This is a genomic window from Sphingomonas sp. S1-29 (assembly GCF_026167545.1).
Lineage (GTDB): Bacteria > Pseudomonadota > Alphaproteobacteria > Sphingomonadales > Sphingomonadaceae > Sphingomonas.
In genome coordinates this window covers 2,717,501-2,832,843 of record NZ_CP110678.1, presented here as the reverse complement: position 1 = coordinate 2,832,843, position 115,343 = coordinate 2,717,501, and the positions used below count along the sequence as shown (strand labels likewise).

The 115,343-nt window shown below is 67.0% G+C and carries 99 protein-coding genes, 3 tRNA genes, 2 rRNA genes and 1 pseudogene (1 of these 105 cut by a window edge); 43 read left to right on the top strand and 62 right to left on the bottom strand.

The window, feature by feature from the left end:
• Positions 1-1,020 carry the 3' portion of an alpha-amylase family glycosyl hydrolase gene (locus OKW76_RS13520; protein ID WP_265549380.1) on the top strand. It extends 828 nt beyond the left edge of the window, so only the last 1,020 of its 1,848 coding nucleotides appear in the window; its start codon lies off the left edge, out of view; it ends in the stop codon at positions 1,018-1,020.
• On the top strand, positions 1,017-2,630 hold the full coding sequence (locus OKW76_RS13515; RefSeq protein ID WP_265549379.1) for an alpha-amylase family glycosyl hydrolase: 1,614 nt from the start codon (positions 1,017-1,019) through the stop codon (positions 2,628-2,630). Before OKW76_RS13520 ends, OKW76_RS13515 begins: the two co-directional genes overlap by 4 nt.
• 43 nt (positions 2,631-2,673) lie before the next feature.
• Here OKW76_RS13515 and OKW76_RS13510 read toward each other — a convergent pair whose 3' ends face one another.
• Both OKW76_RS13510 and OKW76_RS13505 read right to left on the bottom strand, forming a co-directional pair.
• Positions 2,674-3,660 carry a glycoside hydrolase family 5 protein gene (locus OKW76_RS13510; protein ID WP_265549378.1) on the bottom strand — a complete coding sequence of 329 codons (987 nt, stop codon included), beginning with the start codon at positions 3,658-3,660 and terminating at the stop codon, positions 2,674-2,676.
• On the bottom strand, positions 3,657-4,370 hold the full coding sequence (locus tag OKW76_RS13505) for a GDSL-type esterase/lipase family protein (RefSeq protein WP_265549377.1): 714 nt from the start codon (positions 4,368-4,370) through the stop codon (positions 3,657-3,659). Before OKW76_RS13505 ends, OKW76_RS13510 begins: the two co-directional genes overlap by 4 nt.
• A 244-nt stretch (positions 4,371-4,614) precedes the next feature.
• On the opposite strand from OKW76_RS13505, the gene OKW76_RS13500 reads away from it, so the two are divergent.
• Complete coding sequence (locus OKW76_RS13500) at positions 4,615-5,295, top strand: glycoside hydrolase family 11 protein (protein ID WP_265549376.1); 681 nt, start codon at positions 4,615-4,617, stop codon at positions 5,293-5,295.
• A gap of 77 nt (positions 5,296-5,372) precedes the next feature.
• Here OKW76_RS13500 and OKW76_RS13495 read toward each other — a convergent pair whose 3' ends face one another.
• From OKW76_RS13495 to OKW76_RS13480, 4 genes are all read right to left on the bottom strand, one after another.
• On the bottom strand, positions 5,373-6,410 hold the full coding sequence (locus OKW76_RS13495; protein ID WP_265549375.1) for a cupin-like domain-containing protein: 1,038 nt from the start codon (positions 6,408-6,410) through the stop codon (positions 5,373-5,375).
• A gap of 80 nt (positions 6,411-6,490) precedes the next feature.
• The gene (locus OKW76_RS13490; RefSeq protein WP_265549374.1) at positions 6,491-8,011 is read right to left on the bottom strand and encodes a tryptophan halogenase family protein; all 1,521 of its coding nucleotides are present in this window, start codon (positions 8,009-8,011) and stop codon (positions 6,491-6,493) included.
• The gene (locus OKW76_RS13485; RefSeq protein ID WP_265549373.1) at positions 8,008-9,525 is read right to left on the bottom strand and encodes a tryptophan halogenase family protein; all 1,518 of its coding nucleotides are present in this window, start codon (positions 9,523-9,525) and stop codon (positions 8,008-8,010) included. The genes OKW76_RS13490 and OKW76_RS13485 overlap by 4 nt, the downstream gene beginning before the upstream one ends.
• Positions 9,522-9,644 (bottom strand): hypothetical protein, encoded by a 123-nt coding sequence (locus OKW76_RS13480; RefSeq protein ID WP_265549372.1) that lies wholly within the window; start codon positions 9,642-9,644, stop codon positions 9,522-9,524. Before OKW76_RS13480 ends, OKW76_RS13485 begins: the two co-directional genes overlap by 4 nt.
• 156 nt (positions 9,645-9,800) lie before the next feature.
• Between OKW76_RS13480 and OKW76_RS13475 the strand changes: the two genes are divergently transcribed.
• The 8 genes from OKW76_RS13475 to OKW76_RS13440 all read left to right on the top strand — a co-directional run bounded on the left by OKW76_RS13475 (position 9,801) and on the right by OKW76_RS13440 (position 23,430).
• The gene (locus OKW76_RS13475; RefSeq protein WP_265549371.1) at positions 9,801-13,076 is read left to right on the top strand and encodes a TonB-dependent receptor; all 3,276 of its coding nucleotides are present in this window, start codon (positions 9,801-9,803) and stop codon (positions 13,074-13,076) included.
• 403 nt (positions 13,077-13,479) lie between these two features.
• Positions 13,480-14,190, top strand: coding sequence for a polysaccharide biosynthesis/export family protein (locus tag OKW76_RS13470; protein WP_265549370.1), 711 nt, complete (start codon positions 13,480-13,482; stop codon positions 14,188-14,190).
• Positions 14,191-14,333: 143 nt separating this feature from the next.
• Positions 14,334-14,681 carry a hypothetical protein gene (locus tag OKW76_RS13465; protein WP_265549369.1) on the top strand — a complete coding sequence of 116 codons (348 nt, stop codon included), beginning with the start codon at positions 14,334-14,336 and terminating at the stop codon, positions 14,679-14,681.
• Between the two features lie 21 nt (positions 14,682-14,702).
• Positions 14,703-16,106, top strand: a complete 1,404-nt coding sequence (locus tag OKW76_RS13460) for an O-antigen ligase family protein (RefSeq protein WP_265549368.1) — start codon at positions 14,703-14,705, stop codon at positions 16,104-16,106.
• A gap of 133 nt (positions 16,107-16,239) precedes the next feature.
• The gene (locus OKW76_RS13455; protein WP_265549367.1) at positions 16,240-18,486 is read left to right on the top strand and encodes a GumC family protein; all 2,247 of its coding nucleotides are present in this window, start codon (positions 16,240-16,242) and stop codon (positions 18,484-18,486) included.
• The gene (locus tag OKW76_RS13450) at positions 18,483-19,727 is read left to right on the top strand and encodes a hypothetical protein (protein WP_265549366.1); all 1,245 of its coding nucleotides are present in this window, start codon (positions 18,483-18,485) and stop codon (positions 19,725-19,727) included. The genes OKW76_RS13455 and OKW76_RS13450 overlap by 4 nt, the downstream gene beginning before the upstream one ends.
• Positions 19,724-21,517: an ABC transporter ATP-binding protein gene (locus OKW76_RS13445; protein WP_265549365.1), complete on the top strand. Its 1,794-nt coding sequence runs from the start codon at positions 19,724-19,726 to the stop codon at positions 21,515-21,517. Before OKW76_RS13450 ends, OKW76_RS13445 begins: the two co-directional genes overlap by 4 nt.
• Before the next feature lie 2 nt (positions 21,518-21,519).
• The gene (locus OKW76_RS13440) at positions 21,520-23,430 is read left to right on the top strand and encodes an acyltransferase family protein (RefSeq protein WP_265549364.1); all 1,911 of its coding nucleotides are present in this window, start codon (positions 21,520-21,522) and stop codon (positions 23,428-23,430) included.
• Here OKW76_RS13440 and OKW76_RS13435 read toward each other — a convergent pair.
• A complete protein-coding gene (locus OKW76_RS13435) occupies positions 23,427-24,386 on the bottom strand; it encodes a glycosyltransferase family 2 protein (protein ID WP_265549363.1) in 960 nt (319 codons plus the stop codon). The genes OKW76_RS13440 and OKW76_RS13435 overlap by 4 nt on opposite strands.
• A 90-nt stretch (positions 24,387-24,476) precedes the next feature.
• On the opposite strand from OKW76_RS13435, the gene OKW76_RS13430 reads away from it, so the two are divergent.
• The gene (locus tag OKW76_RS13430) at positions 24,477-25,544 is read left to right on the top strand and encodes a glycosyltransferase (protein ID WP_265549362.1); all 1,068 of its coding nucleotides are present in this window, start codon (positions 24,477-24,479) and stop codon (positions 25,542-25,544) included.
• On the opposite strand, the gene OKW76_RS13425 is transcribed toward OKW76_RS13430, so the two are convergent.
• From OKW76_RS13425 to OKW76_RS13415, 3 genes are read right to left on the bottom strand one after another with little or no spacing between them, the layout of a single operon-like run.
• Positions 25,481-26,611 (bottom strand): glycosyltransferase family 4 protein, encoded by a 1,131-nt coding sequence (locus tag OKW76_RS13425; RefSeq protein WP_265549361.1) that lies wholly within the window; start codon positions 26,609-26,611, stop codon positions 25,481-25,483. The genes OKW76_RS13430 and OKW76_RS13425 overlap by 64 nt on opposite strands.
• 4 nt (positions 26,612-26,615) lie before the next feature.
• Entirely contained in the window at positions 26,616-27,722 is a 1,107-nt protein-coding gene (locus OKW76_RS13420; RefSeq protein ID WP_265549360.1) for a glycosyltransferase, read from the bottom strand.
• A complete protein-coding gene (locus OKW76_RS13415) occupies positions 27,719-28,534 on the bottom strand; it encodes an FkbM family methyltransferase (protein WP_265549359.1) in 816 nt (271 codons plus the stop codon). Before OKW76_RS13415 ends, OKW76_RS13420 begins: the two co-directional genes overlap by 4 nt.
• Before the next feature lie 58 nt (positions 28,535-28,592).
• Here OKW76_RS13415 and asnB point away from each other — a divergent pair, with 58 nt between their 5' ends.
• From asnB to OKW76_RS13390, 5 genes are all read left to right on the top strand, one after another.
• Complete coding sequence (gene asnB, locus OKW76_RS13410; protein WP_265549358.1) at positions 28,593-30,557, top strand: asparagine synthase (glutamine-hydrolyzing); 1,965 nt, start codon at positions 28,593-28,595, stop codon at positions 30,555-30,557.
• Complete coding sequence (locus tag OKW76_RS13405) at positions 30,551-31,624, top strand: EpsG family protein (RefSeq protein WP_265549357.1); 1,074 nt, start codon at positions 30,551-30,553, stop codon at positions 31,622-31,624. Before asnB ends, OKW76_RS13405 begins: the two co-directional genes overlap by 7 nt.
• A gap of 13 nt (positions 31,625-31,637) precedes the next feature.
• Positions 31,638-32,756, top strand: a complete 1,119-nt coding sequence (locus OKW76_RS13400) for a glycosyltransferase family 4 protein (RefSeq protein ID WP_265549356.1) — start codon at positions 31,638-31,640, stop codon at positions 32,754-32,756.
• Positions 32,757-32,977: 221 nt separating this feature from the next.
• Entirely contained in the window at positions 32,978-34,258 is a 1,281-nt protein-coding gene (locus OKW76_RS13395) for a nucleotide sugar dehydrogenase (RefSeq protein ID WP_265549355.1), read from the top strand.
• Positions 34,236-35,528, top strand: coding sequence for a sugar transferase (locus tag OKW76_RS13390; RefSeq protein WP_265549354.1), 1,293 nt, complete (start codon positions 34,236-34,238; stop codon positions 35,526-35,528). Before OKW76_RS13395 ends, OKW76_RS13390 begins: the two co-directional genes overlap by 23 nt.
• On the opposite strand, the gene OKW76_RS13385 is transcribed toward OKW76_RS13390, so the two are convergent.
• Positions 35,494-36,747, bottom strand: coding sequence for a nucleotidyltransferase family protein (locus OKW76_RS13385; protein ID WP_265549353.1), 1,254 nt, complete (start codon positions 36,745-36,747; stop codon positions 35,494-35,496). The two genes, OKW76_RS13390 and OKW76_RS13385, sit on opposite strands and share 35 nt — an antisense overlap.
• 41 nt (positions 36,748-36,788) lie before the next feature.
• Between OKW76_RS13385 and OKW76_RS13380 the strand changes: the two genes are divergently transcribed.
• On the top strand, positions 36,789-37,082 hold the full coding sequence (locus OKW76_RS13380; protein ID WP_265549352.1) for a DUF6916 family protein: 294 nt from the start codon (positions 36,789-36,791) through the stop codon (positions 37,080-37,082).
• Here OKW76_RS13380 and OKW76_RS13375 read toward each other — a convergent pair.
• The 4 genes from OKW76_RS13375 to OKW76_RS13360 are packed head-to-tail and all read right to left on the bottom strand — an operon-like array spanning position 37,075 to position 39,276.
• Entirely contained in the window at positions 37,075-37,611 is a 537-nt protein-coding gene (locus OKW76_RS13375; RefSeq protein ID WP_265549351.1) for a GNAT family N-acetyltransferase, read from the bottom strand. The two genes, OKW76_RS13380 and OKW76_RS13375, sit on opposite strands and share 8 nt — an antisense overlap.
• Before the next feature lie 8 nt (positions 37,612-37,619).
• A complete protein-coding gene (locus tag OKW76_RS13370) occupies positions 37,620-38,159 on the bottom strand; it encodes a phage tail protein (protein WP_265549350.1) in 540 nt (179 codons plus the stop codon).
• Between the two features lie 27 nt (positions 38,160-38,186).
• Entirely contained in the window at positions 38,187-38,732 is a 546-nt protein-coding gene (locus tag OKW76_RS13365; RefSeq protein WP_265549349.1) for a phage tail protein, read from the bottom strand.
• Positions 38,733-38,766: 34 nt separating this feature from the next.
• Entirely contained in the window at positions 38,767-39,276 is a 510-nt protein-coding gene (locus tag OKW76_RS13360) for a phage tail protein (RefSeq protein WP_265549348.1), read from the bottom strand.
• Positions 39,277-39,524: 248 nt separating this feature from the next.
• Between OKW76_RS13360 and OKW76_RS13355 the strand changes: the two genes are divergently transcribed.
• Positions 39,525-39,710 carry a hypothetical protein gene (locus tag OKW76_RS13355; RefSeq protein WP_265549347.1) on the top strand — a complete coding sequence of 62 codons (186 nt, stop codon included), beginning with the start codon at positions 39,525-39,527 and terminating at the stop codon, positions 39,708-39,710.
• Between the two features lie 18 nt (positions 39,711-39,728).
• Here the strand turns inward: OKW76_RS13355 and OKW76_RS13350 are convergent, their stop codons facing one another.
• The 3 genes from OKW76_RS13350 to OKW76_RS13340 are packed head-to-tail and all read right to left on the bottom strand — an operon-like array spanning position 39,729 to position 43,151.
• Positions 39,729-41,633, bottom strand: a complete 1,905-nt coding sequence (locus OKW76_RS13350; RefSeq protein ID WP_265549346.1) for an asparagine synthase-related protein — start codon at positions 41,631-41,633, stop codon at positions 39,729-39,731.
• A 15-nt stretch (positions 41,634-41,648) separates the two neighbouring features.
• Entirely contained in the window at positions 41,649-41,918 is a 270-nt protein-coding gene (locus OKW76_RS13345) for a PqqD family protein (protein ID WP_265549345.1), read from the bottom strand.
• 36 nt (positions 41,919-41,954) lie between these two features.
• Entirely contained in the window at positions 41,955-43,151 is a 1,197-nt protein-coding gene (locus OKW76_RS13340) for a sulfotransferase (RefSeq protein WP_265549344.1), read from the bottom strand.
• 47 nt (positions 43,152-43,198) lie between these two features.
• Here OKW76_RS13340 and OKW76_RS13335 point away from each other — a divergent pair, with 47 nt between their 5' ends.
• Positions 43,199-43,765: an aspartyl/asparaginyl beta-hydroxylase domain-containing protein gene (locus OKW76_RS13335; protein ID WP_265549343.1), complete on the top strand. Its 567-nt coding sequence runs from the start codon at positions 43,199-43,201 to the stop codon at positions 43,763-43,765.
• Here the strand turns inward: OKW76_RS13335 and OKW76_RS13330 are convergent.
• The 3 genes from OKW76_RS13330 to OKW76_RS13320 are packed head-to-tail and all read right to left on the bottom strand — an operon-like array spanning position 43,744 to position 46,045.
• Positions 43,744-44,226: a lasso peptide biosynthesis B2 protein gene (locus tag OKW76_RS13330; protein WP_265549342.1), complete on the bottom strand. Its 483-nt coding sequence runs from the start codon at positions 44,224-44,226 to the stop codon at positions 43,744-43,746. The two genes, OKW76_RS13335 and OKW76_RS13330, sit on opposite strands and share 22 nt — an antisense overlap.
• Positions 44,223-45,155: a sulfotransferase domain-containing protein gene (locus tag OKW76_RS13325; RefSeq protein ID WP_265549341.1), complete on the bottom strand. Its 933-nt coding sequence runs from the start codon at positions 45,153-45,155 to the stop codon at positions 44,223-44,225. Before OKW76_RS13325 ends, OKW76_RS13330 begins: the two co-directional genes overlap by 4 nt.
• Entirely contained in the window at positions 45,119-46,045 is a 927-nt protein-coding gene (locus tag OKW76_RS13320) for a hypothetical protein (RefSeq protein ID WP_265549340.1), read from the bottom strand. The genes OKW76_RS13325 and OKW76_RS13320 overlap by 37 nt, the downstream gene beginning before the upstream one ends.
• Before the next feature lie 119 nt (positions 46,046-46,164).
• On the opposite strand from OKW76_RS13320, the gene OKW76_RS13315 reads away from it, so the two are divergent.
• Together OKW76_RS13315 and OKW76_RS13310 are read left to right on the top strand one after the other, a co-directional pair.
• On the top strand, positions 46,165-46,647 hold the full coding sequence (locus tag OKW76_RS13315) for a hypothetical protein (RefSeq protein ID WP_265549339.1): 483 nt from the start codon (positions 46,165-46,167) through the stop codon (positions 46,645-46,647).
• Positions 46,648-46,707: 60 nt separating this feature from the next.
• Positions 46,708-46,783 (top strand) — tRNA-Val (locus OKW76_RS13310).
• A gap of 42 nt (positions 46,784-46,825) precedes the next feature.
• On the opposite strand, the gene OKW76_RS13305 is transcribed toward OKW76_RS13310, so the two are convergent.
• The 8 genes from OKW76_RS13305 to OKW76_RS13270 all read right to left on the bottom strand — a co-directional run bounded on the left by OKW76_RS13305 (position 46,826) and on the right by OKW76_RS13270 (position 51,855).
• Entirely contained in the window at positions 46,826-47,779 is a 954-nt protein-coding gene (locus OKW76_RS13305; protein WP_265549338.1) for a winged helix DNA-binding protein, read from the bottom strand.
• 129 nt (positions 47,780-47,908) lie between these two features.
• Positions 47,909-49,345: an NAD(P)(+) transhydrogenase (Re/Si-specific) subunit beta gene (locus OKW76_RS13300; protein WP_265549337.1), complete on the bottom strand. Its 1,437-nt coding sequence runs from the start codon at positions 49,343-49,345 to the stop codon at positions 47,909-47,911.
• Positions 49,346-49,441: 96 nt separating this feature from the next.
• The gene (locus OKW76_RS13295) at positions 49,442-49,741 is read right to left on the bottom strand and encodes an NAD(P) transhydrogenase subunit alpha (RefSeq protein ID WP_265549336.1); all 300 of its coding nucleotides are present in this window, start codon (positions 49,739-49,741) and stop codon (positions 49,442-49,444) included.
• A gap of 18 nt (positions 49,742-49,759) precedes the next feature.
• Complete coding sequence (locus OKW76_RS13290; RefSeq protein WP_265549335.1) at positions 49,760-49,978, bottom strand: type II toxin-antitoxin system HicB family antitoxin; 219 nt, start codon at positions 49,976-49,978, stop codon at positions 49,760-49,762.
• Between the two features lie 2 nt (positions 49,979-49,980).
• The gene (locus OKW76_RS13285; protein WP_265549334.1) at positions 49,981-50,193 is read right to left on the bottom strand and encodes a type II toxin-antitoxin system HicA family toxin; all 213 of its coding nucleotides are present in this window, start codon (positions 50,191-50,193) and stop codon (positions 49,981-49,983) included.
• Positions 50,194-50,216: 23 nt separating this feature from the next.
• Positions 50,217-50,588 carry a PH domain-containing protein gene (locus OKW76_RS13280; RefSeq protein WP_265549333.1) on the bottom strand — a complete coding sequence of 124 codons (372 nt, stop codon included), beginning with the start codon at positions 50,586-50,588 and terminating at the stop codon, positions 50,217-50,219.
• Positions 50,588-51,727, bottom strand: coding sequence for an NAD(P) transhydrogenase subunit alpha (locus OKW76_RS13275; protein ID WP_265549332.1), 1,140 nt, complete (start codon positions 51,725-51,727; stop codon positions 50,588-50,590). Before OKW76_RS13275 ends, OKW76_RS13280 begins: the two co-directional genes overlap by 1 nt.
• A 2-nt stretch (positions 51,728-51,729) precedes the next feature.
• On the bottom strand, positions 51,730-51,855 hold the full coding sequence (locus tag OKW76_RS13270; RefSeq protein WP_265549331.1) for an aa3-type cytochrome c oxidase subunit IV: 126 nt from the start codon (positions 51,853-51,855) through the stop codon (positions 51,730-51,732).
• A gap of 166 nt (positions 51,856-52,021) precedes the next feature.
• Between OKW76_RS13270 and OKW76_RS13265 the strand changes: the two genes are divergently transcribed.
• Positions 52,022-53,449, top strand: coding sequence for a sigma-54-dependent transcriptional regulator (locus OKW76_RS13265; protein ID WP_265549330.1), 1,428 nt, complete (start codon positions 52,022-52,024; stop codon positions 53,447-53,449).
• Positions 53,450-53,489: 40 nt separating this feature from the next.
• On the opposite strand, the gene folP is transcribed toward OKW76_RS13265, so the two are convergent.
• From folP to OKW76_RS13240, 5 genes are all read right to left on the bottom strand, one after another.
• Positions 53,490-54,605 (bottom strand): dihydropteroate synthase, encoded by a 1,116-nt coding sequence (gene folP, locus OKW76_RS13260; RefSeq protein ID WP_265549329.1) that lies wholly within the window; start codon positions 54,603-54,605, stop codon positions 53,490-53,492.
• A gap of 121 nt (positions 54,606-54,726) precedes the next feature.
• Positions 54,727-55,863 (bottom strand): DNA methyltransferase, encoded by a 1,137-nt coding sequence (locus OKW76_RS13255; RefSeq protein ID WP_322740128.1) that lies wholly within the window; start codon positions 55,861-55,863, stop codon positions 54,727-54,729.
• A gap of 230 nt (positions 55,864-56,093) precedes the next feature.
• Entirely contained in the window at positions 56,094-56,705 is a 612-nt protein-coding gene (locus tag OKW76_RS13250) for a ribonuclease HII (RefSeq protein WP_265549328.1), read from the bottom strand.
• Positions 56,698-57,891 (bottom strand): bifunctional hydroxymethylpyrimidine kinase/phosphomethylpyrimidine kinase, encoded by a 1,194-nt coding sequence (thiD, locus tag OKW76_RS13245; protein WP_265549327.1) that lies wholly within the window; start codon positions 57,889-57,891, stop codon positions 56,698-56,700. Before thiD ends, OKW76_RS13250 begins: the two co-directional genes overlap by 8 nt.
• Positions 57,888-58,088: a DUF1272 domain-containing protein gene (locus OKW76_RS13240; RefSeq protein ID WP_265549326.1), complete on the bottom strand. Its 201-nt coding sequence runs from the start codon at positions 58,086-58,088 to the stop codon at positions 57,888-57,890. Before OKW76_RS13240 ends, thiD begins: the two co-directional genes overlap by 4 nt.
• A 282-nt stretch (positions 58,089-58,370) precedes the next feature.
• Between OKW76_RS13240 and OKW76_RS13235 the strand changes: the two genes are divergently transcribed.
• Entirely contained in the window at positions 58,371-58,796 is a 426-nt protein-coding gene (locus tag OKW76_RS13235; protein ID WP_265549325.1) for a fasciclin domain-containing protein, read from the top strand.
• Between the two features lie 57 nt (positions 58,797-58,853).
• On the opposite strand, the gene glmM is transcribed toward OKW76_RS13235, so the two are convergent.
• Entirely contained in the window at positions 58,854-60,191 is a 1,338-nt protein-coding gene (glmM, locus tag OKW76_RS13230; protein WP_265549324.1) for a phosphoglucosamine mutase, read from the bottom strand.
• A gap of 71 nt (positions 60,192-60,262) precedes the next feature.
• Here glmM and OKW76_RS13225 point away from each other — a divergent pair, with 71 nt between their 5' ends.
• Both OKW76_RS13225 and OKW76_RS13220 read left to right on the top strand, forming a co-directional pair.
• Positions 60,263-61,525, top strand: coding sequence for a dicarboxylate/amino acid:cation symporter (locus OKW76_RS13225; protein WP_265549323.1), 1,263 nt, complete (start codon positions 60,263-60,265; stop codon positions 61,523-61,525).
• A gap of 83 nt (positions 61,526-61,608) precedes the next feature.
• The gene (locus OKW76_RS13220; protein WP_322740094.1) at positions 61,609-61,995 is read left to right on the top strand and encodes an endonuclease domain-containing protein; all 387 of its coding nucleotides are present in this window, start codon (positions 61,609-61,611) and stop codon (positions 61,993-61,995) included.
• Positions 61,996-62,079: 84 nt separating this feature from the next.
• Here the strand turns inward: OKW76_RS13220 and gorA are convergent, their stop codons facing one another.
• The gene (gorA, locus tag OKW76_RS13215; protein WP_265549322.1) at positions 62,080-63,426 is read right to left on the bottom strand and encodes a glutathione-disulfide reductase; all 1,347 of its coding nucleotides are present in this window, start codon (positions 63,424-63,426) and stop codon (positions 62,080-62,082) included.
• A 118-nt stretch (positions 63,427-63,544) separates the two neighbouring features.
• A complete protein-coding gene (gene pgi, locus OKW76_RS13210; protein WP_265549321.1) occupies positions 63,545-65,038 on the bottom strand; it encodes a glucose-6-phosphate isomerase in 1,494 nt (497 codons plus the stop codon).
• A gap of 226 nt (positions 65,039-65,264) precedes the next feature.
• Between pgi and lepB the strand changes: the two genes are divergently transcribed.
• The 4 genes from lepB (at position 65,265) to era (ending at position 68,213) form a co-directional block, all read left to right on the top strand.
• A complete protein-coding gene (gene lepB / locus OKW76_RS13205; protein WP_265549320.1) occupies positions 65,265-66,065 on the top strand; it encodes a signal peptidase I in 801 nt (266 codons plus the stop codon).
• Entirely contained in the window at positions 66,062-66,733 is a 672-nt protein-coding gene (gene rnc / locus OKW76_RS13200; RefSeq protein ID WP_265549319.1) for a ribonuclease III, read from the top strand. The genes lepB and rnc overlap by 4 nt, the downstream gene beginning before the upstream one ends.
• 134 nt (positions 66,734-66,867) lie before the next feature.
• Complete coding sequence (locus OKW76_RS13195) at positions 66,868-67,311, top strand: GIY-YIG nuclease family protein (RefSeq protein ID WP_265549318.1); 444 nt, start codon at positions 66,868-66,870, stop codon at positions 67,309-67,311.
• Positions 67,308-68,213 carry a GTPase Era gene (gene era, locus OKW76_RS13190; RefSeq protein WP_265549317.1) on the top strand — a complete coding sequence of 302 codons (906 nt, stop codon included), beginning with the start codon at positions 67,308-67,310 and terminating at the stop codon, positions 68,211-68,213. Before OKW76_RS13195 ends, era begins: the two co-directional genes overlap by 4 nt.
• Here the strand turns inward: era and OKW76_RS13185 are convergent.
• Positions 68,210-68,914 carry an NAD-dependent deacylase gene (locus OKW76_RS13185; RefSeq protein WP_265549316.1) on the bottom strand — a complete coding sequence of 235 codons (705 nt, stop codon included), beginning with the start codon at positions 68,912-68,914 and terminating at the stop codon, positions 68,210-68,212. The genes era and OKW76_RS13185 overlap by 4 nt on opposite strands.
• A 131-nt stretch (positions 68,915-69,045) precedes the next feature.
• On the opposite strand from OKW76_RS13185, the gene dapB reads away from it, so the two are divergent.
• The 5 genes from dapB (at position 69,046) to OKW76_RS13160 (ending at position 73,955) form a co-directional block, all read left to right on the top strand.
• On the top strand, positions 69,046-69,774 hold the full coding sequence (gene dapB, locus OKW76_RS13180) for a 4-hydroxy-tetrahydrodipicolinate reductase (protein ID WP_265549315.1): 729 nt from the start codon (positions 69,046-69,048) through the stop codon (positions 69,772-69,774).
• 22 nt (positions 69,775-69,796) lie between these two features.
• The gene (gene nth / locus OKW76_RS13175; protein WP_265549314.1) at positions 69,797-70,465 is read left to right on the top strand and encodes an endonuclease III; all 669 of its coding nucleotides are present in this window, start codon (positions 69,797-69,799) and stop codon (positions 70,463-70,465) included.
• Between the two features lie 45 nt (positions 70,466-70,510).
• A tRNA-Arg gene (locus tag OKW76_RS13170) sits at positions 70,511-70,587 on the top strand.
• Between the two features lie 260 nt (positions 70,588-70,847).
• Entirely contained in the window at positions 70,848-71,084 is a 237-nt protein-coding gene (locus OKW76_RS13165) for a hypothetical protein (RefSeq protein WP_265549313.1), read from the top strand.
• 534 nt (positions 71,085-71,618) lie between these two features.
• Positions 71,619-73,955, top strand: coding sequence for a glycoside hydrolase family 127 protein (locus tag OKW76_RS13160; protein WP_265549312.1), 2,337 nt, complete (start codon positions 71,619-71,621; stop codon positions 73,953-73,955).
• Positions 73,956-73,975: 20 nt separating this feature from the next.
• Here OKW76_RS13160 and OKW76_RS13155 read toward each other — a convergent pair whose 3' ends face one another.
• Positions 73,976-75,064: an alpha/beta hydrolase family esterase gene (locus OKW76_RS13155; RefSeq protein WP_265549311.1), complete on the bottom strand. Its 1,089-nt coding sequence runs from the start codon at positions 75,062-75,064 to the stop codon at positions 73,976-73,978.
• Positions 75,065-75,181: 117 nt separating this feature from the next.
• Positions 75,182-75,964: a sulfotransferase gene (locus tag OKW76_RS13150; RefSeq protein WP_265549310.1), complete on the bottom strand. Its 783-nt coding sequence runs from the start codon at positions 75,962-75,964 to the stop codon at positions 75,182-75,184.
• 135 nt (positions 75,965-76,099) lie between these two features.
• Between OKW76_RS13150 and OKW76_RS13145 the strand changes: the two genes are divergently transcribed.
• From OKW76_RS13145 to OKW76_RS13135, 3 genes are read left to right on the top strand one after another with little or no spacing between them, the layout of a single operon-like run.
• A complete protein-coding gene (locus OKW76_RS13145) occupies positions 76,100-78,151 on the top strand; it encodes an HAD-IIB family hydrolase (protein ID WP_265549309.1) in 2,052 nt (683 codons plus the stop codon).
• A complete protein-coding gene (locus tag OKW76_RS13140) occupies positions 78,148-79,287 on the top strand; it encodes a glycosyltransferase (RefSeq protein WP_265549308.1) in 1,140 nt (379 codons plus the stop codon). Before OKW76_RS13145 ends, OKW76_RS13140 begins: the two co-directional genes overlap by 4 nt.
• On the top strand, positions 79,287-80,195 hold the full coding sequence (locus OKW76_RS13135) for a galactosyltransferase-related protein (RefSeq protein ID WP_265549307.1): 909 nt from the start codon (positions 79,287-79,289) through the stop codon (positions 80,193-80,195). Before OKW76_RS13140 ends, OKW76_RS13135 begins: the two co-directional genes overlap by 1 nt.
• Here OKW76_RS13135 and OKW76_RS13130 read toward each other — a convergent pair.
• A complete protein-coding gene (locus OKW76_RS13130) occupies positions 80,129-81,250 on the bottom strand; it encodes a glycosyltransferase (protein ID WP_265549306.1) in 1,122 nt (373 codons plus the stop codon). The two genes, OKW76_RS13135 and OKW76_RS13130, sit on opposite strands and share 67 nt — an antisense overlap.
• A 152-nt stretch (positions 81,251-81,402) precedes the next feature.
• On the opposite strand from OKW76_RS13130, the gene OKW76_RS13125 reads away from it, so the two are divergent.
• Complete coding sequence (locus OKW76_RS13125) at positions 81,403-83,541, top strand: AsmA family protein (protein WP_265549305.1); 2,139 nt, start codon at positions 81,403-81,405, stop codon at positions 83,539-83,541.
• Positions 83,542-83,580: 39 nt separating this feature from the next.
• On the opposite strand, the gene OKW76_RS13120 is transcribed toward OKW76_RS13125, so the two are convergent.
• Together OKW76_RS13120 and OKW76_RS13115 are read right to left on the bottom strand one after the other, a co-directional pair.
• Positions 83,581-83,889 carry a hypothetical protein gene (locus OKW76_RS13120; RefSeq protein WP_265549304.1) on the bottom strand — a complete coding sequence of 103 codons (309 nt, stop codon included), beginning with the start codon at positions 83,887-83,889 and terminating at the stop codon, positions 83,581-83,583.
• A gap of 255 nt (positions 83,890-84,144) precedes the next feature.
• Positions 84,145-86,688: a glycoside hydrolase family 9 protein gene (locus OKW76_RS13115; RefSeq protein ID WP_265549303.1), complete on the bottom strand. Its 2,544-nt coding sequence runs from the start codon at positions 86,686-86,688 to the stop codon at positions 84,145-84,147.
• 206 nt (positions 86,689-86,894) lie between these two features.
• Between OKW76_RS13115 and mgrA the strand changes: the two genes are divergently transcribed.
• Complete coding sequence (gene mgrA / locus OKW76_RS13110; protein WP_265549302.1) at positions 86,895-87,971, top strand: L-glyceraldehyde 3-phosphate reductase; 1,077 nt, start codon at positions 86,895-86,897, stop codon at positions 87,969-87,971.
• A gap of 48 nt (positions 87,972-88,019) precedes the next feature.
• Here the strand turns inward: mgrA and OKW76_RS13105 are convergent, their stop codons facing one another.
• The 5 genes from OKW76_RS13105 to OKW76_RS13085 form a co-directional block, all read right to left on the bottom strand.
• Complete coding sequence (locus OKW76_RS13105) at positions 88,020-88,763, bottom strand: glutaredoxin (RefSeq protein WP_265549301.1); 744 nt, start codon at positions 88,761-88,763, stop codon at positions 88,020-88,022.
• The gene (locus OKW76_RS13100) at positions 88,760-89,032 is read right to left on the bottom strand and encodes a metal-sensitive transcriptional regulator (protein WP_265549300.1); all 273 of its coding nucleotides are present in this window, start codon (positions 89,030-89,032) and stop codon (positions 88,760-88,762) included. Before OKW76_RS13100 ends, OKW76_RS13105 begins: the two co-directional genes overlap by 4 nt.
• Before the next feature lie 169 nt (positions 89,033-89,201).
• Positions 89,202-90,731, bottom strand: coding sequence for a DHA2 family efflux MFS transporter permease subunit (locus OKW76_RS13095; RefSeq protein WP_265549299.1), 1,530 nt, complete (start codon positions 90,729-90,731; stop codon positions 89,202-89,204).
• A 10-nt stretch (positions 90,732-90,741) separates the two neighbouring features.
• On the bottom strand, positions 90,742-91,902 hold the full coding sequence (locus OKW76_RS13090; protein ID WP_416221819.1) for an HlyD family efflux transporter periplasmic adaptor subunit: 1,161 nt from the start codon (positions 91,900-91,902) through the stop codon (positions 90,742-90,744).
• Positions 91,899-93,329 (bottom strand): efflux transporter outer membrane subunit, encoded by a 1,431-nt coding sequence (locus OKW76_RS13085; protein ID WP_265549298.1) that lies wholly within the window; start codon positions 93,327-93,329, stop codon positions 91,899-91,901. Before OKW76_RS13085 ends, OKW76_RS13090 begins: the two co-directional genes overlap by 4 nt.
• 91 nt (positions 93,330-93,420) lie before the next feature.
• Between OKW76_RS13085 and OKW76_RS13080 the strand changes: the two genes are divergently transcribed.
• Positions 93,421-94,041 carry a TetR/AcrR family transcriptional regulator gene (locus OKW76_RS13080; RefSeq protein ID WP_265549297.1) on the top strand — a complete coding sequence of 207 codons (621 nt, stop codon included), beginning with the start codon at positions 93,421-93,423 and terminating at the stop codon, positions 94,039-94,041.
• Between the two features lie 34 nt (positions 94,042-94,075).
• On the opposite strand, the gene OKW76_RS13075 is transcribed toward OKW76_RS13080, so the two are convergent.
• Both OKW76_RS13075 and OKW76_RS13070 read right to left on the bottom strand, forming a co-directional pair.
• Entirely contained in the window at positions 94,076-95,203 is a 1,128-nt protein-coding gene (locus OKW76_RS13075) for an aldose epimerase family protein (protein ID WP_265549296.1), read from the bottom strand.
• Positions 95,203-97,797, bottom strand: coding sequence for a cellulase N-terminal Ig-like domain-containing protein (locus tag OKW76_RS13070; RefSeq protein WP_265549295.1), 2,595 nt, complete (start codon positions 97,795-97,797; stop codon positions 95,203-95,205). Before OKW76_RS13070 ends, OKW76_RS13075 begins: the two co-directional genes overlap by 1 nt.
• A gap of 208 nt (positions 97,798-98,005) precedes the next feature.
• Between OKW76_RS13070 and asd the strand changes: the two genes are divergently transcribed.
• Positions 98,006-98,857 (top strand): archaetidylserine decarboxylase, encoded by an 852-nt coding sequence (gene asd / locus OKW76_RS13065; RefSeq protein WP_265549294.1) that lies wholly within the window; start codon positions 98,006-98,008, stop codon positions 98,855-98,857.
• A 175-nt stretch (positions 98,858-99,032) separates the two neighbouring features.
• Here the strand turns inward: asd and OKW76_RS13060 are convergent, their stop codons facing one another.
• The 9 genes from OKW76_RS13060 to OKW76_RS13020 form a co-directional block, all read right to left on the bottom strand.
• Complete coding sequence (locus OKW76_RS13060) at positions 99,033-99,290, bottom strand: hypothetical protein (RefSeq protein WP_265549293.1); 258 nt, start codon at positions 99,288-99,290, stop codon at positions 99,033-99,035.
• Positions 99,291-99,299: 9 nt separating this feature from the next.
• Entirely contained in the window at positions 99,300-100,379 is a 1,080-nt protein-coding gene (locus OKW76_RS13055) for a metallophosphoesterase (RefSeq protein ID WP_265549292.1), read from the bottom strand.
• A 137-nt stretch (positions 100,380-100,516) separates the two neighbouring features.
• On the bottom strand, positions 100,517-101,344 hold the full coding sequence (locus OKW76_RS13050) for an exonuclease domain-containing protein (RefSeq protein WP_265549291.1): 828 nt from the start codon (positions 101,342-101,344) through the stop codon (positions 100,517-100,519).
• Positions 101,341-101,925, bottom strand: a complete 585-nt coding sequence (locus tag OKW76_RS13045) for an alpha-ketoglutarate-dependent dioxygenase AlkB (RefSeq protein ID WP_265549290.1) — start codon at positions 101,923-101,925, stop codon at positions 101,341-101,343. Before OKW76_RS13045 ends, OKW76_RS13050 begins: the two co-directional genes overlap by 4 nt.
• 69 nt (positions 101,926-101,994) lie before the next feature.
• Positions 101,995-107,922 carry a DUF3320 domain-containing protein gene (locus OKW76_RS13040; protein ID WP_265549289.1) on the bottom strand — a complete coding sequence of 1,976 codons (5,928 nt, stop codon included), beginning with the start codon at positions 107,920-107,922 and terminating at the stop codon, positions 101,995-101,997.
• 122 nt (positions 107,923-108,044) lie between these two features.
• Positions 108,045-108,545, bottom strand: coding sequence for a MarR family transcriptional regulator (locus tag OKW76_RS13035; RefSeq protein ID WP_265549288.1), 501 nt, complete (start codon positions 108,543-108,545; stop codon positions 108,045-108,047).
• A gap of 115 nt (positions 108,546-108,660) precedes the next feature.
• Positions 108,661-109,107 carry a hypothetical protein gene (locus tag OKW76_RS13030; protein ID WP_265549287.1) on the bottom strand — a complete coding sequence of 149 codons (447 nt, stop codon included), beginning with the start codon at positions 109,105-109,107 and terminating at the stop codon, positions 108,661-108,663.
• A gap of 43 nt (positions 109,108-109,150) precedes the next feature.
• On the bottom strand, positions 109,151-109,504 hold the full coding sequence (locus OKW76_RS13025) for a hypothetical protein (protein ID WP_265549286.1): 354 nt from the start codon (positions 109,502-109,504) through the stop codon (positions 109,151-109,153).
• 60 nt (positions 109,505-109,564) lie between these two features.
• The gene (locus OKW76_RS13020) at positions 109,565-110,167 is read right to left on the bottom strand and encodes a helix-turn-helix domain-containing protein (protein WP_265549285.1); all 603 of its coding nucleotides are present in this window, start codon (positions 110,165-110,167) and stop codon (positions 109,565-109,567) included.
• A 542-nt stretch (positions 110,168-110,709) separates the two neighbouring features.
• On the opposite strand from OKW76_RS13020, the pseudogene OKW76_RS13015 reads away from it, so the two are divergent.
• Positions 110,710-111,832: pseudogene (locus OKW76_RS13015) on the top strand (IS3 family transposase).
• Between the two features lie 180 nt (positions 111,833-112,012).
• On the opposite strand, the gene OKW76_RS13010 reads toward OKW76_RS13015, so the two are convergent.
• The 3 genes from OKW76_RS13010 to OKW76_RS13000 all read right to left on the bottom strand — a co-directional run bounded on the left by OKW76_RS13010 (position 112,013) and on the right by OKW76_RS13000 (position 115,198).
• Positions 112,013-112,089: transfer RNA gene (locus tag OKW76_RS13010), tRNA-Met, on the bottom strand.
• Between the two features lie 95 nt (positions 112,090-112,184).
• Positions 112,185-112,299, bottom strand: a 5S ribosomal RNA gene (gene rrf / locus OKW76_RS13005).
• A gap of 104 nt (positions 112,300-112,403) precedes the next feature.
• Positions 112,404-115,198 (bottom strand): 23S ribosomal RNA (locus tag OKW76_RS13000).
• Positions 115,199-115,343 lie beyond the last annotated feature (145 nt).

Genomic DNA, 115,343 nt, shown 5'->3' with positions numbered 1-115,343 from the left:
GAGAGCCCGCGCGTGGCGCAGGGCATGATCAACATTTATGGCGACTGGATCGACCGGTTCGGCGTCGATGGCTTTCGCATCGATACCGCGCGGCATGTGAACCCCGAATTCTGGACCAAGTTCACCCCGGCGATGCTCGACCGCGCGAAGGCGAAGGGCATTCCCAATTTCCATATCTTCGGCGAAGCGGCGTGGAGCGAGCTGGAAATCGGCTTGTTGCAGCGTCACACCGTCGTCGACAAATTGCCGAGTGTGCTGGATTTCGCGTTTGCGACAGCGGTTCAGCAGACCGTGGCGGAGGGCAAGCCGACCGCCGCGCTCGCCAAATTATTCTGGGGCGATGCGATGTATGCCGGGGGCGAGCCCGCCGCGCTGCAATTGCCGACCTTCATCGGCAACCACGATCAGGGGCGCTTCGCGATGTTCGTGACCAGAGCCAATCCGCAAGCCGACGACGCCGAGTTGCTCGCGCGGACTCGGCTGGGGCACGAGATGCTGCTGACGCTGCGCGGCGTCCCCACGATCTATTACGGCGACGAACAGGGTTTTGCGGGCAAGGGCAATGATCAGGATTCGCGCCAGACGATGTTCGCATCAAGCGCCGCGACCTATCTGGAAGAAAAGCTGGTCGGCACCGCGCGGACGCATCGCGAGGATCATTTCCGCACCGATCATCCGCTGTTCCAGACCATCGCCACCTTGTCGAAGCTGCGCGTCGCGACCCCGGCGCTGACGCGCGGGCGGCAGGTGACGCGTGCGTATCACGATGCTTCGGGCGAAGGTGTACCGGGGCTGTTCGCCGTCAGCCGCTTCGACCCGGCAAGCGATGCCGAGGTGGTGATCGCGTTCAACACCTCCGCCGCGCCAATTGCCGCCAATATCGAGGTCGAGACGCGCTCGACCGATTTTACTGCGCTGTACGGCACCGGCTGTCCGACGACGGCTACGGCACCCGGATCGGTCGCAGTGACGATCGCGCCATTCTCGACGATTGTCTGCGCGGCAAAGGAGTCGCGGTGAGCACTGCGCCAAGATCGCTGCTCGCCAACGCCGAGCCTTGGTGGAAGGGGGCGGTGATCTATCAGATTTATCCCCGCAGCTTTGCCGATGCCAATGGCGACGGCGTCGGCGACCTGCCCGGCATCACCCAGCGGCTCGACCATGTGGCCAGCCTGGGTGTCGATGCGATCTGGCTGTCGCCCTTCTTCACTTCGCCGATGCGCGATTCGGGCTATGACGTCGCCGATTTCTGCGGGGTCGACCCGGTATTCGGGACGATTGCCGATTTCGACGCCCTGGTGGCCAAGGCGCATCGGCTCGGGCTGAAAGTGCTGATCGATCAGGTCTATTCGCATTCGTCGGACCGACATCCCTGGTTCGTCGAAAGCCGCTCCAGCCGCGACAACGCAAAGGCCGACTGGTATGTCTGGGCCGATCCCAAGCCCGATGGATCGCCGCCATCGAACTGGCAATCGGTATTCGGTGGCCCGGCATGGCAGTGGGATGCGCGGCGCACGCAATATTATCTGCACAATTTCCTGGTCGAACAGCCCGATCTGAACCTCCATCATCCGCAGGTGCAGGAAGCGATGCTGGGCGCGGCGCGGTTCTGGCTCGAGCGCGGCGTCGATGGCTTTCGCTTCGATGCGCTCAATTTCGCGATGCACGATCCTTTGCTGAGGGATAATCCGCCGCTACCGCCGACCAACCGCGCGCGCCGGCGTTCGTTCGATTTCCAGGACAAGATCCACAACCAGTCGCATCCCGATATTCCCGTCTTCATCGAACGGCTGGCGGCCGAGATGCGATCCTATGGCGCCACATTCTCGATGGCCGAAGTCGGCGGCGATCACTGGGCGCAGGAAATGGCGTTGTATACGCAAGGCGCGGCGCGGCTCGACAGCGCCTATGGCTTCAACTTCCTCTATGCCGAAGCGCTGACGCCCGCGCTGGTGGTGGATGCGCTTTCGGTTTGGCCCGATGCGCCCGATCATGGTTGGCCGAGCTGGGCGTTCGAGAATCACGATGCGCCGCGCGCGGTCTCGCGGTGGACGGCCCCCGCGCATGCGCGAGCGTTCGCGCGGATGAAGATGCTGCTGCTGCTGAGCCTGCGCGGCAATGCGATCCTGTACCAGGGCGAAGAATTGGGGCTGGGACAAGTGGAGATACCCTTCGACCGGCTGGTCGATCCCGAAGCGATCGCCAACTGGCCGATAACGCTGTCGCGCGACGGCGTGCGTACGCCGATGCCCTGGCAAGGCGATGCCAAGGATCGCGGCTTCGGTTCGATCGATCCCTGGCTGCCCCATGGGGCCGATCATGGCGCGTTGGCGGTGGACCAGCAGGAGGCCGATGGCGATTCGCTGCTGCACTGGACCAGGCGGCTCATCGCACTGCGCCGCGCGGAACCCGCGCTGCGATCAGGTTCCTCGCGCGTCGTCTCGGCGGACAAGGCGGTGCTGGTGCTGGAGCGCGCGCATCCGGGCGGCGCAACCTTGCGCTGTGCGTTCAACCTGTCCGACCGCGCGGTGGCATTTGCCGTGGATGGCGCGGTGCTGGTGGCAACAGGGGATTATAGCGGCGGCATATTGGGAGGGTATTCGGCCGTGGTGATGCGGGGCCGAGCGTAACCAGTTGCGGTAATCCCCCCCGGTCCCCCATCGTCCCGCGCGTTCACGCCATCGTGCGCAGGCGCTTGCGGACCAGCTTACCCGACGATGTCAGCATCGCCTCCCCCCATTTGCCGCGGGGATCGGCACCCGGTTTCAATGCCGCCGACAGCTCGGCTTTGTCCGCCACCGACCAGTTGACGTAGCCGATATGGTGCTGCTCCAAAAAGTCCCACCAGATGCCGGTTTGGGTCGCGTCGATCACGCCATCGCCGTCGGCGCGGGTCGTGCCATATTCGGTGACGAACAGCGCCGCCCCCTTTGCCATCGCCGCGGCGGCCTTGTCCTGCAGCGCCTGCTTATGCGTGGCGGCATAGAAATGGAGTGTATAGGCAAGGTTGGGATCGGCCAGCGGATCGGCCGCCGCCTCGTCGACATCCTGCGACCAGCTGCGCGTGCCGGCGACCACCAGATTGCGCCGATCGACGCGCCGGATCGCGGTCAGCACGGCAGCGTGATACGGTTTGAGCACGTCGGCCCAGCCATGTTCGACCAACGGCTCGTTATACGGCTCGTATATCAGGTTCGGCAGCGCGCCGTACTTGCCCGCGATCCGCGCGAAGAATGCTGCGGCCTGCTCGGGATAGGGCTGGTGCGCGTGCCAGTCGACGATGACGTAGATATCGTTGGCGACGGCGGCGTCGATTACCGCTTCGACCTTGGCCAGCTCGGCCGCGGGATTGGCCAGATACCCGCCCGAGTCGACCCCCATCGCCGCGCGGACAACGTCGATCTTCCAATCGCTGCACAACCAGCGGACGGCGTCGGCGTTGTAATATTGGCCCTGCCACTGACTCCAGAACAGCGACATGCCGCGCAGCGTGACCGGGCGGCCATGATCGCCGACAATATGGTTGCCGCGCACCTGCAGCCGGCCGTGGCGAGCCACCACGCCGCGCGATACCGGCGTGGCTTGACCGATTCGTGGGAAGGCGAGCGATCCGGCCAGCCCCGCCATGCCCGCCACCACCATGCGCCGGTCGAAGGTCACAGCTTCATCCCCAGCAGGATAGGCTCGATCACCTTCTCCATCGCGGCATACCCCGCTGCTTCGGGGTGAACACCGTCGAGCGCCAGCCCCTTGCGCATGCCACCCCGCCCGTCGCCGAGCGCCGAGGTATAATCGACATGGGTCGCGCCGATGCGCGCGGCATAGGCGCGTATCCAGGCGTTGATCTCGGCGATCGGCTCGATCGTTGGAAGGCCCGGCCGCCAGGGGAAGCCAGCGGCGGGGGGAACCGACGCCAGCAGCACCGCGATCCCGTTCGCTTTCGCCAGCTGCGCCATCGCCATCAGATTATCGTACGTCTGCGCGCGCGTCATTGGCCCGGTATTGCCGGCGACATCGTTGGTCCCCGCCATGATGTGCACCGCGCGCGGACGCAGCGCGATCACGTCGGGCATCATGCGAAGCACCATCTGCGAGGTCGTCTGGCCACTAATGCCACGCCCCACCCGCCCCTCGCGGAAAAATTCGGGACGCTTGTCGCGCCAGCCTTCGGTGATCGAATCGCCCATGAAGACCACCCCGACGGGTTCCCCGGCGGATCGCAGCCTTGCATTGTCGTCGGCATAGCGCGCCCACCATGCCCAATCTTCGCGCAGCCGCTTCTCTCGGGCGGCATCCTGGCCGGTGGCAAGGCCGGGCAGCAGCGAGAATCCGGCGGTGGCAGCGAAAAAGGTGCGGCGGTCGAGGCTCATAGATGCTCCGTCAGCAAACAGGGTTCGGCGCGCGATCGGCACCCGGCGTCACGTCGCGATGCTCGAAGGCCGGTCGGCGTCGCCCGACCGCATCGTAGCGCGGTCGATGCCGAAGGCCAGCCGCATCGGAATTGCCGCGGCGCGCCAATTCGGCAACTTTCAGCCGAGCGAGCGTTCGACGACCCAGTCGCGCCTCCGACAATTTCAGTGGAAGTTGGGATCGTCGGTCGGCATACCCTCGGTCATGAAATATTTCGAACCAATCGCGCTTGCGCTCGTCGCGCTCCTTCTTCCGGCCGCGCATCAGCCCGATCCGGCGACCCGCCAGCTTTGCTCCAACCAGACCGGCATGCACGACGGCTATTTCTTCACCTTCTGGAAAAGCAGCGGTGATGCCTGCATGACGCTGGGGCAGCGCGGCGGCTACACGACCGACTATCGCCTGGGTACCAGGGAAAATCTGGTTGCCGGCAAAGGCTGGCGGGTGGGATCGCAGACGCGGACGATCGGGTACAAGGTCAACCAGTTCGAAGCGGGCACCAACAGCTATCAGACGCTTTACGGGTGGTCGACCGATCCGCTGATCGAATATTATATCGTCGAGGATTGGGGTTCGAATTTCACCCCGCCCGGCGACGATGCGAAACCGCTGGGCACCGTGCGCAGCGATGGCGGCACCTACACCATTTACCGCACCCAGCGCGTCGAGCAGCCATCGATCCGCGGCACCCAGACCTTCTACCAATATTGGAGCGTACGGACCCAGCGCCAGACGTTCGGCGAAGATCGGAAAATCACCTTCGCCAACCATGTCGCGGCGTGGCGCAAGGCGGGGATGCAGCTCGGCACGATGCACTATCAGGTGCTGGCGACCGAAGGTTTCGGCAGTACGGGCAATTCGGCGGTTACGCTTTGGCAGGAATGATGCGGCGGGTCGGGTAAGGCCGGTTGCCAAGCCGTCCGCGATCGGGCTCCTGCCCGGCCTAGGCACCCAACCGCCGCTTATTTGCCACCGAGCACGCGCAACAGATATTGGCGCATGCGTTCGGTACGCTGGGCGGACGCCGGTGCAAGCACCCCGCGTGCGCTTGCGGGCAGATGATCGCCCGCGGTGCCGGCCGAGGGGCTGAAGACATAGTGATCGAACCAGGCGCGCCAGCCTTCCTTTTCGAACTGCGGCCGATCGCGCACCGCCATCATCGCATGGACCAACGCGTGGAATGCCGAGTTGGCGGGGTCAAAATCCCACCAATAATTGCACAGGACGTTGAGCGTATCGAACGCCTGCACATGGTGCCACCAGGTCGCGGGGACGAATATCGCATCGCCCGGCCCAAGGTCAGCGACGACCGCGTGGGCGAGCGCTTCGGCGAAGCGCGGGTAGCGGTCGAAATCGGGCTGGGTAGGATCGACCATCGACGAAGGCGGACCCGCCAGCGTCCGGTCGAGCGGTCCCAGATACAGATTGCCCACCTGCTCGGGCGGAAAGAGGATGAACCGCCGCCGCCCCGCCACGACGCACGCAAGGTTGGTCGAGCCGTCATAATGGGTCGCGGTGCGGCTGGCATTGCCGATCCACAGCCGCGGCACCGCGCCGCCAAGGTCGAGATCGATCGGATTGCCCGCCGACCATCCGGGCAGATGCTCGGGCGCTGTCGCGGCGTTGGCATAGAGCGAGTGCGCCTCGCCTGCGGGCAACGCCGCCAGCCGCAGCAGCTCGCTGAGCAACAGCTTGAGCGGCGCGCGCTCGCGGTTGAAGTTGAAGCCTTCTAGATTGTCGCCGCGATAGAAAAACCGCCCGCCAAATTCGGGCGGCGACACCAGCACCTCGAGCGGATGCGCGGCACCGGCCTCAAGCCCCCCCAGATAGTCGGCTATCGCGTTGTCGCCTGCCTTGGCCGCCGCGACGGCGGGCCATGCGGCGACCTGACCGCGCAGCACCAGCGGTTGCGCGAGCGGTGCGACGTCGGCGGCGAAGGTTGCGGCATCGACAGCGGCGCGTTCGTCGGCGGGCCGAAGCGGTGACAAAGAGGAGATCATGGCTTCCTAGGTAACAGCACGATGGGGCCGGACAACCCCGGCCGACGCACCGGATTGGCACGCGCGCATCGCTCGCCCGCTCAGCATGCTGCGAGCGCGGCGTCGGTCGGCAGCGATTCAAGCCGCGCCAATGCCTCGGCATGGGGGGGCATATGATCGAGCGACGCGGTCACCACCGCCTCGATCCGTGCGAGCCGATCGGCAACGCGCGCCAGCGGCCAGGCGTCGCATACCGGATCATGCCCAAGCGCGGGGGCGCCTTGCCCAGTCAGCAAGGCGAGCCAACTCCAGGCGTTGAACAGCTCGTCATCCTCGCGGAACAGCCGCCCGCCGCCTGCGAACAGCGCAAGCTTTTCGGCGAGCCCGGGCGGCGGGGTTTGCGCGCGGCGATCCTGCCAGAAGCGCTCGGGCCGTTGGTTGAGGTAATAATGCGCGACCAGGAAGTCGCGGATCCGTTCGAATTCGGTGGTCATCACCCGGTTGTAGCGCGCGCGCGCCGCGGCCACCGCGTCCGGCCCCGCCGCTGCCCCAGGCAGATGTTGCAGCAGATGTTGCAGCCCCGCCTGCACCAGATGGATGCTCGTCGATTCGAGCGGCTCCATGAACCCCGACGCAAGCCCGAGGGCGACGCAATTCTGCGCCCAGAACGCCTGCCGATGCCCGGTCGAGAAGCGCAGCACCCGCGGCTCGGCGATCGGCGGCGTCTCGAGCGACGCCAGCAACTCGGCGGTCGCCTGATCCTCGCTGAGATACGCCGAGCAAAAGACCCGCCCGTTTCCCGTGCGGTGCCGCAGCGGGATCCGCCACTGCCAGCCCGCCGCGTGCGCGATCGATCGAGTCAGCGGCAGCGGCGCTGCATCGGCTGACGACGCCACCGCGACCGCGCGATCGCACGGCAACCAGTGCGACCAATCGACCCAGCCGACCCCGAGCGCCTCGCCCAGCAGCAACGACGCGAAGCCCGAGCAATCGAGGAACAGATCGCCCTCGATCCGCCGGCCATCGGCCAGCACCAGCGCCGCGATCCCGGCAGCGCCGCGCTCGACGCCCTCGACGGTGCCTTCGACGCGCGACGCGCCCATCGCTTCGGCATGCCGGCGCAGAAACGTCGCATAGCGCCCGGCGTCGAAATGATAGGCGTAGGTAATGCGCGACAGCGGCGAATCGCCATTGTCGAGCGGGTGCGCGAACCGCCCTTCCTCGGCCGCACGCGCCTCGAGCCAGTAACGCTCGAGCGCTTCGGCCTGGCCCGCGGCGCGCGCGCGGAGCCATTGCGCGTGGAAGGGCAGCCCGCCGACATCGGTGCCAGGACGTCCGAAGGCGTGGAGGTACGAACTGCCCTGCCCCGACCAGCCTTCGAACCGGATCCCGAGCTTCCAGCTGCCCCCCGTCGCACGCAGGAAATCGGCCTCGTCGACCCCCAGCATCGCGTGGAAGGTGCGGATCGGCGGGATCGTCGCTTCGCCGACGCCGACGGTGGGTATCGCGTCCGATTCGACCAGGGTCACCGTCCAGCCCGCGGGCCCCAGCAGCCGCGCCGCGGTGGCCGCGGCCATCCAGCCGGCGGTGCCGCCGCCCAACACCACGATGCGCTGCGTCACGCTGCGTGCCGCCGGCCAGGCGCTACCCGCGCGATATAGTCGGCATGGCGCGGCATGCGGCTTGCCGCGTCGGCGAACAGCGAGCGCAGCCGAGCGAAACGCTGCTCGACCATCGCGGGATCGGCAAGATCGGCCATCCGATCCCATCCACCGGGCACCAGCCCCTGTCCGAGCAGCACCGCAACCCAGCTATCCTCGGCGAACAGATCGTCGTCGCGGCGAAACACGCGACCGGCGCGCTTCCACAAGGCGATCTTCTCCGCCAGCGTATCGGGGATCGCGCGCGCCGCGGCATCGCGCCAGAAGGGCGAATCGTCGCGGCGGGTGAGGTGATAGTGCAGCGCCAGAAAGTCGCGGACCTGATCATATTGAACATCGGCCTGGCGATTGAAGGTCGCCGCCTCGACTCCCGAAAATTCGCGATCGGGGAATAGCGCGAGCAATCGCGAGATGCCGCTCTGGACCATGTGGATCGACGTCGATTCGAGCGGTTCGGCAAAGCCCCCGGCGAGCCCCAGCGCGACGACATTCCCGATCCACTGCCGCCGCCGCCGCCCCGCGGTGAAGCGCAGCAGCCGCGGATCGGCCAGCGCGGGGCCGTCGAGATGGGCGAGCAAGGTTGCGGTCGCCTCGTCATCCGACAGATAGGCGCTCGAATAGACATAGCCGTTGCCGGTGCGGTGCTGGAGCGGGATCCGCCACTGCCAGCCCGCCGGTCGCGCGGTCGATCGCGTAAAGGGCGTCAGGCCGTCGCCGCCGGTGGCGCAGGGAACCGCAACCGCGCGGTCGCACGCCAGCCAGCGGGTCCAGTCTTCATAGCCCGCCTGCATCGCGCCTTCGATCAGCAGGCCACGAAAGCCCGAGCAATCGACGAACAAATCGGCAGCCAATGCACTGCCGTCAGCCAGTCGCACCGCGCTGACGTTCCCGCGCTCGCCTTCCTTGATGGCTTCGACCACTTCGCCTTCGACCCGAACGACCCCGGCGCGTTCGGCGCGGGTGCGCAGGAACGCGGCGTACAGCCCGGCGTCGAAGTGATAGGCGTGGTTCATCTGCGACAACACCGACGCCGGATCGGTCGCGGGGGGCATGAACCGGCCTTCGCGCGCGGCGACCGCGCACAACGCATAATCGGCAATGTCTTCGCGGACTCCCGCGGCGCGGCGCCGAAGCCAGTGCTGGTGGAAGCGAACCCCCTCCTGATCGAAACCGAAGACGCCGAAGGGGTGCAGGTAGCGCTCGCCCGCCGCACCCCAGCCGACGAATTCGATCCCCAGTTTGAAGCTGCCCGCCGTCGCCGCAATGAACTCGGCTTCGTCGATACCAAGCGCGGCATTGAACGCGCGGATCGGCGGGATCGTCGCCTCGCCCACGCCGATCGTTCCGATCGCGTCGGATTCGACCAGCGTCACCGAAAGCCCGGTGGGGATCATGCGCGACAACGCTGCCGCGGCCATCCAGCCGGCGGTCCCGCCGCCAACGATAAGCACCGATCGGACCGGCCCGGTGGTCATGCCGCGACCCACAGCAGCGGCCTCGTCGCCGCCTCGATCATCCCGCCAGCGGTGCCGCCGCCGTTGATCGCCATCCGGGGACCGAGCCTCTCACCAGCCCTCTGTCCGCTGTCGTACACATCGCTCTCCACAGCCTGTTGCAAGGTTACAACACCATGACAGCCAACTGAATCTAGACTTTTTCCGCTATTGGCAAACCTTAAAATCCGTGGGTATTCGGTCGCTCGGCGCACCGATGCATCGGCATTTGATAGCGCTAACACGGGGGAGGTTTCATGAAGGGTAAGACTTTGGCTACTGCGCGCGCGGGTGCACTGACGGGTGCTTCGGTTATGGCGATGGTGCTCACCATGCCGGCAGCTGCTGCATCGGCGACCGATGGCTTGCCCCTGGTGGCGCCGATGGTTGCAATCGAACCGACGAAGCCGGCAACCGCGCAGACGTCGACCGGATCGACCGCGACGGCGCAGGACGAGGCCGCCACCGGGGAAATCGTCGTAACCGGCATCCGCCAGAGCCTTCAGAGCGCGCAGGCGATCAAGCGCAACTCCGACGTCGTCGTCGATTCGATCTCGAGCGAAGACATCGGCGCCCTGCCCGACCGTTCGGTCACCGAAGCCCTTCAGCGCGTTCCCGGCGTGTCGATCAGCCGGTTCCAGGCGGGTGCCGATCCCGATCACTTCGCCGCCGAAGGTTCGGGCGTCGTCGTGCGCGGCCTCACCTATACGCGGTCGGAGTTGAACGGGCGCGACACCTTCAGCGCAGGCAACGGCCGCGGCCTGTCCTTCGCCGACGTTCCTGCCGAATTGTTGTTCGGGGTCGACGTGTTCAAAAGCCCTTCGGCCGACATGATCGAGGGCGGCATCGCCGGCACGGTCAACCTGCGCACGCGCCTGCCCTTCGATTCGAGCGGCTTGCTGCTCGGCGGCACGCTCGAGAACAACTATGGCGACTTCGTCAAGAAGTCGGCGCCGACGGTATCGGTGCTGCTCAGCAACCGTTGGAAGACGGGCATCGGCGATTTCGGCCTGCTCGGCAGCTTCGTGCGGTCGCAAATCCGCAACCGCGCCGACAGCATCCAGATTTCGAACTGGGGCACGCGCGTGCTGACCGACGACGGGCGATTGCTCCAGCCGCTCGCCGCCGATGGCACATCCAATGTCGGTACGACGGTATATGTGCCGCGCGGTGCCGCGGTGCGCAGCCAGGAATATGATCGCGTTCGTTATGGTTATTCGGCGGCAGCACAATGGCGCAGCCTCGACGGCCGCACCGACGCGACGCTGCAGTTCCTGCGCTCGGACTCGCGCGAGGCCTGGACCGAGAATGCGATCGAAGTCGCGACCGACAACGTGCTCGCCGCGGGCGACAGCCAGCCTTTCCCCGGCACGACCTTCGATTTCGACGACGACAATGCCTTTACCGGCGGTCTGATCACTGGCCCCAACGGCTATCGCGCCGATTCGCAGGCGGGCGCAGATGGCCGCACGCCGACCAACGGCCTGCAATCGAACAACATCGCGCGCGGCAATACGGCGCGCTTCCAGACCAACGACATCAGCTTTGGGCTGAAATCGCGGCTGACTGACCGGCTTTCGGTCAAGGTCGATTACCAGCATGTCTGGTCGAAGGTTAACGTCACCGACCTGACGGTCTGGGGTACGACGTATCAAAATGCCGACATCCGAATGAATGGCAAGGATCCGGCGCAAGTGACGCTGATCCCGGTGACCAACGGCCCGAACAATTACCAGAACGCCGCCAACCCATCTTACCTCAATGCCTATAACAACTTCTATCGCTCGGCGATGGATCACCTCGAGGATAGCGAGGGCGATTCGGACGCGGCGCGGATCGATTTCGACTATAGCTTCCCCGAGGAAGGCTGGCTGAAGTCGGTGAAAGCCGGCTATCGCTTCGCCGATCGCCAGAACGAGGCGCGTTCGTCGGCCTATAACTGGGGCGTGTTGAGCGAGATCTGGGGCGGCGGCACGCTGGCCGACAATACGTCGGTCGGGCCGGGCGGCCCGGTCTGGTTCGACCGTCCGATCGACGGCAATCCAGCCACGCGTACCACCGGTGCGCTAGCGCCGCAGGAAGCGTTCCTGTATTCGAACTTCTTCCGCGGCCAGGAAGCCAATCCGTCGGCGCCGGGCGGTCCGGGCCGGCTGTTCTATCCCGGCGCTGCGCTGCAGGATTACGGCACCGCGATCCAGTCGATCAGCCAGATCGCGCAGGAATGGCGCAACTTCACCAGCAACCTGTCGGGCGCCAATGGCTGGGTCCCGCTAGAAAATCGCGCTGGCGTGATCGAGGGGACGCCGTATCTGCCGGGCGAGGTCAATCCGGTATCCGAGCGCAACAACGCCGCCTATTTCGTTGCCCGCTTCGGCAATGAATTCGACAATGGCTGGAACCTCACGGGCAATGTCGGCGTGCGCTACACGCATACCAGCCGCGTTTCGTCGGGCTTCTTCGCGTTCCCGCAACAATCGTTCAACTGCGTCCCACCCGCCGACGGTCAGGTACAGTCGCGGTTCTGCGCGTTGCCGCAAGCTACTCGCGATCAAGCGGCAGCGTTCCAGAACGGCGCGCTGATCCCGAACGACGCCAAGCTGAATTATGATTACTTCCTGCCGTCGGCCAATTTCCGGCTGGCGATGGGCGGTGGGCTGCAATTCCGCGTCGCGGTGAACAAGACGGTTGCGCCGCCCGACTTCCTGCTGACCCGGTCGTTCTACAACGTCAATCTTGGCACCGGCGATCAGACGATCCTGTTCAACGGCGGCCCGGTCGCGATCTTCCAGGTCGGTAATCCGTTCCTCGAACCGGTGCGATCGGACAATTTCGATCTGACCGCCGAATGGTATTTCTCGAATGTCGGCCAGCTCACGCTGTCGGCGTTTGCGAAGAACTTGCGCGGCGTCCAAGTGACCAGCACCGAGCGGCAAACCTTCACCAACAATGGCGCGACCTTCGACGCCATCGTCACGACGCCGCTCAATTCGGACGAAATCGGCAGGATCCGCGGCCTCGAGCTCGGCTATCAGCAGACCTATGATTTCCTGCCAGGGATGCTCTCAGGCCTCGGCCTGTCGGGCAACTTCACCTATGTCCATTCATCGGGCGTCTCCCAGTCGAACCTCGATCGGAACGATCCAAACGTGGCTGCGGGCGTTATCACTTCGATCGACGTTGGTGGCCTGCCACTGCAGGGATTGAGCAAATATCAGTTCAACCTTGCGCCCTTCTACCAGAAGGACGGGTTGGAAATCCGGGCGGCCTATAACTGGCGCTCGAAATATCTGCTCACGATCCGCGACGTGATCGTACCGAACGCGCCGGTGATCCAGGAGGCCTATGGCCAGCTCGACGCGTCGATCTTCTACGCTGTTACGCCATCAATCCGCATGGGATTCCAGGCGGTGAACCTGACCAGTGCGATCACGCGAACCAATTACGTCATCAACAACGATCTGCTCGAACGGCCCCGCAACTGGTTCGTTGGCGACAGCCGTTATACTTTCTCGATCCGGGCGAATTTCCGCTAACGCCACTATCGCGATCGTATCTGCGTACCTCGTTTTCCAATTCGTTAGGAAACGAACACCCCGATAAGCCTGACGGGCTTCGCCTTTGCTTCCTCTTCTGTGAGGAATGCTCAAGCGAAGCCCGTTGGCACATTCGGCGTCCACTAAGTCGATTTTGCATGAAGATGGCCGTGATCTGCACACGACGCGTGCCCTCGCTTCGAGCTTGCCCTTCCAGTGTTGCGCTCCAGGGCGAAAGCGACACACTGTCCCTTACGCGCAAAACAGGGTAAATTCCGACGCAGCGCGACTTACCCCGGCCTATCGGCGGGGCCTCATGACTTTCTTCGATGCAGAGCGTAAATAGATTGTGCCAATCGGCTCGCTATTGCAGGGGCGCCGCGCGCGCGATAGCATTCGCGACATGGCGACGCGCATCGTTGTTCTTGGCCAATATTGTCGCGTCGCGGCGTGTGCCGCGGCGTTGCTGATGGCGCCCGGCTGCGGCGGTCGCGGCGGCGACATCGCCTATGATCCGGCAAGCTTCGTCGCCCCCGATGCGCCGCCCCTTCCCGCGACGACCACCGACTATCGGCTAGGCGCGGGCGATGTCGTGTCGATCCAGGTGTTCAAGGTCGACAGCCTGTCGGGCGACCAGACGATCGATTCGGCGGGGCGCGTCAATCTGGCGCTGCTCGGCCCGGTCGCCGCCGCCGGGCGCACGACCGCCGAGTTCGAGGACGAGCTCGAACGCCTGCTGGGCGCCAAATATCTCACCGCGCCGAGCATCGCGGTGACGCTGAAGAGCGCGGTGCAGCGGACGATCACGGTCGACGGATCGGTGCAACAGCCCGGCCTCTACCCCGTCTCGGCACCGACCACGCTGATCAAGACGATCGCGATGGCGCGCGGGATCGCCGAAGAGGCCAATCCGAGCCGCGTCATCGTCTTCCGCCAGATCGACGGCCAGCGCATGGCGGCGGCGTTCGACTTGAAAAGCATCCGCCGCGGCGAATCACCCGATCCCGCCATCTACGCCGACGACATCGTCGTCGTCGACGGATCGGCCACGAGCAAGGCGATGAAGACCGTCATCCAGTCGCTACCCTTCGTGACGCTGTTCAGGCCTTTCTAAGTCTTGGCCGATCGGGCCACAGAGCACTGACACGCCCTCTATCGACTTTGGCGATACATCGGCTTATGTTTGCACGCGTCGCCTGAGCACAGCGGCGACATCAGATTACTTCAGCTTGCGCTGCGGCGTCAGGGGAGATCGGCATGGGCGTTCGAAGCACAGCATGGGTCGCGGCATTGGCGCTCGTCGCGCAGGCGACCGTCGCCTCGGCGCAAACCGTCGAACCGCGCCTCGCCAGCAACCGAACCGCGCTGGGGATCACCGCACAACAACCGACCCGGGCATCGACCGCGACGGCGCAGCCATGCGTCGCGGGTAGCGCGCTGACCGACTGCGTAACGGTGGCTGGCAGCAGCCGAGCCGTCGGCCGGACCGGGGGGAGCATCATCGTCCTGCTCGGCGCGATCGCAGCGGTGGGGCTTGGCATCGCCGCGGCAGCCAGCGGCGATGATGACGATACCACGGGCGGTCCGCTTCCGATCAGCCCGTAACGCGTCCTCGGGCGCGTAAGCGTGACGGCGCCATTGCGACCTTTCGACGAAAGCCTGCCCTCCGAATCGGCGCCGATCGCGCCACACCCTTCCGCCCGGATTCCCACGGCTGATGACCGGCAAGGTTTAGGCGCGGCGTTCCTTTGCGGTGCCGTCCTCCTTGGCGGTGCCAGCGCGGCGGGCTTCGTCGCCAACGCCATCGTCCAGCTTGCCGCGGTCATGCTGGTGTTGGCTAGCCTATGGGGCCGCAATGCCCGGTCGCGGCAGGCGATCGGCGACCATCGCTGGCCCATGATCCTGTTCGCGCTGACCGCGGGCATGATCGCGCTGCAGGTCGTCGCGCTTCCCGCGTCGATCTGGCAATCGCTGCCGCAGCGATCGGCGATCGTACAGGGCTTCGCCTTGGCGCAGGTCGATCCCGGCTGGCTTCCCCTGTCGCTCACCCCCGACGCGACCTTGGCCGCACTGGTCGCGCTGGCGCCGCCGCTGGCGATCTATGCGGCAGCGATCGGCGCCACCCCCGCCGACCGGACGCTGTTGCTCCGTTGCCTCGTCGCGGTGGCGGTGCTGTCGGCCCTGCTCGGCGTGGCCCAGCGGCTGCACGGGCCCGATTCGCCGCTCTATCTCTATGCGATCACCAATCGCGGCAGCGCGGTGGGGTTCTTCGCCAATCGCAACCATCTTGGCACCTTGTTGCTGTGCGCGGTGCCGTTCTGCGCGGTGCTTGGCGCAAGCGCCTGGGCCGACCGCGCGACGTCGCGGAAGGGCACGCTCCAGGTCGCAGCCCTCACCGCCGCGATGCTCGTCCTGCTCGCTGGGCTGGCGATCACCGGCTCGGTCGCGGTCGCCGTCATGGCGGGTCCGGTCGTCGCAGCATCGATCGCGATCCTGGCCGCGGGCCGCGCAAAGCACCTGACCCGTGCCGCGCTGCTGGGCGGGGCTGCCGTGCTGACGGTAGCGGCGGCCAGCGTCGCGGCGCTCCCCCGCCAGTCATCGGCAAGCGACCAGCACCGCACAACGATCATCCCCACCGCCGCGCGTGCCGCGGCCGATCACTTGCCGCTGGGCGCGGGCGGCGGCAGCTTCACCGCGGTCTATCCGGGCTATGAAGACCCCGCCGCGGTCACCCCCGAATATGTCAACCACGCGCATAGCGACTATGTCGAATGGCTGCTCGAATATGGCCTGCCGGGCGTCGCGATCGTCGCTACCGCGCTGGCGCTGTGGGTGCGCGCGACCTGGATCGCATGGGCAGGCGGCGGCAGCGACATCGCGCGCGCGGCAACCACCGCGCTCGGCGTGGTGCTGGTCCACAGCGCGGTCGACTATCCGCTTCGCACCGCCGCGATCGCGGTCATCGCCGCGCTCGCGACCGCGCTTGCGGCGCCGCGACGCGGCCCAGCACCCCTTGGTCGCCACGACTAGCAGGATCAAGCGCAAGATCGGCGCTGCTTCGCCTATGTTAACCCCGGGAAAATGCTAGTAACGATGAGGTCGCTAGCCCGGATCGGTCGATATCGCGACCAAATGGGGCAAGATGGCGTCTGGGGGGTAGGCGATGAGCGAGGCAATCGGCGAGATCGGCGGTCGCAGCCTGCGTCGTCCGCATAGTGCGGATACGCCATCGATATTTGCACCCACTATCCCCTGGAGCAGCGGTGCGCCGCGCCCCGCGCAAATCGATGTCAGCGATCTGTTGCGGATCATCTTCAAATGGAAATGGCTGATCCTGGCCGCAGTCGTCGTCGGTATCGCACTGGCGGTCGCCGCGACGATGCTGTCGACGCGCGTCTATCGATCGGTCGCGACGCTCGAGATCAACACCAGCCCGATCGAAGTGATGGGCAACAACCGCGGCGTCCAGCCCAAGATGCGCAGCGAGGACCAGTTCCTGCAGACGCAGTTCGGCCTGCTCAAGAGCCGGTCGCTCGCCGAGCGCGTCGCGACGACGCTCAACCTCGGCAACGATACCGGCTTCGTCCAGGCCGGCGGCACCGCCGACCAGCGGCGCCAGGCAGCGAGCTACAAGCTGGCGGGCAATCTCAGCGTGCAGCCGCTACGCGGCAGCAACCTGGTGGCGCTGAGCTATACCGATGTCGACCCCGAGCGTGCGACGCGGATCGTCAACGCCTTCGCGACCGGCTTCATCGATTCGACCGCCGAACGCCGCTACGGCACCACCGCCTTCGCGCGCAATTTCCTGCAAACCCGGCTCAACGCCACCCGCGAACGACTCGAATCGAGCGAACGCCAATTGGTGAACTATGCGCGCAGCAAGGGCATAGTGCAGTTGAGCGGCGGCAGCGGGGGCGGCGGGCAAGCGGGCGGGCGCGACGCCGACACCCCCACCGGCGGATCGGGCGATTCGCTGACCACCCAGTCGCTGCTCACGCTCAACGGCGCGCTGTCGAACGCGATCGGCGAGCGGATCGCTGCCGAGCAGCGCTATCGCCAGGCGATCGCGACGAGCGCCGCGGGCGACATCCTGCAGAACCCGACGATCGCCGGCCTGCGCGCCGAACGCGCCAAGCTGGAGGCCGATTATCGCGAGCGGATGGCGACCTTCAAACCCGATTACCCCGACATGATCGCGCTGCGAACGCGCATCACCGAAATCGGCGCCGCGCTCGGCCGCGAAGGCGGCGAAGTGTCGTCATCATTGCGCTCGGCCTATCTCGCCGCCTTGGGCCGCGAGAGCGAGCTGCGCGCGCAGGTAGCGTCGCTGCGGTCGAACGTGCTCGACCTGCGCAATCGCGGGATCGGCTACACCATCCTGCAGCGCGAGGTCGAAACCAACGGCACATTGTACGACGCGCTGCTGCAACGCTACAAGGAGATCGGCGTGGTCGGTGGTCTCGGCGAAAGCCAGGCGGTCGTCGTCGATACCGCGCTGCCACCGCGCAGCCCGTTCAAGCCCAACCCGATCCGCAACCTGTTGATCGGCATCGCCGCGGGGCTCGCGATCGGCATGGGAATCGCGTTCGGGATCGAGTTCATCGACGACACGATCAAATCGGCCGAGGATGTCGGCAGCAAGCTCCATCTGCCGCTGCTCGGGCTGGTGCCGCGGATGGAGAAGCGCGCATCGATCCTCGAAGAGCTCGCCACGCCGCGATCCGAAGTCGCCGAGGCCTATTATTCGGTGCTCACCGCGCTGCAATTCACCAGCGGCAATGTGCACCCCAAATCGCTGCTGGTGACCAGTTCGCGCGCGAGCGAGGGCAAATCGAGCACCTCGCTGGCGCTGGCGCAGAATTTCGCGCGCACCGGGCTGAACGTGCTGCTGGTCGACGCCGACCTGCGCAAGCCGTCGTTCCTGGCCAAGACCGCCAACACCACCACCGGGCTGTCGCGGCTGTTGTGCTCGAACGAGGCCTTGGGCGAGCATGTCGTCGGCACCAACACCCCGCGGCTGTCGCTACTCCCCAGCGGGCTGGTGCCGCCCAACCCCGCCGAGCTGCTCGCCACGCGGCGGATCCACCAGATCGTCGCCGAAGCGATGAACAGCTACGACATGGTGATCATCGACGCGCCCCCCGTTCTCGGCCTCGCCGATGCCCCGGTGCTGGGCTCGATCTGCGAGGCGACTTTGCTGGTGATCGAAGCGGCATCGATCCGCCGCGCGATCGTCCTCAATGCGATCGAGCGCCTCACCACCGCCGATGCGCGGCTGATCGGCGTCGTGCTGACCAAGTACAACCCCAAGACCAGCGGCTATGGCTACGGATATGGCTATGGCTATGGCTATGGCCGCCCCTATGGCAGCGAAGCGCGGACGACGCCGATGCTCGACATCGCCTCGTGACGACCGAGGCGGCTGCGCAGGGGTTTCGCTGGGTACGCATCGTGGCGGCGGCATGCGCGCTCGGCCTTGCGTGGCTGGCGGTTCGGCAGGCGGCGCTCGGGCAGTGGCAGACGACGCGGCCCGAACTTGCCGCGGCTTTTGCGCCTGCGGGCGGCACGGCGCTGGCCAATCTCGCGCAGGCGCGGATCATCGCCGCCGGCGGCGGCGTCGATGCCGAAGCGCGCGAGCTGATCGCACGATCGATGCGCAGCGCCCCCGGCAACGCCGCGCCGGCGATGCTCGCAGGGCTTGCCGCCAGTGCCGATGGCGATGCCGCCCGCGCGCGCGTATTGATGACGATCGCCCGGAACCGCGATCCGCGCGCCGACATCGCGCGCTACTGGCTGCTCGACCACCACATCCGGCGCGGCGACTATCGCGCGGCGCTCGCCGAGGTCGGCCCCGCGATGCGGCTACGCCCCGGCACGCGCGAGCCGATCCTCGCGCTGGTCGCCGCATTGCTCGACGATCCGCGCGGCGCCGACGCCGTGCGTTCGGCGCTGGCCACCGATCCCGATTGGCGCGGCGAATTCTTCGCGGGGCGCGCGGGTGCGGGCAGCGATCCGCTGGCGTTGCTCGCGTTGCTCACCCGCTTGCCACGCGCGCGTGATCCGGTCGCCGCCGACACCGAACAGCGCGCGGTGCTGCGCGCCGCGGTCGAGCAGCATCACTATGCCGCAGCCCATCGCGCCTGGCGCAGCTTCGTGCCCGCCGCGCACCGCCGCGCAAGCACGACGCCGTACGACCCGAATTTCGCAGGGCTTCCCGGCCCCCTCCCCTTCAACTGGACCACCGGCGACAACGCCGCCGGTGAAGCCACCATCGCCCCCGTCCCCGACCTGCCCGAAGCTGGCGCCATGACGCTCGCCTTTCACGGCGCGACCCCGGCGGTGCTCACCGAACAGCTGGTGCTCGCCGCTCCCGGCCCCGCGACGCTGTCGCTGCGCTCGCGGATGACCGGCGCCGATCCGGTGGGTCGGATCGTCGCGCGGGTGCGGTGCGCGCATGACGACATGCTGCTCGCCGAAATGCCGTTGGCCACCGTCGGCGGGCCGATCCAGCGCTTTGCGGCAAGCTTCGCCGTCCCGCCGCGTTGCAACGCCGTCCGGCTGCAGTTCGTCGGCGAACCCGGCGAACGCTTCGGCGAGGTCCGCATCCAGGTGACCGGCGTCGATCTGCGTAGCGGTCGCGCGCCGGCATGACCCCCGCCCCGAACCAGCACGAAGCCGCGGGCCCCTGGCGATCGGCGCGCAAACTCTACGATGCGCTGCCGCAGAAGCGTCGACGCCAGGCGGCGCTGACGATCGTCCTGATGATCGTCGGCGCCTTTGCCGAACTCGCGACGATCGGTGCGGTGCTGCCCTTCCTCGCGATCGTGACCGGGGGGTCGCAGGGCCGCTATGGCGGCGCGGTCGCGATCGTCGATTCGCTCGCGGCAACCACGGGCCTCGGCACGCTCGGCTTTTCGGCGCTGCTGCTGGTGGCGATCGCGATCCTGTCGGGCGCGGTGCGGCTGGCACTGGTCCGCACCAGCCAGAATTTCGTCTTCTCGGTCGCGCATGACCTGGCGACGCAGATCTACGACCGCACGCTGCACCAGCCCTATAGCTACCATGTCATGCGCAACAGCAGCCAGACGATCTCGGGGATCGAGAAGGTGCAATATGTGCTCGGCAATGTGCTGCTGCCCGCGATGCTCGGCACCACCGCGGCGGTGGTCGGGCTGTTCATCCTCGCCGCGCTGATCGCGATCGACCCGGCAACCTCGCTGATCGCGTGCCTGTGCTTCGTCATACTCTACGCGATCGTCAGCCTGGCGACCCGCAAGCGGTTGTACCGCAATGCCGACATCATCGGCGATGCGCTGCAGGAGCGCGTCCAGACGCTGCAGGAGGGGATGGGCGGCATCCGCGACGTCCTGCTCGATCGCACCCAGCCGATCTTCGTCGCCAAATTCGCGCGCGTCGATCGCGCCTTTCGCCGCGCGCAGGCTGCCAACCAATTCATCGCCGCCGCGCCGCGCTATGTCGTCGAAGCGGGCGGGGTCGTGCTCATCGCGGCGCTGACGCTCTATGTCAGCACCCAGCCTGGCGGGATCGTCGCGGCTTTGCCGATGCTCGGCGCGCTGGCGCTCGGCGCGCAGCGACTGCTGCCCCTGGTCCAGCAGGTCTATTTCAGCTGGTCGCAGATCCATGGCAACCGCCGCGCGATCGAGGATGTCGCACGGCTGCTCGATATCCCGCCCCCCGCGCCCCACGCCGCGATCCCCGTCCCGGCGCTGGCCAGCGCGATCGAGTTCGATCGCGTCACCTATCGCTATCCCTCGGGTGACCGCCCCGCGATCGAGTCGCTGTCGCTGACGATCCCCAAGGGGGCGCGGATCGGGCTGGTCGGCAAATCGGGGGGCGGCAAGAGCACGCTCGCCGATCTGGTGATGGGACTGCTCGATCCGACGACGGGGTGCCTGCGCGTCGATGGCCGCGTGCTCGACGCTGCCGCCAAGCCGTCGTGGCAGGCACAGATCGCGCATGTGCCGCAAGCGATCTACCTCGCCGACAGCAGCATCGCCGCCAACATCGCCTTCGGGCGCGACGCCGACGCGATCGACATGGGGCGCGTCCGCGACGCGGCCGAGGGTGCCGACCTCCACGACTTCATCGCTGGGCTCCCCGATGGCTACCGCACCCGCGTCGGCGAACGCGGCATCCGGCTGTCGGGCGGGCAGCGCCAGCGGATCGGCATCGCCCGCGCGCTGTACAAGCAGGCGACGATCCTGATCCTCGACGAAGCCACCAGCGCGCTCGACGACGAAACCGAACGCGCGGTGATGGCCGCGATCGACCGATTGTCGCGCGACCTGACGATCGTCTCGATCGCCCACCGGGTGTCGACGTTGCGCGGGTGTGACCTGGTGGTGCGGATCGAGGGCGGCCGGATCGTCGCGCAGGGGCCCTATGCGCACATCGTGACCGCCGCCGCCGCTGCCGGGTGACCATGGCGATGCCCGACGGCAGGCGTCGCGACCTGCAGGCGCTGCGCGGATGGGCGGTGACGATCGTGATCCTGTTCCACACGGGGCTCGGGGTGCTTCCCTCGGGCTATCTCGGCGTCGACATGTTCTTCGTGCTGTCGGGCTATCTGATCGCCGGGATCATCCTGCGCGATCGCGCCGCGGGGCGGTTTCGCTTCGGCGAGTTTTATCTGCGCCGCGCGCGCCGGCTGTTGCCCGCGGCCTATGCGATGCTGGCGCTGACGATCGTCGCGGCGATGCTGCTGCTGACACGCAGCTTCCATGCGCGCTTCCTCGATCAATTGGCGGGCGCGCTGACGATGTCGATCAACATGGTCCTGTGGCGACAGATCAATTATTTCCACGATTCGGCGATCTTCGAGCCGCTGCTGCACCTGTGGTCGCTCGCGGTCGAGGAGCAATTCTATCTGCTCATGCCTGCGCTGCTGGTGGTGTTGCCACCGCGCCGATGGGCGGCGGCGCTCGCGGTGGCGACGTTGGTCAGCCTGATCGCCTATCTCGCCGTCTATCCGCGCGCGCCCGCTGCCGCCTTCTACCTGCTGCCGTTGCGCGCATGGGAGCTTGGCTTGGGGGCGGTCGCGGCGACGGCCTATCCCGGGCGCGCGCGCGTTTGCGGCTGGGCAACCCGGCTTCGCCCGCTCGCGCTGTTGGCGCTGCTTGCGCTGCCGCTTGCGCCCACGGTCGCCGCGCTGGTTCCCTGGTTGACCCTGTTCGCATGCATCGCGGCGGTGGCGTTCATCGTCGCCCAGCCCTGGGAAGTCCGCGCGCTGACGCCGTGGGCAGCGATCGGCGATCGATCCTATTCACTGTACCTGGCGCATTGGCCGCTATTCGCTTTCGCCAACATCGTGTGGCTCGGGATGCCGTTGCCGCCCTTGTCGGTCGGCGCGCTGCTGCTGGCGACGGCCGCGCTCGGATGGGCATCCTATCGCTGGATCGAGCAGCCGGGGCAGGCGATGCCGCTTGGCCCCCGGCGGATCTGGGGGCTGGCGGCGGCGGGCGCGGGGGGCCTGGCGCTGCTGGGGGCGATCGGCGCGCAGGTGGTGGCGGGGCGCGGCCAGCCCTTCGACACAAGCGGCGTCACCGGGCTGCCGCTGCTCGGATGCGAGGGCACCGCCACGCGCTTCGACGGGCGCTGCAGCCAATCGCCGCAGCCCAGGATCCTGCTATGGGGCGATTCCTTCTCGCAGCATCTCGTCCCCGCGCTCACCGCCTCGACCCGCCACCCCATCGCGCAGGCAAGCCTTGGCGGATGCGCGCCATTACTCGGCATCGCGGCGGTGGACCGGCTGGCGAGCCGCCGGATCGCCGCGACGTGCATCGGCTTCAACGACAGCGTGCTGGCGTATCTCGCGCGAACCCCCAGCATCGAGCTGGTGGTGCTGTCGGGTCGGTATCTTCGCTATGTCACCCCCGATACCCACCTGCTGTTGTCCGCCGGCGACAGCATCGTCGCGAGCACGCCCGGTCGGATCGTCGCGGCGCAAGCGCGAACGAGCGCAGCGATCCGCGCGATCGGCCGCCGCGTGGTGGTCGTTTCTGGACCACCGCAGGCGCGCTTCGATATCGGCCAATGCTGGGAGCGCAAGCTGGCAGGGCTGCCGCACGCAGGTGCCCGCCCCGATTGCGCGATCGCTCCGGCAAGCGCGCATGTGCTGACGCAGCCGACCGCACGGCTGCTCGACGCGTTCGTGAGCGCCGCCGACACGCCGGTGTTGCGGATCGACCGCGCGATGTGCGCCAACCGCGTCTGCCCCACCGCCTGGAACGGCGTCCCGCTGTACCGCGACAACGACCATCTCGGCGAAGCCGGGTCGCGCCTGGTGGGCCGCCGGTTCGCACTGGGCGAGCGGCTATGGGCGATGGGGCGCTAGAGCAGGCGCTTGACCGTGGAAAAGCCGCGCGAACCCGCGCGAAGCGCCGGGGCGGGAAGATAGGACAGCAGCTGATACACCAGCCGTTCGACCCGCGCCGGCTGGTGGACGTCGCGAAGGATCGCGCGCGCTTCGACACCGCGCCCGACATATAGCCGTCCGCGCGCATAATTCAGCCGCGTCCGATCGGCATAAGCGCGGATAGGCGCATGCAGCTCGCGATACCGCGGCGACGCCAGCGCGCGCTCGAGCGTCGCGAAGACCGGCGATTCGGGCAGCGGCCGGTCGCGGCCTCTGGCGTCGCTGGCGACCCGCTCCATCACCCCGCCATTGCCGCGCAGATAGATCGAGCTTTGCCGCGTGCTCACCGCGATCGCATGATCTAGCGCGAAGCGAATCCAGAACTCGGTATCGGCGCCTACCCGGTAGCTGCCGAACCCCGATGTGGCGGCGAACGCGGTGCGCCGGATCGCGACGCTCGATGCGTTGAAGACGCTGCCGTCATGGTCGCGAAAAAAGTCCAGCCGGGCGATCGATCCGGCGGTGCTCGGCTGCTGCAACAGCTGGTCGAGCTCGCCAAGATACGTCGCGAGCGAAGCCGCCCCCACCAGGTCGACCTCGGGATAGGCATCGATCACCTCGGCGAGCGTCGCCAGATGCTCGCGCCGCCACCCGTCATCGGCATCGATCAACGCGATCCAGTCGCCGCAAGCGCGCGCCGCGCCCGCGTTGCGTGCCGCACCCTCGCCGGCATTGGCCTGGCGGACCAGCTTTATCCGTGGATCGCCGATCACCGCGACACGGTCGGCGCTGCCGTCGTCCGATCCATCATCGACGACGATGACCTCGGTCGGGGGAAGGGTCTGGTCGAGCACCGACGCCAAGGTCCGCGCGATATGGTCGCGCTTGTTGTACAGCGGAATGACCACCGAGAAGCTGGGAAGATTCGCAGCCATCGACGCTTCATGACGCAAGTATCCGACCAACGCCAGCGCCGGATCGCATGATGTTGCCGTCCGCCGGATTGTCGCCGATACATGATGGCGATGCGCATTACCGGCCCGCTATTATATGTGACGCCGACCGGTCCTGCCGCCGCGCCCGGCGGTCGCGCAAAACTCTCGCGGCTACACCAAATGCTGCTGCGCGATCTGCTGGGTGATGGCTTTCACCGCTTCATGCTGCCCGACCGAGGCGCGCGCCCGGTCGATGCGATATTGCACGGCCATATCGACGGCATCGATCGCGACAGCCTCGCGGCGTTGACCGATACGGTCGAGCGCGAGCGCATCGCCCAGTTGTTTCTCGACGGGTCGAACCTCGGCGTCGCCGCGCAGGCGATCAAGCGAAGCCACCCCGGCGTTCGCGTCGTCACCTTCTGCCACAATGTCGAGGCGCGCTTCTTCTGGGGGGCGTTGCGCGCGCGCGCGACGCCGCGCGCACTGGCGATATTGGCAGCCAATGCGCGCGCCGAACATGCCGCGATGCGATCGAGCGACACGGTCGTTTGCCTGAGCGCGCGCGACAGCAAACTGCTCCAGCGATTGTACCGACACGGCGCCGACGCGATCGTGCCGATGGTGATGGAAGACATCCGCCGCGCCGAAACTCCGCCCCGCCCGGTTGCCGAACCCTATCTGCTGTTCGTCGGCGGCAGCTTCTACGCGAACCGCGACGCGGTGCGCTGGTATGCCGATACGATCGCCCCAGCGCTGCCGATCGCCACGATGGTGGTCGGCCACGGCATGGACCAGATCGCAGCTGCCCCGAATATGACGATGGTCGGCACGGTCGACGATATCGCCCCCTGGTACGCGCATGCGCTGGCGGTAGTCGCGCCGATCCGCGATGGTTCGGGGATGAAGACCAAGGTCGCCGAGGCGCTGATGTTCGGCAAGCAGGTGATCGGCACGGCGGAGGCGTTTTCGGGCTATGATCGAACGGTAGTGGCGGCCAACCGGCAATGCGACGAACCGGCCAGCTTCCGCCGCGCCATCGACGCCATCTGCGCCGATCCGCCGCCGGCGTTCGATCCGGCGATCCGGCTGCTCTACGAACGGTTCCACGCCCCCGCGGTCGCGCGCCGTGGCCTCGCCGCCATCCTCTCGGCATAGAGCGCCGCGATCTGATCGGCGAGGCGATCGAACGCGAAATCGCCGATCCGCCGCGCGCCATAGCCAATCAGCCGCTCCCGCGCGATCGGATCGGACCAGACACGCTCGATCACCTCGGCGGCGGCGACCGCGTCGTCGAGCGGCATATACGCCCCCTGCCCCTCGCTGACCTCGCGGAAGACCGCGGTATCGCTGGTCACCACGGGCCGTTCGGCGGCCATCGCTTCGATCACCGCGATGCCGAAGCCTTCGTAGCGCGATGGCACGACCACCATGTGGCATGCGGCGTAGAGCGCGCCGACCGTCGCATCGTCGGCATGCTCAATGATCCACACCAGCGCGCCGAGCGCCAGCCGCGCGATCCGCGCCTGCAGCGCCGCCAGGCTGCCCGCATCGTTGCCGACGATCACCAGGGGCCTGGCGCATCCGCGGTCGCGCAGCACCGCCACCGCATCGATCGCGAGCTCGAGATTCTTGCGCGGTTCGAGGTGACCGACCGCGAGCATGAAGCGCGAAGGCATGCCCGGCGGCAGCGCACCCGAAGCGGCGGCACGCGCCGACACCCCGTTATAGACCACCGACACCTGGGTGCCCGGGCGGAACGCCAGCAACTCGGCGCGCATCGCCTGCGATACCGTGATGATCCGATCGGCGCGCGCCAGCGCATGCGACACGATCGCCGGCGCCACCGCGCGTTCGATCAGCGGCCGGTCGCGCTGCAGCGGCCGCAGGTCGTGGATCGTCAGCATCGTCGGGCATGGCGCGCGCACCAGCGGCAGCGTGAAGGTCTCGAACAGGTCGAGCCGGTCGGCCGCCAGCGTGCGCCGCCAATAGCCCAGCCCAGCGCGAAAGCGCGGCCATCGCCCGCTGCTCGGCATCGGCGTTCGCCGCACGATGATGTTGGGCGCATCGGCGAACCAGTCGCCGATCCGCTGGTCGGCGGGTTCGTAGATGACGAACGATATCGCAGGATTGCGCCGGATCAGCGCGCCGTACAAATGCCGGAAGCGCTGGTTCGCCCCCGACGGGCGATCATCGAAGCAGGTCGCGTTCAGCCCGACGCGCATCGCTTCAACCGGCATCGAGCTTGAGCAGCGCGAAATGGCGCGCGATCACCGCCGATTCCTCGAACGGTTCGACCGCTTCGGCGAGCAAATCGGCCGCGATCGGGCGATCGAGCGCGGCGGCGATGCCGTCGGCCAGCGCCTGCGGATCGGCGACGGGCACGAGATAGCCAAAGCGCCCGCCGCCGAGCACCTCGCGTGGCCCGGTGGGACAGTCGGTCGCGACCGGGGTGCAGCCGCACAGCATCGCTTCGACGAGCACATTGGGAAGCCCCTCGACATGCGACGACAGCGCGAAGACGTCGGCATTGGCGAAATATTTGAGCGGATTGGCGACGCGGCCCGGCAGTCGGACGCGATCCGCCAGCCCCGCCGCCGCGACCTGCGCCTCGAGCGCGGCGCGCGACGGCCCCTCGCCCAGGATCACGAGCCGCACCATCCGCCCGCAATCGCGCAGGATCGCCGCAGCGGCGATCAGGTCGGCAAACCCCTTCCACGGCGCCAACGTGCCCGCCGCGACGACCAGCGGCACGCTGCGATCGGCGAACCAGCGATCCTCGACCGGCTCGATCGCGCGTGCGCGCGCTGCGGGCTGATCGACGATATTGTAGACGCACACATGCCGGGTCGCGCCAAAGACCTCGGCATATTGCGCCACCATGTCGCGCGACACGCAGGTGAGTGCATCGGCGCGCCACGCGACGCTGCGCGCGAGTTGCTTGAGCACCCATTTCTTGGTGAAGGCACGGTTCGAATAGGTATCGAACGGCGTTACCCGCGATGAGCCGCTGATCCGGACGCGCGACCGCGTGACGATCGCGGCGAGCAGCATGAAGGTGTTGAGATGGTCTTCGGCCGAAAACACCGCATCGGGCCGCTCACGACGGAGATAGCGTACCAGCGGCGCGAACATGCCGCGCGTCTGCCCGCAGTCGAGCACGCGGACCACGACGCCCGGCGCATCGGGAACGCGAAGATCGGGATCGCAGCGGCCGATGATCAGATCGACCCGATGCCCGCGCGCGGCGAGCGCCGCCGCCAGCCGCCACTGCGCCAGCGGCACCCCCGAAATCGCATAGCGCGGCGTGACCACCGCGATCCGCAGCGGCTTCATGCCAGCAGCGCCTGATACTCGCCCGCCGCCACGCGCGACCGCGCCAGAAACAGGAAATTGTTGTAATAGCCGCCGCCCGCCACCCCCAGCGCGGCAAGCGACTGGTGCAGCGCGGGGCGGAACCCAGCGACCGGCACCAGCACCTCGTCCTTGAGGAAAAATCCGCGATAGCCGAGCGATTCGATCCGCGCGAACATCGCGGCGATCGGCGCGCTACGGTGGCGCTGTTCGATCTCGATCAGGATCGCCGGGCAGGATGCCGCGATCGTCGCCAGCGCGCCTTCGATCACCTCGGCTTCATGCCCTTCGACATCGATCTTGAGCAGCGCGGCATCGGTGATGCCGAACGAATCGAGCCGGCGAAGCGCGACATCGACGATCCGCCGCGTGCCATCGTCCTGCGGCTCGATCGACGCCGCCGCGTCATGCTCGATCCCGTCGCGATCGACCGGAATGCCAAGCAATGCGCTGCCATCAACCGCCGACAGCGCGCAGCCATGGACGCGCACCCCCGGCCGCCCCGCGGCCCAGGCCTGCAGCGCGGCAAGGCACATCGGATTGGGCTCGAATATCTCGACCCGCGCGCCCAGGCGGTGCAGCGCATAGGCATAGGCGCCATAATTTCCCCCGACATCGATCGCGCGCGCGCCAGGTGGCACCAGCCACCGAAGCAGTCGCATTTCGGGCTCGAGCGTTTGGTGCAGCCGTGCATGCCAATATTTGGCAGGTACGCGCAGGCGCGCGGGCAAGCCTTCGCGTACCAGCGCCTTGGTCCGGCTCAGCCTATTTACCGCCATATCACGCCGCAACACCGAAGTTTTCTTGACGCGCGCGGCTTTCTATTGTGCATCCAATATCGGGGGTCGCTAGATGTGCGGGATTGCGGGTATCTGGTCGCACGGGCCGGCACGACGGCATGACGCGGTGGCGATGGCCGACGCAATCCGCCATCGCGGCCCCGATGATGGCGGCATCTGGCACGATGACATGGCGGGCATTGCGCTGTCGCATCGTCGTTTATCCATCATCGATCTTACGGCGGCGGGCCATCAACCGATGGCGTCACCTTGCGGACGCTATATTCTTAGCTTCAACGGTGAAATCTACAATCATCGCAACTTGCGCCATTTGCTCGAAGCCAAGCGCCCGATCGACTGGGCGGGCCAATCGGACACCGAAACGCTGGTCCACGCGATCGCGCATTGGGGGCTGGCGGCGACGCTGACCCGATCGGTCGGCATGTTTGCGCTGGCGCTGTGGGATCGGCACGAGCGGACCTTGGCGCTGGCGCGCGACCGGATCGGCGAGAAGCCGCTTTATTTTGGCTGGTCGAACCGCGCGATCTTGTTTGGCTCCGAGCTCAAGGCGATCCGCGCCGCAACGAGCTTCACCGCGCGCACCGACGCCGACGCACTGGCGCTGTACCTGCGCCACAACAGCGTCCCCGCGCCATGGTCGATCCTGCAGCGGGTGTACAAGGTCGAGCCCGGGGTGATTGTAACACTCGATTCGCGCGCGCTCGATTGCCCGCCGGCGGCCCCGCCGAGCGCGTCGGGCACGGCGACCCAAGGGGTGCGCTGCACCCGCTATTGGTCGCTGGAAGATAGCGTCACGGCGGGTCCCGACCCGGCGATGACCGCGCCGCAAGCGGTCGAACAGCTCGAGGCCCGGCTGCGCACCGCGATCGCAGGACAGATGATCGCCGACGTTCCGGTCGGCGCGTTCCTGTCGGGCGGCATCGATTCATCGACGATCGTCGCGCTGATGCGCGAGGCGACGTCGGCGCGCGTGCGGACCTTCACGATCGGCTTTGCCGAAGCGGGCTATGACGAAGCGCCGCATGCGCGCGCGGTGGCGCGGCATCTGGGCACCGAACATCATGAAACGATGGTCGGCGCGGAGGATGTCCGCGCGGTCATCCCCGCGCTGCCGACGATTTATGACGAGCCCTTCGCCGATTCATCGCAGCTGCCCACCGTATTGCTCAGCCGGATCACCCGCGCGACGGTGACGGTTGCGTTGTCGGGCGACGGCGGCGACGAATTGTTCTGCGGCTATAATCGCTATCTGGTGTCGCGCCGCGTCTGGGACAGGATCGCGCGGCTCCCGCAGCCGCTTCGCGCCGCGATCGGGCGCGGCATCACGACGATCGCACCGAGCAATTGGGACCGGCTGGCACGGCTGCCGATGCTGCCCGACATGCCGATGCTGGGCGACAAGCTGCACAAGACCGCGCGGATGCTCGGGACCGGTCTCGACACCCAGGCGATCTATCGCGCGTCGAGCGAGGAATGGATGTCGGGGCTGCCCTTGGCCGAGCCCGGCGATGCGCACCCGATGCTCGCGCTGCCGCAAACCGCGCGCACGCCCGAGGAGCGGATGATGCACTGGGACATGCTCGGCTATCTGCCCAACGACATCCTCACCAAGGTCGATCGCGCGAGCATGGCGGTGGGGCTCGAGACGCGCGTTCCGTTCCTCGACCATCATGTCGTCGAGCAGGCGTGGCGCACCCCACTGGCGTTCAAGAAGCGCGACGGCCAGGGAAAATGGCTGCTGCGGCAGATATTGTATCGCCACGTTCCCCCCGCGCTGATCGATCGGCCCAAGGCGGGGTTCGCGGTGCCGATCGGCGCGTGGCTGCGCGGGCCATTGCGCGATTGGGCCGAGGAATTGCTTCGCCACGACCAGCTGCGGCTCGATCCGTTGCTCGATCCCGACCCGATCCGGCGGCGCTGGGAGGCGCATGTCGAGGGATCGCAGGATTGGACCGCGTCCTTGTGGGGCGTGCTGATGTACCGCGCCTGGGCCGCTCACTGGTCCGAACCATGCTGATCTATTGGCTGATGTTCGGCTTTCCCGCGATGATGGCGCTGGTCGAGCAGGCCGATCGGCGCGAGCGGCAGCGTTACGGTTTCGCCTGGGGAATCGCGCTGTTGGGGCTGGTGCTGGTGATCGGGTTTCGGTGGGAAACCGGCGGCGACTGGGCGAATTATGCGCGCATGGTCGAGCGGGCCTTCTGGGATCCAGCCAGGCTCCACCCGCTCGGCGACCCGGCGTTCACCCTGCTCACGGTAGCGGCGGCACGCTCGGACCTCGGCATGCTGCTGATCACCGCGGTCAGCGGCACCGCGATGGCGGTGGCACTGACGCGTTTCTGCCTCGCCCAGCCGCGGCCCTGGCTCTGCATGGCGGTGGCGATCCCCTATCTCGTGGTGGTGATGGGGATGGGATATATCCGCCAGGGGATGGCGATCTCGTTCCTGATGATGGGGCTCGTCTCGCTGCAGCACGGCCATGTGCTGCGCTATTCGGCCTGGGTGCTGGTAGGATCGCTGTTCCATACCACCGCGCTGATCCTGCTGCCGCTGGCGGCGCTGGTCACCAACCGCAACATCGTCCTGCGCGTGGCGCTCGCGCTGACGATGCTAGCCGCGCTCAGCTACGCGATCATCGCCGCGCGCGCCGAAACCTTCCTCACCAACTATGTCGAGGCGGCGATGGAATCGTCGGGCGCGGCGATCCGGCTGTTCATGACCGCGCTGCCGGGCATGTTGCTGCTGGCCTTCCGCGACCGTTTCGCGCTGGTGGGTGCCGAGCGCAGCGTCTGGTCGGCGCTTGCCGCCGCAGCGATCGCGGCGTTGGCACTGTTGTTCGTGTTCCAATCCTCGACCGTGGTCGATCGGCTGGGGCTGTACCTGCTGCCGCTGCAATGCTTCGTCTATGCGCGCGCGCCCGCCGCCTTCGCCGGCGACCAGCGCGGCGAGCGGCTGATCACCGTCGCGATCCTGGCGCTGTACGCCGCGGCGTTCTTCGTCTGGCTCAATTATGCGGTGAACATCGAATATTGGCTGCCCTATCGCTCCTATTTCTTCGAGGACGCGATATGCCTGCAATGCTGAGCTAGCGCCGGCGATGGCGAAGATCCTGCTATCGGTGAATGCCGCGTGGAACATCGTCAATTTCCGCGCGGCGCTGGTGCGCGCGCTGCTCGCCGACGGACATGAGCTGGTCGCCGCGGTGGTCGACGATGGGTATCTCGCGCAGGTCGAAGCGCTCGGGATACGCACGATCGCGCTGCCGATGGCGCCGCGCGGGGTCTCGCCGATCGCCGACGCGATTCTGGTGTCGCGCTATGTCGCGCTGATGCGGCGCGAACGCCCCGATGTCTTCCTGGGGTGGACGATCAAGCCCAACATCTATGGCGGGCTGGCGGCTTGGCTCACCGGGGTGCCGGCCATCAACAATATTTCGGGGTTAGGCACGGCGTTCATCCGCAGCAACTGGCTCACCCGGGTGGTGCGCTGGCTGTACCGCGCGGGCCTGCGCCGATCGTCGACCGTCTTCTTCCAAAACCGGCACGATCGCGACCTGTTCGTCGAACAGCGGATCATCGACCCCGCCCGGGCCGAAATCCTCCCCGGATCGGGCATCGACCCCGATCATTTCGATCCCGCGCGCTTTGCCCCGCCGCCCGCGCATCCCTTCCGCTTCCTGCTGATCGCGCGGTTGATCCGTGACAAGGGGGTGTTCGAATATGTCGACGCCGCGCGATCGGTGCAGGCGGTCCACCCCGATGCCGCGTTCGACATCATGGGGTTCCTCGACGTCGTGAACCCGACCGCCATCCCCCGCGCGACGGTCGATGGCTGGGTCCGCGAAGGCGTGATCGCCTATTGCGGCGCGAGCCCCGACGTTCGCCCGGCGATCGCCGCCGCCGATTGCATCGTCCTACCCTCGTATCGCGAGGGGATGTCGCGCGTGCTGCTCGAAGCCGCGGCGATGGCCACCCCCGCGATCACCACGCGGGTGCCCGGCTGCGCCGATATCGTCCGCGACGGGGTGACGGGATTGCTGTGCGAGCCACGAAGCGCCGCCGATCTTGCCACGAAGATGCTCGCGATGATCGCGCTTCCCCGGGAAGACCGCGACCGGATGGGGAATACCGCGCGAACCTTGGCCACGACGTGCTTTTCCGAAGTCCAGGTGATCAGGCTTTATCGTGATGCTATCGCGCGGGCATTGCATCAGTAGTGCAACCACTATGGCTCTATCACTGCCCGGCCATCTTTCTACAATAGATGTAACTTGATTTGGCACGATATTTACCGTTCCTTCCTGTTCATTGTATTTTCGATTCGCGGATGGTGCCGGGCAGACTGCGGCAGCGTGATGCGTCGATGGTACGTCGAGCTTATTCAACCTTCGCTTTTTTCAGCCAGTAATGAGTTCGTTCAATAGCACCAGGGGGGCCAGTGACCGATCGCAGCGACTGTCGCATCGTCGTGATCGGTCTGGGCTATGTTGGCCTGCCACTTGCCGTTCAGCTGGCGACCTGCTTTCCCACGACCGGCGTCGACATCGATCCCGCCCGCATCGCCGAGCTGCGCACCGGCAGCGATCGGACCGGCGAAGTCGATGCCGAAGCGCTCGCCCGGTCCTCGCTCGAATTGACCGACGACCCCGACCGATGCGCCCCCGCCGACATCTACGTCGTCACCGTCCCCACCCCGGTCGATGCAAACAACTGCCCCGATCTCGCCCCGCTACGCGCCGCCACCACGATGGTCGCGCGGATGATCGATCCGGCGCGGCAGCCGATCATCGTCTATGAAAGCACCGTCTATCCCGGGGTCACCGAGGATGTCTGCGGCCCACTGGTCGAGGCGGTGTCGGGGCTCACCCGCGGACGCGACTTTTTCCTCGGCTACTCGCCCGAGCGGGTCAATCCGGGCGACCGCGAGCATCGCGTCGATCGGATCGTCAAGGTCGTCGCGGGCGAGAGCCCCGAGGTCACCCGGCGGCTGTGCGCGGTCTATGACCGGGTCACCAGCGCGGGCACCTTCGCCGCCGCCTCGATCCGCGCCGCCGAGGCCGCCAAGGTCATCGAAAACGCGCAGCGCGACATCAACATCGCCTTCATCAACGAAGTGTCGCAGATCGTCGCCAGGCTCGACCTGTCGATCTGGGACGTGCTCGCTGCGGCGCGCACCAAGTGGAATTTCCTGCCGTTCCAGCCGGGGCTGGTCGGTGGCCACTGCATCGGCGTCGACCCCTATTATCTCAGCCACTGCGCCGAAAGCCTGGGGCACCGCCCCGAAGTCATCCTGGCGGGCCGCCACACCAACGACGGCATGGGCCAATGGATCGCCGACCGGCTATCGGCGGCGACCGTGACACCCGGCCACGCGCTGGTCCTCGGGCTGACTTTCAAGGAGAATGTCGCCGACCTGCGCAACAGCAAGGTGATCGATGTCGTCGCGCGGCTGCGCAACCATGGCCATCAGGTCGACGTCCACGATCCGCGCGCCGACCCCGCCGCCGCCGCGCACGAATATGGCCTGACGCTGATCCAGGTGCTGCCCGATGCGCCGCGATACGACATCGTCCTGCTCGCGGTCGCGCACGACGCCTATCGCGCGCTGCCCCCCGAGCGCTTCGCCGCGATGCTCGTCCCCGGCGGAATCTTCGGCGACCTCAAGAATATCGTCCCCCCCTCCCCGGCATTCGACCATGTACGACGCTGGCGCCTTTAGGCGGGTCCGCCACGCGCCGATCCGCAGACGGATCTGGCAGCGGCGCGACCTGCAATTGGGGGGCGGCGTGCTGTTCGCGGTGCTCGTCCCGGGCGCGGTCGCCGCGGCGATCGAGCCGGCATTGTGGCAGTTCGCGCTTTTCCCGGCCTCGATCCTCGGCAGCCTTGGCGCGGTGTGCCTGGGCTTCTGGTTGTTCAGCAACATGGTCGCCTTTCCCGGCATCCGCGCGAGCTATTATGTCCTGCCGGTCTTCGCCTCCACCTTTGCGGCGGTGTTCGCGGTCTTCTTCCTGCTGCGACTCGATTACAGCCGGCCGCTGCTGATCGCCGGGTTCGGGCTGTCGGTGACCTGGTATTATGTCGTCTATTTCATGATCCAGCGGCAGCAGCGGCTGAACATCGCGGTGGTGCCGATGGGGGGCGTCGACAGCCTGTATCCGATCGACAGCATCTGCTGGACCCGGCTCGACCATCCGGTATTCCCGCGCCACTGCACCACGCTGGCCGCCGATTTCGACCACGACCTGCCCCCCGAATGGGAACGCTTCCTCGCCGAATGCGCGCTCGCGGGGATATCGGTGGTGCACTATAAACAGCTTCGCCAGTCGCTGACCGGCCAGGTCCAGATGGAGCGATTGTCCGAAAATGCGTTCGGGTCGTTGATGCCCAACGCGACCTATCTGACCGTCAAGCAGCTTGCCGACGCCTTGATCGCGCTCGCATTGTTGCCGTTGGTGCTGCCCGTGCTGCTGGTGATCGCCGGCGCGGTAAAGGCCGATTCACCCGGCCCGATCTTCTTTCGCCAGAACCGAATCGGCTATCGCGGCCGGGTCTTCACCGTCTGGAAGTTCCGCACGATGCATGCCGCGCAACCCGCCTGCCTTCGCCCCGAGGACGTCGCGATCACCGCACCCGGCGATCCGCGCATCACGCGGCTGGGGCGGCATCTGCGGAGGACACGGATCGACGAGATCCCGCAAATCTACAATATCCTGCGCGGCGAGATGAGCTGGATCGGCCCGCGCCCCGAGGCCGAGATTTTGTCGCAATGGTATGAGCGCGAAATTCCCTTCTATCGCTATCGCCACATCGTCCGCCCGGGGGTGTCGGGATGGGCGCAGGTCAATCAGGGGCATGTCACCAGCATCGACGATGTGTTGAAGAAGCTCAGCTACGACTTCTTCTACATCAGCCGCTTCAGCTTCTGGCTCGATATGCTGATCGTGGTGCGGACGCTCAAGACGATCGTAACCGGCTTCGGGTCGCGCTGAGCCGCGCACGGCGGACGCGGCGCGCGATCAGCAGCGGCAGGCGCAGCAGCGGATACACGAACACCAGCCCGCGCGGCAGCGCCAGCAGCCCGACATCCTCGCCCGACACCAGCAATCGCCGCACGATCGCCGCCGCATTGCCGATCCGCGGCGCGATGAGCAATTTGGCGGCGAATTCGGCCCAGCCGCGATAGCGCGTCGTTGCCAATTCGCGCGTGCCGCCGCCTGCGGTGATGATCCGGATCGCCATCCGGTTGAGCAGCGCCACCCGCCGCGAGCAGCAGGCGAAGCCGGGAGGCAGCGGGGTGCCGAGCAGTTGGTGGGCGAGCAGCAGCGCCGATGCCGCGGCACGCGCGCTCCCTGCGCCCTGCGCCAGCCGCCAATAGCGTGCGCCATCATCGGGCGCCGCCGCCAGCATCGCGCCGATGTCGGCGAGCCATTTGAGCCGCGCCCAGCCATGCGCCGCGCCGTGCGTGCACAGATAGACGAACAGATCGTCGTCCCCCAGCGTCATCAGCGCGCGGCCATCGTCGATCTCGACCGCCTGCCAGGTCGCGCGCGGCGGCAGTTCGGGGCGTTCCAGATCGTCCGACAGCCGCCAGTGGAGCTCGACCACCACCCCGCTGTCGCGATGCCGATGGATGCTGTCCTTGGCCGCCCAGCGATACAAAGGCGGGACCGCACCCTCGCGCGGATGATGCGGCGTCACCCGATCGAACCCCATCGCCTCGAGCACTTGCCAGCCGCGCGCGACATCGCCCGGCGCGACGACCAGATCGATATCGACCGACTCCCGCGCGCCGATCGTTCCATAGAATTTGCGCGCAAGCGTGCTGCCCTTGAGCTCGATCGACGCTACCCCGGCGCGGTGCAGCGCGTCTTGCAGCGCCAGTGCGGTTTGCGCCTGGCGCAGCGCCGCGAAGCCACGCTTGCGCGCAACCGCGGCGATCGGCGGCGGGACGGCAACGCCGGCATCCGACAGTGCCTGCGCGACCAGTCCGGTCACCCCGTGTCGCACCGCGATCGCCAACACGCGATCGGGATCGACGGCCTGCGCGAGCGAAGCGATCGCTTCGCGCTGCACCGGGGTCGACGATCGGGCGATGCAGCGGCGAATCAATAGAAACTCGCGCGAAGCCGCAGGCTTCACCTGTGCCAAATCGGTGGCTTTGGCGGCTGCCGCGGCACCGACATCGCTTGATTCGGCGATGATGTTCATCGAACATTACCGTGGGGAACGGGGACGGAAACGGGGGCAGGATGAGCGAAGGGCTGTTGGAGCTCGACCGGTTCGCGCCATGCGTCGGCGAGCTTTTTATCGTGGGCGAGCAGCCCGACGCCCCAGCCTTGGAGCTGATCGAGGTAAAACCGCTGCCGGCTCATGGCGCGGCCGTGCGCCAACCGTTCGCGCTGCTGTTCCGGTCGAACCACCTTCCGATGCTCGCGCAGGGGCTGTACCGGCTGGCCAACCCGACCGCAGGAACGCTCGACATCTTCTTGGTCCCGGTCGGCCGCGATGCAGCGGGCACGCTGTACGAGGCCGTCTTCAACTGAGCGCCTGCGCGGCGGCGCGAACCGGCCGCGCCATTCGATACCGACCACCCTCGGCGCCGATCACCTCGAAGCCGAGCCGGCGGTACAGCCGTATCGCTGCGCTCGCCGGCTCGACCGCGAGGCAGACCGGCTTGGCCGCTGCATCGGCCCCGGCGAGCACGGCCGCCAATAATGCCGAGCCGAGGCCGTTGCCGCGCTCGGCGGGGAGCAATGCGACATCGACGAGCAATATTCGGTCAGCGGTATCCTGCAGATACAGCCGCCCCACCGGATCACCGCCGCGCTCGATCACCCAGAAACCGCACCCGGCGATCCGGGTGCGGAAATGCAGCCGCTGCGCCGCGAATTGCCCTGCAAGGAATGCCGCCTTTCGGGCCTCGCTCCAACCGATCGCCGCTGCGAGTTCATCGGTCCGTGTCGATGCGTATAGCGCGCGCAGAAACGCTTCGTCGGCATCGCACTCCGCGCGCAATCGATAGCCCTTGTGGGTCCAGGGCGGCGGCAATCGGCAGGCAGGCGCAATCGGCATCGCGGTCCCTAATTGCGCGCCGGGAAAATCCCTTGCACCGCGATGACAAAGTTGAGCGCGACAAAGGGCTGGCGATTTTCGTGCGGCTGGCTGCCGCCCGCCGCTGCGATCGCCGCGGGCGACATGTTGGCCAACGGCGCCGCGGCATCGCTATAGGCAAAGCCCGGCGCCGATACGCCGAACATCGTGTTGGCGGCAGGGGCACCGACATTCTGATCGGGATTGGGAGGGCTGAGCGTCGCGCCCGACAGCGGATGGGTGTGGCTGGGGATCTCGGCCGTCGTCAACGTCACCGCGGGCTCGCCGCCGACTTCGCCAATCGATCGCATGGTAAGCCCTGGCCCCTGCCCTGCCCCGATCGGCACCGATGCCTGCAAATTGGGCAAGGCGAAGTTGGTAACCCCGTCGCCGCCAAAATTGGTGCCCAGGATCGAGAACAGCGCGGTATATTGCCGGATCGGCAGCAATTGTCCTGCGCAGAACATGTAATTGAGTGGCGCAAAGCTGAAGCCGCAGATCTTGATTTCGCCTACAAATGGTTGGGGCATAGTCGTGCCTCCGCTAACGGTTTCGGGCTAGTTCCGGCTGGGGTAAACCCCGGAGGTCGCGATGATGTAGTTGATCGCCACGAACGGCATCATATTGTCGTGCGGCTGGTTCCCGCCTTGCGCGCCGATCGCCGCGGTATCCATCGGCGACGGGACCAACGTGCTGGTGCCGTTGCGCGAGACATAGAGGGTCGGCTTCACCACGCCGCCAGTGGGCGTCGCCGCGACGCCATCGACCGGCCCGATATGCGTGGCGGCATCGGTCGAGGCGAGCATCGAATGCGTGTGCGGCGCCATGTTGATCGGGAGGATCGTCACCTCCTGGCTGCCGATTGCTTCCCCTAGGATGTAGTTCGACAGGCCGATCCCCTGGCCCTGGCTGACCGGCACGCGCCCGCGCAGATCGGGGACCGCGAAGGTATTCACCCCGTCGCCGCCATAGGCCGTTCCCAGCAAGGTGTAGAGCACATCGTAGGCGGCGATGCTCAGCAACCGACCATCGCACAGGACCCAGCCGGCGGGTGCGAACGTCCCCGCGAACAGGCGGATCTCTCCAACAAATTGGTCGCTCATATCCAACCCCTGCCCTGATTGTGTCGATCGGCGCTCAATTGCGCGAAGGATAAACCCCGTTGGTGGCGATGCAGAAATTGATCGCGAGCGAGGGTTGAATGTTCGAATGCGGCGCGCCGCCACCGCTCGACTGCAGCGACGCGGGATCCATCGGCACCAGCGACTGCGCGGGTCCGAAGAAATCGACGACGGTCGAGGTATCGCTGCCGAAATAGTTATTGGCCGCCGTACGCCGGGTCGCCGGGCCATCGATCGCGGCCATCGCATGGGTATGCGCGGGCAGCGTCTGGACGGTCAGCGAAACCATCTCGTCGCCGCCGGTGCTACCTTGCGGTACAGTCGATGCAAATCCCATCGGGACGCTCGATCGCAAATCGGGCAGCTTGAACGTGATGCGACCATCGCCGCCATACATCACGCCAAGCAGCGAAAACAGCGCGTTATATTGTGCGATCGGCAGAAGCTGCCCGTTGCACGCAATATAGCCCCGCGGAACGAATCCGAAGCCGAACAGCTTCACCTCGCCTAGAAACGGTTCCGACATATCTGGCGCCCCCACCTAGGTGAACCGATGTTCTTGGTCGAACTGTTCACGACACCAGTCTATGGCATACCGAAATGATTTCAATATCAAAATAGAGTCCTCTGCCAGTTCGCTTGGCAGTACTGTCGGGTGCAATAGGGGTTGCGTCGGTTTCGGCGCCGATTGCGTGTTCGATTGCATTGCGTCGTCATGATGTGCAATATCGCCCAAGCATAGAATGATCCCAAGCGCGGAAGGGAGCTGTGGCGGTGACGCACGACGAGGGCAAGATGACCGATGATCGGGCGAAGCCGGCCCCCGTCGAGGCCTTGAACGATGGCCGGCGCCTCTGGTCCACCCCCACGGTCATCGTCTCCGACATCGCCCAATCGGGCGCGGGGGTGGCGCTTGCCACCGACGGCACCTCGACCGGCGGCTATCAATACGGCTCCTGATGCGCGAATCCGGACCGGTCAGCGATTGGCGCGGTCGAACCAGGCGATGAAACGCGCGGTGACGATCGCGTGCATCGCGACGTGCAACCGGCGGCGATCGGCGGGGCGGCGACCGTCTGCATTGGCGATCATCGACTCGAGCTGGTCGAAGTCCACATAGCGCTGCAGTTCGACATCTTGCTTCAGCAGCGCCAGCGCCGCAGGCGCGCGCGCCGCGGTCATTTCGAACAATTCGGGTTCCTGCGCGTCGTTGCCCGGGCCGTTTTTCAGCAGTCGTCGCGGCAGCCGATCGGCGAAGGCCGCACGCGCCAGCGGGCGTTCGAGCCCGTCGCGAAACTGCAGCCGCTCGGGGATCGCCAGCCCGAATTCGACGACGCGGCGATCGTGGAACGGGCGCGTGAGATCGAGCCCAAGCGCCGCAGCCTGCACCGCCGGATAAGGCGGCGCGTGCGACACGCGCCGCAACAGATGCACCGCCCGCGCGCGCCAGCGATGCGCGACTGGGATCGCTTGGCGCAGCCGCGCGGGGTCGATCGCGCCCGCGTCGAACAGCCGCTGCGCGAACCCGCGCGCGACCGCCCGGTCGCGCAGGACAGACCGGCCCCCGCGCCGCCATGCCTGCTGCCACGCGATCAGCCGCAGAGGGAGCAGCGCGGGCGCAATATCGTGGCGCAGTATTTGCGCGAGCGTCCGTCCGGTCGCGCGCCGGCGCGCGCGGCATTCGCGAGCGAAGCGCCGCAGCTCGCCGCGGCGCAGGATACGACCGAGCATCCAGGGCGCGCGCGAATTGACGGTGTAGTCGCCGCCATGCCCGTCCATCACCAGCCGCACGCCGCGCGCCGCGACCCGCGCGAATAGCTTGTGCCGGACATCGGCGCCCGTAGCGTTGTCGGTCGCGGCGAAATTGGCCTCGAGCGCGTCGAAGATGCTGTCTTCGCCGCGGTGATAGGCCAGGATATCGAGTTCGGCACGGTCGGCGAACGCTTCCACCGCATCGCGCGCGTCGCGCACCCGTATATCCACCCCCTCGGACGCAAGCGCTGCGGCGGCAACCAGCCTTCGCCCGCGCGCCGCGGCGATCGGCCCCGCCACCGCGGCGATCGTGCCGCTGTCGAACCCGCCGCTGAAGAGCAGCCCGGGCGACGCGATCAACCGGCGGACGCGACAGCCGATCGCCTCCTCGATCAGCGCGCGATAGGTGCGCAGATAATAGGCGTCGTCGCGATCGAGGTGGGCCGGGTCGGCGTGCGGTTGCCAATAGCTGCGCGCCGACCGATCGCCGTCGGCCGCGAGCGTCATCGCGGTGCCCCCGGGAAGCGCCTCGATCCCCTCGTACAGCGTCGCCCAGGGCGCAGGGTCGATCGGGAACAGCAACCGCCGGCCAATGCCGACCTCGCTCAACCGGCGGGGGACGCCGTCGACGCACCACAACGCTTTCACCTCGCTCGCGAAGACCAGGCAGTCGACAGCCAAATGAAAAAACAGCCCGCGCTGCCCCATCGGATCGCGCACCATCAGCAGCGCGGCGCGGCGCCGGTCCCAGATGACGAAGGCATAATCGCCGATCAGGTGATCGACGCACTCCTCGCCCCAATGCAGATACGCGGCGAGCAATAGCGCGCTATCGGGCAGCGTCGGCAACGCGTCGGGCGCGAGCCCGACCGCGGCGGCGACCGCCTCGCGATTGTCGAGCCGGATATCGGCGACGAGCAATACGCCGGTCGATGGGTCGCGCAGCGGCTGCGCCTCATACCGATCCTCGACATTCACCTGCATCAGGCAATGGCCGAGCCCGATCGAATCGAGCGCCAGCGTCTCGCGCCCATCGGGGCCGCGATGCGCCAGCGCCGCGGCCATCCGCTCGACCGCCGCGGTATCGACGGGGGCTCCATCGAAGCGGACGATGCCGCAGATGGCACTCACTGCAGCGCCAACGCGTCAGCCCGGCGGTTCGCGTCGCACGACGCCTTGCGCCGCAAGCTGGTTGAGGAACTGCGCCACTTCGGCGGCGCAGGTTTCGGACGTCACGACGAATTCGGCTTCGAGCCGATCGCAGATCGCGATGCTGTCGGGACAGTCGTCGAGCAACTCCCAGATTCGCGCGCCGACTTCGCTCAGCCCCAGATACAGCCCGCGTTCGACGCTCATCATCAATAATTCGGAACCTACCCGCGCCGCCAGCCAGCCATCCTGCTTGTGCACGATCATGCTCGAGTCCCCGCCCCTCGCGCAACCTTAGGGCGACTACCCGCCCGCCTCAAGACGAAGGCGGTCGAGATCGGCGATCCTATTATCCAGATACTTCGCCGCCGCCGAACGGATCGCGGGGCTTGCTTCGCGCTGCTTGGCCGCGGCGTCGTTCGCGAAGCGCGCCTTGGGCGATTTGGCGTCGCGCAGTGCCGCCGCCGCCATCGCCGCCTGCTCGTCGGGATCGAGCGCCACGCCGAAATGCGGGAGGATGCGCGTGGCCACCGCTTCGGGCAGGTCGCGATAGCCGATCAGCGCGCCGCCACCCAGCGCATGATGCGCGAGCACCGCGTCGCAGATCCGCGCGAGCACGCGCGCGGTATAGACGGTGATACCGAGCAGATGGCCGTCGGGCATCCCGAACAGGTCGCCCATCATCCCCGGCACCATCTGCGACCCCGGCATCCGCTGATGCGAGACGAGGATTTCGACCGGGTCGCGATAGAGGAACACCCATGGCGTATCGGGAAAGGCGTGGCGCAAAAGCGGCAGCGCCAGCGTGTGCCAGCTGTCGACCTTGAGGAAATAATGCCGCCGATTGCCGAAACGGTCGCGCCCCAGCGCCGCCGCCATCGCCCGCACGAGCAGGACGCGCTGCGCCAAGGGGATAGCGGGCTGGCGTTCGAGCAATTGCACCAGCGCATCGAACGGCGGCGCTTCGGACACCACCACATGCCGCGGCGAGGCGGCGAGCATCTGCGCCACCAGCGTCGATCCGCAGCGCGACAGATGGAAGACCAGGCCGCTCGGCGGGGCCAACGCACCACCCGGCGCGCCATCGGCGAGCGCGACCAGCGGCGTGCGCACGCGAAGCCAGCGGTTGAACGGACGCCGGCGCGCGGCGCGCAGCGAGTCTTCGAAAAATGGTGCGGTCAGCGGTGAGTCGCCGAAATGCAGCCATTCGACGCCCGCCCCCTCGGGCCCGGGGACGATCGCGGTGGGTAGCCAGTCGCCCACGGGCCACGCGATCTGGGTGAAGCGTGCAGGCGCGAACCGCGCGAGCCCGACCGGATCGGGCCGCACCGAGTCGACCGCGGCATCATGGTCGAGCGCGATCCCAAGCGACCCCGCGATCTCGGCGAGCGCCGCGACGAACGCGTCGCGATCGTCGATCGCCACCAACCGCGCTTGCAGCGCGGCGCTGTCGAGGACGGCCTGGCGCAGGCGATCGATCGGTGGGTCGGCGTGCGACATTCCTCGGCTTCCCCCAAAGCGTTGCAACGCATAGCTTTGCATTCGCCATGCCGCCTGTCATCCGTCTTCCGCTCGCGTTCGATGTCGCCCGGCTGCGCGCCGATCTCGACCGGCTGCACACCAGCGCCTGGACCGCGCATATGGTGCGGCAGAATTACCGCGGCGACTGGGACGTGCTGCCGCTGCGCATCGTGAAAGGCGCGACGCATCCGGTGATGATGATCTACGCCGATCCGGCCGCGACCGCGTTCGAGGACGGCCCGCTATTGGCCGCCACCCCTTATCTGCGCGACGTGCTCGCGGCGTTCGCCTGCCCGTTGCAGACGGTGCGGCTGATGCGGCTATCGGCGGGGTCGGTGATCAAGGAGCATCGCGACCATGATCTCGACGCGGCGCAGGGAATGGCGCGGATCCACGTGCCGATCACGACCAACGACGCGGTCGATTTCCGGCTGAACGGCATCCGCGTGGTGATGCCCGAAGGCAGCGCCTGGTATCTGCGGCTCGCCGACCCCCACAGCGTGGTGAACGCCGGCGACACCGATCGCGTCCACCTGGTGATCGATTGCGAAGTGAACGACTGGCTGCGCGATCAGCTTCGCGCCGGCGCCTGATCCCCGCCGACCAGGCAGCCGATTTCGGTGAGCGCCGGGTCGACCGGAAAGCCGGTGACCCCGATCCCGCCGGCATCGAGCCAGACATGCCCCTCGCCCAGCGCCTCGCCCACCCGCATCGTCCCGAAATGGATCACGCTGGCGATCCCGCGCCGATCGAGCATCGCGCGCGCCGCGAGCGCCTGTTGCAGGCATTTGGCGCGGAACGGCAGATGCGCCGCGGTCGCCGCGATCGCCCAGCGCACTTGGCGGATCACGATTCGCTGCGCTTCGGGCGGCGGTGGCTGCACCGCGCGCGGATCGTCGGGCGCGACCAATTGCCCCGTGGCGGCGGTGACCTCGGCAAAGGAGCGACGGGCGAGCGCCACCCGCGCCGTGGTGAGCGCCGCTACCGCTTCGAGCGCGAGCAGCTGGTTGCGCGGCCCCATCCGCAACGCGGTCCACAGCCGGGCGCTGGTCATGCGGGAGGCGGGTCGGCGCGATAGCCCAGCCGCTGCATCATCGCGTGATGATCGCGCTCGATCGCTTGCTGCTGGCCCGCGCTGAGCTCGTCGCGCCAGCCATCGGCACGCCCGCGCCGGAAGAAGGCGCGATCGACCCGCGACGGCGGCGCCTCGCGAAACCCCTTTTCGCGCTCCTGCGCGGTCAGCGCGTCGAACCGCGCGAATTCGACCGCGCGGGCGATCGCTTCGCGATCGGCGGCGACCCCGGCAAAGTCGAGCGCGGCGGCAAGCCCTGCAGCGGGATCGGCGTGCATGTCCTCATAGCGGACGCAGTGGACGGGCAATTCGGCCTGATCGAGCCAGCTGGCATGAAAGGCGCTCCACCCCAGCAAGCGCTGGCGCAATTGGCGGTGGAGCCGATCATCGCGCCCGCAAAATGCCGAGGTGCTACTGCCCATGAAGCCGATCGTATCGTCGATCGATCGCGCTTCGTGATGCGCCAGCGACGCGGCGACCGCGCGCGGATCACGAACGATCAGGATCGCGCCCGCCGCCGCCGCCGTGCCCCCCAGCAACGGCACGCCGTCGTCGCCGATGGTCCAGCCGTCATGCGTCTTGACGAAATGCACCCCGCCGATGCCCTCGCCCGCGTCCTCCTCATCGGGATCGCGCCAGGCATGCATCGCCTCCGAGCGATAGACCATCGGTCGCATTCGGTCGCACTCCTCGTGCGTCAGCAACGCGGAGGGAAACAGCATCGCCGAATCGAACATCGCGCGCCCGCTCGCGATCCCGCCGCGCGACGGCAGCGCATTGATGTCGGCGGGCTCGGATCGCCCCAGATTGGCGATGAGCATCCGAAACCAGGTGTTGCCCGATTTGGGGTACGACGCGAGCCAGATCGTCCGTTTCACCCGGCGGACCCGGCCAGGCAGATCGTCCGCCAATGCGCCTTCAGGCTATCGAGAACGTCGGTGAAATCGGCGAAATCCATCCGCCGCGTCAGCGTGAAGACGCCGCCCGGCCGCGCGCCCGCGAGCAGCGCGGCGGCGCGGAAATACAGGTCCTGCTGGCGCATCCGCTCGACCAGGCTGGGCCGATAGGCGTTGCGGCGCACCAGCATCGCGCCATCGACGATGTTGGGCTGGACGATGCCGGCAAGCTGCGGCGGCCGCGCCTCGCGCAGCACATACACCGCGCGCACCGGCAGCGGCGCAGTGACCGCGGCGTGCGGCTCGACATGGAATTTGCGCAATTTGGCGCGCACCGGATCGGCGCGCTGCGCCTCCAGCGACAGGCTGGCGATCGCATTGTCCCATAGTTTTAACTGGCGCCCGTCGGGATGGACCATCGCGCCGCGATCGGGATCGATCGTGATCGCGCAGAAATCATCGGCGAGCAGCGCATGACCCGCCCCCACCAGCCCCGCCGCCAGCGTCGACTTGCCCGCCCCCGACGGCCCGCAGAACAACGCCGCACCATCGCCGACGCGGACAGCGCTGGCATGGAGCACGATCCGCCCCCGCTGGTGCAGCAGAATGCCGAAACCGGTACCGCCGACGAAGGGCGCGGCATCTCGCGCATCGCCGCCGTCGAGCGCATAGCGTATCTCGCGCCGCGCGCTGATCGCCATGCGGACGATCCCCGGCACCGCGAGCAGGAACCGCTCGTCGGCCATCTGCCAATTCGGCCCCGCGGCGATGCTACCCGGAAGCGCGGCCGGCACGTCGCCTTCGCGGATCACGATGTCGGCGGGCTCGCCGGGGTCGCCGGCGATCAGCCCCGGCAGCGCCAGGTCGCTCGATACGCTCAATCCCGAAACGCGATACGCGAACATCCCAGCCCCCCCGGCGCGTCATCCACGCGCCTAGGGATGCCGGGTCGCGGCGCGCACCGCAAGGCTCGTACCCGGCGCGGCGCGGTGATAGCCTGTGTTCGCGGCAAGGATGGGATGCGATGACGACAGCCGATGCGCATATCGTGGCGCGGATCGCCGCGTTCCTCGACACGATCGGCATCGCGCTGGTGGCGGGCGAGATCGATCGCGACACCTTCCTGCCGGCGATGACGATCCGGAGCGGCGCGGTGGTGTACGATCCGCAGCGGCTGACGAACCCCGGCGACCTGCTCCACGAAGCGGGGCATGTCGCGCTGACCGAACCGCCTCTGCGCGCGACGCTGTGCGAGGTATCGACCAGCCCCGCCGAGGAGATGGGGGCGATCGCCTGGTCCTATGCCGCCGCAGTGCGGATCGGGATCGATCCCGCGCTGGTATTCCGCGCCGATGGCTATCGCGGTGGCGGCAACTGGATCGCCGAGGCGTTCGCGGCGGGTACGCCGATCGGGCTGCCGATGCTGCAATGGCTGGGCATGGCGGCGGGCGCCGATGCCGCCGACGCGCACACGCGCTATCCGCACATGCTGCGCTGGCTTCGCTGAAGCACCGCCCGCGCGCGCTTGCCCTGCGCGCAAATAAAGCTATGACGCGGGTTCGCGAAGGGGCGCTTAGCTCAGTTGGTAGAGCATCTCGTTTACACCGAGAGGGTCGGCGGTTCGAGCCCGTCAGCGCCCACCATCGATCGGTCGATGGCCCTTTGCGGCTCCAGGTTGCGCGACGTCAGGTAATCGTCAGGCCCGCGCGACGGACCGCAGCGACATAGCCCTGCATCCCCGCCACCGCCTTCGCGGTCAGCCCGATAAAGGCGCGGCGACGGTCGAACGGATCGTCCTGCCGCTCGAACAATCCCGCCTCGCGCATCGTGCCGATCCAGCGCAGCGCGGTGGTCGGTGGCACCGCGGCGGCGATGCACAGGCTCGACACCGATACGCGGCTGCGATCGAGCCGCGCCGCGAACAGGTCGAGCAGCATGTCCCAGGCGGGATCGGCGAAGAGTTCGCGCTCGAAGAACTGCTCGCGCATCCGCCGCGCGCGGATCGCGGCGCGGATCTCGCTCGAATCGATCTCGGCATCGCCATTGGCGGCGGGCGGCTGTGCGGCGAACCCTTTAACCCGGTCGCGCACCGTCACCGCCTGGCCCGCGCCGTCGCCGCGCGCGAGCTTCGCCAGCGTTTCGGCGATCCGCGCGACCTCTTCGTTGAGCTGGTGCAGCCGGCGCTGTTCGGCCTCGCGTGGCGCCTCGCGCAGCACCGCCCCCGCCACCGGCTCGGCGAGCGCGATCGCGCCATAGCGATCGGCTTCCCCGGGCTCGCACAGAAATTGCGTGGCGGTCCAGGTGAGCTGCGATGCGACCAGGTCGATCTGCTGCTCCGAAAAGCTCGCGATCACCGGCACCACGCGCTCGCGCGCTACGGCATCGATGCGCGCCAGCGTCTCGAACGCGACGTCGTCGGCAACCCCGGTGGTGTCGATCAGGATCGCGCCGAAACGCGAACGGCGCGACAGCGATTCGGCGGCGTCGCGAAACGCGATCCCCACCAGGTCGCGCGTGCTCGACGCTGCGGCCGCGCGCTCGATTGCGGCGATCGCGGCGGCGTCGTCGGCAACCAGCAGCATCAGACGATCGCGACCGCCAAGCGACTCGGTATAGGATTGGTGGTCGGCTTGCGGCATCAAAGACTCCATCAGCTTCGAATTGGAGCAATCATGCCTCAAACCCCTTGATATTGCGCGATACGACAACCGTCGAAATGGTGCGATCTTGCCGACAGGGTGTCTAGTTCGGTCCGAAACCGATCAAATCTAGTCCAATGCCTTGACGATATCCTCGACCATCTTCTTGGCGTCGGCGAGCAACATCATCGTATTGTCGCGATAGAAGACGTCGTTGTCGACGCCGGCATAGCCGGCGCCCCCCATCGACCGCTTGATGAACAACACGGTCTTGGCCTTTTCGACGTCGAGGATCGGCATGCCATAGATTGGCGAGGTCTTGTCGGTCTTGGCCGCCGGGTTGGTCACGTCGTTGGCGCCGATGACGAAGGCGATGTCGGTCTGCGCGAACTCGCCATTGATGTCCTCGAGCTCGAAGACGTCGTCATAGGGCACGTTCGCCTCGGCGAGCAGCACATTCATATGGCCGGGCATCCGCCCCGCGACCGGGTGGATCGCATATTTCACCCGCACCCCTTCGTGCTTGAGCTTGTCGCCCATTTCGCGAAGCGCATGCTGTGCCTGCGCCACCGCCATGCCATAGCCGGGGACGATGATGACCTGTTCGGCCTGTTTCATCAGGAAGGCGGCATCCTCGGCGCTCCCGCGCTTCCAGGGGCGATCGGTCGCCCCGCCGCCGCCGGCGGTGCTCTCGGTCGCGCCGAAGCCGCCCGCGATCACGCTGATGAAGCTGCGGTTCATCGCCTTGCACATGATGTAGCTCAGGATCGCGCCCGACGATCCCACCAGCGCGCCGGTGATGATCATCGCGGTGTTGCCGAGCGTAAAGCCCATTGCCGCGGCGGCCCAGCCCGAATAGCTGTTGAGCATCGACACCACGACGGGCATGTCGGCCCCGCCGATCGGGATGATCAGCAGGAAGCCGATCGCAAACGCCAGGATCGTGATCGTCCAGAAAATCCAGGGGCTCTGGTCGACGGTGAACAAAGCGATCAGCCCGACGATGCCCGCGAGCACCGCAAGGTTGAGGACATGGCGCCCGGGCAGCAGGATCGGCTTGCCCCCCATATTGCCGTTGAGCTTGAGGAACGCGATGATCGATCCCGAAAAGGTGATCGCGCCGATCGCGACGCCGAGCCCCATTTCGACCCGGCTGACCGGGCTGATCGCGGCGAAGGGCTCGCCGATCATCGGGATCACCATATCCGCGATACCGAACGCGACCGGGTTGAGGAACGCGGCGCACGCGACCAGCACCGCGGCAAGCCCGACCAGCGAATGGAACCCCGCCACCAATTGCGGCATGTCGGTCATCGCGATTCGCCGCGCGGTGAACAGCCCGATCGCGGCGCCGACCGCGATGGCGCCAAGGATCTCGGGCAGGCTGGCGACCGAATGGGTCACCAAAGTCGTGACCACCGCGATCGCCATGCCGATCATGCCGAAGCGATTACCCTGCCGGCTGGTCTCGGGGCTCGACAGCCCGCGCAGCGCCAGGATGAACAGGACGCCTGCGACCAGATAGGCGAACGCTATCGTGGGATCGACCGGTGCGGCTTCATGCATGTTCTAGTCCCCAATTCGTCCTGCCAGCGCAGGCTGGCATCTCCCGGTGATAGCGCGCCCTTGTCCGACGAGACCCCAGCTTGCGCTGGGTTGACGTCATTTGGGATTGGTCGCCGGCCGTTCCTTCTTCTTGTACATCGCCAGCATCCGTTCGGTGACCGCGAAGCCGCCGAAAATGTTGACGCTCGCCAGCACCACCGCGAGCAACCCCAGCCATTTGGCCACCGGCGACCCCGCCGCCGCCCCCGCGACCAGCGCGCCGACGATGATGACGCTCGAAATCGCGTTGGTCACCGCCATCAACGGCGTGTGGAGCGCCGGCGTGACCGACCAGACGACATAATAGCCGACGAAACAGGCCATCACGAAGACCGACAGGATGCTGATGAAGTCCATGCGTTATGCTCCGGGGGTTCAGGCTGCGGCGCGGCGCTGTGGCTCTGGCACGTCGCGGCCCATTTCATTGGCCGCCTCGATCCAGCAGGCGATCGCGTCATAGGCATTGTCGAGCGCTTCCTGCGGCGTGTCGCCGTCCGAGCGGCAGCCGGGCAATTCGGGCGCAATCGCGACGAAGCCGCCGCCATCTTCAGGAGCCAGCGGCCGGATATCGACTTCATACGCATGCGGGTTCACGATCATTCTCCGTTCACCTGATCGACGAAGCGCACCAACGCCCGAATATATACCGCCTTGATCGGCCGACGCGCCGGGATGGTAAGTATCTCGGTGCGGCTGGGATGCTTCACTTTGTAATGTGACCCGTTGCGCGGGGGCGTGCAACCGATGTCGTGCGCGGCGCAGACCGCGATGACTTCTTCGATCCGCCAGTCGTTGGGATTGCCGCGCATCCGCTCGAGAAGCTTGGTGTCTGCTACCGAACCGCCCCCAATATATGCCGTGCCAGCACCTGCTGGACCGCGACGATGTTGGCGCCCGCCGCCACCTTCACCTCGAGCGGCGAATCGCTTCCCGACATCCACACCAGCAGATCGGCGTCCATGTCGAACGTCCCCGCGCGTTCGATCGACCAGCGGACGATCGAGCGATAGGGAATGCTCTCGATCTCGACCTTGCGCCCGGTCAGCCCCTGCACGTTGACGGTGCACAGCCGCAAATTGGTGAGGAACACCAGGTCGCGCACCGCCTTGAACGCGATCAGCACGCGCTCGCCGTCGATAAGCACCGGCGCATAGTCGCGCTCGACGGTTTCGATCTTGGTCTCGGTCGCGGAGAAGAGGCCCATCAGGCGCCCAGCAGCCGCGCGTGAACCACCTGCCCGCCTTTGGTCAGCCGGATCGCGTCGCCGATCTCTTCGTCGAGCACCGGGCGGCCGCTATCCTTGTCCCAGAAGGCCGACAGGAAGTTGAACAGGTTGCGCGAGAACAACGCCGATGCGTCCGCCGCCAGCCGGCTGGGGACGTTGCGATGGCCGACGATCTTGACGCCGCCCACCTCGACGACTTCGCCCGCGACCGCGCCCTCGACATTGCCACCGGCCTCGACCGCCAGGTCGACGATCACGCTGCCGGGCTTCATGCTGGCGACCTGCGCCGCCGAGATCAGCCGCGGCGCGGGGCGGCCGGGGATCAGCGCGGTCGTGATGACGATGTCCTGCTTGGCGATGTGCGCCGAGACCAGTTCGGCCTGCGCCGCCTTGTATTCGTCGGACATTTCGGTGGCATAGCCGCCGGTGCCTTCGCCCTCGATCCCCGCGACATTCTCGACGAAGATCGGCTTGGCGCCGAGCGACTGGATCTGCTCCTTGGTCGCGGCGCGCACGTCGGTCGCCGATACCTGCGCGCCCAGCCGCCGCGCGGTGGCAATCGCCTGCAGCCCTGCGACGCCGACCCCCATCACGAACAGCCGCGCCGCGCTGACGGTGCCCGCCGCGGTCATCATCATCGGAAAGGCGCGGCCATATTCGGCGGCGGCATCGAGCACTGCCTTGTAACCCGACAGGTTCGACTGCGACGACAAGATGTCCATCGATTGCGCGCGGGTGATCCGCGGCATCAGCTCCATCGCCAGCGCCTCGACCCCCAGCGCGGCGTAGCGATCGACGCGCGCGCGCCCGCCCTGCTCGCCGGTGCCGAAGGGATTGAGCGCCGCGACGATCCACGCGCCGGGGGCGATCCCCGCCAGCGAATCGGGATCGGGCCCCTGCACGCCGAGCACGATATCGGCGCCCGCCAGCACGCTGCCGGCATCGCCGACGCTGGCACCCGCGGCGCGATACGCGTCATCGGCGATCGAGCAGGTCGCACCCGCCCCCGTCTCGACCGCCATCTCGGCGCCGAGCGTGATAAATTTCTTCACCGTCTCGGGCGTAGCGGCGACCCGCCTTTCGCCGGCGGCGCGCTCCCGAAGGACGGCGATCTTCACCGTCAGCTGGCGATCAGGGCGACGACTGCGATCGTCACTACTACGGTGATCGCCGTGCCGATCTTCACCATGCGGATGAAGCCGTCGAAGGTGTCGGTACGTACCGGGGTTTCGCCGTTTTCGGCCACGCGCGCTATCTCCTGCCGCTTATATGAGCGCCACCTCTAACCGGCAGCGCCCACGCCCTCAAGCCCCTTGCGGCACCCCTTGCAGTAGGGGCCTGCTTAAGTGCATTTTCATGCTTGGCGCGTACCGCTTGTGTTCGAAACAGGGACAGTAGGGACAGTCAGGGCGATGACGCGCAGCGAACAACAGTTGCTTATGCTGATCGACGACGAACCCGCGCAGCGCCGGCTGGTCGCCGCGATCGCGGCGCGCCGCGGCTGGCGGACGGTTTTTGCCAATGATTACGAGATGGCACTGGCGATGCTGGGGACGCAGGACGGGATGCGACTCGACGCGATCGTGCTCGACGCCTGGGCCCCCGATTGCGACGCCGCCGGGCTGATCGCCGAACTCAAGCGCAACCGCCCCGCGCTGCCGATCCTGATGCTCACCGCCAACGGATCGGTCGCCAACGCGGTCGATGCGATGCGCGCGGGCGCGACCGATTTCCTCGTCAAGCCGCTCGCCCCCGAACGGCTGCTCGCCGCGCTCGACATCGCGGTGGGCGCCAAGAGCGCGGGCGAGTTGCGCCCGCTGACCGAGAAATTGTCGATGCCGCTGGCGTTCGACGAGATCGTCGGATCGGCACCGCAGTTCCGCGCCGCGCTGGCGATCGCCGCCAAGGCCGCACGCGCGCGGGTGCCGGTGTTGATCGAAGGCGAAAGCGGGGTCGGCAAGGAAGTGGTGGCCGAGGCGATCCACAACGCCTCGCCGCGCGGCCGCAAGCCGATCGTCCGGGTGAATTGTGGCGCGATCCCCGCCAATCTCGTCGAAAGCGAGCTGTTCGGCCACGAACGCGGCGCGTTCACCGGCGCATTCGAACGCAAGATCGGGCGCTTCCAGGAAGCCGATGGCGGCACCATCTTCCTCGACGAAATCGGCGAGATGCCGCTCGAGGCGCAGGTGAAACTGCTCCGCGTGCTGCAATCGGGCGAGGTCCAGTCGCTCGGCGCGCGCCATGCCAGCGAAGTCGATGTGCGGATCATCGCCGCGACCAACAAGACGCTGGCCGACGAGGTCGAGGCGGGGCGGTTCCGCGAAGACCTATATTACCGGCTGAACGTGGTGCAGGTCACGATCCCGCCGCTGCGTGACCGGCCGGGCGACGTGCCGCCGCTCGCGCGCCACATGCTCGCGCGGATCGGCGAGCAGCCGGGGCTGCGGCCGCTTGGCATCACCGACGATGCGATCGGACTGCTCGGCACCTATGAATGGCCGGGCAATGTCCGCCAGTTGCAGAACGCCTTGTTCCGCGCGGCGGTGCTGTGCGACGGCGACGCGCTCACCCGCGCCGATTTCCCGCAGATCGCACAGATGAGCGCGCTGCGCTCCGAACCTTCGAAGGCGAGCAACGGATTCGAGCAATCGGGCGGCGTCACGCTATTCCGCCCCGACGGCAATCTGCGCGCGCTCGAGGATATCGAGGCCGATGTGATCCGCCTGGCAATCGGCCATTATCGCGGCCGCATGACCGAAGTCGCACGGCGGCTGGGGATCGGGCGGTCGACGCTGTACCGGAAACTGGGCGAGCTGGGGATCGATCAAAGCGCGGCGTAATTTGCCTGCTCCCCTCCCTTCCAGGGAGGGGGGGAAAGACCTACCGCCCCACCAGCGCGGCATCGCGCATCCCGCGCCACACCCGCACCGCCTGCACCGTTTCGAACACGTCGTGCACGCGCAGGATCTGCACGCCCTGCTCCACCCCTTTCAGCGCCAGCGCCAGCGATCCGCCGAGCCGCTGATCGACCGGCGCCTCGTTCGCCAGCGCGCCGACGATCCGCTTGCGGCTGGCACCCAGCAATAATGGACAGCCGAGCCCGTGCAGCAGCGACAGCCCGTTGAGCAGCGCCAGGTTGTGCGACAGCGCCTTGCCGAAGCCGATGCCCGGATCGACGATGATCTTGGCCCGATCGACGCCGCCCGCAACCACCGCGGCGATCCGCGCCTCGAGCCAGTCATACACCTCGATCAGCGGGTCGCCGTACCCCTCGCCGCCATGCGGCCCCTTGGCGGGATCGGGCGAGTGCATCAGCACCACCGGGCAGCCCGCGCGCGCGACCACCTCGACCGCGCGGTCGTCCCAGGCGAGCGCGGCGACGTCGTTGACGATATGCGCGCCCGCCGCGAGCGCGGCTTCCATCACCCCGGCCTTGCGCGTGTCGATCGACACCGGCGTACCGCTCGCCGCCAGACGCTCGATCGCGGGAACGACGCGCTTGATCTCGTCGCCCTCCCACACCGCCGCCGCGCCCGGCCGCGTCGATTCGCCGCCGACATCGATGATCGCTGCGCCGATCGCCGCCATATCGACCCCCACCCCCGCCGCAGCCGCCGGATCGTCGACATGCGCGCCGCCGTCGGAGAAGCTGTCCGGCGTGACGTTGAGGATGCCCATCACCATCGGCTGGTCGAACCGGATCACGCGATCGCCGGCGTGGATCGCTGGGCGCGGGGCCGAGATGCGGGCGGCGAGCACTTGAAGCTGCTGCGCCTGCGGTTCGGGGAGCGTTGCCAGCAACGCGGGGAGGTCGGCGACCGCGATCGTCGCCTGCGCGGTGCGCTTCCCCGCTTCGACCGCGATCAGCTCATACGCGGCGAACCATTGCAGCCCGCCCGCCAGCCGCGCGACCTCGCCGTCGCGGCCGATGGGGGTGTCGGCGAATTGGGTGGGGCGGAGATAGAGGCGCGCGGCGGCGGGGATTCGGAAAGCCATGAATGGTCCTTACCGCACGATGTGATCGAGCATAACCGTTCGTCCTGAGTAGCCGCTGAGCTTGTCGATACGGGCCTTCGCCTTCGCTCAGTCCCTACTCAGGACGAACGGTGGTAGGGATTCAAGGCTGGGTCGCCAGCAGATACTTCTGCCGGATCGTGTCGATCGGCTGGAGCTTGCCCTCGGCCTCATGGTGCCAGAAGGTCCAGCCATTGCACGACGGCGCCCCCTGCAACGTCGCACCCAGCTTGTGGATCGACCCTTCGCCGTCGGCACCGTGCAGCGAGCCATCGGCGCGCACCGTCACCGACCAGCGGCGCTTGGCGTCGGTAAGCTTGGTGCCGGCGGGCATATAGCCGGTTTCGACCAGCGTCCCGAACGACACCTTGGGTGCGCTCTTGCCCGCCTGCATCGTCACCAGCAGCGATTCATCGAGCGGCAGCGCGGCGGCGATCCGCGCCTCGGCGGCGGCGATATAGTTCGGCTCGCGCTCGATGCCGATCCAGCGGCGGCCCAGGCGCTTGGCGACCGCGCCGGTGGTGCCGGTGCCGAAGAACGGATCGAGCACCACGTCGCCCGGTTTGGTCGTCGCCAGCAGCACCCGGTACAGCAGCGCCTCGGGCTTTTGCGTCGGGTGGACCTTTACCCCGTCCTGCTTCAGCCGCTCGGGGCCGCCACAGATCGGAAATTCCCAGTCCGATCGCATCTGCAGCTCGTCGTTGAGCGTCTTCATGCTGCGATAGTTGAAGGTGTAGCGCGCCTTTTCGCCCATCGACGCCCAGATCAGCGTCTCGTGCGCGTTGGTGAAGCGCGTGCCCTTGAAATTGGGCATCGGATTGGCCTTGCGCCAGACGATGTCGTTGAGGATCCAAAAGCCCAGATCCTGCACCGCGGTGCCGACGCGGAAGATGTTGTGATAGCTGCCGATCACCCACAAGGTGCCGGTGGGCTTGAGGATGCGGCGTGCTTCCTTCAGCCAGGCGCGGGTGAAGCGATCATACACCGCGAAGCTGTCGAACTTGTCCCAATCGTCGGTGACCGCGTCGACGTGGCTGCCGTCGGGGCGCGCGAGATCGCCGCCCAATTGCAGATTATAGGGCGGATCGGCGAAGATGCAGTCGATGCTCGCGGCGGGCAGCGCCTTCATCGCCGCGACGCAATCGCGCATGATGATGCTGTCGAGCGGCAAGGGCGCGGGCGCGGCGAGCGCGCGCTTTGTCGGCGCGGGTCCGCGCTTGATCTTTTCCAGCACCTGCATCGACAACCCCCGGCTTCCTTGAGGCCGCATTCCTGCGGATAAGCGCGACTCCGTCAAGCACGCAGTGGTTAACGCCGGGATTGAAGAAATCGTTAAAACGGCATGATATTTCGCTTGCGCAACCACATGTTGAGTCCGCGGGTCGGCGCTACCCGCAAGCGGTTGCGGTGTGGCGCGCAGGACTCAGCGGGGCGGAAAGTTTGTCACCCGGTGCCCGCCGCCACTCGCCGTCACCCCTGCGCCATCGCCAGCGCGAGTTCGGCCTGCCGCACCGGCGCGAAGCTGCGACGATGCAGCGGCGTCGGCCCCAGCCGCACCAGCGCCTCCTGGTGCGTCTTGGCCCCATAGCCTTTGTTCGACGCCCAGCCATAGCCGGGATAGACCGCATCATAGTCGCGCATCATGCAGTCGCGGCGATGCTTCGCGACGATCGAGGCGGCGGCGATCGACAGGCACAAGGCATCGCCGCCGATGATCGCACGGCTCGAAAACTGCCACTTGGGGCAGCGATTGCCGTCGACAAGGACCATGCCGGGCACGAGGTCGAGCGCCTCGACCGCACGGGTCATCGCCAGCATCGTCGCCCACAGGATGTTGAGGCTGTCGATCTCCTCGACACTGGCGATGCCGACGCCGACGCGCGCGCAATCGAGCAGCCGCGCGCACAGGTCGGCGCGGCGCGCGGCGGTGAGCACCTTCGAATCGTTCAGCCCATCGGGAATGCAATCGGCGTCGAGCACGACGGCGGCCGCCACCACCGGCCCTGCAAGCGGCCCGCGCCCCGCCTCGTCGACCCCCACCACCGGGCCGGCATGCTGTGCTTCGTGCGAATAATCAGGCATCGCCGATCCGCCAGGGGGGGAAGCGGCGCATTTCGCCCGCCTGGTACAGACATACGGTGTTGCCCGCGGGATCGACCAGCCGCGCCTCGCGCCAGCCCCATTTCTCGTCGGTCGGCTCCTGCACGAAGCTCAGCCCCTGCGCCTTGAGATAGGGCACCGTCACATCGAGGTCGCCGCATTCGAGATAGATGACCGGCGCGGCGAGCTGCTGCTCGACCTCGATGCTCAGCGTTGCGCCGCCTTCGGTTTCGAAGCGCGCATAGCGATCGTCGGAGCGGACGATCTGGCGAAGCCCCAGCAGCCGATAGAAATGCTCGCTCTCGCCAAGGCCGTTCGCCGGCACGGTGACGTGGTTGAGCATCGGCGACCAGCGCGATTGGTTGAGGTCGAGCCGCACCGCCTGTTGCGCCATCGGCCCATGCCCCTGCCCCAGATCGGCGGCGTCCTGAATCGCGATCCGCACGAAGCGCCGCGCGCGGCCGATCGCCTCGGGCAAGGTCCAGTCCTTGGCGAGCTCGCACGCGATCGCGGTCGACAGCGTGCAGCCGGTGCCATGCGTCGCCTCGCCGTCGAGCCTTGAACCGGTCCATTCGATTTCGGGCGCGGTGCCTTCGGATTGCTGGAACAGCCGGTCGGTGACTTGCCGCCCCTTGGCATGGCCGCCCTTGACCAGCAGCGCGCTGCCGCGGCGCTGCACCAGCGAGCGCGCGGCGCTGCGCTGCGCCGCCTTGTCGAGGATCGACATGCCCGACAGCGCCTTGAGCTCGGGCAGATTGGGAGTGGTGACGGTGGCGACGCGCATCAGTCGCGCAAAGGCGGCGATCGTGGCGTCGTCGGCCAGCGTTGCGCCAGAAGTGGCGATCATCACCGGATCGAACACGATCGGCAGCCCGGGCATCTCGGCGAGCCGCTCGGCCAGCGCCGCGGCGGTGCGCGCCGATCCGATCATGCCGATCTTGACCGCATCGACGCCGATGTCGCGGATCACGCAATCGACCTGCGCCATCACCATGTCGGTAGGGATCGGATGGACCGCATCGACGCCGAGCGTGTTCTGCGCGGTGATCGCGGTGATCGCGGTCATCGCATGGCAGCCGAGCATCGTCGCGGTCTTGATATCGGCCTGGATGCCCGCTCCGCCGCCCGAATCGGAGCCTGCCACGATGAGGATGCGCGGCGGGTTCATGCTGGCTTGCCCGCCGGTCGCTTGCCGGTGCGCGTGGGGCGATCGAGCAGTTCTCCGCCGCAATTGGGACAGCGTTCGTCGAGCGCATCGGCACAGGCCGCGCAAAAAGTGCATTCAAACGAACAGATGAACGCGCCGGGATCGGCAGGCGGCAAATCGGTGCCGCAACGTTCGCAATCAGGGCGCATTTCGAGCATCGCTACGCCATATCGCTTGACTGCGGCGGACACCAGCAACGCTTTTGCAGAGCAATGATCGCGGCTTGGTAACGCTATCGGCTAATATAATACCGCCTTTGGTCACATATTTCGAAATAAAGCGGCCAATCCAAGGACCGACTGTCGCTGGCGTTTCAAACATTACAGTTCGCTGACTGATGCTTTATACGGTATGCCACTCCATGGCGTCTTGGGGATAGGGGTAGCTCCGCGACGGGCCATCAGGGTTGTCGCACCATCCTCCAAGGAAAGTATTCTCCCATGAGCGATCAAACGCATGACATCGTCGATACGGCGGTAGCTGCCGGGTCCTTCACCACGTTGGTTGCAGCCGTGCAGGCCGCTGGCTTGGTCGAAACGCTGAAGAGCGACGGCCCCTTCACCGTGTTCGCCCCCACCGATGCCGCGTTCGCAGCATTGCCCGAGGGCACGGTCGAAGAACTGCTGAAGCCAGAGAACAAGGAAAAGCTGGCCGCAGTCCTCACCTACCACGTCGTCAGCGGCAAGGTGATGTCGGGCGATCTCGCCGGCGCGACCGCAACCCCCGCCAGCGTGCAGGGCGAAACGCTGAACGTCGACGGCACCGACGGCGTGAAGGTCAATGATGCGACGGTCGTGACCGCCGACATCGATTGCACCAATGGCGTGATCCACGTCATCGATTCGGTGTTGCTGCCCAAGGGCTGACACCATCGGGCGCTGCCGGGTCGAGGGCGACCCGGCAGCGCTGCTTTCACTTTTCCCTTACGCCGCTGCGCGCACCGCGTCGCAGATGCGGTTCACCACCGCCTCGACCTGCGCGGCATCGTCGCCCTCGGCCATCACCCGGATCACCGGTTCGGTGCCCGAGGGGCGGATCACCAGCCGGCCGTTCGCCGCGAGCTCGGCCTCGGCACCCGCGATGCAATCGATCACGCTCGCGGCCTCCAGTGGCTTGCCGCCGGCGAAACGGACATTCTTCAATATCTGCGGCACCGGCTCGAAGCGGTGGAGCACCTCGCTCGCCGGCGCGCCCGCGCGCACCAGTTCGGCGAGCACCTGAAGCGAGGCGACCAGCCCGTCGCCGGTGGTGGCGTAGTCGGTGAGGATGATGTGCCCCGATTGCTCGCCGCCGACATTGTACCCGCGCGCGCGCATCGCCTCGAGCACATGGCGGTCGCCCACCTTGGTGCGGATCAGGCCAAGCCCCTGCTCGCCCAGATGGCGCTCGAGCCCGAGGTTCGACATCACGGTCGCCACCAGCCCGCCGCCATTGAGCCGCCCGCGCCGCGCCCAGCCGGTGGCGATCGTCGCCATCAGCTGGTCGCCATCGACGATCCGGCCATGTTCGTCGACGACGATCAGCCGATCGGCATCGCCATCGAGCGCGATGCCGATATGCGCGCCCGATGCCACCACGGTCTCGCGCAAGGTGTCGGGCGCGGTCGAGCCGACCCCGTCATTGATGTTCTTGCCGTTGGGATCGATGCCGATCGCGACGACCTCGGCGCCCAGCTCCCACAACGCTGAAGGCGCCACTTGATAGGCGGCACCGTTGGCGCAATCGACCACCACTTTGAGCCCGTCCAGCCGAAGGTCGTCGGGGAAGGTCGCCTTGGCAAAATGGATGTAGCGTCCGCGCGCATCGTCGTAGCGGCGCGCGCGACCGATGTCGCTCGACGCCGCCAGCGGCACCTCGCGGTCGATCAGCGCCTCGATCGCTTCCTCGTCGGCATCGGACAATTTGAAGCCGTCGGGGCCGAACAATTTGATGCCGTTGTCGGCATAGGGGTTGTGGCTCGCCGAGATCATCACCCCCATGTCGGCGCGCATCGACTGGGTGAGCATCGCGACCGCCGGCGTCGGCATCGGCCCGACCAGCACGACGTCCATCCCCACCGAGGTGAACCCCGCGACCATCGCGTTTTCGAGCATATAGCCCGACAGCCGCGTATCCTTGCCGATCACCACGCGGTGGCGATGGTCGCCGCGCTGGAAATGCGCCCCCGCCGCCATGCCGACCTTCATCGCCATCTGCGCGGTCATCGGCGCCATGTTGGTCGCACCGCGAATCCCGTCGGTGCCGAAATATTTTCTTGCCATCGCCGTGCCCTGCTCCACCTTGCCCGATCGGTCGGCCAGCCTGATAGCGTGCCAAACAACGAAGGGCGAGCATGTCGCAAGCAATGCGAATTTTGATGGCGCTGGCGGCGGGCCTGGCGCTTGGCGTCGCGCTGTCGCAATGGCAGCCGGGCTGGGCCGAGACCGGCAGCGCGGTGGCGCAGCCGATCGGCACGATCTGGCTCAACGCGCTGCGGATGACGATCGTCCCGCTGGTGGTGGCGCTGCTGGTGACCGGCGTCGCGGCGACCGCCAAGGCGGCGAAGGCCAGCCGCCTGGCCGCGCGCGCGATCGTGATCTTCATGTCGTGGCTGTGGATTTCGGCGACGCTCGGCGCGTTGTTCGCGCTCGGGCTGCTCGACCTGTTCCCGCTGCCCGCCGAGGCAGGCGCGGCGCTGCGCGCGAGTTTCTCGGGCGCGGCGCCGGTCGGCGACGTGCCGCCGTTCAGCGATTTCCTGATCGCGATGGTGCCGACCAATCCGATTTCGGCAGCGGCGGAGGACCAGTTCCTGCCGTTGATCATCTTCACGCTCACCTTCGCCTTCGCGCTGACCACCCTGCCCGCCGAACCGCGCGAGACGCTGACCCGCTTCTTCCAGGCGGTGGCCGACACGATGCTGGTGATGATCGGCTGGGTGCTCCTGCTCGCACCGATCGGGGTATTCGCGCTCGCCTTCGTCGTCGGCGCGACCGCGGGGACGTCGGCGTTCGGCGCCTTGGTGCATTATGTCGCGATCGTCGCGGGCACCGGGGTGTTGATCTGGATGCTAGCCTATCCCACCGCGATGCTGCTCGGGCGGGTGCCGCTCAAGCGCTTCGTGCGCGCGGTCGCGCCCGCGCAGGCGGTGGCGATCTCGACCCAGTCGTCGCTCGCCTCGCTGCCCGCGATGCTGCGCGGCACCGAGGCGTTGGGACTGCCGGTCGCGACCGCAGGCGTGGTGCTGCCGCTGGCGGTCGCGATCTTCCGCTTCACCGGTCCGGCGATGAACATCGCGGTCGCGGTCTATGTCGCGCATGTGTTCGGGATCGAGCTCGCCCCGCAGCAAGTCGCGATCGGCGTCGCCGCGGCGGCGATCACTGCGCTGGGGTCGGTGAGCCTGCCGGGAACGATCAGCTTCGTTTCGTCGATCGCCCCGATCGCGCTGGCGATGGGGGTGCCGATCGAGCCGCTGGCGCTGCTCGTGGCGGTCGAGACGATGCCCGACATCGTGCGGACGTTGGGCAACGTCACGATGGACGTCGCGGTGACCAGCGTCGTCGCGCGCGGCCAGGACGGGGTGGAACGGAGCGAAGCGGACGTGTTGCTGGAGGGATAGCGCCCGCCGCCAGCGCCTCCCCTCCCTGACAAGGGAGGGGTTGGGGGTGGGTTGCTCTCAGCAAGGCGAAGCGCCAGCCTCATATGATGCCGCGAATCGCGCCCGCCAAAACCCAACGCGCCCGGGCACTTCGGCGAGAATCGACCCCCGAAGAACGCTTGGTCTGGCTACGACTGCGCGAGCATCGCCCGCGCTTCACGCGGCAGTTGCCGGTCGGACCGTACATCCTCGATTTCGCGTGCCGAAGCACGAAGCTGGCGGTCGAGATCGATGGCGGTCAGCACGCCGATTCCGAGCAGGACGAGAGACGGACGGCGTTTCTGGCGTCGCTGGGTTGGCGCGTGCTTCGGTTCTGGAATTCCGACGTTCGCGAGAATGCCGATGGCGTGGTCGAGGCGATCTTGGCGGCGACGGTCGATGATCGTGGGCCGACCCACCCCCAACCCCTCCCTTCCAGGGAGGGGAGTTAGGGTAGCGTCCGGCGCAACAGCCTCCCCTCCCTGGAAGGAAGGGGCTGGGGGCGGGTGGGTTTCCGCATGTCCCGACGCCCGCCCCTATTTCATCAGCACCAGTTCTTCCGCCATCGTCGGATGCAGCGCCACCGTCGCGTCGAAATCGTCCTTCGTCAGCCCCGCCTTCACCGCGATCGCGGCGGCCTGCAGGATCTCGGGCGAATCAGGACCGATCATGTGCAGCCCGACGATCCGCCCGGTGTCGCCGTCGCAGATCATCTTGTAGAGCGCGCGTTCGTTGCGGCCCGCCAGCACGTTCTTCATCGCGCGGAAGTCCGACAGATATACCTTCACCGAGCCGAGCTTGGTCTTGGCCTCGCTCTCGGTCATGCCGACCGCGGCCATCGGCGGGTGGCTGAACACCGCGCTCGGGATACAGCCATAATCGACCTTGGTGGGCTTGTTGCCGTAGAAGGTGTCGGCGAACGCCTGCCCCTCGCGGATCGCGACCGGGGTGAGCTGGACGCGGTTCGTCACGTCGCCGACCGCGAAGATGCTGTCGCAAGTCGAGCGGTTCTCGTCGTCAACCACCACCGCGCCGTTATGCAGCTCGACCCCGGCTTCCTCGAGCCCCAGCTCCTCGGTGTTCGGCACGCGGCCGGTGGCGAACATCACGCAATCGACCTCGATCGGCTCGTGATTGGTCATCGATACCAGCAGCGACCCGTCAGCCTGCTTCTCGATCCCACGAAACTCGGCGTTGAAGCGGAATTCGAGGCCCTTCATCAGCGAAATCTGGAGCAAGCGGTCGCGGATCGATTCGTCATAGCCGCGCAGGATCACCTCGCTGCGGTTGATCAGCGTCACCTTGGCGCCCAGCTCGTTGAAGATGCCCGCGAACTCGTTGGCGATATAGCCTGCGCCGGCAATCAGGACGCGCTTGGGCACTGCGTCGAGATGAAAAGCCTCGTTCGAGGTGATGCCGAGTTCATGGCCGGGGCAGCTCGGCACATGCGGGCGCGCGCCGACCGCGAGCAGGATGCGCTCGGCAGTCACGATCCGGCCGCTCGCCAGCTTCACCTCATGCGGCCCGGCGATCGTCGCGCGTTCGTGGATGATCTCGACGCCGTGGTTCGCGAGCGTCGCGGTATAGGCGCCGTTGATCCGATCAACCTCGGCGAAGACATTGTCGCGCAACCGCGACCAGTCGAACGCGCAATTGTCGGGGACGTCCCAGCCGAACTGCTTGGCGTCCTTCAGGTCCTCGGCGAAGTGCGCGCCATAGACGAGCAGTTTCTTGGGCACGCAGCCGCGGATGACGCAGGTGCCGCCGACCCGATATTCCTCTGCCACCGCAACGCGCGCGCCATAGGCGGCGGCGACGCGCGACGCGCGGGTGCCGCCGGAGCCAGCGCCGATGACGAAGAGGTCGTAGTCGTAATCGGGCAAAATGCGTCTCCGGGTAATGTGGTCGCGAGATAGGGGGCAGCGGTGGCGGGTACAAATGCGCCGACCACTGCCGAGCCGTCACCCCGGCCTTGTGCCGGGGTGACCGAGCGAGAAGGGCTCAACCAAGCGCGCGCTCGATCAGCGCAGTGGTCGAGGCGTCGAACACCATGTCGCCGGCATCCGCCGCCTTGGCCATTTCCTTGCCGAGCTCGACCCCGAACTGGTCGAACGGATTGATATCGAGCAGCGCGGCATTCACGAACGTGCGGTGCTCGTAGAAGGCGATCAGCGCGCCCAGCGTGCGCGGGTCGAGCGTTTCGAGCAGCAACGTCGCCGAGGGGCGATCGCCCGGATAGGCACGCGCCGCGTCCTCATTGGCCCGCCCCTGCATCAGCGCCGCGCCCTGCGCGAAGGCATTGAGCAGCAGCTGGCGGTGATGCGCTTCGGCCAGCCCGTCGCCGGGCTCGGTCACCGCGACGAACTCGACCGGCACCAGATGCGTGCCCTGATGGAGCAGCTGGAACACCGCATGCTGCGCATCGGTGCCCACGCCGCCCCAGGTGATCGGCGCGCTCGGGCGATCGAGCGGCACGCCTTGCGCGGTCACCGCCTTGCCGTTCGATTCCATTTCGAGCTGCTGGAGATAATCGGGCAGCAGCCGCAGCCGCTCGTCATAGGCGAACACCGCGCGCGTCGCGCAGCCGCGGACCTGGGTGTAATAAAGGTCGGCGAAGGCGGCCAGGACCGGCGCGTTCCTGGCCGGATCGGTGAAGCGGAAATGGCGGTCCATTTCGGCGGCACCCTCGAGCAGTTCCTCGAACGCCTCATAGCCCAGCGCCATCGCGGCGGGGAAACCGATCGACGACCACAGCGAATAGCGCCCGCCGACGCTGTCGGAGAAGGGCAGGATGCGGGTTTCGTCGACTCCCCATTCCATCGCCTTTTCGGGCGCGGCGGTGAGCGCGATCACGCGGCCATAGGGATCATCGACCCCCGCCTCTGCCATCCACGCCAGCGCGCTTTCGGCGTTGAGCAGCGTTTCGGTGGTGGTGAAGGTCTTCGAGGCGACCGCGATGATCGTCGCATGCGGATCGAACTGGTCGAGCGCGGTTTCGAGCGCGACGCCATCGACGTTCGAGACGATCGCGACGTCGTAGCGCACCCCGTCATTGCCGAGCGCATCGACGAGCAGGTCGGGGCCGAGCGCCGACCCGCCGATGCCGATGTGCAGCACGTGCTGGACCGGGCCGAACGCTTCGCCCTCGATCGCGTCGATCAGCGCGCGCATCCGGGCATGCTGCTGGCGCGCGCGATCGACGCTCGCCGCCGATCCCTCGCCGCGCTCGGCGGTATGCTCGACCGCGCGCCCCTCGGTGACGTTGACGATCTCGCCGCCGAACAGCGCATCGCGCTTGGCGGCGAGCCCCGCCTGCTCGGCAAGCGTGGCGAAGGCGGCGACCAGCTCGGGCGTGAGGTGCGTCTTGGCGAAATCGAAATGGATGCCGGCAAGGTCGACGGTGAGCGCCTCGAGCCGGTTGGCATCGGCGGCGAACAGCTCGGTCAGCGTCGCACGCGGGGCGGATTCGATCGGGGTCCAGTCGGTGGCTGCCATCTTCGGTCTCCTCGGGGGATTCGGTTGGCGGCGTCGTAGAGCATCGTGCCGTGGGGCGGAACACCTTGCGGGCACCTCGTCACCCCGGACTTGTTCCGGGGCCCACCGTGCAGCGATCGGTTCGGGCGCTTGGGGAGCGGTGGACCCCGGAACAGGTCCGGGGTGACGCCAAAGCGGGACCCCTTACCGCTTGACCTGCCTCACACACCAAAGCACATCGCGAGGCATGGCCAAGTCCCCCCGCCCCGCTGCGAAACCCACCCGCCCCGAATGGCAGGAAACGCTGATCTTCCTCGTGAAGCTCGCGCTGTTCGTGTTCGTCATCCGCAGCTTCCTGTTCGCGCCCTTCGTTATCCCTTCGGGGTCGATGCTGCCGCGCACGCTGATCGGCGACTATCTGTTCGTGACCAAATGGAACTACGGCTATTCGCGCCATTCGCTGCCGTGGAGCGTGCCGCTGATCCCGGGGCGCATCCTTGCCTCGACCCCGGCGCGCGGCGACGTCGCGGTGTTCAAGGCGCCGCCGCAGAACCAGGAGGACTGGATCAAGCGCGTCATCGGCCTCCCGGGCGACCGGGTGCAGATGCGCGACGGGCAGTTGTTCCTCAACGGCACCGCGATCCCCAAGGCGCGGGTCGCCGATTTCGTGCTGCCGGCGACGCCCAATTCGACGTGCGAGGATTATTTCCGCGACGCGCTGGCTGATGGCAGCCCGGTGTGCCGCTATCCGCAATATCGCGAAACCTTGCCCAACGGCGTCAGCTATAACGTCCTCGACCTCGGCTTCAGTCCCGCCGACGACACCGAAGTCTATACCGTGCCTGCGGGGCATGTCTTCATGATGGGCGATAATCGCGACGATTCGCGCGACAGCCGCTTCGCCGATTCGATCAGCTTCGTGCCGATGGAGAATCTGGTCGGCAAGGCCGTCGTCACCTTCTGGTCGACCGACGGCAATGCGGGCTGGCTAATGCCCTGGACCTGGCCCGGCGCGACGCGGTGGGAGCGGATCGGGGAAGCTTTTTGAGCGGCGACACGCTGGCCGACTGGGTCGCGCGGACGCTCGGCCACGCCCCCGCCGACATCGCGCCCTATGCTCGCGCGCTGACGCATGGCAGCCAGGCGGCGCAGAATTACGAGCGGCTCGAATTCCTCGGCGACCGGGTGCTCGGGCTGTGCATGGCCGAATGGCTGTTCGAGCGCTTTGGCGACGAGCCCGAGGGCAAATTGTCGCGCCGGCTCAACGCGCTGGTGACCGGCCCGATCTGCGCCGAAGTCGCGCGCGAGGCGGGCGTGGTGCCACATCTCAAGCTCGGCAAGCAGGCGCGCGACGACGGCGCGGCGAACAGCGACAATGTACTGGGCGATGTGATGGAGGCGCTGATCGGTGCGCTGTATCTCGACACCGGGATCGAGGGCGCGCGGGCCTTCGTCCGCCGTGCCTGGGGCGGGCGGATCGACGCGCAGGCCAAGGCGCCGCGCCATCCCAAATCGGCGCTGCAGGAGTGGGCCGCCGCCAATAACCGCCGTCCGCCCGAATATGCGATCGTCGAACGCTCGGGGCCGCACCACGCGCCGCGGTTCCGCGTGCGGGTAACGGTGGGGAAGCTGGCCGAAGCCGAGGCCGAGGGGAGTTCGAAGCAGGAGGCCGAGACTGCGGCGGCGGAAGGGTTGCTGGCGAAGCTTGGGGGGTAGGCGAGAGCGCCGCGTTGGAGGAAGGTTCGGGCCGCCCTTCGACAAGCTCAGGGCGAACGGCTCGTGGAGGGAGCTTTACCCTATCCCCGTTCGCCCTGAGCCTGTCGAAGGGCGGCCCACAGCGGGAGCGAGGCATGACGTTCTGGACGTACATTCTCCGCTGCAACGACGGCAGCTTCTACACCGGCCACACCGACGACCTCGAACGCCGCATCGGGCAGCATCGTACGGGCCAGATCGCAGGGCACACCAGACATCGCCGACCCGTCACGTTGGTTTGGAGCGAGGGGTTTCCCAGCCGGCTCGAAGCGCTCGAGGCAGAACGCCGGATCAAGGGCTGGGGCAAACCCAAGAAACTAGCGCTGATTTCGGGCGACTGGACCTTGCTGCAATTATTGTCGCGAAATTGGCAGGATGCGGGGCGCCCTTCGACAAGCTCAGGGCGAACGGCGAGTATATCGGGCGAGCCATCTTCCATTACCGGTCGCGCTGAGCTTGTCGAAGCGCGTCCAACCGCTCAAAGCGAACCACCAGCGGCAATCACACCCCTTACCGATCCAGAAGAGCAAACCCGATGACCCAATCCCCCTCCCCCCATTGCGGCCTAGTCGCCGTCGTCGGCGCGCCCAATGCCGGCAAGTCCACCCTGGTCAACGCGCTGGTCGGCCAGAAGGTCGCGATCGTCAGTCCCAAGGCGCAGACCACCCGCGTCCGACTGATGGGGATTGCGATCGAGGGCGAGACGCAGTTGCTGCTGGTCGATACCCCCGGCATCTTCGACCCCAAGCGCCGCTTCGATCGCGCGATGGTGACCGCAGCATGGGAAGGTGCCGAAGGGGCCGACGCGATCGCGTTCGTCGTCGATGCCAAATCGGGGCTGCCCGAAAAGGTGACGGTGATCGCCGAGCGGCTGGCGTCGCGCAAGGAGCCCAAGCTGCTGATCCTCAACAAGGTCGACCTCGCCGACAAGCCGCGCCTGTTGACGCATGCCGAGCGGCTGAACGCGCTGCTGCCCTTCGACGAGACCTTCTTCGTTTCGGCAACCACCGGCGACGGGATCGCCGAACTCAAAACCGCGCTGACCCGCCGAATGCCGCAGGGGCCGTGGCACTTCCCCGCCGACCAGGTGAGCGACGCCAGCGAACGGATGCTCGCCGCCGAGGTCACGCGCGAGCAGATCTTCCTCCAGCTCCACGCCGAACTGCCCTACGCCAGCGCGGTCGAGACCGAGCAATATATCGAGCGGCCCGACGGATCGGTCGAACTCCACCAGCAGATCCTGGTCGAACGCGACACCCAGCGCGCGATCGTGCTGGGCAAGGGCGGATCGCGGATCAAGGAAATCGGCGCTCGCGCACGCGCCGAGCTGTCGCGGGTGATGGGGGTGCCGGTGCATCTGTACCTGCACGTGAAGGTCAAGCCCGGCTGGGACGACGACCGGACGCTCAACAACGACATGGGGCTCGACTGGGTGGACTAGCGCCCGCCCAACACCGCATCCACCCACTCGGGCACCAGCACCCCGGCCGCGCCCATCCGGCTTTCGGCGAAGAACACGCTCCCCATTGAGGGATCGAGGTTCATCTCGAGCGTATCCGCCCCATGATAGCGCGCGGTCTGGACGAAGCCCGCTGCCGGATACACCGCGCCCGAGGTGCCGACCGACACGAACAGGTCGCAATCGGCCAGCGCCGCCTCGATCCGCTCCATCTGGTAGGGCATCTCGCCGAAAAACACGATGTCGGGGCGCAGCGCCGGCTGCCCGCACGCGGCGCAGACGCTGCCCGGCGGCAAGGGCGCGGCCCATTCGCGCCGCGCGCCGCACGCGGCGCACAAAGCCGATCGCAGCTCGCCATGCATGTGCAGCAGCCGCGTCGCCCCGGCGCGCTCGTGCAGGTCATCGACATTCTGCGTCACGATCAGCAACTCACCCGGCCATTGCGCGTCGAGCCGCGCCAGCGCGTGGTGCGCCGGATTGGGCGCGACGCCCGCCAGCGCCGCGCGGCGCAGATCATAGAATCGATGCACCAGCGCCGGATCGCGCGCCAGCGCTTCGGGGGTGCAGACATCCTCGACACGGTGGCCTTCCCACAGCCCGCCGGGGCCGCGGAAGGTGGCGATGCCGCTTTCGGCGGATACGCCCGCGCCGGTCAGCACGACGATCGAATGCAGTTCGCGCATCGCGCTTCCCTAGCGGCTTGCGGCACATTTGTAAGACCTGTTGCGCGCGCACCGATTCTGGCATGACACCGCAGGACGCTACGGCGCCGGCCCCCAAAGGCGGCGGACCGGCAAGAAGAACGAGGGTGCGCGTGACGGCAATCGGTATCTATGGAAGCCTGGGCCGGATGGGCCAGTCGATCGTCGCGGCGATGCCGGCGTATAATGCCGAGCATGCCGGCGGGATCGATGTCGGCGAAGACCCCGCGCCGCTCGCTCAGGCCAGCGACGTGCTGGTCGATTTCTCCTCGCCCGCCGCGCTCGAGGCGCATCTGGCGGCGGCGCGCGCGGCGGGGACGCCGATCGTCGTCGGCACCACCGGGCTCAACCAGCGCCACCACGATCTGATCGACGCCGCCGCCGCCGACATCGCGGTGCTCCAGACGGGCAACACCTCGCTCGGCGTCGCGTTGCTCTCGGCGCTGGTGCGCGATGCCGCGGCCAGGCTCGGGCTCGACTGGGATATCGAGGTCGCCGAGATGCACCACCGCGACAAGGTCGATGCGCCGTCGGGCACCGCGCTGATGCTGGGCGAAGCGGCGGCCGAAGGGCGGCAGATGCTGCTGTCCGAAACGAGCGTCGTCGGCCGCGCGGGGCTGGTCGGCGCGCGCGCGCGTGGGACGATCGGCTTTTCGAGCCTGCGCGGCGGCACCGTCGTCGGCGATCACATGGTCGTCTTCGCAGGCGAAGGCGAACGGATCGAGCTGGCGCATCGCGCCGAGGACCGCGCGATCTTTGCGCGCGGCGCGGTGCAGGCGGCGTTGTGGCTCGCCGCGCAGCCGCCGGGGCGCTACGCGATGGACCAGGTGCTCGGGCTGTGAAACGCAGCCCGCGAGGTCGCCGTTGAAGAAAGCCGATATCGTCGAATTCTATGCGCGATTGGCCGAGGCCAATCCGCACCCCGAGACCGAGCTCGCCTTCACCAACGCCTATACGCTGCTGGTCGCGGTCGCGCTGTCGGCGCAGGCGACCGATGTGGGCGTGAACAAGGCGACGCGCGCGCTGTTCGCCGAGGTCGACACGCCGCAACAGATGGTCGCGCTGGGGATCGACGGGCTCAAGCAGCACATCCGCACGATCGGGCTGTTCAACACCAAGGCCAAGCACGTGATCGCGCTGAGCGAGGCGCTGATCGCCGAGCATGGCGGCGAGGTCCCCGAAGATCGCGCCGCGCTCGAACGCCTGCCGGGCGTCGGACGCAAGACCGCCAACGTCGTGCTCAACACCGCGTTCGGGCACGAGACCTTCGCGGTCGACACGCATATCTTCCGCGTCGGCAACCGCACCGGGCTGGCGCCGGGCAAGACCGTGCTCGCGGTCGAACTACGGCTCGACAAGGCGACGCCGCAGCCCTTCCGGCTGCACGCGCATCACTGGCTGATCCTGCACGGCCGCTATGTCTGCAAGGCGCGGACCCCCGAATGCTGGCGCTGCCCGGTCGCCGACCTGTGCCGCTACCGCCCCAAGACCCCCGCCCCCAAAGCGAAGCGCGTGGCCGTGGCGCCGGCGTGAAACCCACTGGCGCATCGCGCGCGGCTTTGCTAACCGGGCGGTCCGGCACCCGTAGCTCAGCTGGATAGAGCGCTGCCCTCCGAAGGCAGAGGCCACTGGTTCGAATCCAGTCGGGTGCACCACTAACCGAAATCGCCGGACCCGGCTTTGCGACAACCTGGCGGTGGCGCGTCAGGCGACCTTGCGCAGGTGGTAGCCGGCGTCGCTCTGCGCGACATGGCCAAGCCGGACGAGCGCATCGAGCGTCGCGGCGATCCGCTTTTCCACCTTGCGCCCCTGATCTGCTCGGGCGCGCCCTTGCGCGTGGCGACCTGGGGGATGCCCGCCTTGGCGATCTGATAGTCGGAGCGCAGCCAGCGGACGATGCCCTGTTTCTCCTCGCATGGCGCTGCGCATTCAGCGCCACCAGCCGCGCGACGATCGCTTCGTCGGAAAGGTTTCGCGCCCAGCCATAGGCATCGGCCACCGCATCGTCGATCCGGGCGTGGAGGTCGTGGAGAATATCCACCCGGCTGCGGTGGCGCTGGTCCTGCTCGGCAAGGTCGAACGCCTCCCCCCTTCACCAGCTTTTTGCGCAGATTGTACAGGCCAGCCAGCGCCAGGCCGGGATGCTCGGTGAGCACCTCTTTCCGCATCGCGTCGAGTTCCTCGGCGAGATCGCCGATGAACGTGAGAACCATCAGCTTTTGGTCGGGCATCACATCCGCAGCCGCCGCGGCATCAACGATAAAACCCCCGCCCAACGGCTTCATGCGGTGGCAGCAAAGCCCGTCATTCGACCTGGGCGGAACGGCCAGACTGGTATTGGTGCCAACAGTCCAGTCGGCGTTTATGGCTGCGGTTCGACTGGCCAAAACCACCTCGGGCGCATCGCTCTCAGCCTCCCGCTCGGACACGACCGCCAGCAACACGCCTTCATGCGAACCCGCCTGCGCCACGGCCATCGCAAGGCGCGCGCTTGCGCAATGGACCGGCGCGCGTGCCCGCGAACGGCCGCGGCGCGAAACGCTATAGGCGATCACTCATGTCTGAGTATAAGAAGGCCAATAGTTGGTCAGGACCCCGCCAGAGGGTTCGCAAACCGCCCCGCGTGCCGGGCGACAACATGGAGAGAGCGCTTGCCGTCCTGGAATCCGATCGCGGCCCCCGCACGATGATCACGCGGCGTACCCTGCTCGGCTCGGCGAGCGCGCTGGTATTTGCGCGGCCGCTGGCGGCGCTCGGCGCCGATCGCGCCGCCGCCGCGCGGCGTTCGGTACCGCTGTCCGCGGTGCGGCTGCTGCCCTCGGCCTTTGCCACCGCGCAGGAGACCAACCGCAAGACGCTGCTCGCGCTCTCGCCCGAACGGCTGCTCCACAATTTCCACCTGAGCGCGGGCCTGCCGCCGCAGGGCGAGATCTACGGCGGCTGGGAAGCGCGCGGGATCGCCGGGCATACGCTCGGCCATTGGCTGAGCGCGGCGAGCCTGATGGTGGCGAGCACCGGCGATGCCGAGCTGCGCCGCCGGCTGGCCAAGACGGTGGGCGAACTCGCGACGATCCAGGCGGCGCATGGCGACGGCTATATCGGCGGCACCACCGTCGAGCGCGACGGCAAGGAGGTCGACGGCAAGATCGTCTTCGAGGAAATCCGCCGCGGCGAAGTGCGCACCAGCGGGTTCGACGTCAATGGCGGCTGGGTGCCGCTCTACACCTGGCACAAGGTGCATGCCGGGTTGATCGATGCCGAGCGCCACGCCGGCATCGCCGCCGCGCGCCCGGTGATGCTGGGAATGGCGGGCTATCTCGCCGACATCCTCGACACGCTCGACGATGCGACGCTGCAACGGCTGCTCGCCGCCGAATATGGCGGGCTGAACGACAGCTATGCCGAAACCCATGCGCTGACGGGGAACCCGCGCTGGCTGGCGCTGGCGATCCGCATCCGCGATACCAAGGTGCTCGATCCGCTGGCGGCGGGGCGCAACAACCTGGCCGGGCTGCACGCCAACACCCAGATCCCCAAGGTGATCGGGCTGGCGCGGATCCACGAACTCAACGGCGACCCCAAAGCCGCGGCGACCGCGCGCTTCTTTCACCAGACCGTCACGCGCGATCACAGCTATGTCATCGGCGGCAATTCGGATCGCGAGCATTTCGGGCTGCCGCGCCAGCTTTCGTCGGCGATCACCGAACGCACCTGCGAGGCGTGCAACAGCTACAACATGCTCAAGCTGACGCGGCATCTGTATAGCTGGTCGGGCGATCCGGCGCTGTTCGACTATTATGAGCGCACCCACCTCAACCACATCCTGGCGCACCAGCATCCCGATCATGGGCGCTTCGTCTATTTCATGCCGCTGAGCAGCGGCGCGCGGCGGACCTATTCGACGCCCGAGGACAGCTTCTGGTGCTGCGTCGGCTCGGGGCTCGAAAGCCATGCCAAGCACGGCGATTCGATCTGGTGGGACGATGGCAAGGCGCTGGTGGCGAACCTGTTCATTCCCAGCAAGGTCGATTGGCGCGGCTGGCGGGTGACGATGGACACCGCATTCCCCTTCTCACAGCGCGTGACGTGCACGATCGAAGCCGCGCCGCGCGGGGCCGCGACGCTGGCGCTGCGGCTCCCCGGCTGGTGCGACGCGCCCGCACTGGCGGTGAACGGCAAGGCGGAGCCCGTAAGCGGCGGCGAGGCGCGGATCGCACGGCGCTGGCGAGAGGGCGACGTGGTGACGCTCGACCTGCCGATGCGGCTCGCCGCCGAACCGATGCCCGACAATGCCGACATGGTTGCCTTCACCCATGGCCCGCTGGTGCTCGCCGCCGATCTGGGCCCCGCCGACGCGCCGTTCGACGGCCTGCCCCCCGCGATCGTCGGCGCCGGCGCGCTCGAGGGCGTCGTGCCCGCCGATCCTGCGCAGCACCGTTTCACGCTGGCGAGCGCGCAGCCGTCCAAGCTCGCGCTCGTCCCCTTCTTCGCGCAATATGACCGGCGCACCGCGGTGTATTTCCCGCGCTTCACGCCTGAGCGCTGGGCGACCGAGGAAGCCGCGTGGCGCAAGGCACGCGCGGCCGAAGCAGCGCTCGCCGCGCGCACCATCGACCAGATGTTCTTCGGCGAAATGCAGCCCGAGCGCGACCACGCCTTCACCGCCAACCATTCCGACCTGTTCTCCTTCGCCGGAAAGAGCGCGCGCCAGCTTCCCTGGGGCGCGGGCAATTGGATGGAATTCACGATGGCGGTGCGGCCGGGGCCGGTGACGCTGCAGCTGCTCTATTGGGGCGAAGAGGTCGACAAGCATTTCGCGGTGTCGGTGAACGGCCGGCAGATCGCGGTCGAGCGCCGTCCCGGGCCGGCGCAGAAGCGCTTCGTCACCGCCGATTACGCGCTGCCCGCCGAGCTGGTCGGCGACGCCGCACAGATCCGCGTGCGCGTCGAGACCATCGGCACCGACGCGATGGTCTATGAAGCGCGGACGCTCGGCCCGGGCGGCGCCGCCGTCACCAGCTGAAGCTCAGCGGGGCGCCGGCTTCAGCGCATCAGCCCCGCCGAGCGCAGCGCTTTTTCGATGACGTCGTTGACCGAATTGGCGACCGAAGCCGCGGCACGCGGTGCGGCTGCGTGAACGTGGGCCGTGGCGCGCGGCGCCGCGGCAGCACGGGGGGCGGTGCTGTCGATCCCCTCGCGGAGCAATCCCCAATACCGCGCGATGTGGACGCTCGACGAAATACCCGCTTCGAGCATGTGCGGCCCCACCGCGCCGCACGCGTCGTCGCCCGTGGTCGCGAGCGGGGTGCCGTGGCCGAAGCCCTTGATGTGATATTCCTCGATCACCGCGCGCCCGCTCCGGTCGGTCCATACGCGATGGCGGTGGCCGTCGACCACGCCGCTGCGCGCAGGCGCCGCGCCCAGTTGGTGGACGTCGCGCCATTGGTCGAGGATCGCGGCGGCGTTGGCGGGGACCACGGTGCGGTCGCTCGCGCCGTGCCACACCGATATCGTCGGCCAAGGGCCGCGATGCGGCGATGCCGCGCGCACCAGCGCGCCAAGGTCGCTGCCGGTCGCGCCGCCCTGCCCGCGCATCCGCTCGAGCGCTTGCGGCACCCCGATCGCGGTGCCGAAGGGCAGCCCGGCGATGATCGCGCCGCCGGCGAAGACGTCGGGATAGGTTGCGAGCATGACATTGGCCATCGCGCCGCCCGCCGACAGCCCGGTGACATAGACGCGGCGCGGATCGATCGCGTGGGCGTCGCACATCGCCGCGACCATCTGGCGGATCGACAGCGCTTCGCCCGCGTCGCGGCGAATGTCCTGCGGTTCGAACCAGTTGAAGCAGGTGTTGGCGTTGTTCGAACGCTGCTGTTCGGGGAACAGCACCGCAAAGCCGTGGCGGTCGGCGAGATCGGACCAGCCCGATCCATGGTCATAGGCCGCGGCATTCTGCGTGCAGCCATGCAGCACCACCACCAACGGCGCCGAGGGCGCGAGCTGCTGCGGGACATGGCAATAGCCGAGCAGCGCACCGGGGTTCGCCCCGAAGCCGGTGAGCGGCGTCAAGCGGCTCGGCGCGGCGCTGCTCGCAGGCAAACCGCTGCGCAACCGTTCAATCGTTTCCGCCATACTCGGCATGTAGTGCTCCCGCATTCCCGGCCGACGGCGGCATGCCGACGCACCATGGTGCAGTGCAACATATAGGCGTTCGAAATGCCAAATGAAGGTGCCACAGCGCGGGCGTGGTCAATCGAGCCGGTCGATCCTTGAGCGAATTTCGCTCAAGCAATGGCGATGCATGGCAATTTCGGGCGCGGCTATCGCGGCGATATCGTCGCGATAGCCCAGCCGCCGCGCGACATCGGGCAGCGCGATGCGATCGCCGCCAGCATAGCCCGAATTGCGATCCTCGATCCCGCTCGCGTCGCCGATCGGACGGTCGATGAAGCCGCCGATCCGCGCCAGCGCGCGCGCCGGATCGGCCACCAGGTCCTCGTAGCGGACGATCAGGTAATTATGCAGATAGGGCAGGTCAGCGAGCAGCAATCGATGCGCCGCATCCCAATGCTCGACCAGCCGCGCCACCGGCGCCTCGCTCCATTTGCTCGTCGCGCGCGCCACCACCACCGGGTGGCGCACGACGAAGACGAACGACGCGGTCGGAAACAGCTGCTGGTACAGCCGCGATCGCAGCAGGTTCACGGGCGATTTCTCGACCCGAAGCGTCGCCTCGGGGGGATACCATCGGTCCCAGCTTGCGCTCAGCCGCGCTTCGACCTCTGCGCTGTTATACGCGCTCGCCTCGGTCAGATGCTGGTCGGGATCGAAGGCGAAGGCGCCGGGGATGCCGTGGCGCGCGGTGTGCGGGATCGCGCCCTGCAGATAGACCCCCTCCTGCTCGGGCACCGGCGCGCCGCCGATCGCGCCGACCCCCGGTGCCTTGGCGATCAGCGCGGCGACCATGCTGGTGCCGCTGCGGTGCAGACCGCCGACGAAAACATAGCGCGGAGCAGGGGAAAGGGCCGGCATCAGCGCAGGCGACCACGAAAATACACTGGAAAAACTCTCGCACTGATGTGGATCAAGCAACCGGAAGCAAAACAATGTGTTTGCTCTTTTGCCACCGACGCGCCGTGGCAGTCTCTATGCCAAAGGAAACCGAAAGTGCGAATAGTTTCGCTGGCGCTGGGGGGGTGCCTGAAAGCGCTGCCGGTCGAATTCGGCATCACCGAAGATACCGGGGGCCATATCGCCTATGCGCTCGGCGCGGCGATGGCGCTGGCTGCGCGCGCCGACGTGACTCACGTCGAGCTGGTGACGCGGATGATCGACGATACGGTGCTCGGCGCCGCCTATGCGCGCGAGCTCGAACCGGTCGGCGACAAGCTGGCGATCCGCCGAATCGACAGCGGCAACCGCGCCTATCTGAGCAAAGAGGCAAGCACCGCCGACCGCCCCGCCTTCACCCGCGCGCTGCTGGCGTGGTTCGAGACGCTCGATCACCGCCCCGACCTGCTCCACGCGCATTTCGCCGACGCCGCCGAGGTCGCGATGGCGGTGCGTGAGCGTTTCGGCATTCCCTTCATCTACACCGCGCATTCGCTCGGCATCGACAAGGCGCGCTGTGCCGCGCTGCCGTGCGGCGACATGGACCGGCGGATCGCGATGGAAACCCGCGCGGTCATCGGCGCCGACGCGATCATCGCCTCGTCGCGCGACGAGGCCGAGCGGCAATTGATGCTGTATGACGGCGCCGACGCAGCACGGATCCATTGCGTACCCCCAGGCGCCAGCATCGACGGCGGCACCGTCGCCGATCCCGATCGCGCACGCGCGCTGCTGGCGCCGTTCCTGCGCGATCCGTCGCTGCCGATGCTGCTCGCGATCGCGCGACCGGTCGCCAAGAAGAATCTCGAAGGGCTGGTCGATCTCTACGCCGCCGACCCCGATCTTCGCGCGCGCGCCAACCTGGTGATCGTCGCCGGCTTGCGCGACGCCCCCGACAGCGGCGAGGCCGAACAGCGCGAGGTGATCGCGGGGCTGCTCGACCGGATGGACCGGCACGACCTGTACGGGCGGCTGGCGCTGCCCAAGCGTCACGATCGCGCCGATGTCGCCGCGCTCTACGCGCTGGCGCGCGACACCGGCGGGGTGTTCGTCAACCCGGCCTGGACCGAACCCTATGGCCTGACGCTCACCGAAGCCGCAAGCCATGGCCTGCCCGTAGTCGCGACCTCGCATGGCGGTCCGTCGGACATCGTCGCCACGCTGGGGCATGGCGTCGTCGCCGATCCGCACGATCCGCCGGCCTTTGCAGGCGCGATCGCGTCGCTGCTCGATGACCGCGCGCGCTGGCAGGCGGCATCGGCGGCGGGGCGGCGCAATGCGCAGGCGATGACCTGGGACGCCTATGCCGCGCGCTTCGTCGATATCGCGCGCACGCTCCATGCTCCCGCGATCACCCCGGCGAGCCCCGAGCATCTGCTGTTGTCGGACATCGACAATACGCTGACGGGTTGCCGCGCCGGCGCCGCCGAATTGTGCGCAGTGCTCGCCGATCGCGGCGATGTCGGCTTCGGCGTCGCCACGGGGCGGTCGCTGCAGGAGGCGCAGCGGCTGCTGCACGACTGGGGCTATCCCGATCCGATGCTGCTGATCACCTCGGTCGGCTGCGAAATCTATTGGCGCCGCGGCGCGCGGCTGTTCGCCGATGCCGATTTCGCGCGCTGGATCGATCATGGCTGGGACCGCGGCGCGATCGCCGCGGTGGCGGCGACCCTCCCCGAGATGCGCTGGCAACCCGCGGTCGAACAACGGCGGCACAAATTGAGCTGGTTCGCCGAAGATCCCGCGACCCCGGTGCTGCTGGCCGATCGGCTGACGACGGCGGGGATCGCCGCGCGTGTCGTCTGGAGTCACGGCGACCTGCTCGACGTGCTGCCGGCGCGCGCGGGCAAGGGCGCGGCGATGCTGTGGGCCGCGAACCGCATGGGGCTGCCGATCGACTGCGTCCATGCCGCCGGCGACAGCGGCAACGACATTGACATGCTCGAACGCTGCCCCAATGCGATCATCGTCGCAAACCATGACGACCAGCTTGCGGCCTTGGCCGCCCGGCCCGGCATGTTCGTATCGAAGAGCCGTCACGCCGGCGGTATCGTCGAGGCACTCGAGCAGCGCGGTCTGACCGGCCAGCGCGGGCGCGAGGCTGCATGAGCGGCGCGATCGGCTATTTCGTCCACCACCAGGGACGCGGCCATGCCGAACGCGCTGCGGCGATCGTCAACGCGCTGCCCGCCGACCGTCCGGTGATGCTGTTCTCGGCACGCGACGACATCTTCCCGCCGCTCGCGGCGCATGTTGCGGTGACGCGTATCCCGTCGCTGTTCGAGGCGCCCGACGATGCGCCGGCTGCTCTGGCCGAAGCCGCCACGCCCGCGACGCTGCATTGCGCGCCGCTCGGCTGGGCCAGTATCACCCGGGCGGTGGCGACGATCGCCACCTGGTTTGCCGACGCCGGACCCGCCTTGTTCGTCACCGACGTCTCGGCCGAACTGGCGCAGCTTGCGCGGATCGCGTCGGTACCGTGCGTAGCCGTGCTCCAGCATGGCGACCGCAGCGATCCCGGCCACATGGCGGCGTATGAATCAGCGCTCGGCATCCTCGCGCCCTATCATCCGCTGCTCGAACAGCCCGGCCGCCCTGATTGGATGCGCGCCAAGATGCACCACGCCCCCGGCGTCGGCGTCCACCCCGCCGTGACCGACCGCGACGCCGCGCGCGCCGCGCTGAACCTGCCGCTCGACCGCGACATCGTGCTGGTGGTCGCGGGCGGCGGCGGCGACGGCACCCCCGCCACCCCGCTGACGCTGGGCGCGCGTGCGCAGCCCGATACGCTCTGGCTGACGATCGGCGCGGTCGCGCACGAATGGCACGCGACGGTGCCGGGGAACCTGCGCCATCTCGGCTGGGTGGACGATCCGGCAAGCTATATCGCCGCGGCCGACCGGGTGGTCTCGTCGGCGGGCAACACGACGGTCCACATGATCGCCGCCGCAGGGCGACCGTGGATCGTCGTGCCCGAATGGCGCTATTTCGACGAACAGCGCTGGAAAGCGCGGATGTTGGCGCAGGCGGGGGCGGCGGTGACGCTCGACCATTGGCCCTCGCATGTCGATGCCTGGCGCGACGCCTGGACGCGCGCCGCCGCGATCGACACCGCCAAGCAGCACATGCTGGTCGATCCGCACGCCGCGCAGGGCGTTGCCGACTGGTTCGAACGCCTCGCGGCATGGCAACGCCCAGCGCCCCGCGCAGCAGCCCCTAATCTCCTAGCAGAAATGATCAGTTGATGTTGTCGCTATGCACGCTGGGTCGGGGCCGCGCCGACCATCTGGTCAATCTGGTCCACGGCCTCAATCGGCAGGCGACGCCGCCCGCCGAACTGGTGATCGGGGTGATGCAGGAAACGCCCTATACGCTTCCCGCCACCGCTTTCCCGGCGCGGCAGATCATGATGGCGAGCGATACGCTGCCGCTCGCCGCCGCCCGCAACGCCGCCGCGCGCACCGCGACCGGCGACCGGATCGCCTTTCTCGACATCGATTGCATCCCCGATCCCGATTTCGTCGGCGACCATGCCGCGCGGCTCGGCGATCAGGACGCGCTGGTGATGGGCGAGATGCTTTACCTGCCCGCCGGTGCCACCGACGACGGCATCGACTATGCCCGCTTCGATCGCATCGCCGAACTGCACAGCGAACGCGCCGGCCCGCCCGAGGGATTGCTGGGGCCGTGCCGCGATTATCGCTGCTTCTGGTCGCTCAACTTCTCGATGCGGCGCGACCGTTTCCTGGCGCTTGGCGGATTCGACGAGAGTTTCGTCGGCTATGGCGGCGAGGATACCGATTTCGGGCGCTCGGTCGCCACCGCCGGGGTGCCGATCTTCTGGGCCCGCGGTGCGCGCGCCTATCACCAATATCACCCGCACCATATGCCGCCGGTGCATCATGTCGAGAGCGTCGTCGCCAATGCGCGGCGCTTCCACGACAAATGGGGCGAATGGACGATGCAGCATTGGCTGCGCGCCTTCGTGCTGATGGGGCTGATCGCGCGCCGCGGCGATGATTATGTCATGTTGCGCGCGCCCGACGAACGCGATTTCGCGCTCACCCGCCAGCAGGCCGACCGGCCTTATGCCAGTAGCGCGCGCGTCCTTTCGATGCTCGAGGCCGGCACCCCCGCCACCGCATCGGCATAGGCGGCGACATAGCGCCTCGCCATCGCATCGGCGGAAAACCGCGCCTCGACGCGCGCGCGGCAGGCTTCGCGCGAGATGGTGAGCGCCCCGGCGATCGCGGCGGGCAGCCCCGCTTCATCGGCGGCGAGCACCCCGCAATCGCCGATCACCTCGCCCAGCGCCCCGCGATCGAGCGCGGCGACCGGCACCCCGCACGCCATCGCCTCGGCAGCGACCAATCCGAAGGGTTCGTCCCACATCGGCGTGCACAGCATCACCGACGCCGCGCGCACCCGCTCGACCAGCTCGCCGCCCGACAAATGCCCGAGATAGCGGTGCCCCTCGCCCAATAGCGGCGACACCTCGGCGAAATAGTCGCTGCATTCGATCGGCCCGACCAGATCGAGCGCGATCCCGGCAGCGCTAGCGGCGCGCAGCGCGACGACGGTCCCCTTGTTAGGGGTGATCCGCCCGAACCAGATCGCCCGGCCATTGCCCGCCGCGCCGAACCGCCATTTGGCAAGGTCGATGCCGTTATGCGCGACGCGGATGCCCTCGTCATGCACCCCCGCCCAGGCCGGCAACTGCCCCGCCGACGGCACCGTCAACTGCAACCACGGCACCGGATTGCGCGCGATCGCCTGGCGCAGCATCGCGAAGGGGGGGACGTGGAGCGAGGTCAGCATCGGCACCCCGTCGCGCCGCGCCCAATCGTGCAGCGGCGCGAACAGGCTGTTGTTATGGACGATGTCGAACCCGCCACCGCGCACCGCCGCCCAGGCGCGCGCATAGGCATCGCTCAGCCAGCGATCGAGCCGATCGGTGCCGCGCCAATGCGCCCAGGGGAGCTCGGTCTCATAGGCGGTAGGCGCGATCGCATGCACCGGCAGGTCGGCGGCACTGTCACCGCTCGCGAACAGGGTCACGTCATGCCCCTGCGCCATCAGCGTCCGCACCAGCAGGTCGCAATGCGCCTCCATCCCGCCCATAAACGGTTCGGCGACGGCATGGCGCAGATGCGCGATCACCGCGATTTTCAGCGGACGGTCGGCGGATCGTGGCTGCAGGACGGACAAATCGGCATTTTCCCCAAAAACTTGCAACGTCGTTACGCTTGCGGCGTTCCACCCTTCACGAAAGATCGCGCGCGACAAAGGCAGCCGAACGCGGCCATGCTATGGCAAGGTTTGGCAGGGTAAGCCTGGGGTTTGATTGTAGGGCTGGTGACATGGTGCAGGGCGTAAGCAGTGAAGAGACGCAGGCACCGGTCCTGCCAGACCCCGTTACCGACACGCCCGACCCGGTCGAAGCCCGCGCCAAGCGCCGCCGTCTGCTCCGCATCCTGCGCAACATCGTCATCGGCGTCCTCGTCACGATCGCCGCGATCTGGCTGGTGCTGTTCATCACCAAGGGCCGCTTCCTCAAAGGACCGTTCGAGCGCACCGTCGGCGGGATGATCGAACGCCAGGTCAAGGTGGGCGGTGACTTCCAGCTCTATTTCGCCCCCTTCGACATCAAGTTCCTCGCCGAAGGGCTGACGGTGTCGAACCCCGAATGGACGACGCAGCGCCATTTGTTCGCCGCCAAGCGGATCGACACGCGGATCGCGCCGCTGTCGCTGTTGTTCGGCAAGCGCCGGATGCGCTGGCTCGACCTGACCGACGCCTCGCTCGATCTCGAATGGAATGCCGCGCGCACCGCCAACAGCTGGACCTTCGACAGCGACGGCGGTGGCGAGCCGTTCGAAATGCCGGTGATCGACCGCGCCAAGCTGGTATCGACCGCGCTGCGCTATCGCGATCCGCAGCTCGACCTGCTCGCCGATCTCGATTTCTCGTCGATTACCTCGCAGGACGCGCAGATCGGTGACGCGGTGCGCTTCACCGGCGACGGCCGCATCCGCAAGACGCCCTTCACGCTCACCGGCGCGCTGCTCACCCCCAACGCGACCGTCGCGCGCGGTAGCAACAAGCTGGTGATGCGCGCGCGCGCCGCGAACAACCGGATCGACATCGGCGGCACGCTGCCCAGCCTCGCCGATATCGAAGGCGTGCCGCTGGCGGTCGCCGCGCGCGGGCGAAACGCCGCCGAACTGCTCGGCATTCTCGGGATCATCGTCCCGCAAAGCCGCGCCTACCAGATGAAAGCGCAGCTGGTGAAGCGCGACAACCGCTATCGCTTCGACAAGATGACCGGGCGCTTCGGCGACAGCGACATCGCCGGCGCCTTCACCGTCCGCAACGGCGGCCCGCGCGTGCATATCGATGCCGATCTGGCGACGCGCACGCTCGACATCATCGATGTCGCGCCGTTCATCGGATATAATCCCGATCTGGTCGCCAAGAGCGGGTACGAAACCGCCGCGCGCGCCTCGGGCGCCGCCCCCGCGCGGTTGCTCCCCGACGCGACGCTGCGCGCCGAGGGGCTGCGCGCCTTCGATGCCGATGTCCGCTACAAGGTCGCGCGGCTGCGGTCGGACAGCGTTCCCGTCAGCGACGTCGCCGTTACCGTCGCGCTCGACGACGGGCTGCTGAAGCTCTCGCCCTTCAACTTCACGATGGCGCGCGGCGCGGTCAATTCGGACGTTCGGATCGATTGGCGCCGCCGCCCCGCGCGCACGACCTATGATTTCCGCCTCGGCGCGACGCCGATGGCGCAGTTGCTCGGCGGTTTCGGTGTTGCCGAGGCGGGCACCAACGGCACCGTGAAGGGCCGCCTCGAGCTGGTCGGCGACGGCGACACGCTGCATGATTCGCTCGCAACCTCACGCGGGCGGATCGCGTTCATCATCCCGCAGGGCACCTTTTCGACACGCAACGTTCAGCTCGCCGAGCTCGATTTCGGGGTGTTCGTCCAGAAGATGTTCGAGGATCGGCTGAAGGAGCCGGTGCAGATCAATTGCGGGCTGGTCGCCTTCACCGTGCGCCGCGGCGTCGCCGCCGCCGATCCGATCCTGATCGACACGCGCAAGAACGTGATCGTCGGCCGCGGCGGCTTCAGCTTCGCGACCGAGCAGATGGACCTCGCCTTCCGCGCCGACGGCAAGAAGTTCAGCCTGTTTTCGGCGCAATCGCCCGTCGGCATCGGCGGCTATTTCTCCGAACCCTCGCTCGACGTGGTCAGCCCCGAATTGCTCGGCCGCGCAGGGATCGGGCTCGGGCTTGCGGTGCTGGCGGCGCCGCCCGCCGCGCTACTGGCGTTCGTCGATGTCGGTGATGCGAGCTCGGCGGCGTGCGGCCCGGTGCTGTCGGGCGCCACCGCGACCCAACAGCGCACCCGCGACGGCAAGCCGCGCGACGATGTCGGGAAAGGCACCTCGGGCAAGGCGAAGGAAGAGGGCCGCAAGAAGTTCCTGGGGATCTTCTAGCGGTCAAGGACTGTCGCTCGATCCGTTCGCCCGCCCCTCTCAGCCCTCGGATACCGCTTCGGCATCGAACTCGGCAAAGGCGGCACGCACGATGTCAGCCTTGTCGCTGTCGTCGATATCGACCGAAACCTGGATGCGGCCATGCAACGCAGCATCGTCGCGGTGTTCGGGGGTCGGATCGGCAGCCTCGGTGTCCGATCCCGCGACTTCCTCGCCCGCGGTGTTTTCATCGCCCTCGGCAGCGACGAAGATATCGGTGCGCTCGAGCCCGTGTTCCTGCACCAGGCGCTCGATCGTCATTTCGGCTTCGCGGCGGGTGTCGAAGCTTGCGGTCAGGGTGATGGCCATAGCGGTTCCTTGAGTCATGCGATTGCAGGGGCGTGTCTGCCCTGAGGAACGGGGGATGGCCGCGGAAGTTGCGCAATTCGGCGCGGCGCCGATGATCCTGGGCAAATTCTTCGCCCATAGCCCCGGCGCGCGCGTCGCGCGTCGCTTTCTGCAATCAGATAATGGGGCAAAACGGCTTCGGGCCAAGCAAACGCTGGGCGCGCGCAGCCGGGCCATTTTGCCCCATGGGTGCAGCAGTTTATTCAGCCGCCGCGGTCACCCCGCGGGCTTTGCTCCTTGCTGCGTCAGCGCATGCGCCGCATGCACCAGCTGCAGATAGGCAGCACCGGTGTTCACGACATATTCGTTCTGCCCCCAGAAATAGGGCCAGTCTTCTTTGTTTTCGGGCAAGTCGGGCTTCACGATCAACACGCCCGGCACCACGCCGCCGGCGATGAAGCTCATATCGGCGCGGTTGTTGCCATAAGCGACTTCCTTCGATCGCGTGCCCACTCCCGATACGAACGAGATGTCCGATCCGGGATGGTTGCCGTGCAGATAGGCGAGCGCGCGGAACACCGCGTCGGCCTTGACGATTTCGGGGAAGGCGCGGTGGAGCAGGAAGGTGGTGTTGCCGTAATCGAGCACCGCGCCATTGCCCGCCCAGCCGCCGGTGGTGATCGGCACGCCATAGGGGTTGGCGGCGGCGATCACCTCGCTTTGCTTCGCCCAGCCGCGCACCGCCTGCTCGACGCCCGCGCGATAGCTTGCGGGCATGAACGGCAGCGCGCGCACCGCGACATCGGCGTCGCGCGCGAAATTGGGCGCGATCGCCGGCCATTCGCGCGCCACCGCCTCGGCATAGACGGGCTTGCGCGTCGCCTGCAGCAGCTCGACCGCGGCAGCAAAACGTTCGGATTCGAGCGGCCCGCCGGTGGTGTTGCCGTGGCTGAAGGTATCGGGCGCCTGCGCCTGTTCCTTGGCGAATATCCGCTCTGCGGTTTCGAGGCTGCGTGCGGCGAGATCGTCGTCGAAGCCCTTGAGCGCGCGCGCCGTCGCCGCGAGCGCCGCGATCGACCCATAGTTCAGCGCCGATGATTTGCTGGTGAACGCCCAGCGATCATCGGGGGTGCCGCTGCGGCCGTTCTTCACCTCGCCGGGCTTCAGCCGCCAGTCATGGATCAGCCCGTCGGTCTTGGTCACCGCGTCTCCCAGATGGGTATATTGCGCGACATCGGGCTCGACGATGCCGTGGATCGCATGCCCCACCGCGTCGAACTGCGCGATCAGCTGGAGCGAGCCGTGGCGGATCTGCTGGAGCAGATCGGGCTTGCCGTCGGGCACATGGATTTCGACGTGGCGGCGTTCCTGGTCGATCGAAGTGGTGTCGCGCGTCGGGCGGAAATCCTCCCAGCTCTGCACCATCTGCCGGATGACGGCATATTGCGTCTGGGTGCGGATGTCGAAATCGCCGGCGTCGAGCCAGCCGCCGACGTTTAGCCCGGGGATATGCTCGCCGGGCTTGAACTTGGTGTCGGTGGTCGGCCCCTGGCGATACAGGTCGATATGCTCGTGATTGACGGGCGCCTGCAGCGCATCGTCGCGATGCGGGTCGCCGTGCCAGACGCGATAGGCTTCGTTGACGAACATATGGTCCATCGCGACGGGGAAATAGACGTCGAGCGTCGGATGCCAGGCGCTGGCATACAGGTCGTCGGCGATGCGGAACGGCGCGGTGCGCGTCTTGCCGGTTTCGAGGACATAGACGCCCGGCGTGCGGACGCTGCTGAAATCGAACTTGGTGTAGCGATAGCGAAGATAGTCGCCCCAGGGCTTGCCGGCGCCCTGCAGCGCGACGGTCTCGTGGCCATCCTCGCCAACGCGCAGCAAGCGCACCGCGCCGGCGCTGCGATCGTTCGCGTCGCGCTCGACCGTAGCGATCTTGGTCTCGCCGGGGGCATAGCCCAATTGCGAATGGCCGATCACCGGCGCGCGCAGCCAGCCGGGCACGCTGTTGGCGTCGAGCGTCCAGGTCATCACCGTGCCGGTCTTGCCCGCGGGCAGCAGCGAGCGCAGCACGAACCAGCCATTCTGCGCCTGGTTGCGCCCGTCATACAGCGAAACCGGCACGTCCGAGGTCACGCTGACGCGGCGACCGGGGTTTGAGGGGGCCAGCACGAAGCGCTTGCCCATCGCCATCGCCACCGGCTCGGCGCCGGGGCCGTCGGCACGCCCGCTCGCGGCGTTGCGCTCGGGGGTGAGCGTCATCTCGCTCGCCGGATAGAGCGGAAAGCCACCGGGCTTGCCGTCGACGAGGAACGCCTCGTGGTAATAGGCCGAAGGCTGGAATTCGAGGTTGAACCCCGCGCGGCCCGCCAGCGCCGCGGGCAGCGCCTGCGGCAGGCTGACCGTCACCTGCAATCCGCCGGCCTTGGGCTCGGAGCGGATCAGGTAGCGAAAATCATGGTCGGGATATTCGAGCTCGGCCTCGATCACCCCGGTCTTGGCATCGACGCGCCGTTCGACCAGCCGCCCGATCGCGTCCCATTGGCCGGGGGTCGAGGACAGCCGGACATCGCCATTGGTGGCGATCCGCTCGCCCTGCTGGATCAGCTCGACGCCGCTGATCTTGGCATCGGCGAACAGCCCGTCATACCAGTTGCTGAACACCAGCCAGTCGACGCCGGGCGCGCGATAGATTTCGCCCTCGCCCAATTGCAACGGCGCGGTGCGGTCCTGCGCCGCCAGCGGCTGCGCGATCGCAGCGGTTGCGCAGGCGGCGAGCGCGAGTGCCCGTACGGTCCAGCATGCTTTCATCATCCACTCCCTCTTATTGTTTGCGCTAACATTCACGGGCGAAGAGGCAAAGGCAACCCCCGATCGACACGGCAATGCGGCCGGACGATCCTCGGGCGCAGCGTAGGCTGCGGAGCAAAGGGCAAGCGAAACTACTGGCTATGGGTAGCGTTCATCGAACAACCGGCGGTAGGACACGCCAACCTTCTGCCCAACAAGGATGCTGCCCTATGCCGTTCCCCGCCCCCTATGCCGCTGACCCTGCTCGTTATGATGCCGGCATGCCCTATCGCCGCACCGGCCGCAGCGGGCTGAAATTACCCGCGATCAGCCTGGGGCTGTGGCAGAATTTTGGCGGCACCGACGTCTTCGAAACCGGGCGCGCGATCCTGCGCCGCGCCTTCGATCGCGGCGTCACCCATTTCGATCTCGCGAACAATTACGGCCCGCCTTACGGATCGGCCGAGGAGAATTTCGGTCGCGTGCTCGCGACCGACTTCGCCGCGCACCGCGACGAGCTGATCATCTCGACCAAGGCGGGGTGGGACATGTGGCCCGGCCCCTATGGCGATATCGGGTCGTCGAAGAAATACCTCATCGCCAGCTGCGACCAGAGCCTGAAGCGGATGGGGCTCGACTATGTCGACATCTTCTATTCGCACCGCGTCGATCCGACGACCCCGCTCGAGGAGACGATGGGCGCACTCGTCCAGCTGCACCGCCAGGGCAAGGCGCTGTATGTCGGCATTTCGTCGTACGAGCCCGGCCTCGCGCGCCAGGCCGCGGCGATCCTCGCCGAGGAGCGGGTGCCGTTGTTCATCCACCAGCCGAGCTATTCGATCCTCAACCGCTGGATCGAACGCGAACTGCTCGACACGCTCGAGGCGCTGGGCACCGGCTGCATCGCCTTCTCGCCGCTCGCGCAGGGGATGCTCACCAACAAATATCTGCAGGGCGTGCCCGAGGGCGCACGCGCCAGCCGCGGCGGATCGCTGTCGCAGGGGATGCTGACCGAGCAGAATCTGTCGGCGATCCGCAGCCTCGACGCGATCGCCAGGGCACGCGGCCAGACGCTCGCGCAGATGGCGATCGCCTGGGTGCTGCGCGATCCGCGGGTGACCTCGGCGCTGATCGGCGCGCGTACGGTCGAACAGCTCGACGACGCGCTCGACGCGGTCAAGCGGCTCGACTTCGCGGGCGAAGAGCTGAGCGCGATCGATGCCGCGGCCAAGGATGGCGGGATCAACATCTGGTCCGGTTCGTCGGACATCACCGCGATGCCCGCCGCACAGGGCGTCCCCGCCTGATCCGGGGGCGGCGAGCGGGACACCCCCGCTCGCCTTGCCCCGCAGCGATCACATGGGGTGGAGCAGCATCCAGATCGCCATCGCCACCATCATCACATTTTCGGTCAGCGACACGAAGCCCAGCGGCACCTTCGAACTGCCGCCGACGCACGCGCATTTGATGTCGCGCTTCTCGACATAGACCGCGTAGAACACCGACACCGCACCGACGCTGCCGATGAACAACGCCACCGGGATCGACACCCAGTCGAGCGCGCGGCCGAGCATCAGCACGCCTGCCAATCCCTCGGCAAAGGGATAGAGATAGGCATAGGGCAACCATCGCTTCGCCAGCAGGTCATAGCCCAGGAACATCGTCGCGAAGCGATCGACATCCTGCAGCTTCTGGATCGCCAGGATGCACATCGCCAGCGCAATGAACCATTCGCCGGTGCGAACCGTCAGCAGCATGCCAGTCGACGCCCAGCTTCCCGCGATCGCCATCAGCGCCGCCATCGCGAAGATCGCGATCACCGGGGTGTAGCTGGTAGCGTCGGGATCGGGCACCGATTTACCCAGGAACCGGCGCAGATCGTCATGGCCGCCGATCCGCCTGCCCGCGACAAACGTCTGCGGCGTGGTCTTCACGCCATGTTCCTGCTTGAACGCATCGGTCTGCTCGCGCGTCGTGAGCCATTGGTCGTCGACCGCGTACCCGGCGCGCTCGAGCAGGTATTTGCTCTTGATGCCATAGGGACAGACATGTTGGTCGGTCACCATGCGATACAGCGTGGCGGTCTTGGCGGCGGTCATCGCTTCACCCTCTCGAACAGGTCGATCAATTCGTTGAACTTCGCGTGCTGGTCGTCGACGTCGCCCGACGCGATCGCTGCGGTGACGCAGCTCGCTGCGTGATCCTTCAGAATCTGGCTCTCGACCTTCGCGAGCGCCGATTTCACTGCCTGGAGCTGGTGAAGGATGTCGATGCAATAGCGTTCGTCGGCGACCATTTGCGCGATCCCACGCACCTGGCCTTCGACCCGTCGCAGCCGGTTGATCGTCCCGATGTTGGCGTTCGTCAAAGCTCTACTCCCCAATACCCTATGGGGGTATATATGGGAGCTATGCAAAGCGCTTCAACTGCCCCGACGTTCGGCGGCCGTGATCGAGCTTTCCAGCGCCGTGCGGAAACCGGCCTGCCTGCGCGCTGGCGCCGCCACTCCAATCCGCACCTGCCCCGATGTCAGCCCCTCAATGCGCTGCCGAGGGATCCACCGGTCGCGCCGGGCGCGGTGCGAGCCAGATGATCGCTGCCGAGACGAAGAAGATCAGCGCCGCCAGCGCGAACAGATGGTTGGTCGCCAGCGCAAAGCTCTCCTGGTCGACCAGCCGCTCGATCAGCCCGCGCCCCTGCTCGGCGGTCATCCCGTGCTGCACCGCGCTCGCGATCACCTGGTCGCCATTGTTGAGGACGTTGGTTAGTTCGGCGCGGTTCTGCTGCGCGCCGTTCAGCCACAAGGTGCTGCCGATCGAGGTGCCGATCGCCGCCGCCAGCGTGCGCAGGAAGCTCATCACCCCCGCCGCCGACGCGGTCTCGTCGGGGTTCACCGCGCCCAGCGCGATGATCGTCAGCGGGATGAAGAAGAACGGCATGCCTATCCCCTGCACCAGCTGCGGCAAGGCCAGGATCCAGAAATCGGCGCTGCTGAACCAGAAGGTCCGCAGGATCGAGGTCAGCCCCAGCCAGAAGATGCCGAAACACACCAGCGCGCGCGGATCGACCTTGTTGCTCAGCTTGGCGACGATCGGCGAGAAGACGATCGCCAGCACCCCGTTGAACGCGGTGATGTGCCCCGCATCGGTGGCGGTATAGCCCATCGTTGATTGCAACCATTGCGGGATGATCACGACCGAGGCGAAGAAGGTGCCGAAGCTGAAGGCGAGCGCGGTCACCGCGACGCTGAACCCGCGATGCCGGAACACGCGCAGGTCGACGATCGGATTGCCTGCGGTCAGCTCCCAGATCAGGAAGGTGACGAAGCCGATCGCGGCGATGACCGCGCACCCGACGATGAAGCTCGACCCCAGCCAGTCATGCTCGCGCCCCAGGTCGAGCATCAGCTGCAGCGCGGCGATCCACACGATCATCAGCACCAGCCCGGTCTTGTCGATCGGCACGATCTCGGTCTTGGTCTCCGATTGGCGCAGCAGCACGAACACCCCGACGATGCAGAAGATCGCGATCGGCAGGTTGATGTAGAAGATCCACGGCCACGACCAGCTGTCGCTGATCGTCCCGCCCAGGATCGGCCCCAGGATCGGCGCGGTCACCGTCGTCATCGCCCACACGCCCATCGCCGCGGCGCGCTGCTTGGGGGGAAAGATCATGATCAGCAGCGTCTGCGTCAGCGGCATCAGCGGCCCGCCGCAGAACCCCTGACCGATGCGGAACGCGACCATGCCCGTCAGCGACGATGCAAGCCCGCACAGCGCCGAGAACACGGCAAAGCCGATCATCGCCGCCAGGAACAATTTGATCGTGCCGAAGCGCCGCACCAGCCAGCCGGTCAACGGCACGCAGATCGCCTCGGCCACCGAATAGGAGGTGACCACCCACGTCCCCTGCGTCGGCGACACGCCGAGCCCGCCCGAGATGTGCGGCACCGACACGTTGGCGATCGTCGTGTCGAGCACGACCATGAAGTTGGTCAGCGCCAGCACGAAGCCAGCGAGCAACAGGCGCGTGCCGGTGAGCGGCGGCGCCGACTGGTCTTGCGCCATCTATCGGCTCCTAGCGATCGCCGCCGATGTCGATCTCGGCCTCCATCGACAGCCCGACGCGCAACGGGTGCGCGCGCAGCTCTTTGGGGTCGAGCGCGATCCGTACCGGCAACCGCTGGACCACCTTGATCCAATTGCCCGTTGCGTTCTGCGCCGGGATCAGCGCCGACGACGATCCGGTGCCACCGGCCAGCCCAACGACGCGGCCGTGATAGACCACGTCGTCGCCATGCAGGTCCGACGTCAGCGTCGCGCGCTGGCCGACGCGGACATTCTGCAGCTGGCCCTCCTTGTAATTGGCATCGACATATAGCTTGTCGACCGGGACGATCGCCATCGCCGCGGTGCCCGGCGCGAGCCGCTGGCCGATCTGGACGTTGCGCTGCGAGACCACGCCGTCGATCGGCGCGCGGACGACGGTGCGCGAAAGGTCGAGCTTGGCCTGGCGCAGCTTGGCGCGCGCGGCGAGCACTTCGGGCGCGGTCGCCTGCGTCGTGCCGCGCGTCAGTGCGATATTGGCGGCGCGATCCTCGAGCGCCGAGGCGCGGGTCGCGGTCGCCTGCGCGATGCCGGCGCGCGCGATCGCGACATTGGCCTGCGCGGTCCGCAGTGCGTTAGTGGCCGCGGTCACTTCGTCGCCCGACACCGCACCCGCCGAGATCAGCTGCTCGCGCCGCTGATAATCGATCTGCGCGCGCTCGAGATTGCCCTGCGCCAGCGCCAGCTGCGCCCGCGCGCTGCCGATATCGGCACCGCGCGCATTGGCCTGTGCCGCCAGCGCATCGCCCGTCGCCGCGGTCTGGGCATAGCGGCGCTCGGCGCCGGCAAGCTCGGCCTCGGCCTGCGCAACCGCGATCTGCAGATCGGCATCGTCGAGCCGCATCAGCACCTGCCCGCGTTTCACGGTCTGGGTATCGCTCACCGCGACGTCGATCACCTGCCCCGCGACCAGCGGCATGACCTGCGCGGTTTCGGCGGCGACATAGGCATTGTCGGTCGACACCCGCTTCGACAGCACCAGCATGTCATAGAGGAAATAGGCAGCGGCGATCACCACCAGCACCGCGGCGAAGATCAGCAACAGCCGCTTGCGCTTGCCCGGGTTCGAACGGTCGACCGGGATTTCGCCCGTCTGCGCCTGGCTGCTCTCGGGGGATGGCATGTCCATCATCGTGTCTCGCTGGTCTGGATAGAAGGTTGAAAGCCGCCGCCGAGCGCGCGCACCAACTGCACATCGAGCGCGAACCGGCGCGCATCGATGTCGGCCAGGCTACGCCTTGCGGTCAGCACCGCCTGCTCGGCGCTCAGCACGTTGAGGAAGCTCGACAGCCCGCCGCGGAAGCGCAGCTGCGCGACGGTATAGGCGCCCTCAGCATCGGCGAGCGACGCCTGCGCATCGCGCAATTGCTCGGCCACTTGCCGCCGGCTGGTCACCGCATCGGCGACCTCGCGCAGCGCGCCGATCACCGCGCGGTCATAGGTCGCGACGGCTTCGTCATATTGGCCGCGCGCCTGGCGATACTGGCCCTGCAGCGCGCCACCGCGAAAGATCGGCAGGCTGATCGCGGGGCCGACATTGCCGATGCTCGACCCGCCCTTGAACAGGCTGTCGAGCCCGAGCGACTGCAAACCGATCAGCCCCGACAGGCTGATATTGGGGTAGAAATCGGCGCGCGCGACGTCGATCCGGCTGGCGGCGGCTTCGGCGCGGGCGCGCGCGGCGGCGATGTCGGGGCGGCGGCCGATCAGCGCGATCGCGGCGTCGGCGGGCAGCTCGGGCGCGAGCACAGGGGTTTCGGGACGGGTGATCGCCAGCGCGCGATCGGGCCCGGCGCCGACCAGCGCGGCGATCATGTTCTTAGTGAGCGCGATCTGTTCGGCGTTGGCGGCAAGATCGACGCGCGACGCCGGCACCGCCGATCGCGCCTGCTTCAATTCGGCCTGGGTATCGAGCCCGATCGCGACCCGGTCGCCCACCAGCCGCTCGGTCGAACTGCGCACCGCAAGCGCGCGTTCGAGCACGTCGCGCTCGGCATAGAGCCGCGCAAGGTCGGCATAGCGCGCGGCGATATCGGTCGCGAGCGACAGCGCCGCCTGCTCGCCCTCGAGCCGTGTGGCTTCGGCATCCGACGTCGCCGCCGCCAGCGCCGCGCGGTTGCGCCCGAACAGGTCGAGATCGAGCCCGAAGTTGAGCGCCAGCCGGCCGGTGTCGTTCCACCCCTTGGGCACGAATTCAGCCGGGATGCCGTTATTGTAGCTCTGCTTGTTGAGCCCCGCCGCGCCCTCGGCGTCGAGCCTCGGCAGCCCAGCAGCGCCCGCCTGCTGCAGCACGCCTTGCGCGCTGCGCACCCGCGCGGCGGCGATCGCGATGTCGGGCGATCCCGCCAGCGCCTCGTCGATCAGCGCGTTCAACTGCGCATCGCCATAGCCACGCCACCACCCCGCCGCCGGCCAGGCCGCGGCGCTGCGGGTCGCCGCCAGGCTGGTACGCGCGGCATAGGTGTCGGGGGTGGCAAGCTCGGGACGCGGCCCCAGATCGGGCGCGGCGCAGCCTGCCATTGCCACTGCGATCGCCCCGCAGCCGATAAGCCGAATCATCTGCATAAATTACCGTACTCCTGGGTACGGCGCGCAGATGGTTCCGCCATCGCTCCTTGTCAATCGATTACCGTACTTTATAGTACGATGAATGGTTAAGCCCAAAACCCGCCGCGATCAGAACCGCGAAGCGCGGCGCGCCGCGATCGTTTCGGCGGCGCGCGAGGCGTTTCTCGAACATGGCTATGCCGCGACATCGATGTCGACGATCGCGACCCAGCTCGGCGGATCGAAGGGCACGCTCTGGGCCTATTTCCCTTCGAAGGAAGAGCTGTTCGCGGCGGTGCTCGACGAGGTGACGTCGAACTTCCGCCAGAATCTCGACGACACGCTGCGGCCCGAGCGCGAATATCACGCGACGTTGCTCGACTTCGCCGAACGCTTCCTGCGCAAGATGCTCGATCCAGACAGCATCCGCTTGCACCGGCTCATCATCGGCGAAAGCGGCCGCTTCCCCGAAATCGGTCGCCTTTTCTACGCACGCGGCCCGCAAGTCGTGATGGAGCGCCTGTCGCGCTATATCGCCGGGCGGATGGAGGCCGGAGATTTGCGCAGCGAGGACCCGCTGCAGGCGGCGATGCACCTGATCCAGCTGATCCAGACGCAGCAGAACCTTCGCCTATGGGGGATCATCAGCATCCCCGAGCCCGACGAAATCCGCGCCCATGCCGAAAAGGCACTCGACCTGTTCGACCGCGCCTACGCAAGCTGACCCTCGCCCCGGCCGGTCGCGGCGCGGTGCTTGGCTATTTGACTGCCACCCCGAACCGCCACACCGTCACGCCCTTGAAGCTTTTACCCGGACGCAGCTCGGTGGAGGGGAAACTCGGTTGGTTCGGGCTGTCCGGAAAATGCTGCGTTTCGAGCGCAGCACCCGCGCGTTTGGTTAGCGGTCCAGCGCTCCCCGCCTCGCTGCCGTCCATGTGCTCGGCAGTATAGAATTGCACGCTCGGCTCGGTCGTTTCGATCGTCAGCGTCCTGCCGCTCGCGGGATCGGTCAACACCGCCACGCTGCGGGGTTCGTCGGCCACCCCGCCGCGCAGCACGAACCCATGGTCATAGCCCGGACGCGGCTTGATCGCCCGGTCAGTCGCGTCGATCCGCGCGCCGATCGCGTGCGGATCGCGAAAATCGAGCGGGGTTCCCGCCACCCGCGCGAGCGCGCCGGTGGGGATCCCGCCTTCGCGCGTCACCACCATTTCATCGGCGGCGATGCTGAGCAGATGGTCTTCGACCGTCCCCGATCCCACCCCGCCCAGGTTGAAATAAGCATGGTTCGTCAGGTTGACGACCGTCGGCGCGTCGGTGGTCGCGCTGATTTCGGTGGTGAGCGCATCGTCGTCGGACAAGCGATAGACGACGGTGATCGTCATCGTTCCCGGATAGCCCTGCGTCCCCGCCGGCGAAACGTGGCGCAGCACCGCGCCCACACCCTGCTGGTCGGAGAATTCGCGCACGCGCCAGATCGCGCGATCGGGTCCCTGCCCGCCGCCGCCATGCAGCGCGTTGGGGCCGTTGTTGGGCTTGAGCTGGACCATCCGCCCGTCGAGCGGAAAGCGGGCACCGGCGATCCGCCCGGCATAGCGTCCGATCATCGAGCCGAACCAATTGCCTTCGCTGCCGCGGCGATAGTCGCTCTCCCGCGGATAGCTCAGCACCACGTTCGCACGCCTGCCCGCGCGGTCGGCGACTTCGACGCCGGTCACCGTCGCGCCATAGTTCAGGAAGCGCACCCGCGTGCCGTTGGCGTTCTGCAGCACATATTCGCGGATCGCTGGATCATCGTCGACGATGCCGCCCGCGACCTGCGCCTGCGCAACGGGCGCTACCAACAGCGCGACCGCGACCAGCGACATCGTTCGACCCGCGCTCATCACTTGGCCCCCGCATATTTGCGGTCGGCCGCGAGCGCCAGGAACATGAAGTTCGTCGCACCACCGCCCATGACATATTCCCCTTGTTGCCAGAAATACGGCCAGGTCTTGAGTTCGGGCAGATCGGGCCGCACCAGGTTCGTCCCCGAAATCACCCCGCCGGGAATATACGACCAGTCGGCGCGATTCACCCCATAGGCCACCAACGCCGATTCGGCCCCCACCCCGCTGACGAAGCTCGCGCGGTTCTCGCCCGGATGCGCGCCGAGCACGAAGTTCAGCGCATTCAGCCAGCTGGCCTCGTCGGTCGCGTCGGGCCAGCCCTTTTCGAAGAACCATTGCTGCACCCCGCGCTCCTGGATATCCCAGCCCGCGCCCCAGATCTTGGGGACATAGGGGATGCCGTAAGGGCTGTCGGTCTTGGCGCTTGCCTGCACCGTTCGCTGATAGCCGACCACCGCGGCATCGACGCGGCTGCGCATCGCCGCGGGCAGGTCACCGCGGATCGACGCCAGCATCCACGCGGTTTCGCCGGGCTTGGCGACGATCACGTCGGTCATGTCGCCCAGCGCGGTGAAATAGGCGCGGTCGCCCGTCGCCTGCGCCAGTTCGGCCAGCGCGAACACCTTGTTCGGCACGCTCTTGGCGCGCGCCATGGCATTGGCAGCGATCGCGCGTGCCGCGGCGAGCGCTTCGGCCGACAATGCGGGATTGTTGCGCTTTAGCACCCGGGCGGCGGCGGCGAGCCCGGCGGCGGTGTAGAGTTCGCGATCGGGGTTATCCTCGGTGAACACCCAGCGATCGTCGAAGTCGACCGGTTTGCCATTGGCATCGACACCGAGCCCCGCGACCGGCTTGCGGAAGACGTTGTCGCTATGGTTCGCGGCGTCGCCGAGCATCGCGTAGGACCGAAGATCGGGGGTGATGACCCCGCGGTACAGCCGCCCCAGCGCGCGATAGCCGCCGAGCACGCTGGCGAGCCCGTGCTCGATCTGCTGGATCGCGTCGTTCTTGCCGTCGGGATCGCGGATCTCGACCGATTTCGCCGCGGCGTCGACCCGCGTCGCGTCGTAATCGAGGCCGAGTTCCTCGACCATCTTGGCGAGCACCCACACCGTGCCGATCTGCGATTCGACGCGCAGGTCGTAATCGCCCGCGTCGTGCCAGCCGCCGGCGTTGAGCCCCGGCACGATCTCCCCCGGCGCGAACCGGGTCATCGGCTGCGGCCCCTGCACATAGCCATCGAAATGGTTGAGGTCGGTGCGCGCCATCAGCGCATCGTCCTGATGGTCGAGCCCGTGCCACACGCGATATTTCTCGCGTACCAGCATGTGGCACATCTGCACCGGCAGGAAGGTCTCGAGCGTCGGCTGCCACACCCCGCGCGAATAGACATCGTCGCCGATCCGGAACGCGTTGGTCTCGGTCCCGCCATAGGCCAGCACATACATGCCGGGGGTGGTGACATCGGAAAAGTCGAAGGTGCGGTAGCGATAGCGCAGGAAATTGCCCCAGTTCGCCGTCGGCCCGGTCTTGACCGCTTCGCGCCCCGCGGCGGTCAGCCGATAGAGCGTCGCCTGCGCTTCGGTCGCGACGCCACGGGCATCGAGCTCGATCACCGCGCGCTTGGGCTGGGCGGCGGCGTAGCCGACCTGGCTCACCTGGACGACCGGGGCATAGCTCCAGCCGGCGATGGTGTTGGGCCGCACGACCCACGACACCGCATTGGTGGTGGCCCCCGCCTTCACCGTCTCGCGCGCGATATACCAGCCGTTGTTATGCGCCGATCGTCCATCGATCAGCGCGATCGTTCCGGTCTCGCTGGTGATCGTCATGCGCTGGCGATCGCTTTCGGGCGCTACCACCAGGCTGCGGCCGGTGCCCAGCGGCACGCCCAGGATCTGGCCGTTGGGGTTCTGCACCGGCCCGTTGGGCTGCGCGTTGCGCGGGACCGGCACCTGGGGTCCGGTCGATGCCGCGACCGGGCCGTTGGGCTGGCGCGGGAAGGTGCCGCCCTGATCGCCCATCACCCAGGAGCGTCCGAACAGATGCTCGGGGAACAGCTCGAAATTGAACCCCACGCGGCCGACCCATTCGGCGGGCACCGGCTGATCCATGTCGACGCTGACGCGGAACCCGCCGCCTGGCTCGGGCGCGACGCGGACTTTGTACGACAGCTCCAGATCGGGGTAGAAGATCGGGTTGAAGCCTTTGCCGTCCTTGTCGGGATCGGGAAAGGAAAGCGTCTGGGTAATCGTGCCGGTTGCCGGATCGATCTTGCGCTCGCCCCCTTTAGGCATCGGCGACCATTGGCCGGGCTCGGCCTCCAGCCGGATGTCGCCATTGGCCGCGACACGCAGCCCGTGCTGGATCACCGTCACCCCGGTCTGGTGGCCATCGGGATAGATATCGTCGAACACGATCACGTCGAGGCCGGGCCGGGTCAAATAGCCGCGCTCCGACAGCGAGAGCTGCCCGTCTTCGGCCGCCGCGGTCCGGGTCGGCGTCGCCGTCTCGCGCCGGGCCTGCTGCGCACCGACCGGCACCGCCAGCGCAACCGCCGCCGCCATCGTCACGAACCTGTATCCCCGCATCCCGTCCTCCTGCAGCGCCGGGCATCGATTGCGCGCCCGGTCATCGCCGCCACGATTCGCAGCCGATCGGGTCGGTTGTCAACGCACTCAGCGGGACAACCACTTCAAATCAGCGACAATCGCACGATCTGACGCTACGGCCGAGACACCGGCACCGCCGGGCATGCTGGGTGCCCGTTGCCCAGTTCCTCTCGCTTCGAGCTTCCCGATGTCCGATCGCCTTCAAATCCTGCTGCAACATCTGCTCCCCAAGCAGCGGCTGACCGTGTTCGCGGGCCGCGTCGCGGGTGCGCGCGGGAGCGCGCTGACGCCGCGGCTGATCCGCTGGTTCGTAAAGCGCTACTGCGTCGACATGGCCGAAGCCGCGAACCCAGACATCGCAAGCTATGCGAGCTTCAACGACTTCTTCACCCGGCCGCTCAAGCCCGGCGCCCGCCCGATCGCGCCCGCCGATTTCGTCTCGCCCGTCGATGGCGCGATCAGCCAGTTGGGCGCGATCGACGACCATCATATCGTCCAGGCCAAGGGGCATCGCTTCACCACTACCGAACTGGTCGGCGGCGACGCGGCGCTGGCGGCAGGGTTCGCGCATGGCAGCTTCGCCAACCTGTATCTCTCGCCGCGCGACTATCACCGGCTGCACATGCCCTGCGACGGCAAGCTGCGGCGGATGATCTATGTGCCCGGCGCGCTCTTTTCGGTGAACCCCGTCACCGCGCGCGGCGTCGCCAATCTGTTCGCGCGCAACGAGCGCGTGGTGTGCGTGTTCGATTCACCCGAGCATGGGCCATTCGTGATGGTGCTGGTCGGTGCGACGATCGTCGGCAGCATGGCGACGGTTTGGCACGGCGTCGTCAACCCCAAGCGCACCGGCGCGCCTGCCGAATGGGACTATGCCGACCAAAATATCGTGCTGAAGCAGGGCGAGGAAATGGGCCGCTTCCTGCTCGGATCGACGATCGTCATGCTGTTCAAGCCGGGCACGATCGCCTTCAACCCCGCATGGGCGCCCGAACGCCCGGTGCGGCTGGGCGAGGTGATGGGCAACCGTCCGGACTGAGCTTTGGCGCCAGATAACCTCGGGCCGATTTAAGCCCAACCGTTCGTGCTGAGCTTGTCGAAGCACCGTATGTCTTCCGCGAGCCGGTCGCGAGAAAAGACCGGTGCTTCGACAAGCTCAGCACGAACGAAATAAGAAGAAGTGATCGCGCTTTAACGTCCGAGCGCGCCAGGGGTCACAGCCCAAGCTTGTCGAGCGCCGACGCCATTTCGGCATCGAGTGCGCCGTCGTCCTTGGGCGACAGCCGGTTGAGCACGGTCTGCACCCGCCGCTGCGCCACCTGCAGCGTCTTGTGGCGAACCTGGCGCACCGCGTTGGTCCGCCCCGACCGGCTCTCACCCAACGTCGCGGCCCATTTGGTCTCCTCGGCGGCAAGCACCGCCAGCGCGAGCCGCAACCCGTCGCGTCGCCCCCGGTCGTAGTCGTCTGTCATTCGCCCTTCCTATGCCGCCGGCCGCAGCGTGATCCGCGTCAGCTCGGACGGACGCCCCAGTCGCAACGCGAAACCCGGCCACAGCGCGGTGCCGTTGTTCACATATAGCTGCATGTCGCCCACCTGATACCGCCCCGAGACGAAGCCACCATTGGCGCGCGCGACGATCCGGTCGAGGCCGCGGATCATCCCGCCATGCGTGTGACCCGACAATTGCAGCGCGATGCCCAGCGGCGCAGCCGCGCGCGCATTCTTGGGCTGGTGATCGAGCAGGATGATCGGTGCGCCAGCGGGTGCCCCGGCGATCGACGCGGCAACATTGGGCCCCGAATGGCCGGTGCCCGGCGCGGTAAGATCAGTGACGCCCGCGATCACCAGCCGCCCCTGCCCGCGTGCGATCACCGCATGGTCGTTTTCGAGCGCGCGCATCCCCATCGCCGACAAATGGCGCATCCATTCGCGATAGCCGAAGAAATATTCGTGGTTGCCCGGAATGAACAGCACGCCGTCGCTCGCGCGCAGATCGCGCAGCGGCTCGACATCGGCGCGGCGCCGTTCGACGCTGCCGTCGATGAAATCGCCGGTAACGACGATCAGATCGGGGGCGAGCGCATTGGACTTGTCGACCACCGCGCGCGTCCAGCGCTCGGGGAACAGCCGGCTGATGTGCAGGTCGGTCAACTGGAGCATCGTGTAGCCGTCGAACTGCGCGGGCAATCCGGCGATCCTGACCTCGATCTCCTTCACCGGCGGCACCCGAACCGCCTGCGACACCGCGATCGCCGCCAGCACCGCCGCGCCTGCCGCGATGGCGTAGCGAACGCCATCGGGGGGCGAAGCGCCGCGGCGGACGAGCCACACCACCAGCGTGCCGAGGTCGAGCGCCAGCAGCAACACCGCGAGCAGCGCGATCGTCCCGAACGCCCAGTTGAACAGCACGACGATCGCAAAGGGGAATTCGGGCGAGAATACCGACCCCGACGATAACCGGCTCCACAGGTGATATTGCGACGCCACCAGCACCGCGATCGCCAGCACGATCTTCATCGGCGTCGGGATGCTGAGCGGCCAGATGAAGCGCGCGATCACCAGCAGGCCGGGCAGGCTGAAAAACAGATGGAAAATCGTCGGTCTCCGGTGCGCGGGGATAGGCTGGGTCGTTCGCTACGACGCCAGCGGGCAAAGCACCAAATCCCCGCTGGCCACAAAGCTCCGCCGCACGGCGATCAGGCGGCGAGCATTTCGGCCAACCGGTGCGCGGTGACGATCCGGATCGGTTGGCCGCCGAGCCGCGCCGCCTGCGCCTTGCGCAACTGCGGATCGCTGCGCACCAGCGGCCCCTCATCGGCAAGCACCAGCATCGTCGTCGTGCTGCCCACCGCGGTGCGGACCACCCCGCCTTGCGCGGCGATGCCATGCGCCAGCGGCCCGTCGCGCGGTTCGCCGACGATCACCACGCGCTCGCCCTTGAGCGGGCCGTTGGCCGCCGCGCGCGGTGCCGCCCCCGGCTTGCGCGGCGGCGCCATCCAGTCGGCGAGCGACAATCCGGTGTGGTCGATCGCCTTGACGATCACCCAGCCCGCTGCCCTCGCGTCGCTGAGCGCATCGTGGTGGCGGTGCGGAATCCCCAGATAGCGCGCGAGCCCGCCCAGTTTATGGTTGGCGAGGTCGGGCCAGGCGCGCTTGGCGACACGGACGCTGTCGAGCCAGGTCGTCTCGATGATCGTCCGGTCATGAACGCGGCAGGCGGCGGCGAGCGCGCCTTTGTCGAAATGCGAATGCGCGACGGTGACACGCCCCGCCAGATGCCGGTCGATCTGGGCATGGACATGCGCAAAGGTCGGCTGCCCGGCGACGTGATGCGCGGCGATGCCGTGAATGTGGGTGTTCATCGCGTGAAACTCGTCGCACGGGTCGAGCAGCGTTTCCCAGGCGAACAGCTCGCGCCCGTCGCGAAAGCCGACGATCCCGACCTGGCAGATGCTGCTGACCCGCGCGCACGCGGTCTCGACATCGATGACGACGAAATCGGGGAGATCGGTGTGCGTCGTCAAAGCGCCGCGCCGATCAGCATGCGCCCACGCTCCGACAGGCTGCGAAACGTCACCGACCAGCGCTTTTCCGTCATCGCCGCGATGCTATGCTCCCAATCATACCGCGCCTCTCCCTGGAGGTGATAGATTCCGCGCGGCGGCAGCGGCACGCTCCGACGCTCGAAGCGCTCGTTCGATCGGCGGCGAAAGCGCATCGCCGCGGGGGCACCGAGCGAAATGCCGACGACATGCTCGAAATGCGGCCGGTCGCGATGCCAGCCAATCCCCGCGCCGGGATCGTAGCGGATCAGCAGCGCCTGTTCGAGCGTGCCGGGCGCGAGGCTCGCAAACGCCTCGGCCCGGTCGCGCGCGGGTTGCAGCCAGGCGGGCATCGGATCGGTCGCCGCCAATGCGCCGCGATCGAAATCATAATGCAGCCCGAAGCTGTGCGTCAGTCGCTTGCCGAGCCATCCCTGGAAGCGGAACGGGGCCAGATCGAGCGAATCGATCTGCGCGATCAGCGCGCGCTCCTCGTCCGCCGTGACGAACGCATCGGCGCTGCGCAGGCCGGGCAGCAGCGGTTCGTCGAACAGATCATGCATCGGGGGGCTCATCGAGGCGGAATGCGTCCTTCCCCCAGTGGTCGTCCGACTGTCAACCGCGCCGATCGGTCAAGCTTCGCCGCGACCCGCTCGACCCGCCTGCCGCGCCAGGTTGATCCGCGCGCGCGCCGCCGCGCTGAGCCGCCGCACCCCGAAGAACCGCGCGACGTCGGACGCGTCGAGCGCGGTCCCTGCGAACCCCAGTTCCTCGATCGCGATGTCCTCGATCTGCCGGATGTCGTTCGCCCCCGCCGGCGCACGCGCGCTGCGCCACCCGCGCCGCTGCTCGGCCGAACGCCAGACGAACGCCGATCCGCCGGCCTCGCGCGCGACGTCGAAATCGCGCTTCGCGGCGGCCATCACCCGATCGCGGATCACCCGCCCCGAACGCTGAAAGCCGTGCGCGCGCGCGATCCGCTGGACGAGCAAGGCTTCGGCGATCGGTGCTTCGCGTTCCACCACGGTTCGGATCAACGATCCAAGGGTTGAGTCATAAGCGGGTTCGTAGAAGGCGATCGGGTCGATCGCGTCACACACCCGCGCGAGATCGACCACGGCGTACGTCGCGGGGGCTTGTGGCGCAGCGCGCGCGAACAGCGGCTCGTCGATCGGCACCGGCTGGTTCACCGGGCGGACCAGGTGCGCCAGCGCTTCAGCCGGTCGCCGGTCCCCCGCGATCGGCCTGTCGAGCAGCATCAACTCGTCGTCGACGTCATGCCACGCGCCGCCATTTTTACCTCCGTCGCCATCGTCATTCTCGACATAGGTCGCCGGCGGAACGACCGGGGGCACGGGCAACTCTGCCTCGATCGCCGCAACCACCGCCGCGCGATCGGCCTCGAGCTGCTGTTCGATCTGCCGGTGCAGCTTCTTGGTCGCGCGTTCCTTGTCGATCCACCAGTCGGTCGACCACACGCGCGCCAGCTTCCACCCCAGGCTCTCCAGGATCGACGCGCGCACCTTGTCGCGATCGCGCGCGGTCGCGGCGCTGTGATAGGTGGCGCCGTCGCATTCGACCCCCAGCAGGAAATCGCCCGGGCGGTCGGGGTGGACGATGCCCAGGTCGATGCGGAACTTCGACACCCCGACTTGCGGCACCACCCGCCATCCGCGCCGCTGCAGCGCGCACGCCACCGCCTCCTCGAACGGCGAATCGGCACCGCCCATCGAACCCTTCACCGCTTCGGCCAAGGCGCGCGGGCCGCGCTCGGCGAATTCCAGGAAGTGCTTCAGGTCGGCGATCGCGCGCTGGCTGGTCCGGGTGAGATCGATCATCCCCGGATCGAACGACGTGAATAGCTGCATCTCGACCCGCGCGCGGGTCACCGCGACGTTCAGCCGCCGCCAGCCGCCATCGCGATTGAGCTTTCCGAAATCCATCGACATCGTCTTGCCCGCGGGCTCGGTCGGGCCGAAGCCGATGCCGAGCAGGATCAGGTCGCGCTCGTCGCCCTGCGCGGTCTCTAGATTGCGCACCACCACCGGCTCGAGGAGCTCGTCGCTGAAATGGGGTTCGATCTCAGGATGCGCGCGCCGCGCCTGGTCGAGCAAATCCTCGACGAGCTTCATCTGCTCGGCGTTCATCGTGATGATGCCGATCGTCAGGCGTTGGCCTTGCGGATCGACGAACCGCGGGTCGCGCAGGCGGGCGACTGCGGCGTTGACGATCGCCTGCGCCTCGATCGGATTCGTCCGCCCCGCGCCGCGCGCATACACCCCCTCGACGCGTCGCCACGACACCGCGCTCGATCGCGTGACCGGCGCCGGGAACGTCACCAGCTTGCCGTCGTAATAGCGGTGGTTCGAGAAGGTGATCAGGCTCTCATGCTTGCTGCGATAATGCCAGTCGAGACTGTGCTGCGGCACGCCCGCCCCCAGGCATTCATCGAGGATGCTGTCCATATCGGCGTCGGTATCGTCGTCCTGCGATATCGACGAAGCGCCGCGCGCAAAGTCGTTCGACGGCGGCATCTGGCGCGGATCGCCGGCGATGACGACCTGCCGCCCGCGCGCCATCGCACCGATCGCGTCCCATGGCGTGATCTGCGAGGCCTCGTCGAAGATCACCAGATCGAACAGCGCCTGATCGGCGGGAAGATATTGCGCAATCGACAGCGGGCTCATGAGCATGCACGGCGCCAGCCGGGTGAACGCCTCGCCCATATCGGCGGCGAGCTGGCGGATCGGCTTGTGCGCGCGCTGCAGCTGCAGCTGGTGCTTGAGCACGCCATATCCGTCCTTCTTGCCGACCTCGGCGCGATCGGGGATCAGCCCGCACAACTTGGCGCGGATGTACCGGACCGACAGCGCCCCCATCCGCTCGTCGACCGCCCTGAACCGCGCGATCCGATCCTCCTGTTCGCCCGCCATGAAGTGGGTGAGCAGCGGCTCCTCATCGATCCGGGTGGCGGCGAACCAGCGCGCATAGCCGATTTCGAACGCCGTCGCCGCATCGGCGGGTTCGACCACGCCGCGTTCGAGCGCCTCGACTAGCGGCAGGAGGCCGGCGCCGACCGCAGCTTCGCGGACGCGGCGCCAGTTCGTCCATGCCTGCAGCCGCCGCGCATGCTCGACGACCGCGACCGCGCGTCGCCGCAGCGTTTCGAAATCGGCAGCGGCGCCGGCACCCGAAAGACCATCGAAGCTGGTTACCGCCTCGTCATAGCTCGCAATGGCTCCATCGAGCCGCGCGACCGCGCCTGCCACCACGCCATCGGGCGCGAGCAGCGCGTTGGCATCGAGCACCAGCGCCGATACCGCGCGCCGCAGCTCGGCCAGCGTTTCGGGGCATCGTGCTTCGGCGGCGATCGCGGCGAGCAATGCCTCGCCAAGCGCAATCGCGCGATCGACTTCGGCGGCCTCGCTGTGCAGCCCCGCCCATCCCGCTATGCCCCCTACCTTCGCCTCCAGGCCGTCGATCCGCGCAAGCAGCTCGCGCATTGCGGCCAGCGTCGTAAGGTCGGCCGCAACGTCGAGCGGCTGGCTCGCCCCGCCCGCCTGCGCCAGATCGCGCGCGACGCGCCGCTTCGCCAAGGTCGCGAAGATCCAGAACCGGCGCTCGGCATCGGCCCACGCCGCGCGCATCGCCGCGAGATCGATCCGCCGCGCCGCCTCGGGAGCATAGGCAGTCGTCAGCTCGGCCTCGCGCTGGCGATATTCGTCGAGCAACCGCAAGCCCTGTCGCGCCGCGGCGACGCGCTCGGCGACATCGGGCGCGAAGGCGAAGCCGAAGTCGCGGCCGTGCATCGCCAGCAGCGATCGCGCGAAGGCCGCGCACCGGCCGATCGCCGCACGGTCATCCGCCTCGATCGGCAGCCCGGTCGCCTTCCGAACCGCGGCATGCGCCGCGAGCAGCGCCTCGATCGCCGGCGGCACAGCCCCCGCGGCAGCGACGATCGCCTCCTGCCAGCCGTTCGACCATTGGGTGCGCGCGACCCCCTCCAGGTCCGAGGTCACCTCGGCCACTTCGCCGCGCGCGATACCCAGCCCGCGCGCGACGTCGCGCAACCGCACCATGTCGGCGGCATCGTGGCGTTGCTGCCCATCGAAGCCGAATTTGGGCGTGGCAGGCCCCGCATCGCGGACCGTCCGGCCGATCGCCGCATGGATCGTCCAGCCATTGGGCTCGATCCGGTGCAGCAAGCGGACGACGTCGTTCAGCCCGTCGCGCAGCCGCCGTGCCTCGGCGGCCTCGGTCGCCCACTCGTCCTGCGTCAGCGCGTCGCGGATCGACCATGCGCGATCGAGCTGCTGCAACACCGCGGTCTTGGTGGCCTTGGCCGAATGGAGTTCGAGGCAGAACGGCGCCAGCCCCTTGTCGCTCAGCCGCCGGTGAACGACGTCGAGCGCCGCCTTCTTCTCGGCGACGAACAGCACCCGGCGTCCCAACGCAAGGTTATGCGCGATGATGTTGGCGATCGTCTGCGACTTGCCGGTGCCGGGCGGACCATCGAGCACAAAGTCGTGCCCCTTGGCCGAGGCGACCACCGCCGCCATCTGCGAACTGTCGGCGGGCAGCGGGGTGAAGAGCGCCGAGGGGTCGATCTGCGCGTCGAGCTCGTCGGGGCGCGGAAACTGCCCCTTCGCGCCGACGACATCGCCGTCGCGCTCGATCAGATGGCGGACCAGCGGACTTTCCTTCAGCCGGTCGGCGCGGTCAACCAGATCCTTCCACATCAGATATTTGGCGAAGGAAAAGGTGCCGAGCACCACTTCGGGCACCACCTCGAACCCCGCCATGTCGCGTACCGCCGACCGCACCATCCGCCACACCCCGGCAACATCGACCCCGCTCGCATCGGCGGGCAGCTCGCCGTCGAGCCCGGGGATCGCCAGCTCGAAATCCTGGCGGAGCAGCTCGAGCAAGGTCAGGTTGAAGCGGGGCTCGTCCTCGTGCCGGGTCATCACCACCCCCGACAGCGCGCTTTTGCGTTCGAGCCGTACCGGCAGCAGGATCAGCGGCGCGCGATAGGCCTTCTCCTCCGACGCGCTCTTCTTCCACTTCAGGAAGCCGAGCGCGAGATAGAGCGTGTTGGCGCCGCCTTCGTCGAGGTCGGACTTCGCCTTGCGGAAGAGCTCGATCAGCAACGCGTCGAGCTTGTCCTTGCCCAGCAGCGACAACGCCTCGCCCCGCGCCAGCGCGGCCTTCGCGACTTCCTCACGCAGGTTGGTCTGCGTCTGCTGCTCGTACAGCTTCTCGTCGCGCCCGCCGGCATCGAGCTCGGGCATCGGCACGACGCGAACCTTCTTGCCCGAAGACAGGATATCCTCAAGCGCGCCGGGGTCGGGACATGCCAGCTTCAGCACTTTGGCGCCTTCGGGCACATGCAGCAGCCGGTTGCCCGTGGTGAGGTTGAGGAGCTTGCGCTGCCACTGGCGGATCCGGTCGCCGGGCGTGTCCGACGCCTCGCCGACTTCCACATCGAATGCGGGCAGCGCGGGGGCGGCTTCGAGTCCCTCCGACGCGGCAAGCGGGGCGTCGTCGAGCGGCACGCGCGCGTTCACCGCAACGCCGAGCGGTCGCACCCGCTGCATCCGCGCGCGGCGGATGTCGATCGCCATTTCGAAACCGGCCTCGGCGGCTTCGGCGATCTGGCGGCGGGCGGCCGCCATCGCCTGGCTGAAGCTTGCCGGCGGCGTATGCGTCGCCAGCGTGGTTTCGAACAACAGCAGGTCGTCGAGGTCGAAGCGGCGCCGCAACGCGCCCGCCTCGTCGGTCAGCAGGTTCGCGAACTCGACCGGCTGCAACCAGACCCCGGCAAAGGCATGCCCCTTGGTCACCACCACCAGCGGGTTGAGCCCCGCCTGTTCGAGTGCCGCTGCGAACAGCAATGCGGTATCGAGGCAGGTCGCGACACCGCCGTCGAGGATCGCGCCCGGCGTGCGCACTTTCTGCCCCGAGCGTTCGAAGCTGGCGGGGGGCAGCGCATAGGCGATGCGCAGCCCCGCCACCGCCGACCAGATCGCCGATGCCAGTTCCCACACCCGCTCGCGCTTGCCGCCGGCATAGCCGTCGAGCGCATCGGGCTTGCCCGCGCGGCGCAGGACGTCGGACGCGGCCTTGAGCACGCGATCGACCGCGGGATCGTTGGGCATCACGAACGCCGGCAGCAGCTCGGCCATCGTGCCGAGCCCACCCCATTCATTGTGCGCGAGCAGCTCGACCCGGTGGCGTGCCTCGGCCAGCGTCTCGCCCTCGGGAGACACGAGCGTGAGCGTGAGCGTACCGGCCACCGATTCGCTCAGGTCGCCGAGCAGCGCAGCGTTCAGATCGACATCGCGATCGGCGATCCGCAACGCGTCCCCAGGCGCCATCCGGTCGATCCGCCAGGTCTTCTGGCTCAAGAAAGGCGGATCGGACGAAAGCGTGAGGCGAAGATCCTCGACGATCTTTTCGGCGCCATGCCGCAGCTCCAGCTCGCGCAGCACCGGCACCGCATTCTGGTGCGAGGCGAAGCCGATCTTGGCCGAAACCGTCGCCTCGATCGTCCAGGTCATAGGTCACCCTTTTGCTGATCCGTGACGAGCATCGACCATGGCCACGAAAAGATGGCACCTCGGCACTAGCCTGGCCGACGCCGCCAAAAGCCGGCGCAGGCGGGATGGCTAGCTTGAGGATTTCACAACGACAGCGGGCAATGCAGGACCTGGCCCAGCATCGGCCGAAGTTCGCGCAGCGCCTGTTCGACGGCATCGCGCCCCGCCGGGGTGAGCCGGACATCGCTGCGCCGCCGATCGGTCTGTACCTGCCCCCGGCACACCAGCCCCTTGTCCTCGAGCACCCGCACCATCCGCAGCCCGGTCGTCGTCGGCGCGCCCGATGCCACCGAGGCGCTGGTGACCGAGATCGCACGCCCCTCACCTGCGGAGGCGTACAGGTCGAGCAGGATATACCATGCCGGTTCGCCGAACAGGTCGGCGGGGAAGAACTTCGATCGCCGCTGGCCGAAGTCATACAGTTGGCGCGCAAGAACCGTCAGGTCCACCGATGCGGTGGCCTTGCTGCGATCGTTGATGTTGCGCGCCGGCTCCTTGGGCACCGAGCGCGTTGCTCTGGCGTCATCACGGCGATCGAGAGGGTCGCGATAGGGTATGCGTATGATCGGCAGATGTTGCATCATCGAACCTTGTGCTGCGCCATCGGGTGCAAGGCACCGTTCGATGGTCGGGAAATGTGCCGCCCATGCGGCGGAGCGTCGATTGCGCGGAGAACTCGGGAGGCTTGCCAGCGACAGGTCAGCCCTGGGCGAAGGACCAGGGGCGATCGATGCCGTTGTGGATCAGCCTTCGCCGATGGCGGTACGTGCCCGCGGCGAGGATGAGCAGCGCCGGGTAGCCCGAAAAGGCGTGGAACACCGCGTACACCTGCGGCACGATCGACGGCGCCGCCCAGACCGCGGTGTGGCCCAGCAACCCGACGCCGACGCAAGCGGTCATCGCCATCGGCCAATAGCGGTTCGCGCGCAGCGCCAACCCCATCAGCGCCACCGCCATGACCGCGTCGATCACGATGATTCCGATTTCCGCCGATTGGAAGGTGACGAACTGGATCGAGCCAATCACCACCGTCGCCGCTACCGCCGCCGCGATGATCGCGGCGGCGATGCGCTCGGGCGCGCCGCCATATGCCGCCGAATACCCGCAGCATACGAGCAGCAGCGCGAGGAAGAGCACGACGTTCATCGAGCGTTGTTCCAAACATGACCCGATCACCCGGTCAAGTATGTCACGCCACCAGCCGCAGCGGCGCCTCGACGCCGGGATCCGCGGCAGCATTTTTGGGGCAGGGGAAGACGTCGCCGAACGCGGTCACGTCGAGCCCGGCCTCCTCGCCGGCTTCGCGCAGCCGTTCATGCGCGCGCGCCATATGATGCCGAGCGCGCACCATCAGCACGAGCGCTTCGGCCGCGTCGCTGAGCGCGCCCTGCCCGACACCGAACGGCAATTGTGCCGCGATCCGCGCCGCGGCGATCGATCCGGGCAGGCGCGAAAGATCGGTCAGCGCGGTATCGATCGCGCGTTCGCCGGCGAACAGTGCCGCGGCGACCAGCCGTGCGGATTCATCATGTTGAGCAAGCATGTCTATCCCCTTCCCGCCGGCGACGCCGACGGACCCATCATCCAGAAATCGGAAAAAAGCTTAGGGCTGAATCGCGTCCAGGATGCGAGCCAAGCCTTCGGCGGCGGTAACCAACAAGCTGAGCGCCAGGACAACGCCGATCATCAAACCGACCGTCCAGGCCAGGCGAACCATCGGTGCTAGGTCATTGTGCCTTCCCCCCACCTGCGATGACCGCGACCGAATTGCCGTTCCGAGCGCAGCGGATAGCGGATCGAAACGCGACCGTTTCTCCTCGGCAACCCCCACGATTTTTAGGCTGTCCGACCCGTTCACGTCGTCGAACAACTCATGGGGTAAGGCATGTCGGTCAGCTGCGGCAACGTCCGCCGTTTGATATGCGGCACGCTGCAGAGGAGCATGTATCAGGCTTTGATATGCGTTCTGCTCGACCTGCCGGACGAGACGGGCGGCCTCGAAGCGGTTATCAACGCCCAGTGTCTGCATTGCGATTCGCAACCGCTGATCGACGGTATGCGGCGATATGCCTGTCGTCTTGGCAATCTCCTTCGACGTGCGACCTTCCATGACCAAGCGCAGGCAAGCCAGTTGCCCCTTGTTCAGACGGCTAACCAAGTCGAGGCGATTCTGTTCGCTGGAGGCAGACATGGGGATTTCGACCATGTCCAGCCTATCCCACCCGGAGGGCACATCTGAAGCGCGCCATCGCTCGGCGTTTTGCAGCTCTGCTTCGCTGCCCTAGCGCGATAGGCACTGCGCTCCGCGCCCATTCCGACCGAACGACCCAGCCAAGTTCGACGCAAGGCAACGCACCTTGCGCGGACGCCAAGCGCGCCCGCAAAAACACAAAATTATCGGCTAGTTGATGCATCCGCTCTACTCAAGGTCCCGGCGTTTGATTGTCCCGCCAAGCCCCGTACGCGGCGGGTGCACAATACTCAGAATAGGCCTTTTTCGAGTGCCACTCCTTCATAGTGGATCGGCGTAGATCGGGCAACTGCTCAAGGCCGGCCTGCTTGATCACCAGCACCGGAGCGAACGATCGACGGCTAGCCCGGGGAAGCCACTACAAGACTGCCTGGCAAGGCATTATATGAGCTTGCCGCGTGGTGGCGCAGCGGATCTCGAGACCTTCGGGCCGGCGGATGACGTGCTCCCCAGAATTCATGCCGTTGGTAAGTTAGCTCGTCAGGTGGAGACGAGTGATGCGGCGAGGCGGTTTTACCGAGGATCAGACCATTGGGGTGTTGCGCGAGCATGAGGCTGGCGTGAAGATCGCCGACCTGTGCCGCAAGCACGGGAACAGCGATGCGACATTCTACAACTGGAAGTCGAAGTATGGCGCGATGACGGTGTCGGAGGCGGCACGGTTGCGCACGCTGGATGATGAGAACCGACGGCTGAAGAATCTATTGGCGGGGTCCATGCTTGACGCGTCGGAGCTCAAGGATTTGCTGGGAAAAAACTGACCCGGTCTGCGGAGCGCTACCCTGCGGTGGAGAAGCTGATGGCCGATCACGGCTTCTCCGAACGTCGCGCCTGCAGGCTGATCGAGCTCAATCGGTCGGCATGGCAACATGAGCCGCTTCGCGGGAAGGACGATGCTGTCCGCGAGCGGATGCGCGAGATCGCGAACGAGCGACGCCGGTTCGGCTATCGACGGCCGGCGATCCTGCTCAAGCGTGAGGGGAAAGGCATGGACCTGCAGAAGGTCTATCGGCGGTATCGCGAGGAGCGACTGACGGTGCGAAAGCGCGGCGGTCGCAGGCGCGTGTTTGGAACACGGGCGCCGATGGCGATCCCGCAGGAGCCCAACCAGCGCTGGTCGCTCGACGTCGTGTCGGATGCATTGGCCTACGGCCGGCGGTTCCGCATGCTCAACGTCATGGACGGCTATAGCCGGGAATACCCGGCATGCATCGTTGATACCTCGCTGTCAGGTCGGCGCGTCATCCGCAAGCTGAGCGTCATCGCCGAACGTCGCGGGCTGCCGTGCATGGTTGGTCAGCGACAATGGCACCGAGCTCGCCAGTCACGCCGTTGTTGCTTGGTGCCAGGACACCGGGGTCGAGTGGCATTACATCGCGCCGGGCAAGCCGCAGCAGAACGGCTTTGTCGAAAGCCTTAATCGTCGCTTGCGCGACGAGTGCCTGAACGAACACCTGTTTCCATCGCTGGCTGCGGCGAGACGGATCATCGGGGCATGGGCGGACGGACTACAACACCGTGCGTCCGCACAGCAGTCTTGGCGGGTTAGCACCCGCCGTGTTTACGAACCGCCCCCGCCGGGGGCATATGAACACCGAAGCTAAGTTATCAGCGGTCTGAAAATGGGGAGCACGTCACGGACTATGTCCCGCAGAGTGTAGCTCCGCACCGATACCCGAGCGCTAAGCAACGCGGGTGCGCCTCCCGGGCGAGAAGCGAAACAATAACGTGTCCCGCAAGGCTGCGCCAAAAAAGCGCAAAAAGTCCGCCGCAGGATGTGCTGGGCGGATGGTGGGCGTTTGGTTGCGGGGACAGGATTTGAACCTGTGACCTTCAGGTTATGAGCCTGACGAGCTACCGGGCTGCTCCACCCCGCGCCAAAGACGTTTAGCCGCCCGGCGGTCCTTTGTGGGGACCGGCGGGCGGCATGACATATGAATGGGTTTTTCTCAAAGACAACACCGGCTGCAATGCCTGGCGACGACCTACTCTTCCATCGCTTAGACGATAGTACCATCGGCGCAGTCTGGTTTCACGTTCGAGTTCGAGATGGGATCGAGTGGGTCACAGACGCTATAGCCACCAAGCAATGAAGCCGGTGTAGTCTTTGGGTTTTCAAATCGATGCCCGTGCAAGGCCTTTGATATCATCCACGATCGAGACAGCAGCGCTGTCATTGATGGTGGGACTCTTCAAGCGCGAATAGGACAATTAGGACTGGTTAGCTCCATGGATTACTCCACTTCCACATCCAGCCTATCAAGGTCGTGGTCTTCGACCGTCCTGTGAAATCTTATCTCGAGGGAGGCTTCCCGCTTAGATGCTTTCAGCGGTTATCCCGTCCATACATAGCTACCCTGCTGCGCTCCTGGCGGAACGACAGGTACACCAGAGGTATGTTCAACCCGGTCCTCTCGTACTAGGGTCAACTCCTCTCAAATTTCGACGCCCACGGCAGATAGGGACCAAACTGTCTCGCGACGTTCTGAACCCAGCTCACGTACCACTTTAATTGGCGAACAGCCAAACCCTTGGGACCTGCTCCAGCCCCAGGATGTGATGAGCCGACATCGAGGTGCCAAACGATTCCGTCGATATGAGCTCTTGGGAATCATCAGCCTGTTATCCCCGGCGTACCTTTTATCCGTTGAGCGATGGCCCTTCCACGAGGGACCACCGGATCACTATGACCGACTTTCGTCTCTGCTCGACTTGTCAGTCTCGCAGTCAGGCTGGCTTATGCCATTGCACTCTAACAGACGGTTTCCAACCGTCTTGAGCCAACCTTCGCACGCCTCCGTTACTCTTTAGGAGGCGACCGCCCCAGTCAAACTACCCACCACAGAGGGTCCCTGAACCGGATAACGGTTCTAGGTTAGACATCAGAAAACAACAGGGTGGTATTTCACCTATGGCTCCACGTCAGCTGGCGCCGACGCTTCAAAGCCTCCCACCTATGCTACACAGTTCTTTCCTAATGCCACTCTGAAGTTGCAGTAAAGGTGCACGGGGTCTTTCCGTCTAACCGCGGGTACTCCGCATCTTCACGGAGAATTCAATTTCGCTGAGCATGTCCTGGAGACAGTGGGGAAGTCGTTACGCCATTCGTGCAGGTCGGAACTTACCCGACAAGGAATTTCGCTACCTTAGGACCGTTATAGTTACGGCCGCCGTTTACCTGGGCTTCATTTCAGAGCTTGCACTCCTCCACTTAACCTTCAGGCACCGGGCAGGCGTCAGGCCCTATACGTCGTCTTGAAGCCGACTTAGCAGAGCCCTGTGTTTTTGCTAAACAGTCGCTACCCCCTGGCCTGTGCCCCCCATAAGAGCTTGCGCTTATATAGGGCCTCCTTCTTCCGAAGGTACGGAGGCAATTTGCCGAGTTCCTTCAGGACACTTCTCTCAAGCGCCTTGGTATACTCTACCTGACCACCTGTGTCGGTTTCGGGTACGGTCTATACGGTGGGGCTATTTCCTGGGACCTCTTCGAAGCACGTCCAATCCAATAAGGACGTACAACACACGAGATCCGTCACACACCACCAGGTCACGGAATATTAACCGTGTTCCCATCGACTACCCCCTTCGGGCTCGTCTTAGGGGCCGACTCACCCTGCGCGGATTAGCCTTGCGCAGGAACCCTTGGTCTTTCGGCGAAAGGGCATCTCACCCTTTTTATCGCTACTCATGTCTGCATTCGCACTTCCGATACCTCCATGGTCGGTTACCCTTCCACTTCGCAGGCGTACGGAACGCTCCGCTACCGCGTGATCCAAAGGATCACACCCTAAGCTTCGGTGCACGTCTTGAGCCCCGTTACATTTTCGCCGCAGGATCTCTTGTTTAGACCAGTGAGCTGTTACGCTTTCTTTAAAGGATGGCTGCTTCTAAGCCAACCTCCTGGTTGTTTTGGAAATCCCACATGCTTTCCCACTTAGACGTGACTTGGGGACCTTAGCTGTAGGTCAGGGCTGTTTCCCTTTCGACGACGGACCTTAGCACCCGCCGTCTGTCTCCCGAATAGTACTCCTGGGTATTCGGAGTTTGGTTAGGTTTGGTACAACTCGCGTCGCCCTAGCCCATCCAGTGCTCTACCCCCCAGGGTATTCATTCGAGGCTCTACCTCAATAGATTTCGCGGAGAACCAGCTATTTCCCGGCTTGATTGGCCTTTCACCCCTAAGCACAACTCATCCGACAATTTTTCAACATTGATCGGTTCGGCCCTCCAGTGCGTGTTACCGCACCTTCAGCCTGGTCATGCATAGATCGCCGGGTTTCGGGTCTAATGCATCGAACTCAGTCGCCCTATTCAGACTCGCTTTCGCTTCGCCTACACCTAACGGCTTAAGCTTGCTCGATACACTAAGTCACAGACCCATTATGCAAGAGGTACGCTGTCACCCCATAAAGAGGCTCCAACTGCTTGTAGGCAACCGGTTTCAGGTACTGTTTCACTCCCCTCATCGGGGTGCTTTTCACCTTTCCCTCACGGTACTAGTTCGCTATCGGTCATGTACGAGTATTTAGGCTTGGAGGGTGGTCCCCCCATATTCAGACAGGGTTTCACGTGCCCCGCCCTACTCAAGTCCTTATCTATCACTTTCGCATACGGGACTGTCACCCGCTATGGTCCAACTTTCCAGATGGTTCTGCTAGTTGAAGATAAGGCACTGGCCTGGTCCGCGTTCGCTCGCCACTACTAACGGAATCTCGGTTGATGTCTTTTCCTCCGGGTACTGAGATGTTTCAGTTCTCCGGGTTCGCTTCACCAAAGCTATGTATTCACTTCGGTGATACCCTCCCCAATTAACGCGGCCCCCGTGTCACCACGAAGGCTGAATTAATTGGTGAAGGTGGGTTCCCCCATTCGGAAATCGTCGGGTCAAAGGTTGCTCACACCTCACCGACGCTTATCGCAGCGTGCCACGTCCTTCATCGCCTGTACATGCCAAGGCATCCACCAATTGCCCTTACCTCACGCTTGAGAGTCCACACCACCAACGACAACGCTGGGTAAGTCTTGCGACCTACCAAAACTCGGCAGAGCAGCGAAGTCTGGTATCCGGTGTGGATGATAATCTCAGCCTTGTTTGTGAATGGTCGCACGATCGCATCGCGAACCAGGCCGA

What these genes read in the sequence shown, in the direction of transcription:
- OKW76_RS13505 (WP_265549377.1), bottom strand. Translation starts at nt 4,370, where the DNA reads ATGAGCCTCGACCGCCGCACCTTTTTCGCTGCCACCGCCGGATTCTCG.
- OKW76_RS13500 (WP_265549376.1), top strand. Translation starts at nt 4,615, where the DNA reads ATGAAATATTTCGAACCAATCGCGCTTGCGCTCGTCGCGCTCCTTCTT.
- OKW76_RS13495 (WP_265549375.1), bottom strand. Translation starts at nt 6,410, where the DNA reads ATGATCTCCTCTTTGTCACCGCTTCGGCCCGCCGACGAACGCGCCGCT.
- OKW76_RS13485 (WP_265549373.1), bottom strand. Translation starts at nt 9,525, where the DNA reads ATGACCACCGGGCCGGTCCGATCGGTGCTTATCGTTGGCGGCGGGACC.
- OKW76_RS13475 (WP_265549371.1), top strand. Translation starts at nt 9,801, where the DNA reads ATGAAGGGTAAGACTTTGGCTACTGCGCGCGCGGGTGCACTGACGGGT.
- OKW76_RS13470 (WP_265549370.1), top strand. Translation starts at nt 13,480, where the DNA reads ATGGCGACGCGCATCGTTGTTCTTGGCCAATATTGTCGCGTCGCGGCG.
- OKW76_RS13465 (WP_265549369.1), top strand. Translation starts at nt 14,334, where the DNA reads ATGGGCGTTCGAAGCACAGCATGGGTCGCGGCATTGGCGCTCGTCGCG.
- OKW76_RS13455 (WP_265549367.1), top strand. Translation starts at nt 16,240, where the DNA reads ATGAGCGAGGCAATCGGCGAGATCGGCGGTCGCAGCCTGCGTCGTCCG.
- OKW76_RS13445 (WP_265549365.1), top strand. Translation starts at nt 19,724, where the DNA reads ATGACCCCCGCCCCGAACCAGCACGAAGCCGCGGGCCCCTGGCGATCG.
- OKW76_RS13440 (WP_265549364.1), top strand. Translation starts at nt 21,520, where the DNA reads ATGGCGATGCCCGACGGCAGGCGTCGCGACCTGCAGGCGCTGCGCGGA.
- OKW76_RS13435 (WP_265549363.1), bottom strand. Translation starts at nt 24,386, where the DNA reads ATGGCTGCGAATCTTCCCAGCTTCTCGGTGGTCATTCCGCTGTACAAC.
- OKW76_RS13430 (WP_265549362.1), top strand. Translation starts at nt 24,477, where the DNA reads ATGCGCATTACCGGCCCGCTATTATATGTGACGCCGACCGGTCCTGCC.
- OKW76_RS13425 (WP_265549361.1), bottom strand. Translation starts at nt 26,611, where the DNA reads ATGCGCGTCGGGCTGAACGCGACCTGCTTCGATGATCGCCCGTCGGGG.
- OKW76_RS13420 (WP_265549360.1), bottom strand. Translation starts at nt 27,722, where the DNA reads ATGAAGCCGCTGCGGATCGCGGTGGTCACGCCGCGCTATGCGATTTCG.
- asnB (WP_265549358.1), top strand. Translation starts at nt 28,593, where the DNA reads ATGTGCGGGATTGCGGGTATCTGGTCGCACGGGCCGGCACGACGGCAT.
- OKW76_RS13405 (WP_265549357.1), top strand. Translation starts at nt 30,551, where the DNA reads ATGCTGATCTATTGGCTGATGTTCGGCTTTCCCGCGATGATGGCGCTG.
- OKW76_RS13400 (WP_265549356.1), top strand. Translation starts at nt 31,638, where the DNA reads ATGGCGAAGATCCTGCTATCGGTGAATGCCGCGTGGAACATCGTCAAT.
- OKW76_RS13390 (WP_265549354.1), top strand. Translation starts at nt 34,236, where the DNA reads ATGTACGACGCTGGCGCCTTTAGGCGGGTCCGCCACGCGCCGATCCGC.
- OKW76_RS13385 (WP_265549353.1), bottom strand. Translation starts at nt 36,747, where the DNA reads ATGAACATCATCGCCGAATCAAGCGATGTCGGTGCCGCGGCAGCCGCC.
- OKW76_RS13380 (WP_265549352.1), top strand. Translation starts at nt 36,789, where the DNA reads ATGAGCGAAGGGCTGTTGGAGCTCGACCGGTTCGCGCCATGCGTCGGC.
- OKW76_RS13375 (WP_265549351.1), bottom strand. Translation starts at nt 37,611, where the DNA reads ATGCCGATTGCGCCTGCCTGCCGATTGCCGCCGCCCTGGACCCACAAG.
- OKW76_RS13370 (WP_265549350.1), bottom strand. Translation starts at nt 38,159, where the DNA reads ATGCCCCAACCATTTGTAGGCGAAATCAAGATCTGCGGCTTCAGCTTT.
- OKW76_RS13365 (WP_265549349.1), bottom strand. Translation starts at nt 38,732, where the DNA reads ATGAGCGACCAATTTGTTGGAGAGATCCGCCTGTTCGCGGGGACGTTC.
- OKW76_RS13360 (WP_265549348.1), bottom strand. Translation starts at nt 39,276, where the DNA reads ATGTCGGAACCGTTTCTAGGCGAGGTGAAGCTGTTCGGCTTCGGATTC.
- OKW76_RS13345 (WP_265549345.1), bottom strand. Translation starts at nt 41,918, where the DNA reads ATGATCGTGCACAAGCAGGATGGCTGGCTGGCGGCGCGGGTAGGTTCC.
- OKW76_RS13340 (WP_265549344.1), bottom strand. Translation starts at nt 43,151, where the DNA reads ATGTCGCACGCCGACCCACCGATCGATCGCCTGCGCCAGGCCGTCCTC.
- OKW76_RS13335 (WP_265549343.1), top strand. Translation starts at nt 43,199, where the DNA reads ATGCCGCCTGTCATCCGTCTTCCGCTCGCGTTCGATGTCGCCCGGCTG.
- OKW76_RS13330 (WP_265549342.1), bottom strand. Translation starts at nt 44,226, where the DNA reads ATGACCAGCGCCCGGCTGTGGACCGCGTTGCGGATGGGGCCGCGCAAC.
- OKW76_RS13320 (WP_265549340.1), bottom strand. Translation starts at nt 46,045, where the DNA reads ATGTTCGCGTATCGCGTTTCGGGATTGAGCGTATCGAGCGACCTGGCG.
- OKW76_RS13315 (WP_265549339.1), top strand. Translation starts at nt 46,165, where the DNA reads ATGACGACAGCCGATGCGCATATCGTGGCGCGGATCGCCGCGTTCCTC.
- OKW76_RS13305 (WP_265549338.1), bottom strand. Translation starts at nt 47,779, where the DNA reads ATGCCGCAAGCCGACCACCAATCCTATACCGAGTCGCTTGGCGGTCGC.
- OKW76_RS13300 (WP_265549337.1), bottom strand. Translation starts at nt 49,345, where the DNA reads ATGCATGAAGCCGCACCGGTCGATCCCACGATAGCGTTCGCCTATCTG.
- OKW76_RS13295 (WP_265549336.1), bottom strand. Translation starts at nt 49,741, where the DNA reads ATGGACTTCATCAGCATCCTGTCGGTCTTCGTGATGGCCTGTTTCGTC.
- OKW76_RS13285 (WP_265549334.1), bottom strand. Translation starts at nt 50,193, where the DNA reads ATGCGCGGCAATCCCAACGACTGGCGGATCGAAGAAGTCATCGCGGTC.
- OKW76_RS13280 (WP_265549333.1), bottom strand. Translation starts at nt 50,588, where the DNA reads ATGGGCCTCTTCTCCGCGACCGAGACCAAGATCGAAACCGTCGAGCGC.
- OKW76_RS13265 (WP_265549330.1), top strand. Translation starts at nt 52,022, where the DNA reads ATGACGCGCAGCGAACAACAGTTGCTTATGCTGATCGACGACGAACCC.
- folP (WP_265549329.1), bottom strand. Translation starts at nt 54,605, where the DNA reads ATGGCTTTCCGAATCCCCGCCGCCGCGCGCCTCTATCTCCGCCCCACC.
- OKW76_RS13255 (WP_322740128.1), bottom strand. Translation starts at nt 55,863, where the DNA reads ATGCAGGTGCTGGAAAAGATCAAGCGCGGACCCGCGCCGACAAAGCGC.
- OKW76_RS13250 (WP_265549328.1), bottom strand. Translation starts at nt 56,705, where the DNA reads ATGCCTGATTATTCGCACGAAGCACAGCATGCCGGCCCGGTGGTGGGG.
- thiD (WP_265549327.1), bottom strand. Translation starts at nt 57,891, where the DNA reads ATGAACCCGCCGCGCATCCTCATCGTGGCAGGCTCCGATTCGGGCGGC.
- OKW76_RS13240 (WP_265549326.1), bottom strand. Translation starts at nt 58,088, where the DNA reads ATGCTCGAAATGCGCCCTGATTGCGAACGTTGCGGCACCGATTTGCCG.
- OKW76_RS13235 (WP_265549325.1), top strand. Translation starts at nt 58,371, where the DNA reads ATGAGCGATCAAACGCATGACATCGTCGATACGGCGGTAGCTGCCGGG.
- glmM (WP_265549324.1), bottom strand. Translation starts at nt 60,191, where the DNA reads ATGGCAAGAAAATATTTCGGCACCGACGGGATTCGCGGTGCGACCAAC.
- OKW76_RS13225 (WP_265549323.1), top strand. Translation starts at nt 60,263, where the DNA reads ATGTCGCAAGCAATGCGAATTTTGATGGCGCTGGCGGCGGGCCTGGCG.
- OKW76_RS13220 (WP_322740094.1), top strand. Translation starts at nt 61,609, where the DNA reads ATGATGCCGCGAATCGCGCCCGCCAAAACCCAACGCGCCCGGGCACTT.
- pgi (WP_265549321.1), bottom strand. Translation starts at nt 65,038, where the DNA reads ATGGCAGCCACCGACTGGACCCCGATCGAATCCGCCCCGCGTGCGACG.
- lepB (WP_265549320.1), top strand. Translation starts at nt 65,265, where the DNA reads ATGGCCAAGTCCCCCCGCCCCGCTGCGAAACCCACCCGCCCCGAATGG.
- OKW76_RS13195 (WP_265549318.1), top strand. Translation starts at nt 66,868, where the DNA reads ATGACGTTCTGGACGTACATTCTCCGCTGCAACGACGGCAGCTTCTAC.
- era (WP_265549317.1), top strand. Translation starts at nt 67,308, where the DNA reads ATGACCCAATCCCCCTCCCCCCATTGCGGCCTAGTCGCCGTCGTCGGC.
- OKW76_RS13185 (WP_265549316.1), bottom strand. Translation starts at nt 68,914, where the DNA reads ATGCGCGAACTGCATTCGATCGTCGTGCTGACCGGCGCGGGCGTATCC.
- OKW76_RS13165 (WP_265549313.1), top strand. Translation starts at nt 70,848, where the DNA reads ATGGCGCTGCGCATTCAGCGCCACCAGCCGCGCGACGATCGCTTCGTC.
- OKW76_RS13160 (WP_265549312.1), top strand. Translation starts at nt 71,619, where the DNA reads ATGATCACGCGGCGTACCCTGCTCGGCTCGGCGAGCGCGCTGGTATTT.
- OKW76_RS13155 (WP_265549311.1), bottom strand. Translation starts at nt 75,064, where the DNA reads ATGGCGGAAACGATTGAACGGTTGCGCAGCGGTTTGCCTGCGAGCAGC.
- OKW76_RS13150 (WP_265549310.1), bottom strand. Translation starts at nt 75,964, where the DNA reads ATGCCGGCCCTTTCCCCTGCTCCGCGCTATGTTTTCGTCGGCGGTCTG.
- OKW76_RS13140 (WP_265549308.1), top strand. Translation starts at nt 78,148, where the DNA reads ATGAGCGGCGCGATCGGCTATTTCGTCCACCACCAGGGACGCGGCCAT.
- OKW76_RS13135 (WP_265549307.1), top strand. Translation starts at nt 79,287, where the DNA reads ATGTTGTCGCTATGCACGCTGGGTCGGGGCCGCGCCGACCATCTGGTC.
- OKW76_RS13125 (WP_265549305.1), top strand. Translation starts at nt 81,403, where the DNA reads ATGGTGCAGGGCGTAAGCAGTGAAGAGACGCAGGCACCGGTCCTGCCA.
- OKW76_RS13120 (WP_265549304.1), bottom strand. Translation starts at nt 83,889, where the DNA reads ATGGCCATCACCCTGACCGCAAGCTTCGACACCCGCCGCGAAGCCGAA.
- OKW76_RS13115 (WP_265549303.1), bottom strand. Translation starts at nt 86,688, where the DNA reads ATGATGAAAGCATGCTGGACCGTACGGGCACTCGCGCTCGCCGCCTGC.
- mgrA (WP_265549302.1), top strand. Translation starts at nt 86,895, where the DNA reads ATGCCGTTCCCCGCCCCCTATGCCGCTGACCCTGCTCGTTATGATGCC.
- OKW76_RS13105 (WP_265549301.1), bottom strand. Translation starts at nt 88,763, where the DNA reads ATGACCGCCGCCAAGACCGCCACGCTGTATCGCATGGTGACCGACCAA.
- OKW76_RS13095 (WP_265549299.1), bottom strand. Translation starts at nt 90,731, where the DNA reads ATGGCGCAAGACCAGTCGGCGCCGCCGCTCACCGGCACGCGCCTGTTG.
- OKW76_RS13090 (WP_416221819.1), bottom strand. Translation starts at nt 91,902, where the DNA reads ATGATGGACATGCCATCCCCCGAGAGCAGCCAGGCGCAGACGGGCGAA.
- OKW76_RS13085 (WP_265549298.1), bottom strand. Translation starts at nt 93,329, where the DNA reads ATGATTCGGCTTATCGGCTGCGGGGCGATCGCAGTGGCAATGGCAGGC.
- OKW76_RS13080 (WP_265549297.1), top strand. Translation starts at nt 93,421, where the DNA reads ATGGTTAAGCCCAAAACCCGCCGCGATCAGAACCGCGAAGCGCGGCGC.
- OKW76_RS13075 (WP_265549296.1), bottom strand. Translation starts at nt 95,203, where the DNA reads ATGAGCGCGGGTCGAACGATGTCGCTGGTCGCGGTCGCGCTGTTGGTA.
- OKW76_RS13070 (WP_265549295.1), bottom strand. Translation starts at nt 97,797, where the DNA reads ATGCGGGGATACAGGTTCGTGACGATGGCGGCGGCGGTTGCGCTGGCG.
- asd (WP_265549294.1), top strand. Translation starts at nt 98,006, where the DNA reads ATGTCCGATCGCCTTCAAATCCTGCTGCAACATCTGCTCCCCAAGCAG.
- OKW76_RS13060 (WP_265549293.1), bottom strand. Translation starts at nt 99,290, where the DNA reads ATGACAGACGACTACGACCGGGGGCGACGCGACGGGTTGCGGCTCGCG.
- OKW76_RS13045 (WP_265549290.1), bottom strand. Translation starts at nt 101,925, where the DNA reads ATGCATGATCTGTTCGACGAACCGCTGCTGCCCGGCCTGCGCAGCGCC.
- OKW76_RS13040 (WP_265549289.1), bottom strand. Translation starts at nt 107,922, where the DNA reads ATGACCTGGACGATCGAGGCGACGGTTTCGGCCAAGATCGGCTTCGCC.
- OKW76_RS13035 (WP_265549288.1), bottom strand. Translation starts at nt 108,545, where the DNA reads ATGATGCAACATCTGCCGATCATACGCATACCCTATCGCGACCCTCTC.
- OKW76_RS13030 (WP_265549287.1), bottom strand. Translation starts at nt 109,107, where the DNA reads ATGAACGTCGTGCTCTTCCTCGCGCTGCTGCTCGTATGCTGCGGGTAT.
- OKW76_RS13025 (WP_265549286.1), bottom strand. Translation starts at nt 109,504, where the DNA reads ATGCTTGCTCAACATGATGAATCCGCACGGCTGGTCGCCGCGGCACTG.
- OKW76_RS13020 (WP_265549285.1), bottom strand. Translation starts at nt 110,167, where the DNA reads ATGGTCGAAATCCCCATGTCTGCCTCCAGCGAACAGAATCGCCTCGAC.